This is a genomic window from Palleronia sp. LCG004, assembly GCF_032931615.1.
Classification (GTDB): Bacteria; Pseudomonadota; Alphaproteobacteria; order Rhodobacterales; family Rhodobacteraceae; genus Palleronia.
The window spans coordinates 680,039-791,687 of sequence record NZ_CP136759.1; the positions used below are offsets into that span (position 1 = coordinate 680,039).

Consider the following 111,649-nt stretch of genomic DNA (forward strand, 5'->3'; position numbering starts at 1 on the left):
GTCGAGATCGACGGCCGCGCCGCCGCCGAAATCCGTGATGCCGGTGGCTGTGAAGGGCAGGGCACCCCGGCCCGCATGGGCGGCCAGATCCGTCAGGATCCGCACCTCTTCGCCCTCGGGCAGCTGCTGGAACAGAGTGACGTGCACGGGGATGAAGTTGCGCGCGGCCGGAAAGTGCCGTTGCCGGAGCGGTTCGAGCCGCGCGAAGCTCGTCGCGTCGAAGCCGAAGGTCAGGATCATCGCCATGTGACGGTCCGTCCTTTCGCGCGGGCGGTGCGGGCGGGCGCGGGGCCCGCCCTCGGGCGATCAGGCGGCGGCCGTCTCGCTCACGAGGCCATCGCCCCGCAGCAATTCCTTCACGCGCACGTCGGGCGTGGAAAAGGCGGCCTTCAGAACGTCGACGGCCAGCCAGGGACGCGCATCGCCGCACATGAAGACGTCGAACGCGCCATAGCCGATCTCGGGCCAGGTGTGCACGCTGATATGGCTTTCGGCCAGCACGGCCACGCCGCTCACGCCCTGGGGCGAGAACTTGTGCGTGTGGATGTGCAGCAGCGTCGCGCCGCAGGTGTCGACGCAATCGCGGAACGCCTGCTGGATGCGTGCCTCGTCGTCGAGCCCGTGGCCGTTCACCACCTCGATGATGAGGTGACGTCCGGCGAAGACGCGGCCTTCGTCGTCACGAATGAAATGGTCGTCGCGATCTTCTGCAAAGATGTCGCGTGCGGTGGAATCTTCCGCTTGGGCGCCTGTCTCCAGACCGATCCCCAGTTGGAAGAGGTTGGTTCCGTCCATGGAACTCCCCTTTCAGCCAGTAGATTGAATCCGTGGGTCCTTAGCGCCCCCCCAGGTCGTATCGTATAACGTCGCCTGAAGTTGGGATCGTCCCCGCTCGTACTGGGGACCTAGTGGTTCGGGATTGGCGACGCAAGGGATTTTCTGGCCCGGCGGCATGTCGATGCCGGCCGGGTGGTCGCAGCTGACGATATCTTCGGCAAGACACCGAGTTTTGCAAGGTATTTTCGCGGGATCCGGCGAAATCGAAGCTTCCGCCGTACTGTGAAATTTATCTAAAGTTGTGCCGACCGTACGGATGCTTGCCTGCGACGTGACCGGGGCCCCGATCGGATCGGGGCCACCGGTTGGTCCAATTACGCGAATCCCGCGAACCGCGTCAGAGGATCAGCGACATGACGTAGATCGTGGCGATCCCGACGATCCCCGTCAGCGCCGTGGCGACGGTATAGAGCCTGTAGCCCTGCGAAACGGACATTCCCGAGAATTGCGTCACGACCCAGAAATAGCTGTCGTTCGCATGCGAGACCATGACCGAGCCCGCGCCGATCGCCAGCGTCGTGAGCGCGAGATCCGTTCCGCTCTCCAACCCGAGCGACCCCGTCAGCGGAGCGATGATCGCGGCGGTTGTCACGATCGCCACGGTCGACGACCCCTGCGCCGTCTTGATCGCCGCGGCGAGCAGGAAGGGCAGGAACATCCCCAGATTGGTCAGGACCAGATTCTCGCCCAGGAAATCCGTGATCGGCGTCTGGCGCAGCACGCCACCCAGCGCGCCGCCCGCTCCGGTGATCAGGATGATCGGCCCCGCCACGGCCAGCGCCCGCTGGACCGCGTCATGCGTGATCCGCTCGCCCCGGCTCTGCGCCGTCACGAAGAACGCGATGAAGACCCCGATGATGAGCGCGGTATTGGGGTTCCCGAGGAAGGCCAGGATCGCCTGCAGGCCGCCGGTTCCGAACGGTGCCGCCTCGAGCGCGGCGATCGACGCTATGGCGATCAGGCCGATCGGCAAGAGGATCGGCAGAAAGGCCGCGAAGGGCGAGGGCCGGCCGGCGGGCGCGGGGCCCGTTCCGGTTGCCTCGGCCTCCGCGTCGTCCGCCTCTCCGGGCGCGTCGATCGACACCTTGTCGGGGTCGATATAGACGCGGTTGCCCTGGAACTTCGCATAAAGATAGGTCGCGACGAGAACCGGGATCGACACCACCAGCCCCAGGATGATCACGAGGCCGATATCCGCCCCCAGCTCCTGCGCGCCCGCGATGGGGCCGGGCGTCGGCGGGATGAACACATGCGTCACCAGAAGGCCGGTCGACAGCGCGAGCGCGAAGGTCGTCATCGACGCATTGGCCTTCGACGCGAGCGAACGTGCCAGCGGCGACAGGATCACATAGCCCGAATCGCAAAAGACGGGGATCGACACGACCGCGCCCGTCAGGCTCATCGCCATGGCCGAGCGGGCCTTGCCGGTCAGGCGGATCACCGTCTCGGCCATGACCTGCGCGCCTCCCGACCGTTCGAGGACGACACCGATCACGGTCCCGGCCGCGATGATGATGCCGATCCCGCCCAGCGTGCCGCCGAACCCCTCGACGATCGCCGCGATCGTGTCCGTGGGTCCGATCCCCGCCAGCAATCCCAGCCCGTAGGCCGTGACCAGCAGCACGAGGAATGGATGAATCTTGAATTTCGCCGTCCCGATCACGATGAACGCGATCGCCGCGACGAGCAGCACGATGAGTAACCAGCCTGACACGTGATGTCCTCCCTCTTCTGGCCTTGATCCGGAGGGGGCACCGATGCCCGAACGACACCGGATCGCGACCCGCCCGAATGCGGGCCGAGGGACGCGGCAGGAGTGCCGCGGCCGAACCGACCCAAGCCGCAAGGTAGCGCTTGGCACCGTGCCGGAAACCGATGGGATCTGAAGGAAAAGTGGCAGCCCGTAGGGGAATCGAACCCCTCTTTCCAGGTTGAAAACCTGGCGTCCTAACCGATAGACGAACGGGCCACTGGCGGCAGGTCCTAAGCAAAGCGCGCGGGGCGTGCAAGAGCGTTTTTGAAGAAAAGTGCCACTTTTTCGACTTGCCCGATCACGGGCCGGATCGGACGCGGAATCCGGCCTCAGGCTTCGGCCGCATCCTCGAGGCGCAGCTGCGGCAGGCTGCGGCCGTTCCAGTGATTGAGCTCGAGCCGTCCCGCGAAATGGAAGCGCTTGCCGCCATGCCCCTCGAGCGCGGGGCCGAGCGCGGTGTCGAACGCGCCGAAGGCGATCGCCTGCAGCTGCGGCCCGCCGCCATCCGTGATGGCGAGCTTCAGATGCGATGTGCCGACGCGCTTGGCGCTCGCCACGCGGCAATCGGCAAAGGCGAAGCGGGGGGAGGGGGCGCCCATCCCGAACGGTCCCGCCGTCTCGATCTGCTCGACGAGTTCGACGGTCGCGGCCGAGGGCATCAGCAGATCGGTGAAGCGCAGGTCGCGCGTCTCGCCCCGGTCGGCTCCCTGGCGCGCCAGCAGCTCGCCCAGCCGCTCCATCGCGGGTTCGAGCATCGCGGTCTCGAGGCTCAGCCCCGCGGCCATCCGGTGCCCGCCGCCCTTGGTCAGCAGCCCTTCCGCGGCGAGGCGCTGGATCGCGGCCCCCAGATCGACGCCCGCGATCGACCGGCCCGATCCCTTGCCGGTGTCGCCGTCGAGCCCGATGACCACCGCGGGCCGTCCCGTGGCCTCCTTCAGGCGGGCCGCGACGATGCCGACGATGCCGGGATGCCAGCCCTCGCCCGCGGCCCAGGCGAGCGGCCCCTCGGCCCCCCGCTCGATCGCCTGCGCGATCGCGGCCTCGCGCGTCGCGGCCTCGACCTCGCGCCGTTCGGTGTTGAGCGCGTCGAGCCGTTCGGCCAGCGCCTGCGCCTCGTGCGGATCGTCGGTCGAGAGGAGCCGCGCGCCCAGATCCGCCTGTCCGATCCGTCCGCCCGCATTGATCCGCGGGCCCAGCACGAAGCCCAGGTGATAGGCCGTCGGCGCCCGGTCGAGCCTGCCGATATCGCAAAGCGCCACCAGCCCCGGCCGCGCCCGCCGCGCCATCACGACGAGGCCCTGCCGCACCAGCGCGCGGTTCACGCCGATGAGCGGTGCCACGTCCGCCACCGTGGCCAGCGCCACGAGGTCGAGCATCCCCATCAGGTCCGGCCCCGCCAGACCCTCCTCGCGCATCAGCCGGTTCACCTCGACGAGCAGCAGGAACACGACCGCCGCGGCGCAGAGATGGCCGAGATCGCCGGGCTCGTCCTGCCGGTTCGGGTTCACCACCGCCAGCGCGTCTGGCAGCGTCTCGGCCCCCAGATGGTGATCGAGCACGACGACATCCGCGCCCTTCGCGGCCGCGATCGGCCCGTGGCTGAGCGTGCCGCAATCGACGCAGATGATGAGGTCGTGCCGCGTGGCGAGATCGGCCATCGCCGCGTCGTTGGGGCCGTAGCCCTCGTCGATGCGGTCGGGGATATAGAGCGTCGCCTCGATCCCCATCTGCCGCAGCCACACGACCAGCAGCGCCGAGGAACACGCCCCGTCCACGTCGTAATCGCCGAAGACCGCGATCCGCTGGCGCGCCTTCACGGCCGCGAGGACGCGCGCGCCCGCGGCCTCCATGTCGCGCAGGCGGCGCGGATCGGGCAGCAGGTCCCGCAGCGCGGGAGCGAGGTATCCCTGCGCCTCCTCCGGCGGGACGCCCGCGCGCCCGAGGACCCGCGCGATGGGCCGGGCAAGGCCCGTCTGCTGCGCGATCGCCTCGGCCAGGCGGTCGTCCTCGGCGGTCGGGCCGATCCAGGATCGCCCGGTGAGGGAGGTCTCGACGCCAAGAAATGCGGGCTCGCCCTGATCGCGCGGCATGGCTTCCATCGACATTTGGGAACGCCCCGGTTCCTAGCATCCCCGGGCACGGCGCGAAAGGGCCGGTGCCGCGCCTTCAGCCGCGCGCGCCCTCGGGCCCCGCCGCCGCCGGGCCCGGATCGCGGAAGATCCAGCCGAGGAACACCCGCTCGGGCAGGCGGCCGAGGATCCACGCGGTCAGCGCCGTCATCGCGATCGCGAAGGCGAGCCGGCCGACCAGCACGCCCATCGCATCCGCCCCGAGCGCCATGACCACCAGCGTGTCCTCGATGATGCTGTGGGCGAATCCCATGAAGATGCAGGTCAGGAACACCTCGCGCGGCGGGATCGTGCCGGACCGTGCCTCGCGGATCAGGAACGCCCCGCCATAGGAGATCCCGAGGAAGAGCCCGATCGCGGCCAGCGGTCCCGCCTCGCGGCTCATCCCCGCGAGCCGCAGGATCGGCGCCATCCCCCGGACCAGCAGGTCGAGGATGCCGCTCTGCTTGAGCAGGTCGAGCCCGATGCAGAGCAGCCAGAGCACCCCGAACATCACGACGAGCGTTTCGAGAAGCCCGGCGAGGATCGCGCCCCAGCCCTCCGCGCCGCCGCCCATCGGCACCCATGCGGGGTCGAGCGGCCGCGACAGCCATCCGGTCGCCGACAGGATCACGTGCAGCAGCCACGCATAGAGCAATCCGCCGAGCGCCCGCGCCAGCGCGGTGACGAAAAAGGCCGGACCCGCCTTCGCGACGATGCGCTGCTCGATCGGCAGGCCATGCGCGATCAGCAGCAGCGAGGAGAAGATCGTCATGTCGGCCGCGGTAAGCGCATCCACGGGGACGAGGGCGAAGATGATCGGCAGCGCGCCCCAGATCCCCACCAGCAGCCCTGTGAGCCAGGCAAGCCCCAGCTCCGGCGGCAGCCCGACCAGCGCCATGACCGGACCGAAGGCGGGCGCCACGATCTCGAGCGCGCCCAGATCCTTCAGCAGCTCGGTCGCCAGGACGACCGGAACCATGATCCTCGCGAGGATCCAGTACATCTCGACCGTCTCGCGCGTGTTGCGCAGGACGAAGCGGATCGGGGCCATTCTCGTCTCCTCGCCTCGGGTGCGGCCATCCATAGGCAGATCGCGATCCGAAATCCGAGGGTCCGCGTGATTTTTTCCCGGGGCCTCGCCGCCTCTCAGCCCCTTGCCTCGATCCGCGCGGCCAGTTCGCCGAGGTCGCGCGCCACGTGATCCCAGTCGTCCTCGGGGGAAAGGTCGCTCGTCTGTGCGGGCCCGTGTTCCGTCGGTCGCGCGACGAAGGCCGTGCCGAGCCCCAGCGCCCGCGCGGCGGCCAGGTCGGAATTATGCGCCGCGACCATCACCACCTCATGCGGGTCGAGCCCCAGCGCACGGACCGAGGCGAGATAGACCTCGGGCTTCGGCTTGTAGTCGCGGGCGAGTTCCGCACCCGCGATCGCGTCCCAGTGCAGCCCCGCGAACCGCGCGAGCCGCACCGACAGCGCGACCGACCCGTTCGAGCAGGGCGCGAGGTATCCAAGCGGCCGCAGCCGCCGCATCCCCTCATGGACGTCGGGCCATGGCGGCAATGCCTCCCATGCCCGCCCGAGGTCGGCGCGCGCATCCGCGTCGAAGGTCTCTCCGATCCCGAATTCCGCAAGCGTCTCGTCGAGGTTCTCCCGGTGCAGCAGGTCGAGCGGCACGTAGTTGCGCGCCCCCGACCGAATCCGCTCCATCGACGGCGCGTAGAGGCTCCTCCAGTGATCCGCGACATCGGTTGGATCGGCGTCGATCCCGCGCCTATCGAACTCGGCTCCGAGTCGATCCGCCACGCCGCTGCGCCAATCGACCAGCGTTCCGAACACGTCGAAGAGAAAGCCCTTCCTCATCGCGTCGTCTCCCCCCTTCGTCGCGGGCATCGCCCGCATCCCCCGACGACAGGATCACAGCGGACCCGCCGCGTACAGCCCGCCATTCTCCCGGGCCTTCCGCGTCGCCCCGGCCCCTCCGGGCGGTGGCCGGTCCCGCGCCATCCGTTTCGTGAACTCCGCGCGCTCCGCACTGTCGTCAGCCGCAACGGTTTCGCCGCGAAACCTCCCCCCTCTGGCGGTGGCGCGGGCCATTGCCTCGGACGCGCAGGTGGTGTTCCTTGCGCGCAGCCAAGGAGGAGACCTCAGAATGACCATTCAGATCACGCGCCGCGCCGCGCTGGGATGCGCGCTCGCCCTCGCGGCCGGGCCCGCTTTCGCGCAGGACGGCTGGCCCTCCGGGCCGCTCCACATCTATGTCGGCTTTCCGGCCGGCTCGTCGCCCGACACGCTCGCCCGCATCGTGACGGAGCCGCTGGCCGAACGGCTTGGCCAGCCCGTCGTGATCGAGAACCGCCCCGGCGCGGGCGGCGTCATCGGCGTGCAGCAGATGCTCGCCAATGCGGATGGCGACGACCTGACCTTCGGCACCACGATCAACGGGCCGCTCACGACCGCGCCGCGGATGATGGGCGATACCGGCTACGACGTGGAGGCCGACATCGCCCCCGTCACGCTGATCGCCACGTCGCCGCTGGTCCTCGCGGTCTCGACCTCCTCGGGGATCGAGGATCTCGAAGGCTTCGTCGAGGCCGCGGGCGCCGAACCCGACGCCATCGCCTACGGGTCGGTCGGGCAGGGGTCCGGCGCGCATCTGACGGCCGAGCTCTTTGCCGAGGATGCGGGCGTCGAGATGCTGCACATCCCCTTCACGAGCTATGCCGAGGTCACGACCTCGATCATGGGCGGCGAGATCGACGCGGGCTTCATGGCCCCTTCGGCGGCTTTGCCGCATGTCGAGGGCGGGGGCATGCGGATGCTGGGCATCACATCGTCCGAGCCCTTCGCGCAGGCCCCCGACGTGCCGGTCATCGCGGGAAAGGCGGGCCTTCCCGACGATTTCCGCGCCGAACTCTGGAACGGCTTCATCGCGCCCGCGGGCACCGACCCGGCCGTGATCGAGCGGCTGACGACCGAGATCGACGAGATCCTGCAGGACGAAGGCGTGCAGGACCAGCTGCTGGCCATCGGCTGGCAGGCGGCCCCCGGCACGGCGGACGAGATGGCGCAACGCATCTCGGCCGATACCGAGATGTGGGGCACCGTCATCGACCGCATCGAGGCGGAGTAGGTCCGGCATGCGGCGCGACTGGCCCGATATCCTGGGCGGGCTCGCCCTCGCCGCGATCGGCGCGGCGGCGGCGGGCTGGGCCCTGGTCCATTACGATGCGGGATCGCTCAGGCAGATGGGGCCGGGGGCCTTTCCGCTCGTGCTAGGCGCGATGCTCGCGGTCATCGGGCTGGTCGTGGCGCTGCCCGCGCTCGGGCGGGCGGGCGATGCCCCCGCGGTCGAGCCTTGGGCGGCGGTGGCAGTGCTGGCCTCCATCCTCGTCTTCGGGCTGGGGCTGCGGCCGCTCGGGCTGGTCGTGGCGTCCTTCGCGGGCGTCGTCGTCGCGACATTGCCCGCGCCGCGGCGGGGATGGGTCTGGCGGATCTGCCTCGCGGTCGTGGTGACGGCCCTGACGGTGCTGATCTTCCGTGCGGGGCTGCAGATGTCGCTGCCGCTCTGGCCGCGAGGGGTCTGAACGCGCGATGGGAACCTGGGAAGGACTCCTCACGGGGCTGAGCTTCGCGTTGCAGCCGGGGGTGCTGGTCTATTGCGTGCTGGGCGTCGTGCTCGGGACGTTCGTGGGCGTGCTGCCGGGGATCGGTGCGATGGCGGCGATCTCGCTTCTGCTGCCGATCACCTATTACATCTCGGCCGAGGCCGCGCTCATCATGCTGGCGGGCGTCTATTACGGCGCGCAATACGGCGGCGCGGTCGCGTCGATCCTGATGCGGCTGCCCGGAACGCCGCAATCTGCGGTCACAGCGCTCGACGGTTATCCGATGGCCCGTTCGGGACGGGCGGGGCCCGCCCTTTTCGCCGCGATGGCGTCGTCCTTCGCGGGGTCGGTCATCGGGATCGTGGTTCTCGTGCTGATGGCGGGATGGCTGTCGCGCGTGGCGGTGGCCTTCGGGGCGGCCGATTACGCGGCGATGATGGTGCTGGGCCTCGTCGCGGCCTCGACGATCGGCAGCGCACGGCCCGCAAAGGGTTTCGCAATGATCGTTCTGGGCATGCTGCTGGGCTGCATCGGGACGGACGTGAATTCGGGCGTCATGCGCTACACGTTCGGGCAGACGGAGCTGCTCGACGGGGTGAACCTCGTCGCGCTCGCCATGGGGCTTTTCGGGGTGGCCGAGGTGATCGGCAATGTCCGCGACCCCGAGCGGCAATCCGTGGCCGAACGGATCGGCCTGCGGCAGATGACGCCCACGCGCGACGATCTACGGCGCATGGCCTTTCCGACCCTGCGCGGGGGGGCGCTGGGCAGCTTCTTCGGGACGCTGCCGGGGACGGGATCGACGCTGTCGTCATTCCTGAGCTACGCGATGGAGCGGCGCGTCGCGCGGCGGCCCGAACGCTTCGGCGAGGGCGCGATCGAGGGCGTGTCGGGGCCCGAGGCCGCGAACAATTCGGCGGCGATCACGGCCTTCGTGCCGACGCTGACGCTGGGAATTCCGGGCGATCCGATCATGGCGCTGATGCTGGGCGCGCTCGTCATCCACGGGGTGCAGCCGGGTCCGATGATGCTCGACGCGCGGCCGGAGATGTTCTGGGGCCTCGTGGCGAGCTTCGGGATCGGCAACCTGCTGCTTCTGATCCTGAACCTGCCGCTGATCGGGATCTGGGTCGCGCTGCTGCGGATCCCGTTCCGCTGGCTCTATCCGGCGATCCTGATCTTCATCTGTCTGGGCGTCTATTCGGTCAGGGGGCTGACCTACGACATCGTCGCGGTCGCGGCGATCGGCCTCGGGGGGTATCTGCTGGCGCTTGCGCGGTTCTCGCCCGCGCTGCTGCTTCTGGGTTTCGTGCTGGGGCCGCTGATCGAGACGAACCTGCGGCGCGCGCTGCTGATCAGCCGGGGCGATCCGATGGTGTTCCTCGAGCGTCCGATCTCGGCCGCGTTCGTCGCGGCGATCGCGGGGCTGCTGGTGCTGTCGGCGGTGCAGGCGGTGCGGCGGCGGCGCGCGACCACGATCCCGCCGCGCTGAGGCGGGCGGCCCGGTTCAGCCGGCGCTGGTGATCGCGACGCCCGCGTCGCGGCAGCGCGCGGCGAAGCGGTCGGGCGGGGCCGCGTCGGTGAAGATGCGGTGCAGATCGGCGAGCGAGGCCACGCGCACGGGGGCCTTGCGCCCGAATTTCGAGCTGTCGACCGCGAGGAAGACCTGTCGCGCATGTTGCAGGATGGCGCGGGTCACGCCGACCTCCTGCATGTCGTAATCGAGCAGGTCGCCCTCGTCGTCGATGGCCGAGCATCCGATCACGGCGATGTCGAACTTGAACCGCCGGATCGAGGTCGTCGCGACATCGCCCATCAGGCCGCCATCGGACCGCCTGAGCACGCCGCCGGTGACGACGACGTTGCAATCGGGATTGTCGGCGAGGATCTGGCCCACATTCATGTTGTTCGTCACGACGAGCAGGTTGCGATGCGACAGCATGTGGCGCGCGACGGCCTCGGTCGTGGTGCCGATATTGAGGAATACCGAGCATTCGTCGGGGATCGCGCCCGCGCAGGCCTGCGCGATGGCGGCCTTGGCCTCGGCGTTGAGTTCTCGCCGGTCCTGGTAGCCGATATTGGAGGTCCCCGACGGCAGGACGGCACCGCCATGCACGCGTTCGAGGCGTCCGGCCTCGGCCAGATCGGCGAGGTCGCGGCGGATCGTCTGGAGCGTCACACCGAAATGCGCCGACAGCCCCTCGACCGTGACCTTGCCCTCGCGGCGGGCGATGTCGATGATCTCGGGGTGCCTGATGGTCTGCGACATCGAGTCCTCCGCGAAGATCGGGTGCCGCGATCTTCGTTTGTGCAAAGCCGGTTTTCGTGCATTTTCGCGAATGCAGGATTTTTTGGCAATAGCGATGCGTTTTGCAGGCAGGATCGGATAAGGGCAGAGGATACAGAGACTTACGCTGGGTCAAGATTGGGCAAAACGAAAGAGAGCGAACATGGCTCTTTTCAAGTCCGCGGGAATCACCTAGCGTTTCGCCATATCGAGACGGTGTCGTCGGGTTGGGAGGCCCGGCGGATGCCCCGAACGGCCCCGCGCGCCTTGCAAGATGGCGGGCGGGGGCGGGCAGGCGGCACGGCGGGCTCGATCAGGGAGGCATATCGTGACGCTGACGTTGGAAAACGTATCGAAGGTCGTCGGAGGGCGGACGCATGTCCACCCGACGGACCTGACGCTCGAGAAAGGCACGATGAACGTGCTGCTCGGCCCGACGCTCGCCGGGAAGACGTCGCTCATGCGGCTGATGGCGGGGCTCGACCAGCCGAGCGGGGGCCGCGTGCTCTGGAACGGCGAGGACGTGACCGGGCAGCGCGTGCAGGACCGCAAGGTCGCGATGGTCTACCAGCAATTCATCAACTACCCCTCGATGAGCGTCTACGACAACATCGCCTCGCCGCTGCGGCTGATGGGGATCGGTCGGGAGGAGATCGACCGGCGGGTGCGCGAGACGGCCGACCTCATGCAGCTGGGCCCGCAGATCGACCGCAAGCCGCTGGAGCTGTCGGGCGGGCAGCAGCAGCGCTGCGCGCTGGCGCGCGCGCTCGTCAAGGATGCGGGGCTCGTCCTGCTCGACGAGCCGCTGGCCAATCTCGACTACAAGCTGCGCGAGGAGCTGAGGGCCGAGATCCCGCGGATCTTCGAGAAATCGGGCGCGATCTTCGTCTATGCCACGACCGAGCCCGAGGAGGCGCTGTTGCTGGGCGGCCATTGCGCGACGCTCTGGGAGGGGCGTGTGACGCAGTTCGGGCCGACGCCGGTCGTGTACCGCAAGCCGGCGGATGCGACGACGGCGCGGGTGTTCTCGGACCCGCCGATGAACTTCGTCGAGGTCGAGAAGACCGGCGGGACGCTGCGCTTCGGCGCGGGGGCCGAGATGTCCGCGGACCGGCTGGGCGGCGATGTCGCGGAGGGGAGCTACATGGCGGGGTTCCGGCCGAACCATCTGTCGCTCGACCCCGAGGAGGGGGCGATCCGCTTCGACACGGTGCTGCGCGTGACCGAGATCACCGGGTCCGAGACCTTCGTCCATGTCGAGCACGAGGGCGCGCGCTGGGTCGGGCTGGTCCACGGCATCAGGCACCTGACGCCGGGCGAGTCGCTGGCCGTCTATCTCAGGCCGCGGCACGTCTATCTCTTCGGGGCGGACGGCACGCTCGCCCGGCCCGCGACCTATGCGGAGGCCGCGTGATGGCCAAGATTACCCTCGACACGCTCGCCCACAGCTATCACCCGGACCCGAAATCGCCGTCGGATTTCGCGCTGCAGGAGCTCAACCACGACTGGACCGACGGCGAGGCCTATGCGCTGCTGGGGCCGTCGGGCTGCGGCAAGTCAACGCTCCTCAACATCATCTCGGGGCTGCTGATCCCGAGCCACGGCCGCGTGCTCTTCGACGGGAAGGACGTGACGCATCTGCCGACGGCGGATCGCAACATCGCGCAGGTGTTCCAGTTTCCGGTCGTCTACGACACGATGAGCGTGCGCGAGAACCTGGCCTTTCCGCTGAGGAACCGGAAGCTTCCGCAATCGGAAATCGCGGATCGCGTGGGCCGCGTGGCGCGGATGATCGACATGGAGGACGTGCTCGACCGGCGGGCGGCGGGTCTGACGGCGGATGCCAAGCAGAAGATCAGCCTGGGCCGGGGGATGGTGCGCGACGACGTGAACGCGCTGCTCTTCGACGAGCCGCTGACCGTGATCGACCCGCACATGAAATGGGAGCTTCGCACCCAGCTCAAGACGCTGCACCGCGAGTTCGGGCACACGATGATCTACGTCACCCACGACCAGACCGAGGCGCTGACCTTCGCCGACAAGGTGGTGGTGATGCATGACGGGCGCGTGGTGCAGATCGGCACGCCCGACGAGCTGTTCGAGCGGCCGGCCCATACCTTCGTCGGCTATTTCATCGGCTCGCCCGGCATGAACCTGTTCGATGCGCGGATCGACGGGACCAAGGCGGTGATCGCGGGCACGCAGTTCGACCTCGGGACGAGCTATGCCACGCGGGGCGGCGCGACCAAGATCGGCGTGCGCCCGGAATATATCCGCCTGGGCGAGCACGGGCTGCCCGCGCGCGTGCGCCGGGTCGAGGATGTCGGGCGGCACAAGATCGTGCGCCTCGACATGTCGGGGCAGGAGGTCGCGGCCATCGTGAACGAGGGGGCGCGCGTTCCGGACGGGGGAACCCACGTCCAGTTCGTCGAGGGCGGCGTCAATGTCTACGAGGACGAATGGCGCGTCCCGTCGAAAGGAGAGGCGGCATGAAGACCGACAATCAGAAGGCGTGGTTCCTCGTCCTGCCGGTGCTGGTGCTGGTGGCGTTCTCGGCGGTGGTGCCGCTGATGACGGTGGTCAATTATTCGGTGCAGGACACGTTCGGCAACAACCAGTTCTTCTGGGCCGGCCTCGCCTGGTTCGACGAGATGCTCCATTCGGAGCGGATGTGGAACGCGCTGGGCCGACAGATCGTCTTTTCGGGCATCATCCTCGCCATCGAGGTGCCGCTGGGGATCTTCGTCGCGCTCAACATGCCGAAGAAGGGGGTCTGGGCGTCCTTCTGCCTCGTGCTCATGTCGCTGCCGCTGCTCATCCCGTGGAACGTGGTGGGCACGATCTGGCAGATCTTCGGGCGGGTCGATATCGGGCTTCTGGGCCATACGCTCGACGCGCTCGGGATCGACTACAACTACACGCAGGGCTTCTACGCGGCCTGGGCCACGGTCATCGCGATGGATGTCTGGCACTGGACGTCGCTGGTGGCGCTGCTGGCCTATGCGGGGCTGCGCTCGATCCCCGATGCCTATTACCAGGCCGCGCGGATCGATCAGGCGAGCCGCTGGTCGGTCTTTCGCTATATCGAGCTGCCGAAGATGCGGGGCGTGCTGACCATCGCGATCCTCCTGCGCTTCATGGACAGCTTCAAGATCTACACCGAACCCTTCGTGCTGACCGGCGGGGGACCGGGCAACGCCACGACCTTCCTGTCGATCGACCTCGTGAAGATGGCGCTGGGGCAGTTCGACCTCGGGCCCGCGGCGGCGTTCAGCCTGATGTATTTCCTCGTCATCATGGTGATTTCCTACGTCTTCTACATCGTGATGACCAATCTCGACAAAGAGGAGAGCGGCCGATGACCGATACGAGCACGGCCGCCCCCGGTGCGGCGCATCTGCCCGGCGACGTGACCGAGGCGAATGCCAACACCAAACTCAGGCGCGGCGCGCGGATCAACGGATCGGCCGTGGTGATGACGCTCTACCTGCTGTTCCTGCTGATCCCGATCTACTGGCTCGTGAACATGAGCCTGAAGACCAATGCCGAGATCCTGGGGAACTTCTCGCTCTGGCCGCAGGATCTGACGTTCCAGAATTACGAGACGATCCTGACCGATGCGTCGTGGTACATGGGCTACGTCAACTCGCTGATCTACGTGCTGATGAACACGGTGATCTCGATCGCCGTGGCGCTGCCCGCGGCCTATGCGTTCAGCCGCTACAATTTCATGGGCGACAAGCACCTGTTCTTCTGGCTGCTGACGAACCGCATGGCCCCGCCGGCCGTCTTCGCGCTGCCCTTCTTCCAGCTCTATTCCTCGGTCGGGCTCTTTGACACGCATATCGCCGTGGCACTGGCGCATTGCCTCTTCAACGTGCCGCTGGCGGTCTGGATTCTCGAAGGTTTCATGCGGGGCGTCCCGAAGGAGATCGACGAGACCGCCTATATCGACGGCTATTCCTTCGGGCGGTTCTTCCTGAGGATCTTCATGCCGCTGATCTCGAGCGGGATCGGCGTGGCCGCGTTCTTCTGCTTCATGTTCTCGTGGGTCGAGCTGTTGCTGTCGCGCACGCTGACGAGCGTCGACGCCAAGCCCATCGCGGCCACGATGACGCGAACGCAGGGGGCGGGCGGGCTCGACTGGGGCGTACTGGCGGCGGCGGGCGTGCTGACGATCATTCCCGGCGCGCTCGTGATCTATTTCGTGCGCAACTACATCGCCAAGGGCTTTGCCCTGGGGAGGGTGTGATGGTCGTGACCGCGATCCGGCACCCCCGAAGGGCCATGCGGGCCGGTTCAACGGAAGGAGCGGCGTGATGGCGTGGATGGCTTGGACATGGCCCACGGCGGCCTTCTTCGTGATCATCGCGGCGATCCTGGGCGTGATGAGCTATCTCGCGATCCGCCATCCCGAGACGCCGCGCCGCGGTGTCCTCGGGATCGAGACGACGCGGGGGGACAGGCTCTTCATCGCGCTTCTGGCCGCGGCCTTCGTCAATCTCGCGTGGCTGGCGCTCGTGCCGGTCTCGCAATGGGGGGCGCTTCTCGCGTCCCTCGTCCTCGCCGCGGTGATCTTTCGCACGGTCTGAGGGCACATACGTCGCGTTCCGAATAACTGGGAGGTAAACATGAACGCCCTATTGAAATCGACAACCGCGCTGACGGTGGCGGCCGCGCTTTCCGCGCCGGCCTTCGCCGGCATGGAGGAGGCGCAACAATTCCTCGACGCCGAGATCGGCGACATGTCCACGCTGTCCCGCGAGGAGCAGGAAGCGGAGATGCAGTGGTTCATCGACGCGGCCGAGGCGTTCCAGGGCATGGACATCAACGTCGTGTCCGAAACGATCACGACCCACGAATACGAGGCGCAGGTCCTGGCACCCGCCTTCAGCGCGATCACCGGCATCAACCTGACCCACGACCTCATCGGCGAGGGCGACGTGGTGGAACGTCTGCAGGTGCAGATGCAGTCGGGCCAGAACGTCTATGACGCCTTCGTCAACGACAGCGACCTGATCGGCACGCATTGGCGCTATGGCCAGGCGGTCAACCTGACGGACTGGATGGACGGGGAAGGGGCCGACGTGACGTCGCCCACGCTCGACCTCGAGGATTTCATCGGGCTGGAATTCACCACCGGGCCGGACGGCAATCTCTACCAGCTGCCCGACCAGCAATTCGCGAACCTCTACTGGTTCCGCTACGATTGGTTCAACGACGAGCAGACCAAGTCCGACTTCCAGGAGAAATACGGCTACGAGCTGGGCGTTCCGGTGAACTGGGCCGCCTACGAGGACATCGCCGAATTCTTCACCGGCCGCGACATGAGCTATATCGAGGGTGAGCCGACCTCGGTCTGGGGCAACATGGATTACGGCAAGAAGGACCCCTCTCTCGGCTGGCGGTACACCGATGCGTGGATGTCGATGGCCGGCATGGGCGACGCGGGCGAGCCGAACGGCCTGCCGGTCGACGAATGGGGCATCCGCGTGAACGAGGAGTCGCAGCCCGTGGGCGCCTGCATGGAACGCGGTGGGGCCACGAACTCGCCCGCGGCGGTCTATGCGGTCGAGAAGGCGATCGAGTGGCTGCAGAACTACTCGCCCCCCCAGGCCGCGGGCATGACCTTCTCCGAGGCCGGGCCGGTTCCGGGGCAGGGGGACATCGCGCAGCAGATGTTCATGTACACGACCTTCGTGGCACCGCTGGTCGACAGCCCCGCCGTCATGAACGAGGACGGCACGCCGAAATGGCGCCTGGCTCCCTCGCCGCACGGCGTCTACTGGGAAGAGGGGATGAAGGTCGGCTACCAGGACGTGGGATCCTGGACGATCCTCGATTCGACGCCCACCGACCGCGCCAAGGCCGCATGGCTCTATGCGCAGTTCGTCACCTCCAAGACGGTGGACGTGAAGAAGTCCGATGTGGGCCTGACCTTCATCCGCGAGAGCACGATCAAATCGGAGCATTTCACGGAACGTGCGCCGAGGCTCGGCGGGCTGGTCGAGTTCTATCGCTCGCCCGACCGCGTGCGCTGGTCGCCCACGGGGACGAACGTTCCCGACTATCCCAAGCTCGCGCAGCTCTGGTGGCAGAATATCGGTGATGCCATGTCGGGGGCCAAGACGACGCAGGAGGCGCTCGACACGCTCTGCGCCGATATGGAGAACGTCATGGAGCGGCTCGAACGGGCCGGCGTGCAGGGCGATCTCGGGCCCAAGCTGAACGAGCCCGAAAGTGCGGAATACTGGCTCGAACAGCCGGGCGCACCGAAGCCCGCGCTCGAGAGCGAGGACGAGGAGCCGCAGACGATCTCCTACGACGAGCTCGTCCAGTCCTGGCAGTAAGCCGGAGCGCATGACGGGCCGGAGCGCGCGATGCCGTGCTCCGGCCCGATACGGGCCGCCACCCCCGACGGGGTGCGCGGCCCTTTTCGCATTTGGCGGACCGCCTGCCGAGGGGGCGGGGCCGATTCCGGGCGCTGGAAAGACATGCATCGGGGATCTAGGTTCAGCGATCATGGAAAACCCCGATGCGATCCTTTCGCTGCTTCCCGAACGGCTCAGACGGGCGCGCCAGTCGCGGGGCCTGTCGCTCGACGCTGTGGCGCGGCTCTCGGGCGTGTCGCGCAGCATGGTCAGCCAGATCGAGCGGGGCGCGTCGTCGCCCACCGTCTCGACGCTGTGGAATTTGACGCGGGCGTTGGGAGTCGATTTCGCGGGATTGCTGGAGGAAAGCCGGGCGAGCGCGATCGAGGTGCTGCGCGCCGAAGACGTCCCGACGATCGCGAACAGGGGCACGGGATGCACGATCCGCATCCTGTCGCCGCCCGAGGATGCGGGGCGGCACGAAGTCTATGAGCTGCGGTTCGAGGAAGGCGGCGCGCTGTCCTCGACCGCGCATGCCCGTGGGACGCAGGAGAACGTGACGGTGATCGAGGGCGCGCTGACCGTGACGAGCGGCGCGGCGGCCCATCCCCTGCGCGCGGGCGAAACGGCACGCTATGCGGCGGACGTGCCGCACCGGCTCGAAGCCTGCGGGGCCGCGCGGGCCTTTCTCGTCGTGAAGGGCGGCTAGCGGATCGGGGCGGTTCCGGCATGCCTTCCACTATCGCGGAAATTCGTCCATCATGCCGGAACACGGCGCAATCACTGGAGAGGCCTCATGTCGGACCGTTTCATCGCAGACCTGCAGAAGACGCTTTCGGAGATCGATGCCGACGGCCTGATGAAGCAGGAGCGTCTCATCACGTCGGCCCAGTCCGCCGAGATCGCGGTGGGCGAGCGCGACGTCATAAATCTTTGCGCGAACAATTATCTGGGGCTCGCCGATCATCCCGACCTGATCCGCGTCGCGCGCGAGGCGATGGACGAGAAGGGCTTCGGCATGGCGTCTGTCCGGTTCATCTGCGGCACGCAGGACCTGCATCGCGACCTCGAGCGAAAGCTGGCGGAGTTCCTGAAAACGGACGATGCGATCCTGTTCGCGGCCTGTTTCGACGCGAACGGTGGCCTGTTCGAGCCGCTTCTGGGGCCCGAGGACGCGATCGTCTCGGACAGCCTGAACCACGCCTCGATCATCGACGGGATCAGGCTCTGCAAGGCCAAGCGCTATCGCTATGCCAACAGCGACATGGCGGATCTCGAAGCGAAGCTGAAGGAAGCGCGCGAGGCCGGCGCGCGCCATGTGATGATCGCGACTGACGGCGTCTTTTCCATGGACGGATATCTTGCCGATCTGCCGGGGATCAAGCGGCTGGCCGAGCAATACGATGCCATCGTGATGGTCGACGATTGCCATGCGACGGGCTTCATGGGCGATCGCGGCGCGGGCACGCCGGATCATTTCGGCCTTGAGGTCGACATCCTGACCGGGACGCTCGGCAAGGCGCTGGGCGGCGCGATGGGGGGCTATGTCGCGGGGCCGCAGGCTGTCATCGACCTGCTGCGCCAGCGCGCGCGGCCCTATCTCTTTTCCAACGCGTTGCCGCCCTCGATCGTGGCGGCCGGGATCGAGGCGATCCGCCTTGTCGAGGAGGGAAGCGGGTTGCGCGCCCGGCTTTTCGAGAATGCCGAATACTGGCGCGAGGGGCTGACGGGCCTGGGGTTCGAGCTGCTCGAAGGCGATCACCCGATCATTCCGGTGATGCTGGGCGATGCGAAGCTCGCGCAGAAGATGGCCGCGCGGCTCTTCGAGGAGGGGGTCTACGTGTCGGGGTTCTTCTATCCCGTGGTGCCGCGCGGAGAGGCGCGGCTGCGCACGCAGATGAGCGCGGCCTTCACCCGCGAGCAGCTGGACCGCGCGCTCGGGGCCTTCGGCAAGGTCGGCCGCGAGCTGGGCGTGATCGCGTGAGCGGGGGAACGATGAGGGCGCTGGAGAAGTCGCGGCCCGAAGAAGGCCTGTGGATGATCGAGGCACCGGTGCCCGAGATCGGCCCCGACGACGTGCTGATCCGCGTGAACGCGACCGGCATCTGCGGCACCGACATCCATATCTGGAACTGGGACGAGTGGGCGGCGGCGACTGTGCCCGCCCCGATGATCACCGGCCACGAATTCGCGGGCGAGATCGTCGAGATCGGCCGCAACGTCACCGGGCTCGAGATCGGTCAGCGATGTTCGGGCGAGGGGCATGTCGTGGGCGTCGAGAGCCGCCAGAGCCGGTCGGGCAAGTTCCACCTCGACCCAGGATCGCGCGGGATCGGCGTGAACGTGCAGGGGGCCTTTGCGGAATACCTGCGGCTGCCGGCCTTCAACGTCGTGCCGCTGCCCGACGACATTCCCGACGAGATCGGCGCGATCCTCGATCCGCTCGGCAATGCGGTCCACACCGCGTTGAGCTTCGATCTGCTGGGCGAGGACGTCCTGATCACCGGGGCCGGGCCGATCGGGATCATGGCCGCCGCCGTCGCGCGGCATGCTGGCGCGCGTCATGTCGTCATCACCGACGTCAATCCCGACCGTCTGACCCTCGCGCGGGAGGTCTGCCGGGATGTCCGGACGGTCGAGGTCGGCCGCGAGGATCTGCGCGATGTCGTGGCCGAGCTCGGGATGCGGCAGGGGTTCGACGTCGGGATGGAGATGTCGGGCAGCCAGCAGGCGCTCGACCAGATGGTCGAGAGCCTGATCATGGGCGGAAAGATCGCGCTCTTGGGCATTCCGCCGGGCAAGTCCCCGGTGGACTGGTCGCGTATCGTCTTCAAGGCCATCACGATCAAGGGCGTCTATGGCCGCGAGATGTTCGAGACCTGGTACAAGATGATCGCGATGCTGCAGAACGGTCTGGACGTGAGCCGCGTGATCACCCACCGGATGCCGGCCCACGAGTTCCGCGAAGGGTTTGCGGCGATGAAATCGGGCAAGTCCGGGAAGGTCGTCCTCGACTGGCGCTGAGGTGGCGGCCCTTCAGGGGGGATCTCCCAGGCACCCTGGGCGCCGAAGTTGTACGTGGGTCCACCGAACCAGACGGCGCTACGGTGTCCGATCGCCGGTTCGGACCGACCCGGGGCGGTGCGGCAGAGCTTCCGAGTGAAACCGCAGGGCTTCTCGCCGCTAAGACGGATCGTCGAACAGGCGGTTCCTGTCCGCCCAAGTCTGCAGGAACTTCTGCAAGCGCGGGCTTTGGGGCTTGCCGAGGACTGTCCTCGGCGCGCCTTCCTCGACGATGCGGCCTTCATCGATGAAGACCACACGGTCCGATACCTGTGCGGCGAAGCCCATCTCGTGAGTGACGACGACCATGGTCATCCCTTCCGCGGCGAGCGAGCGCATCACGTCCAGAACCTCGCCCACCAGTTCGGGGTCGAGCGCGGATGTCGGCTCGTCGAAGAGGATCACCTCCGGCCCGCCGGCCAATGCCCGGGCGATGCCAACGCGTTGTTGCTGGCCGCCCGACAGCTGCATCGGCCATGCATCCATGTGAGCGGCAAGTCCGACTTTCCGCAGCGCAAGCTCCGCGATTTCCCGTGCCTTGGCGCGGGGTATCTGCTGCACGACCATCAGCGGCTGCATGATGTTCTCGATCACCTTCAGGTGCGGCCAGAGATTGAACTGCTGGAACACCATCGCCACACGGCGGCGGGTGGCCTTGAGCGCTCTCTCGCTGGCCGGAATGCGGCGACCCCGGCGCTTGACGTAGTCGAGGTAATTGCCCTCGAGCGCCACTTCGCCCTCCTGGAAATCCTCGAGATGGTTGAGGCATCGCAGCAAGGTCGATTTCCCCGAACCGGATGGGCCGATGATGCAGAGCACCTCGCCCTTCTTCACCGACAGGGAGACGTTCTTCAGTACCTCCGTTTCGCCGTAGGATTTGTGCAGACGGCGGGCGCACAGCAAAGGCGTGGTGTCGATTTGGGTCATGAGCGCACCTCGAGATGACGGGTAATACGGGCTTCGATCAGACGTCCCATGCGGGCGGCAAATTCGACGAGGATCCAGTAGGTGATGGAGAGGGCGAGATAGGGTTCGACGAAGGTGAATGTCTCGATGTTCATCTTGCTGACCTGCGAGGTCATCTCGGGCACCGTGATCACCGACAGCAGGGCCGTATCCTTCAGCAGGAAGATGGCATTGTTGGTCATCGGCGGCATGACCGGCACCAGCACCTGAGGTGTCACGATGTGGCGCAGGGTCTTCCAGCGGGTATAGCCCAGAGCGCGCGCGGCCTCGATCTGGCCACGCGGGATCGCCTGCAATCCTCCGCGCACGATCTCGGTCGCATAGGCACCGCCGTAAAGCGTGAGGCCCAGAAGGCCCGCCTGCCAGGCATCGAGAGTCAGCCCGAGATGCGGCCCGCCGTAATAGAGAATGAAGAGCTGGATCAGCAGCGGTGTGCCGCGGAAGAAGCCGACATAGGCCGCGATCGCCATGCGCACCGGCCCGCGTGTCAGGGCGGCGACGAGGCCCAGCACAGACCCCACAATCAGCGACAGGACCAGCGAGGCAGCCCATGCGAGCACCGTGAGGACGAAGCCCCAGGCAAGGGCGGGCGCATAGGGAATGAGGTGATAGAAATCGAGCGTCACAGTCGAAACTCCTGCACCGAAACGGTCAGCCCACGCATGGAACGGTTTGCAGCCCAGGACAGGGCGATGTTCAGGATGAGGTAGAGAAACGCCGCCATCATGTACCATTCGAGCGGCTGATAGGTTCGCGCGACGATCGACTGGGCGACGCGGGTCAATTCGCTCACGCCCACGACCGACACCAGCGAGGACGCCTTCAGGATCGCGATCATCTCATTGACGATGGACGGAAGTGCCGACCTGAAAGCCTGCGGCAGCAGTATGTTGCGCCAGGTCTGAAGCTGTCCGTATCCCATGGCATGGGCGGCCTCGGCCTGACCTTTCGGCACCGCCAGGAAGCCGCCGCGGATGTTTTCCGCTTGATAGGCGGCGGTACAGGCACCGAGCCCCAATGCGCCGGCCACGAAGGACGGCAGTTCAAGTCCGACGAAAGGCAGCAAGTAGTAGATCAGGAGCAGTTGGACCAGGAGCGGCACGCCGCGGAAGAAGGAGATGTAGAAGCGTCCGAGAAGAACGAGGGGAGCCTTGCCGGACAGCACGCAGGCACAGACGGGCAGGGCTATGGCGAACCCGATCGCGATCCCTAAGGCCGAGATCGTCAGCGTCGTACCGGTGCTGAGGACCAGCAATACGACGGAGTCGAAGAAGGTGGTTTGGATCACGACTTGGCGGGCTCCGCATGTTGGAGGGGACCCGTGGATGCAGGTACATCCACGGGTCGGCTGGGAGATTCAGCAGCTCAGAAGTTGGGTTCCGGAACCTCGTCCGACGGCAGCGGCATGACCGTGCCGAACCACTTTTCCTGAAGCTCGGCGATGGTGCCGTCCTCGTTGTACTTGCGGATGCCTTCGTTCAGCGCGTCACGCAGACTTTCGCTTTCCGGCTCCTTGCGAAGCGGCCAGGCCTGGTAGGAGGGCTTGCCGATCGACGGCAGGACCAGCTCGAAGGTCGGGTTCTGCGCGGTCAGGTAGGCCAGGTTCGGCATCGCGCCGGAAACCGCGACGATCCTGCCGGCGGCCAGATCGGCGTAGGCCTCGGGGGAGGCTCCGTATTCCTTGAAATCGGCCACGCCACCATCCAGCGTTTCGATATATTCCTTGAATTGCTGGCCATGCGATGCACCGCGCACGCCGCCGACCGGTTGGCCGACAATGTCCTCGGGCTTCGTGATCTCGTCATTCGAGGCCAGCTTGACCAGCGTCACGGTCGCGTCGCCGATCGGCAGGGTATAGTAGTAACGCTCCATCCTGGCCTTGGTGATCGTGGTGCCGGCCAGGACCATGTCGTATTTCCTGGCCTCCAGTCCCGGCAGTACCGAAGCCCAGGGCAGGTCGATCCATTTCACCGTCACACCCATGTCGGCGGCGATCAGGTTGATCAGGTCCACGTCGAAACCGACCGGCGTATCACCGTCCAGGAATTCGAAAGGCGCATAGTTCAGCTCGGTCCCGACGACCAGCTCGCCACGTTCCTTGACCTGGTCCAGCACATCCTGCGCCTGTGCGCCGGACGTCATCGCGGCTGCGGCCACGGCCGTTAAACCGACGGATCTGATGAATTTGAAGACACTGCGCATTCGGAATTCCTTTCGGGGGGAGAGAATTGGATGGTTTGAAGTTATCTGACGTTTCTTTCGGCACCCGTGGGGGAGCATCTGCTTGTTTTGCGAGCGCTTTGATTTGCGCTTTTTGGGTTTTCACGCTGCTTCGACTGGCCGGGTTCCGGAAGCGGATCGCGACAAGGCCGGCGGGTGGGAGATGGGAAAGTCCTGCGCTGCCTATTTTCGTGGCTTCCGTCGAACTTGCTCGATCGGGCCGGCATCGACGGAGTGATCGATGCCGGCTCCAATTCAGGCACAGGCAAATTGGAGATCTGACTGCCAAGACCTGTACCCATTGGGGATCGGCGATCCCGGATGGCAGCCGATGCGCGGATTGACGCCCGTGCACCGGCAAACGCCTTCAGGCATTCTCGTCCTGCTTCGCCGTTTCCTGTTTCGCAGTCTTGAAGCGGCTGACGGGACGGGCGAGGCCGAGGTTCTCGCGCAGGGTCTTGCCGGTATACTCGGTCCGGAAGACGCCGCGTTTCTGCAGTTCCGGCACGACCAGCGACGTGAAGTCCTTGAGATACGAGCCCTGCACCGGCGACATGATGATGAAGCCGTCGCCTGCACCTTCGTCGATCCAATGCTGCATCTTGTCGGCGACCTCTACCGGATCGCCCAGGAACAGCGTGTGAGAGCTTTGCGCGGCCCAGTGCTGGATCATCTGGCGCAGGGTCAGACGATCCTCGAGGATCAGCTTGCGCGCCACGGAATAGATCGCCTTGGAGGCATTGGATGCCTGCTGTACGCGGTCCTCCGGGACCGGCTCGTCCAGGTCGAGGCCCGAGAAGTCCACGCCCGTCATGAACATCTGCAGCAGGCTGAGGCCAGCGTCGGGATGCAGCGAGTCCGACAATGCATCGAGCTTGGCCTGTGCCTCCGCATGGGTTTTCCCGACATAGACCGGGATGCCGGGGAGGATCTTCAGGTCGTCGGGGTCGCGGCCATACTTTGCCATGCGACCTTTGACGTCCGCATAGAACGCCTTGGCGTCTTCCAGCGACGAGCCCACGGAGAAGATCACCTCGGCGGTTCGTGCGGCCAGTTCCCTGCCTGCGTCGGAGCCGCCCGCCTGCACGATCACCGGGTGCCCCTGCGGCGGCCGTGCCATGTTCAGGGGGCCGCGCACCTTGAAGTGGGCCCCTTCGTGGTCCAGCTGATGCAGTCGATCCGGCGCGAAATAGTACCCGCTCTCCTTGTCGGCCACGAAGGCGTCATCGTCGTAGCTATCCCAGAGGCCCTTGACCACGTCGAGGAATTCGTCGGCCTTCTCGTAGCGGATTGAATGGGGCTCCAACCCGTCCTGACCGTAATTGTACGACGTCGCCAGATGGTCGGACGTCACCACGTTCCATGCCGCCCGCCCGCCGGAGAGGTGGTCGAGCGACGCGAACATGCGCGCGAGGTTGTAAGGCTCGGTAAAGCTGGTGGAGGCCGTGGCGGCCAAGCCCAGATGCGAGGTCTGAGTTGCCAGCGCCGAAAGCAGCGTCAGGGGTTCCAGCCGGTTCATCGAATTGGTCCAGCGGGCGCTTGCCTCGAACGGACCAGGGGCCACGGCAGGGCTGTCCGCGATGAAGAGAAAATCCATGCAGCCCGCTTCGGCTGTTTGCGCGACATCGGTCCAATGCGCGAGCGAGGTCGCCGCATCCGCGGGGCGTTGTTGCAGAACTCTGTCTGCGGGCGATTCACAGCGTGAATCCAGTTGGTTAGACGGGCTGCATGAGCAAGCCTTCCCCCGCCCGCTACCGCACGACGAACTGGTCCAGCTACAACGCTGCCTTGCGCAAGCGCGGCTCAATGCTGATCTGGATAGACCGGGAGATGGCTTGGCTGGCGCCGCATAAAGGTCGGCTCGGACGTCCACCCGTCTTCTCAGATGCCGCTATCCAGTTTTGTCTGTCGGTCAAAGTTCTCTTCAAGCTGCCCTTGCGACAGACCGCCGGTATGGTGGCCAGCCTGCTCCGGTTGGCGGGGCTGAACTGGTCCGTCCCCGACTTCAGCACCCTGTGCCGCAGGCAAAAGACCTTGGCGGTCCAGATCCCGTATCGCTGCTCCGATGGCCCGCTCAACTTGCTCGTGGATAGCACGGGCATCAAGTTCCTCGGCGACGGTGAGTGGCAGGCGCGCAAGCATGGCGCCCAAGGCCGTCGTCAGTGGCGCAAGGTGCATCTCGCCATGGATACGGCCACTTCCGACATCCGGGCCGTCGAGTTCACTCCAAGCCGCGATGGCGACAGCCCGATCCTACCCGAGCTACTCGGCCAGATCCCCGAGGACGAGCAGATCGGCACGGTGACCGCCGACGGTGCCTACGACACACGTCGCTGCCATGCTGCTATCGCCGACCGGCAAGCCACACCGATCATCCCGATCCGGAGAAACGGGCGCGCCTGGAAGGAAGACGGCCCGGCAGCGAAGGCGCGGAACGAGACGCTGCGCGCCACGAAGCATTACGGCAGAGCATTCTGGAAGTACTGGACCGGATACCACGCACGCAGCCGCGTGGAGGCGAAAATGCGATGCCTCAAAGCATTCGGCGAACGCATAGCCGCAAGAGACCCTGACCGCCAAACCGCCGAGATCCACATTCGCGTCGCACTCATGAACCGCTTCAATGCCCTCGGCACTGCCGAGATCGTTCGCGTCGCATAACCTCAGCGGGGGAAGGGGAAGTCATGCCTCAAGCGTGAGTTCTGCAACAATGCCATTGTCTTCCCAAAAAGATTTACTGCCTGTTCGGTCATAAACTTGAGTCACAATGCCCTTCTGCTCAATCGCGACACGGTGAAACTCAACTGGACCGACCAACCGCGTCAGCAGCTGAGGATCCGCAGTCGCGTCGAGCAGCAATAGGCTCGCCTCATCGGGTATTTCTAACGGCCGCGCTTGGCTTACGATGATGTCATCGGTATCTGGGTCGTATGTCACGCGCTCCAAGTTATCGCGAGTTCCAAGGCGCAGTTCCTGTTTCAGTACGTCGAGCAAAGCAGAAAGCGCACGGTATGGGCCATTCGGTTTCAACTGCAATTCCGTTGATCTTCGTGGGTCAAACTTTACCCTCGGCTCAAAGGAAGAGAGATCTACTTTGTTTAGCTGTGGTATGCCAATACCAGCTTTGCGAAGATTATGTAATGCCGGGCCGCCGTCAACGATGGCGTGATAAACCAACTTGCCTAGATCCGGCGCATCGTTGTTCACAAGACTCTGACGTACGATATTGGATTTAATGCTAACGGTTTCAACTGAACCCATTAAGAACGCCTCGTCGACTATGACAATGTTGGGCGGCGGCTGGAGGCGATTTCTTCTAAGGAATAGATATGCGTGCGGGAACAAAAATACCTTATTGACGACTCTCGTTACAGGATCATCAAGTCCAAACTGAAGAATGTACGGGCAATCCCTAAAAAACTCGCACCTTTCAAGGCTTTCGCCAGAATCGCCACCCCCTTCGCAGGCATTCTTAAAAACCGATAGACCAGCGCGCTCCAACGAGCGAACATACTCATGCCGCTGGCAAAGAACCCGAAGGTTGCCCTTCGTCCCGCCCGTTCGGGGAAGAACGTGCACTACCTCCGCGTTCACCTGAAGGTCCGCAAGCTGCCTCTCATAATCAGCAACCATTTCGTGGTTTGGAGCATAGATTTCGACGACCACCCCAACCTGATCTGAAAGATACCTACAGAGCTGTTCAACCGTTTGATATGTTTTTCCAGCGCCCATCGTAACACGGAGTGCAACACGGGGAGCATTAGCTTGGTCGTCAAAATACTCCTCAAGAACCTCTTCCAGCTTGGCGGTTCCAGTTTCTTTGTCTACCGTGGAAATTTTGTGGTACGGTTCAGAGGCTGGGTAAAGCATAGTATTACTGGTGCGGCCGGTAAATGAATAGGTACCTGCGTCTAAATCAGCCTTACGACGTATAGCCTCCAGAAAAGCGTCCCGCTCGGTCCACTTGCCATCCGTTGTATCTGCATCGGCAGTAAATATCTCCCATGTGCGCTTTGCGATTTCGTCGGCAGTGGGTGGTCTAGTGACATGTCTATCTTGAACGAGCTGTGTAGTCGCTATGTTCGAACACATCAGAAGAAACCGCTCCCGACCGTCGACGACCTTCCTGCTCAACGGATCTCGGACGATACCTTGTCGGTCCGAAGGAGACGCAACGCCCGTCACTTTCGAGACTCGTTTGCGTACACGTAAGCCAAGGTTTAGATTGTCAGGCACGCAAACTTCAGAACGTTTCTCAAAGTAATCATAGAACCCAGAGCGCTGAGGTAATGGGTCATCTTCCAGGTATTCGAAAACGGGATCGGCCGTAAAGTGAGGTTGGACGGCGTTAAAGATCGCATGATCCACCGGATAGCCATCAAGCCATACTTTCAGTTCGGCGTCGCTAACGGCGCGGTTGAGCCAAAACCACAGATGCACGCGGATGCTGCCCGGCTTAACGCACATTGAAGCCGAAAACTGATAGTAGAAACTAACGCCGTGGAAACTAGCGGGGAGGTTGGAAACCACGCGAGAAAGAATCGCATCCGTGTTCTCCGATACGCTACTAAGCTCGGCAGGCAGATCGATGCTGTCAATGTCGAGCATGCACCAATGTCGCTTCGTTGGTTGGAAATATGCCGTTTGTGATGCGGTTTGCCTCATGGTCCTTGTAACTTGTTTCTCGTCCAGGCCCGCACACTGGGCCCCTCTGATCACCATACAATCGCTTTGTGTCTCAAGAGATGAAAGTGCTTCCCCGAGGCTTCGTAGACATCGAACGGGGATAGTTTCCGAACAAAAGTATTTCGGCATGGTGATCTGTCGAGAAACTAGTCTTCCGTCTTCACCGCGTCTGAAATACTTTGTAAGCGCAATACCGTTTGCAGACCGTAATAGCGTCAAATAATCTTCGCTCATGTTTATCGCGCGCCTTCGAATTTGTCTTCCTATGATTTGTTGCCCTGTCGTGAAACGATTCGCAAGGGTCCATTTCAAAAACAATTCGTCTTGATTCACGCGTCTCTTCGTGCCTACGGCGGCGACTCACTCCATCCCGGGCGAAATCTAATTACAGAATATTCTTAGTGGTACAACAATTGGGCGGCAAATCTCCTTGAATTAATCTTGGAAAATAATGATGTCATTATACGGAGACCCACTGCTTTCCGGATCTGGCTGGGGCGTTATCAAAGATGTTCGCCTAGAATGGTTGGATATGGGTGATTGAAACCTGTTAAGCAGGCTTCCGCTAAGATGTGTGTTTTCGCGGGGCTTTGAAGCCCAGCCGCAGAGTTGTTCTTAAAGGGACAGGGTCCTATATATACTTATAGGATCTTGTCCCCTTAGTGGGATTTTAAGATCCCGCAGCCGACAAATCGTTAAGTTTGCTTCCGGGCCGCCGATACATATACCGTCTCCCCCCTCTGGTTTCTGGGTTTGTCACATTGGATCTGCATCTTCAAAGAGGCTAGACCCGCTCTTGGACCTAATCTTGGCTCTGTTTTGTGCTGAGCTAGTTGACGGGCGAAAATACTAATCACCGGGCGTGATCATATACGGTAACGGGTAGGGGGTGGGGTGGCACCTGCCCCGGGGTATGGAGCGGCTACATTCAGTCAGGTAGCGCCGTAGACAGTGCTTTAAATCGTTCAGAAAGTAGGGATGGTAGCCATCGCTGATCGTTGACCCTCGGACACTCGCTCAAAGCCTCTACGCGTCAGTCCCAGATCAAACCTTCAAGATGCATACCGTAACCTGGAGACTGAAAGATCGAACCGACTTACCTTCGTGGAGATCTCGCCACCAAGCGACCCTCACCGGCCGTATAACAAACCGTAGTACAAGATACGCCTGTTGACCCATCCTAGAAGATCACGATACGCCTTGTTTTGCTGGAGCGTATGACGCCGGTAGTGCCTGTAGGAGGAACACAACAGCGAAAACCCTCCGCCCCCGGGCACCACCTAAATCTCTAAGTCATTGATACGCAACAGCTTCAGGAGCAAGCTACACAAAGCGTATAACATGCTGGAGGTCCAGCCGACGCGAAGCGGCGTAGTTCGTTGCCTTAGTTCAGCATGTATTTAAATATACTGGTCATACTATAGAAGTTTTGGGAGCATTCGAGCTTTGACATCACCCGTAAATCTGAACGTACTCCATTTAAGTGACCTTCACTACAAATCCGATCGCGCGCATGATCAGGGTGTTGTGATCAGCGCCCTTCTTGAAGATATTGGACGGCAATCATCGCTGATCGGACCACCTGATCTGATAGTATTCTCTGGTGATTTAGTGCACTCGGCAGATGATAATCGGGCGTACGAAAATCTCTTTGATGCTTTTATAGAGCCCTTGCTACAGAAAACAAATTGTGACTTCACACGCTTGTTTCTCTGCCCTGGAAATCACGATCTCAGCAGAAAACAACTTATTAAAAACAAGGAACTTCAAGGTTATATCGAAAGCTCTTGCGAAACCCGCGAGCAGCTAAACGAACACTACCTGAATGGTTCCGCCCAGAAGCTGGCCAAGGAGAAATTTAACGATTTTTTCGATTTTGCTGAGTTCTTCGATCCAGAGGGAGAATTGTACAGAGACGAAATAGTTTCCGTGTACGAAATTGAAGACCTGAGCTTAACAATAATCAATCTAAACACAGCTTGGCTTGGTCGTGGCGGAATTGAAAATGTGAGCGATCTTCAGAAGCTTGCAGTACCTGAAGCAGCGCTTACTAAGGCATTGGCTGTAGTAAACGACGAATTCTTCACAATCGTTAATTTCCATCACCCATTAAACTGGCATATGGAGCATTCTTCGCAAGATTTTCAAGATTTAGTGCGAAGTAAGGTAAATTTATTTCTTTGCGGTCACGTCCACGACCCCAGACCAATGGTTGCGGTAGGCCAATCAGGAGGAACTATTCATAATCAGTCCGGCGCGCTGTACACATGGAGGAAAGATAGATATCTCGGCTATTCGAATTTTCGTATTTCGCCGAGGGCTAAACTTACTGAGCTAACGTGGCGCTCCTACTTTGACCGACGACGAACATTCGACATCGCGACAAATATTGATGATGGAACAGGCCGATATTATTCATCTGACGACGCTCGGATTCATTTTTCACGAATAATTGACGGAGCTCGATCAGCATCTATATCAACGTGGATATCGGAAGAAGTTCTTCCTCCTTATCTCGATTCAGCTATCGAAAGTATTTTGGACAAGCCAACGTCGGAGCTGTTTGTAACTCCACCTTTATCTCGTCTGTTGCCGGCTAAGAGCATAGATGATGAAATTGAGGGGGCTATTATTGAGGAGGACGTGAGGCTCGAGGATATTATTGCTGACGAACAAAATTATATTATTGAATCGTATCCGGAACACGGGAAGACATCACTTTTAATTGAAATTTGTCGCCAAATCGCCACAAACGCGCAATTTGCGAATAACAGCCGCAAGGCTATTCCCATCCACTTACCCTTTAGCATTTTCGTCCCCGGAACTAAACGCGTTGAAAAGGCGATTCGTGACCGTCTTCCAGGCACGCCTCCGGGATGTGACCTTGACGTTCTACTAAAGGAGGGCTGCTTTGCAATCTGCGTCGATGACGTGGTGTACGGTGACGCTAAGCGTATTAAAGAATTAAGAGATTTCGTTGGAAATTATAAAGCCAATCGCTTTATAATTACAGTTACAACATTCCGACATCACGAACGTTTAATTTCGAACGAGAACCTTGGCGCCCACTTTGAACACGTTCGGCTTCATCAGCTACGACGTCCTGACTTACGGAAGCTTATTCGGAAAATCGACGAGACGAATGGTTCAGAGGAAGAGCTTCTCAATAGAGTTATAAAAGAACTTCGCGCCATCAACGTTCCGGCCACGCCATTAAATAGCTCGTTGCTTACCGATATCCTCTCTAGGGACAGCACATTTTCACCGTTGAATCGCCCATCGCTGATAGAGAGGTTCATCGAAACATTACTTAAAAAGAGGTCCATCGGAGAGGTCGAGAGAAAGAGATTCGACTTCCGAAACCAGGTTCATTATTTGGGCCACATCGCTGAGTATATGTGTCGGAGAAACTCGTATAAGCTAAGATCAGACGATTTATACAAGGTGACCCTGTCTTATCTTGAAAGCCTTGGCTTTAATTTCACTGCACGTGATATAATAGAGAATGCGATTAGCTCAAAGATCTTCACTGAAAATAAGTCCGACAATACGGTCTACTTTCGATTCAGGGCATTTCTTGAATTTTTTATAGCCTCGAAGATGCGAGACGACCCAGACTTCAGAGAATGGATTTTCGACGAAGATAGATATTTAAGTTATCTCAATGAGATCGAATACTATTCTGGGCTTGAGAGAAATAACCTTAAACTTCTCCAGATCGTATCAAAACGGCACCTACAACATCATATAAGCATTTTTGGCGTAGAGTTTGACAATGTTGTCCAAAATAGTCAATTTAAATCGTTTCCTACATCTCTTGAAGGAAGTAAGAAATTCGCGGAGGAGTTAGCTGAGCAGTTAAAGGAAGCACCTCTTACGGCGGAGGAGCGGGACGAAGTACTGGATGCTGAAATTCCTCGGGATGCAGAAGGTCGGCAGGAGGTATTCCGTCCCTCACCTAAAGATGCATCATCTAAGTATATGCTCTCGCTGTTCATGTATACTAATCTCGTGAAGAATACCGAGCTTATTGAGGATACCGAAAAGCGATACCATTTATCGTGTGTGCTTAGAAGTTGGTCATCTACTATTCTTGCGTCCTTCCTCTCAATTCCGAGTTTGGTAAAGAACAGAAAGATGACCATCAATGGTTTGACTTACATAGTTTCTTTCCCACTTGAGCTTTCCGATGAAGAAGTCGCTCGCAGGATAGCGTTAAACTTACCCAAGGAGATTGCTAGACTAATTCATCTTCTCGTCGGCACTGAGAAACTTGAGAATCAGTTGGGGCAAACTACTTCTATAGAGGCTGGAGAACCAAATGTTACCTCTTTTTTGCGTAGTGCTCTATATATTGATCTACAATTGAGGGGTTGGTGGAGGGAACCCGGAAAATTTATAAGTTCTGTGCACGGAGATAACTTCTTTCAGGAGGTGATGTTGAGCAAGGCCGCTGATGTCTATAAGTTGGGTTCATTTAACAAGCAGGTAGGCAATGAGCTTGAAGATGAAATTGTTGAGACGTTCGCGCGTCTTTACGCACCGTCGCAAGCCGACATTCAGAAAATCCGCAATCGAAAGAAAGCCAGCATGAGGCTAAATAAGAACATTCGGTCCATTAGGGCTAAGCTACCTGGGCAGGGTGATGATTAGATGCCTTAGGCTCTTGCTCACTGTTTATATTGCACCATACAAGTATGTTTCGCTAGGCTATATCTTCCTAAAGCATACTTTTTATTTTTTCTTTCGAGGCTGACGAAAAAATATAATTTAGTGGCAGTACTGGCCCGGTGAGATCGACGCCTACGCTTCGGTCAGTGGCTGAGATGATATCTAACTTCTCGTGACCGATGCAACTCACTGTTGACCAGTCTTGCTATAATTAAAATTTGGCGCGATTATGATTCTTCAGATGTCTACATTGAAGTAAGCGAATGCAAAATAGAACTCCTCGCAACACCTCTCTTGACCATTGGCTTTTATGACCATTTTACAAGTTATTCTTCTACTTCCTTTGGTCTGCACCCGATACAGATTACAGCCTGACGACTTAGCCCGGTCGCCTTCGAGATCGCGCTAGCTCCATTGCCCTGGGATAGCATTGCCTTTACGATATCCAGCGTCTCGCGTTCGTATGATGGCTTCCTTGCCCCTGTACTTTCGGTCATCGCCCCGCACAGCCTCTATACCGGCCCTCTGAGCTGCTTTCGTCGCTGCCGCTTGCTTGGGGCCGTTTGTAGCCATGAAAGCAATAAGGGCGTCCCGTATGGCTTCTTGCATAGGGTCCTGCGGTGTGCCGTCGAAGCTCATGTTGTTGATCACCGTGCGGATAGTCACGGCCTTGCGGATGAACTCCCGTATTGTGTCGGTCACTTCCTAGCCCGGGTCCTGCGATCTACGAAGTTGCTTGCCGTGATCATGCAACCGCAACAAGCCACTTTCGAAGAATGGGGATCGGATATCCTGTTCCGTATCCATGGCCAACGCCATCGGTCTGCCAACCACCGATCTGATCGACGATATCGGCCGGACATTCGACTGCCCTTAGCCGGTCCCGCATAGAGTGGCGAAAGCTGTGCATCGTTGCACCGTCAGGGACATACGTTTTCAGCCATTTATTCAACGCCGCACTAGCTGCATTGGCGTTCGTGGTATTGGTCTTGTTGTACCGTGGAAAGGCAAACCTTGACCCACCTTGCTTAGCTTTGATCCTCTGCGCCGCCCAAAATGCCGAACCGACAAGGGGGATTTCGCGGGCGCTTCCCGGTGTCTTCAAGCGTCGCCAAGGATGCGGTTGAATACGGACGAAGTAGCGTCCCTCCGCGCCTTCCACGATATCATCGGATGCAAGTCCCGCCGCTTCCGCCAAGCGCATCCCGGTATCCGCAACAAGCGATACCAACCACCGCATTTCATCGTCCGCGAGATAACAGTTTTCTTGCACTATCCTGATTGCATCAAGGGGGACCGGTTGACGATCCTTCACCCCTGCGGTTCGGTCAAAATAGACCTTTCCGAACGGGTTCGTAATATCCAAGCCCTTTTCTGAGGCTGCAAAGTTGATCACGGATCGCACGGTCCCGAAGATACGGACGATGCTACTGCCCGCCATGCCCCGGTCTATCAGCGCATCCCGAAAGGTGTTGGCGTCTGTCTTCTTGTATTCAGAAATTGGTCGGTCCCCACAGACATCGATCACGTAGCCGCAAGACCGCTCTGCCGCACGATGGAAGGTGGTTCCTTTGCCCTTCCCCTTCAAACGCAGGTACACGCCTACGCACTCTGAGAGCGTCATATAGCCATTGGTGACGCCGGGACTGCTAATCGGCTCAGGACCAATAGGAACGGCCCCAGAGCGGAGCATATGCTTGCCGGGAAGCTCCGTATCCCTGCATCGAAGGTGATACCAATACTCGTCGAGCTGTGCAGAGGCTCGTATCGCCCGTGACGCGGCTATCGATGCTGACCTTGTTCGTAGCGAGTATGAGATTCGAGATGAAGTGTAGTGCCGTCTCAGGGCCGTCGGAACGCGCCTTACGAAGTAGTAGACGCCGTCTTTGGTGAAGGTATGGGAGGCAGAAATGTTCTCCAGCATGTTATACGCCTTGTGTAGCTTGCTCCTGAAGCTGTTGCGTATCAATGACTTAGAGATTTAGGTGGTGCCCGGGGGCGGAATCGAACCACCGACACGAGGATTTTCAATCCACTGCTCTACCCCTGAGCTACCCGGGCACGGGTGAGGGCGGAACCCTCTGGGTGGCGACCTCTTAGACGGGGGCGGACGGCAAGTCCAGAGGGTCGGCCGGAAAAATGCGGAGATTCGAAGCTTGGGTCGATCGGCCGGTCGGAGCGTGGGGAACGAACGGGTTTCCCGGTGCGGATGACGCGCGACTTGACGGTGTCAATGTTCGGTTTCGTCCCGCTTGCGGTCGTCGTCGGACCATTCGTCATCGGCCTCGACGGGGACCGCGTAGCGGCCGGTCAGCCACTTGCCGAGGTCGATATCGGCACAGCGGCTGGAGCAGAACGGGCGATAGGCGGGAACGGTCTCGGACTTGCAGATCGGACAGGTCATGGAGGGAAGCTCCGCGTGAGCTCGTGCAGGGGAAGGCGGTCGCGCTTGCGCTGGAGCTCGAAACAGCCGAGCGGCGTCCAGCCGGCGAGGACCGTATCGACCGGATCGGCGCGGAACGCCGCGCGCAGGATCTGCTCCAGCGTCTTGCGGTCCTTCTTGGGGCAGGGGGCGAAATCGATCGTGATCTGCCCGCCGAGTCCCCGGCATCTGAGCTGCCCGGGAAGCGCACGGGCCGCCGCGATGTTGGTCTTGAGGCCCGCGGCGAGCGACGTGTCGCCGCCGGTATTGACGTCGACGGCGACAAGGGCACGCGTGGGCTCGATGCTCATCCAGCCATGCGCGTCGAGTTCGGCATGGGAAGAGGCCAGCACGTCGATATGGTCGTGGATGCCGTGATCGGCGAAGTTCCCCGGCTCCGAGAAGATCGCGTCGGGCGTGGGCCAGTCGCGCCAGGCGAGCATGTGCGGGTCCGGCCCGTCGAGGAGCAGCTCCGGCTCGCTTCCCTCGTCGGCCGCGACCTGCTTGGCGAGATCCATCGTCGCGGCGATGTCCTCGGCGATTTCGCCGTCATCGGCATGTTCGGAGGCGCTGCGCAGGATGAGGCCGAGATCCTCGGGTGCGCCGGCCACGTCATGCGCGATGGCGAGCAACGCCTCGCGACGATCGTCATCGCGGATGCCGCGCGCGACGTTGTAACCGGGCGCGCCGGGCGTGACGATCACGTGGCGCGACTTGAAGAGCGGACGTGCGGTCACCGGCACGGCCTTGCCGGCTTCGGCATAGCCCGTGACCTGCACCACGATCATCTCGCCGGGCGCAAGGCCTCGCGCCTGCCGCAGATAGGCACGGCCATCGGGCATCCGCAGCGTCACGCCACCTTGTCCCTTCATCTGCCGATCGACCTGCGCGCGATAGATCGCGCCAGGTACCGGACGGCCGCCTGGATCCTCGATCAGCAGGTCGTCGAGCTTTCCGTCGACCAGCATCGCGGCTGCCAGACGCTCTCCGAAGGCATCGAGATGGACGGTGCGCCCCTTCATGCCGCGCTCCGCGTCGATAGGCCCGCCGCTTGAAGAAGCTGCGCGGTCTCGTGGAGGGGGAGGCCCATGATGGCCGAGAACGACCCCTCGATCCAAGGCACGAAGGCGGCTGCCGGCCCCTGGATCGCGTATCCACCCGCCTTGCCGCGCCAGTCGCCCGTCGCGATGTAGCCGTCGATTTCCTCGCGCGAGAGACGCTTCATCCGGACCCGGCTTTCGACGTCGCGGATCCAGGTCCGCTCGGTCGTGCGCACGGCGATGGAAGAGTGGACGCGATGCCTGCGGCCGGACAGAAGGCCGAGGAACTCGCGCGCCTCGGCTTCGTCGGCGGGTTTGCCGAGGATGCGACGGCCGGCCGCGACGCTCGTATCCGCCGTCAGGAGGACCTCGCCGTCGGTGATCTCGATCGCATTGGATTTCTCGCGCGCCATCCGCGTGACGTAGGGGCGCGGGGTTTCGTCCCCGGCCGGCGTCTCGTCGATGTCGGGCACACGGACTTCATCGGGAACGAACCCGATCTGGGCGAGAAGCTCGAGCCGCCTGGGCGAGCCGGATCCGAGGATCAGGCGCATCTCACTTGAAGCGATAGTTGATCCGTCCCTTGGTCAGATCGTACGGGGTCATCTCGACCTGTACCTTGTCGCCGGCCAGAACGCGGATGCGGTTCTTGCGCATCTTGCCTGCCGTATGCGCGATGATCTCATGGCCGTTCTCCAGCTCGACCCTGAATGTCGCATTCGGCAGGAGTTCCTTCACGACACCGGGAAATTCGAGCAGTTCTTCCTTGGCCATGGTCATTCCTGTCTTGCCGCCCTCCGTTCGGGCGCTCCACTAGATGAAGCGTATCGCGCCGGTTTTCAAGACGTTATCTCGGGGTGCGCCCATTTCGTTAATTCCGGGGTCGTTCACCCGCCTTCGTTGAGCCGGTCGAGCCGCGCACGGACGCTCAGCCCATGCGCCTCGAGGCTTTCGGATCGGGCGAGCGTCTCGGCCGCGCCGCCGATCGCGCCGAGGGCCGCGGGCGTCATCCGTGCCATCGTCGTGCGCTTGAGAAAATCGAGCACCGACAATCCGCTCGAGAACCGCGCCGAGCGCGCGGTCGGCAGGACGTGGTTCGGTCCCCCCACGTAGTCGCCGATCGCCTCGGGTGTCCATTTCCCGAGGAACATGGCCCCCGCATGGCGGATCCGGGCGGCGAGGGGCTCCGGATCGTCGACGCAGAGTTCCAGGTGCTCAGCCGCGATTCGATTGGCAAGCGCCGCGGCCTCGTCGAGATCGCCGACAACGACGATGGCCCCGAAATCGCGCCAGCTCGCGCCGGCGATGTCGCGTCTTTCCAGCGTTTCGAGCCGCGCCTCGACGGCCGCGGCCACAGAATTGGCCAGATTCGCATCGTCGGTCACGAGGATCGATTGCGCGCTCTCGTCATGTTCGGCCTGGCTCAGAAGGTCGAGCGCGATCCAGTCGGGATCGTTGTCGGCATCGGCGATCACCAGAATCTCCGACGGTCCCGCGATCATGTCGATGCCGACCCGGCCGAAGACCCGCCGTTTGGCTGCGGCGACATAGGCGTTGCCCGGGCCGGTGATCTTGTCGACGGGTGCGACGCTCTCGGTGCCGTAGGCAAAGGCCGCGATCGCCTGCGCGCCGCCCACGCGCAGCACCTGATCGACGCCTGCGATACGCGCCGCGAGAAGGACGAGCGGATTGACGCGCCCGTCGGGCGTCGGCACCGCGACGACCAGCCGTTCGACCCCCGCCACCTTGGCCGGGATCGCGTTCATCAAGACCGACGACGGGTAGGAGGCGAGGCCCCCGGGCACGTAGAGCCCGGCCGCATCGACCGGCCCCCAGCGCCAGCCAAGCGTCGCGCCGGTGTCGTCCTCCCATTGTGCATCGCCGGGCATCTGCCGTTCGTGATAGGCCCGGATCCGCCCGGCTGCGAGCTCCAGCGCCGCGCGTTCCGCTTCGGGCACGCGCGCCACATGCGCGTCGATCTCATCCTCGGTGAAGAACAGCGTTCCGGGCGTGAGGTCGAGCCGGTCGAACCGCGCGGTCAGTTCGATCAGCGCCGCATCGCCGCGGGCGCGCACATCGGCGATGATCGCGGCGACCGCGTCGTCGACATCGACGCTCTCCTCGCGCTTCGCGCCAAGAAGCGCTGCGAAGCGGCTCTCGAAATCCGGGTCCCCGGTATTCAATCTCGCGGGCATGGACATTCCCTTCTGGCGGCAGGGTCACTGGCCGCGCATGGGCCGGCCCCTCTTTGCTATCTCAAATACGCATGGCGCGAGGGTCGTCAGGCGCGCTCAGGTCTCGTGATGCGGCACCTTGCCCGACGGCGCGTCGTAGGGCCGCGTGACGTCGCGCAGGCTGACCTCAAGCGCTTCGACATCGACCGCGATCGCACCGTCGCCCGCCAGCCAGAACACGATGCGCCCCGTCCCGTCCTCTCCGGGCTCGAGCGAGATCGACAGGAGCGACAGGACCAGGTCCTTCTCGCCGCGCTCGATCCCGTAGCTCTTGACGGCGAGCACGTCCTCGACGGCGAGGACGGATTGCACACGCTCGGCCCGGCCGATCGCCGCATCCTCCCAGCGGAAGCGGTTGAGAAGAAAGGCGAAGCGCCGTTGCGATCGCTGCCAGGTCATCTCGGTCGCCGGAAAGACTGCATCCTGCACCAGCGACGAGATCACCTGCAGATCCTCTGCATCCATGGCCCTGAGCCGGAGCGGCGCGGGGCCCGCATCCTCGAACCGTGCGTCCTCGGTCATCGGCCGGCCACGCGGGAGACCCGCGCCCCCACCGCCCCGAGCTTCTCCTCGACCCGTTCGTAGCCGCGATCGAGGTGGTAGACGCGGTTGACGATCGTCTCGCCCTCGGCCGCGAGGCCCGCGAGGATCAGCGACACGGAGGCGCGCAGATCGGTCGCCATGACCGGTGCGCCCTTGAGCCGTTCGACGCCCGTCACGGTCGCATGGCCCCCCTGCACGTCGATCCGCGCGCCCATCCGCATCAGTTCGGGCGCATGCATGAAGCGGTTCTCGAAGATGTTCTCCTCGAGCCGCGAAACGCCGTCGGCGGTGCACAGAAGCGCCATCATCTGTGCCTGCAGATCGGTCGGAAAGCCCGGGAAGGGCTCGGTCGCGACGTCGACGGCCCGCACGCGGCCATTGTGGCGCGAGACCTTGAGGCCGCGGGCCGTCTCCTCGATCGTGATCCCGGCGGCGTCGAGCTTTTCGCAGAAGGCCGCGACCAGATCCATCCGACCGCCGATGCATTCCACCCAGCCGCCGCAGATCGCGGGGGCGAGCATGTAGGTCCCGAGCTCGATCCGATCGGACACGACACGATGCGTCGCGGGAGAGAGCGCCTCAACTCCCTCGACCGTGATCGTCGATGTGCCTTCGCCCTCGATCCGTGCGCCCATGGCGCGCAGGCATTCGGCGAGATCGACGATCTCGGGCTCGCGCGCGGCGTTGCGGATCTCGGTCGTGCCGCGTGCCAGCGTGGCGGCCATCAGCACGTTCTCGGTCGCGCCGACCGAGACCAACGGAAAGTCCACGATGCCGCCCCTGAGCCCGCCCGAGGGGGCCGTCGCGTGGACATAGCCGTCGCGCAGGTCGAGCTCGGCGCCGAGCTTTTCGAGCGCGCTCAGATGCAGGTCCACGGGGCGCGCACCGATCGCGCATCCGCCCGGAAGCGACACCTCGGCGCGCCCCTCGCGCGCGAGGAGGGGGCCCAGAACGAGAATCGAGGCGCGCATCTTGCGCACGATGTCGTAATCCGCGCGCGTTCCCGTCAGAGCATGCGAGGACAGCGACAGGACCTGCCCGCCCTGCATCTGCGTCACCTCGGTTCCGAGCGATTGCAGGAGTTGCGTCATCGTCTGGATGTCCGACAGCCGCGGCGCATTGGTGAGCGTCAGGGGGCCGTCGCTCAGCAGCGTCGCGGGCATCAGCGTGAGGCAGGCGTTCTTGGCCCCCGCGATGGGAATCTCTCCGGCGAGCTCATGGCCGCCTTCGACCAGAATGGAATCCATCTTACCGTCCTACCGCTTGGATGTGTCGTCCTTGCCCGCGCCGCGTGCGCGGGCCTGGGCCTTGCGCTTTGCCATATTGGCCTTGAGCGCGGCCTTCAAGCGGTCGTCGCGGCTCTTCGCGGGAGAGGGTGGGGGAGTCGTTCCGGATGCCTTGCCCATGTCCCGATCTCTACCCGACGTGCGCGCTCCGGTCCAGATCGCACGACGCATCGGCAAAAAGCCTGCCCGACCTCTTGCGCCGGTCCATCTTCGCGTCTATTGACCCGCCACGATCGAGCCGCTGCCGTAGCTCAGGGGTAGAGCACTCCCTTGGTAAGGGAGAGGTCGAGAGTTCAAATCTCTCCGGCAGCACCACTCGGTCGAGGTCCCTCACGGACGTTCGGACCGGGTTCGGTTCGTGACACGTGCCGCTTTGTATCCATCAGCCATTTTCAGTGAGTCCGGTTTCCGCGCGGGCACATGTCGTCAGACGCGACACGCTGGTCGTATGGGTCGACATGCGATCGGAATCGGGAAGGCAGAGAGTTCCGCCGGCGGGCGGGCTTGCGAACCCGCCCGACCGCAAGCGGGAATCAGGCCGTGCGGCAGAGCCTCACCGCATCGTAGATCGCCGCATGGATGTTGCGGGAGGACTGTGCGTCGCCGATGCGGTGCAGCTCGTAACCCGGGCCGCGGGTGGGCTGGCGAAGGCCGTCGCGCAATGCATGGATGTCCGTCACGCCGTCGTTGGACGCCTCTTCCCGCAGATCGGCGAAGAGATCGTCCATCGGGACCGTGCCCATCTCGACCACGACCTGATCGACCAGTCGCCGCTCCACCCCGTGGGTGAGTTCGTTGACGAGCGTCGCCTCGAGGCGGTTTCCCTCCCTGCGCACAGCGGTCAGACGCAGGTTGCCGTCGGGCTTCAGACCCAGTTTCGCGAATTCCTTCTGCCAGCGGAACGTTTCCGGATAGACGAGATCCTGCCCGATATTCGTGTCGATCGTGGCAAGCTGCACCTCGGCACCTTCGGATTTCGCCATATGCGCCGCGAGCAGGGCGGGGTGTCGGCCCGTATTGTCCCAGACGAGGATCTCGGCGGCCGGCGGAACCTGGCGGCCGACGATGTCCCAGGCGCTGAGCACCAGATCGTCGCCAGGTCCGAATTCCGTCTGCGGCAGCCCTCCCGTGGCGAGCAGGGCCAGATCGGGGTCCATCTCGCGGATGTCGGACGGCTCGACGAAGCGGTTGCACTCGACCTCGATGCCGAGCGCCCGGAGTTCGGCTATCCGCCAGTCGACGATGGCGATGAGGTCGCGTCGCCAGTCGTTCGCCGCGAGGATGACCTGCCCGCCGGGGCGCGCGGCGGCGTCGAAGATCCGCACCTCGTGACCGCGCAATCCGAGGATGCGGGCCGCCTCGAGCCCCGCGGGTCCGGCACCCACGACGACGGCCTTACGCCGTTCCGGGGCCTTGGCGATATCGTGACCGATCGTCGTCTCGCGCCCCGTCGCCGCATTGTGCAGGCATTTCGGACGGTTCGGGCCCTGGCAATGACCGGCCCCGACGCAGGGGCGCACGCGCTCGGGTTCGCCGCGCATGAGCTTGGCCACCATGTGCGGGTCGGCGATCTGCGGGCGGGTGAGGCCTGCAAGGTCGACATGCCCTTCGGCCACGGCGAAGCGTGCCGATGCCAGATCCGATAGCCGTGCGGCATGGAAGACCGGCAGCCCGACCTGCCGCTTGAACCGGCCGACCGCGCCGACCCAGGGCGCGGAGGGGGTATCCATCCCCGGAAAGACCTCTTCGGAAAGCGACCGCGACGTGTCCATCGAACCGAAGAGCGCGTTGAAGAAGTCGACGGACCCTTCGCGTTCGAGGATCTGCGCGGCGGCCACGCACTCCTCTGCGCTGAGCTCTCCGTCGACGCCCTCGTCGATGACATAGCGCATGCCGACCACGAACCCGTCGCTCACGTTGCGGCGGATCTCCTCGTGGACCATGAGCGCGAACCGGATCCGGTTCTCGAGCGACCCGCCGAAGCGGTCGGTTCTCTTGTTGGTCTTGGGCGAGAGGAACTGTCCGATCAGATGTCCCGCGGCCAGCGTCTCGATTCCGTCGAGGCCGCCTTCCTCGCAGCGTCGCGCGGCCTGCCCGTAGGCACGGACGACGCGGGCGATGTCGTGTTCGTCCATTTCGCGCGGGATGCCGCGATGAAGCGTCTCGCGGATGGGCGAGGGCCCGATCGGCGGCAGCCAGTCCTGCGCATAGGGATCGCCGCGGCGGCCCAGATGCGTGATCTGGCACATGAGCGCCGCCCCCTCGGCATGCATGCGGTCGGCGAAGCGGCGGAAATGTGGAATGATCTCGTCCGTGCCGACATCGAGCTGACGGAAGATGTTGGGGCTGTCGATGTCGACATTCGACGAGCCGCCGAACATCGACAGGCCGATCCCGCCACGGGCCTTCTCGACGTGGTAGGCCTGGTAGGCCTCTTGGGGAAAGCCGTCCTTTTCCAGCCCGCAGGCATGGGCCGTGCTGATGATGCGGTTCCTCAGCGTCAGCCCCTTGATCGTCAGCGGCTGGAGCAGCGGATCCTTGGTGACGGTTGCCTGATCTTGCGGCATTCTGGGTCTCCCGTCGGGTGGGTCTCACCCGGTTCGGATGTTTCTGGAAAGGGCCTGGAGGGTCGGGTCAGAGGACCTTGGACAGGAACGAGCGCGTGCGCGGATCCTGCGGATCGCCGAAGAGGTTTGCGGGCGGGCCGCTCTCGACGATGCGGCCGGCATCCGTGAAGTAGACGCGATCCGAAATCTCGCGCGCGAAACCCATCTCGTGGGTGACGAGGACGCAGGTCATGCCCTCGGCGGCGAGCTGGCGGATCGTGACGAGCACTTCCTTCACCGTCTCCGGATCGAGCGCCGCGGTCACCTCGTCGAAGAGCATGATGTCGGGGCGCATGCAGAGGCTGCGGGCGATGGCGACGCGCTGCTGCTGGCCGCCCGAGAGTTCTGCGGGGTAGTTATCCTCCTTGCCCTCGAGCTGCACCTTCTGCAGCAGGGCGCGGGCGCGCTCCTCGACCTCCTTGCGGTTCTCCTTGAGGACGAGGACCGGGGCCATCATCACGTTCTGCAGGACCGTGCGATGCGGGAAGAGGTTGTATTGCTGGAAGACGATCCCGACCTTCCGGCGCAATGCGAGCTTGTCGAGCGTCTTGTCGTGTACTTCGAGACCCTCGACGCGCACCGAACCGGAGGTGACGGGGGTCAGGCCGTTGATCGTGCGGATGAGGGTGGATTTCCCCGATCCGGACGGGCCGATGATGCAGATCACCTCGCCCTTCATGACCTCGATGTCGATGCCCTTGAGCACCTCCACCGCGCCGAAGGACTTGTGGACGTCGCGGATCGCGATGATCGGTTCTTCCGCGCGGGGTGCGGTAGTGTCAGTCATGGCAGTCCCTCCTTTCAGGTGACCGCGGCGAAACGGCGTTCGAGCCGGCGCGTGAAGATCGAGATCGGGTAGATGAAGGCGAAGAAGATCCCCATCAGGAACAGGTAGAACGGCACCAGGAATTCCGGCCGCGCGCCCGCGGCCTCCATCGCCGCCTGCGTGTTCCCGAGCGCCTCGTTCACGCCCAGAACGGCGGCGATCGGCGTCATCAGCGTGAGAAGTGCGTACCAGTTCATCCAAGGCGGCAGCATCCGTCGGATGCACTGCGGCAAAATGATGTGGCGCAGGGTCTGTCCGCGGGTGAAGGCCAGGCTCTCGGCGCTTTCCCACTGGCCCGACGGGATCGACATGACCGCGCCCCGCAGGATCTCGGAGATGTTCGCCATGACGGGCAGCGCGAAGCCGATCGTCGCCTTGATCCAGGCCGGAACAAGCACCGTGTCGCCGCCCGGCAGCGTGACCTGGAACGGGACGAGGAACATGATCGCGAAGAGGATCACGATCCACGGTGAGTTGCGGAAGAGATGCGTGACGAGCCGGGCCGGTACGCGCAAGATCGCGCTGGGGCTGATCTGCATGAAGCCCAGGATGACGCCCGTGATCGTGGCGAGCGCCATGGCGAGCACGCTCATCAGCAGGTTCAGCACGAAGCCCTCGAAGATGAACGGCATCCATATGACGAGGGTCGCGAAGGCGCTTTCGCGCAATTCGCCGGTTTGCTGTGCGATTGCCGGGGCCGACCAGAGAAGGGCGGGGGGCACGATGGCCGCGATGGGGCCGAGCCGGTTCATTGGCCGTATCCCGGCAGGGCCAGGCGACGCTCGAGCATCGCCATGGCGCGCGCGATGATCGCGACCAGCACGATATAATAGAGAAAGAGGAGGATCATCATTTCCGGCACGTTCACGTTGTCCGACCAGATGCCGTTCAGGGTGTAGGTGATCTCGGGAACGGCGATCACGTAGGCCAGCGACGAGGTCTTGGCGAGGCTGATGATGTTGTTGGTAAGCGCGGGCAGGCAGATGCGGAAAGCCAGCGGCAGCGTGACATAGATGAATGTCTTGAGCCCCGAGAACCCGAGGGATTCCGCCGCCTCGACCGTCGTCTCGGGAACGGCCTCGATGCCCGAACGAAAAATTTCGACGTTGTAGCTGCCGCCGAAGATCCCGAGGGCGATGACGGACCACCCGAAGGAGCCGATGACCGGCTCGTACCAGCCGCCCATGTCCACCTGCGGCGTGATCGCGCCGAGAGCGAAGTAGAAGAACAGCAGTTGCACGATCGGAGGCGTGTTGCGGAAGCTCTCGATGTAGATCGCGACGAGCCAGCGCAGCGGACGGTTCTTCGAGGATTGCGCCGCGGCCCCGAGCACGCCGATCACCAGCGAAACCGCGATGATGCAGGCGATCAATTTCAGCGAGATCCACATGCCCTCGACGAAACGGTTCCAGTCGTATTGGTCGTAGAACGGCGAGAAGTTCAGGCCGGTCGTCTCGTAGAGCCGTTCGAAGAACGGCGCGATGAGGTCAAGCACGGTAGACACGATCCTCTCTCAGGAATGGGGACGCGGCACGCGCGCCGGGCGCACGGGCCGCGTCGCGACGGGCGATCAGTTCGAGAGATACGAATCGTCGTATTCGAGGCTCTCGTGCATCTCGGCGATCCAGGGCGAAGCCTTCACGCCCCATTTCTCCTCGAGCTCGATCAGCGTGCCGTCGGCATGCCACTTGTAGGCCATTCCCGTCATGAACGCGCCCCAGATTCCGTCGACTTCCTCGAGCGGGACGGCCACGCCCCACGGGTTCGAGAAGACGGTGTCGACGGGCATCTCGAACCCCTCCCAGTCGCCCGACGCGATGTCGGCCGCGATGGACGTGTCGTCGTAGACCCACGCCACGCAACGTCCGGCACGAAGGGCCTCCTTGCCCTCGGTGTTGCCGCCGAAGGCCACGACGTTCGCGCCGAACTCCTCCTCCGCGATGCGGTTGTAAAAGACGCCCTGCTTGCCGCAGACGGGCTTGCCCTCGATGTCCTCCCACGAGGAGATGACGCCTTCACGTGCCATCAGGGTCGGTCCAGATGTCCAGTAGGCGGGCTCGATGATGCCGACGACCTCGCGGCGGTCCGGGCGGTCCGACATGCCGCCGATCAGCAGGTCGATCCGGCCCTGGCGCAGGAACTCCATCCTGTTGGACGAGGTGATCACCACGGGTTCGAGCTCGACACCCATCCGGTCGGCGACGCTCTGCGCGAGGTCGACCTCGATTCCCTGAAGCGATCCGTCGGGCGCGCGGAACGCCCATGGGCGGAACGCGCCCTGAACGCCCACGCGCAGCACGCCGCGGTCGAGCACGGCCTCGAAGCTGTCGTTCTGAACCGCGTCCTGCGCCATCGCGGTGCCGCTTCCGATCAGGGCGAGTGCGATACTACCGGCCAATGTTTTCAGGGATGTCATGGATGTCTCCTTGTTGTGTCGGTCTTGTTGTCTGCCGGGTTGTTCCGGCTTCTTGCCGCGTGGCGTCGGCCACGCGGAACTGGTGCTCCTGCGCCGCGAGAAAGGTCTCGACCTGCAGGTGAATCCTGTCTTCGTCCCAGCCTAAGGACGGCGCGACACGCAAAGCGGCCTCGCGCGCCTCGGCGGGTGTGACCATGCCGCGCCAGGACGCCCCCTCGCGCGCGACGAGAATGCCGTGGAGGTCGAAGGCATGCTCATGCCTGGCGGCCCCGTGAGAGGCGGCGGGCCGCGCGTCCCTGCTTGCGCCATCCGGCGCAGCGATCCGCGCCCGGACCGCATTGAGGAGAAGCCTGCCGGCGCTGCGATGGGTCATGATCGGCCCGCCGGTCAGTGCAAGGACATTGGCAAAGCCGCGATCGGCAAGATCGTGGACCTTGCGGTCGCGCGCGCCCATGGGCTGCGCGGGATCGTGGGTCAGCGGGCGGACGCCTGCCCAGACCTGCTCGACGTCGCGCTGAGAGAGCTTCAGTCCGGGCAGGATCCTGTTGGCCTCGCCAATCAGGAAATCGACATCGTCCCGATCGACGCGGACATCGCGGGCATCGCCTTCGTAAGGTGTTTCCGTCGGTCCGAAATAGAAGCGGTCGTGCCCGAGCGGCAGACCGTAGAAGGGGCGTCCCAGACGGTTCAGCGTGGCGATTCCCCGATCGGCGAACCCCTCCGGCAGGCGAATGATGACATGCGCCCCCTTCGTGCCCCGGACGAGCGGCGGACCGGACGTACCGATGTCGTCGGCCCAGCTTCCCGCCATGTCGAGAACGACACGCGAACGGATTTCGTGCCGTCCGGAGGGCCCGTGAAGCGCGACGCGCCAAAGCCCGTCGGTTGCCCTGTCGAGCAGCTCGGCGCGGGTGCCGACGACGATCTCGGCCCCATGGCGTTCGGCCGCGAGGGCGTTGTCGATGCAGATCCGCTCCGGCGCTTCGAAGAGGTATTCACGGAAGGTTGCCATGCCCGTGAGGCTGTCGCGATCCCGGAGATGCCGCCCGATCGGATGCTGTGCCGCCTCGGCCCCGTTCATCATCCGGCGCTCCAAAGGTGGGCCCTTGCGGCAGGAAAGGCCGAGAAGGCGCAGGCCTATATCGATCTGCCACCTGGGAAAGGGGCCGTCGCGCCAGATCGGGAAGGCGAGCTCGATCGGCCGGGTCGCGACGCCGGGATCCCCGGCGAGTTCCGCACGGGCCTCCATCGCGTCGCGGGCCATGGCGAAGGCGCGACCGAAGCGGCGGGGGTGGCGCAGGGCGTCCGCGACGGGATGCGGCGTCTCGAAGTAACGCAGACCGCAATGAAGCATCCGCGAGGACCGCCCGCTGGCCCCCGATCCCAGATCGCGGGCCTCCACCAGAAGCGCGCTGTAACCTGCTCCGGCGATCTCGCGCAGGGCCGCGGTCCCGTTCGCGCCGCCGCCGATCACTGTGACGTCGTAGCTCGCTCGGAATGTTCTGGCGCTTGACTGGGGTTCCATTCCGGCCACTACACGTGAGCGTCGAACGGAAGCAAAATGCAAAATGCGCCTTTCAGTATGCGTCCGGCGCATATCACCTGAAAAGGTCGCCGAGCGCCTCGTCACGTAGGGTCTCGATCTCTCCGATGAGTTCCTGCGCCAAAGCACTCAGCGCGCGCATCTCGGGTTGCAGGAGCGCGAAGCGGCAGGGAATGCGTGGCCGGAAGGGGCGAAAGGTCAGACCCGATCCGCGCTGGGCCCATGCGGTGAACGGGTCCACGACGGCCAGCCCCTGGTGTTCTCGCACGAGGCTGCAGATCGAGGCCGACATGGTGCTTTCGACGAGCTGCTGGGGAACGATGCCCGCGCCCTGCATGATGTCGTCGAAGATCGGGCGGGCCGAGACGAAATGCGTCCAGCCGATGAATTCCTCGCCCACGAGATGGGTGGGGTGCACCTCAGAGACGTCGCTCAGCCGATGATCGTCGGGTATGGCCACGACGTAATCCGCATCGGCGAAGATCTTCGTCTCGAAGCCGGTCAGCCGAAAGGGAGTCTCGGCCAGGCCGAAATCCACCTGCTGCGTCGCCACCCATTTCTCGACGCTCACGGACATGCGGACGTTGAGCAGGACGCGCGCGTGGGGCCGGTTGCGCCTGAACCTCGCGATGGCGCGCGGCATGAAATCGAGCCCGAGCGCCGGAAGCGCGGCGACGCCCACGCCCGAATCCTGCCCCAGCTGCATGCGCCTGCCGAAATCCTCGAGCGAGCCCAGCGAGACGAAGAGGCGCTCGACCTCGTCGAGGAGGAGATGGGCGGCATGGGTCGGCACGACCTTGCCCTTGCGCCGCTCGAAGAGTTTGACGCCCTGGCTGTCCTCGAGCTTGTCGATCATCCGGCTGACGGCGGGCTGGCTGCGTCCGAGGATCGCGGCGGCACCCGACATCGTGCCGGTCCGCATCACGGTCTGGAACGCATCATAGATCGCCGGGCTGACCTTCACGCGGATCCCCCATCGTTCAGCACCCGTTCGAGCCCGAGATCCGGATACAGTGTTGCCGCGGCCCGGATGTCGCCTGCGATCTCGTCGGCGATCCACCGGGCGACGGAATCGACCGCCCAGTCTGGCGCGCCGGTGCGCCCCGTCAGCAAGCGGCAGTCGCGACCGGGACGGACGAGCGTCCCCGTCGCGGGGACGAGGCGCCCTTCGGCGAGCCAGTATGCCGCGACGTTGAGCCAGCCGGACGCGATCCCCTGGCCGACCAGCGCCGCCTGCACGACCACGGAATAATCCGAGAAGGCGAGGTCCTCGTCGAAGTCGCGATGCTCTGCCGCGAGAAGTTTCTGAAGGTCCGCAGCGGCCATGTTCTCAAGCCGGATGAGGGTGGGGCCGCGCGGCAGCGAACGCTCGAAGTAGTCGGGCGCGCAGAGGGGGACATAAGCCTCGTGCATGACGAACCTGCCGCGACTGCTGCCGGGATCGACGAATCGCATGGCAAGGTCCACGTCGTCGATCGGCCCGGACAGTGGTCCGGCGATGAGCTGGAAGCGCAGATCGATCTGTGGAAATGCCGCGTGGAAACGCGAGATCCGCGGCATGAGCCAATGCGTCGTGAATGCGGTCGAGACCGAAAGCGTGATCGTGACCTTTCCGGTCTTTCGCTCTTCAATGCGGCGAAGGGCGTTCTCGATCCCTGAAAATGCGTCGCTTACGGCCGCGCGAAGGATCTTTCCGTCTTCGCTGAGCATGGCACCGGGCCGTTTGCGCAGGAAGAGGTTCGTGCCGAGGAAACCTTCGAGAGAGGCAAGCGTGCGGCTGACGGCCGGTTGGGTTACGTTCAGTTCTTCGGCCGCGCGGGTGAAGTTCTCGTGCCGCGCCGCCGCCTCGAAAACGAAGAGCGCGCCCGCCGATGGCAATTTTCTGCGAAGCCCAACCATTACCTGAGATTATACATGGCCCCACAATTCGGGCAATTGCCGATCGCAGGTTGCATGCGCAGTCTCGGCGGAGGACGCAATTCGCCCCATGCACGGGCAGCCACAGGAGACCTCATGGATTTCTCTCGCTTCAAGCTTCTGACCTTCGACGTCGTCGGGACCTGCATCGATTTCGAGAGGGGCCTTCTGGAGGCCTTCCGGCGGATCGGCGGCGCGCGCGCAGCGGAACTGACCGACGATCAGATCTTCGCACCGTATCTCGAGGCGCGGGATCTCAATTACGGTCGGATGAGCAGTTCCTTCCTGGGTGTCTATCGTCACGTGGCGGGCAAGCTCGGGTTTCCCGACACCGAAGAGGCCGCCCGCGATTTCCAGCTTTCCGTGTTCGAGTGGCCGGCCTTTCCGGATTCCGCAGAAGCCCTTGCGCGGCTTCGGACGCGGTTCCGCCTCGTCGCCATGACGAACGGAGACCGGACCGCGTTCAGCGGGCATCACCATACGCTCGGCCGGCCGTTCCATGATGCGGTGACGTTCGACGATACCGGCTGCGCCAAGCCCGATCCCCGGTTCTTTGCCTACAATCTCGGGCGTCAGTCGGCGCTGGGCTATGCCAAGCACGAGATCCTCCATGTGGCACAGAGCCAGCATCACGATATCGGCGTCGCGCGGGAGCAGGGCTATGCGACCTGCTGGATCGAGCGTCGGCACGACCAGCCGGGCTACGGCGGGACGCCCGACCCCAAGACCTTCACCGAGCCCGATCTGAGGGTTCCCTCGCTCGCGGCGCTCGCGGATGCGGTTTTCGAAGGGGCATGATGCGGCTTCCGCCTCTTCCGGCGTCGCTCTGGCGCGATCAGGTGCCGGAGGTGGAGGCGGTACCGCTCAAGGGTGATTGCCGGTGCGACGTCGCGATCGTCGGGGGCGGATATGCGGGGCTTCACGCCGCGCTCGCACTGGCCGAAGCCGGCGAGGACGTCGTTCTCGCCGAGGCGGGGTGGGTCGGAACGGGTGGCAGCGGCCGGAACGGCGGTGTCGTTTCGGCCAAGTTCCGGCGCGGTTTCGACGATCTGGCGCGGCTTCACGGGATCGACATGTCGCGGCGGATGCATGACATCGCCCATGAAAGCGTCGACCATCTGATCGAGACGCTCGGTCGGCTCGGGATCGAAGACGCGGATTTCACTGCGAACGGTCAGCTGAAATGCGCGCATTCGCAGGCTGCCTTCGACCATCTTCGCGCGCAATCCCGCTGGCAGGCCGACACGTTCGGCACGGCACCGGCCCGCCTTCTCGATGCGGCGGAGGTCGAGGGTGAGACCGGATCTCCGGGCTTCGTCGGCGGGCTGCTGCAGGAGGAGGGTGGAACGATCCGGCCGCTCGCCTATCTCGCGGGGCTCTGGCGAGGGGCCCGGCGGAAGGGGATCGCGCTGCATGCGGGCACGCCCATCACCGAACTGATCGAGGAGGCGGGCCGCGTCAGGCTTCGCCATCCGGGCGGAGAGATCGTTGCCGACCGCGTCCTTCTCGCGACGAATGCCTATTCCTGGCTGACCCCCGCGGGTGCGACCCTCGCGCGGAGCCTCGTGCCGTTCCGCAGCGCGATGGTCGCCACCGCGCCGTTGTCGGAGGCTGCTTCCGCCAAGTTCCTGAGTGCCTCCCGCAGCTATACCGAGACGCGGCGCATGATGCGGTGGTTTCGCAAGATCGACGGGCGGATCGTGTTCGGCGGTCGCGGTGCCCTCGGAGCGGTCGAGTCGCCCGCGGCCTATCGCAGGCTCGAGAAGGCGCTGGTCGGGATCTTTCCGGATCTCGACGGTGTGGCAATCGATTATCGCTGGTCGGGGCAGGTCGCGCTCACTTTTGACGGGCTGCCGCATGCGGGGAGATTGTCGGATCGGGTCTTTTATGCCGGGGGCTTCAACGGCGCGGGCGTCGCGATGTCCGGGTATGTCGGCGACCGGATCGGCCGGATGATGCACGGCGAGCGCGTCGATCTCGGGCTCATCGCGCGCGAAAGTGTGCCGCGCGTTCCGTTCTATCCGCTGCGCGCGATCGGCGTGCGCGCAGCGACGTTCGGGTCGGAGATTATGGACGCGATCGGGCGCTGAGGCGGCCGCGATCGCGCGCCGCCCCGTTCAGCCTCCGAGGCTGTTCAGCAGCGCCACCGACGGATCGCCGGTCGGGGGCAGGCCGCGCGCGCCCTGATAGGCCGCGATCGCCGTGCGGCTGTTGGGTCCCAGCACGCCGTCGGTGCCTTGCGTGTCGTAGCCCGCGCGCGTCAGTCGGCGCTGGAGGTCCTCACGCATGTCCTTGGTGAAGCCGTAGCGGTCCGGCGGAAAGGAGGCGCGGATGGGAGGGCCGCCCGCGATGCGATCCGACAGGTGCCCGACGCCGATCGCGTAGTTCGTCGAGTTGTTGTAGCGCTTGATTGCATCGAAGTTGCGCGTGACGCGGAATGTCGGGCCGCCGGGTTGGGGCGTTATGGCGCTGCCCGACGCGGGGGCCGAGACGCCGACCTCGCCGCCCCAGCTCATGCCCCTCTGCCAGCCGGAGCGCGACAGATAGGCCGCCGTCGAGGCCAGCGCGTCGGAGGGATCGTCGGCCCAGATGTCGCGGCGTCCGTCGCCCGTGAAATCGACTGCGAATGCCTGATACGATGTGGGGATGAACTGCGTATGCCCCATCGCGCCGGCCCAGCTTCCGACCATGTTCTCGGGCGTCGTGTCGCCGCGTTCGATGATCCTGAGCGCGGCGAGGAGCTGGCTTTCGAAGAACTGCCCCCGCCGCCCGTCATAGGCGAGCGTCGATGTCGAGGAGACGATCGGGATGTTGCCCCGGCGCGAGCCGTAATTCGATTCGAGCCCCCAGATCGCGGCGACGACATTCGCGGGCACGCCGTAGCGTGCCTCGATCGCGTCAAGCGTCGGGCGGTACTGGCCGTACATCCGTCGGCCCGTCGCGACCTTTTCTTCCGACGCCGCGATCGCGAGGTAGTCTTCGAGCGACCGCGTGAATTCGGTCTGGTTGCGGTCGCGCTCGACCACGCCGGGGAGGTATCCCGCGCCGCGGAAACTGCGGGCGACCACCTCGGGCGAAAGGCCCTGCGATGCCGCACGACCTCGGAAGCCGTCGACCCAGGCGGACCAGCCGGCATTCGGAACCGGCCTGAGGTCGTCGGGCAGCGGGTCGCGCGACACGGGCGAAAGCCGCCCCGCGCCGCCGCCGCATGCGGCGAGTCCCGAGGCCGCGACGCCCCCCATGAAAATCCTGCGCGAAATCCGCATCCACTCGTTCCTCGTTTGCCTGTTTTGCAGCAGCCTAGCCGCTTTGGCGCGCAGGTCCAGAGATGCTTGAGTCTGCGGCGTTCTATGGCTTGTCATCTCGGCTGCGGCCAGCATACTCGGCCAACCAACACGGGAGAATTCTCAATGAACCTCACGAGACATGCTTTGCTCGCGACGACCGCGCTGGGCCTCCTCGCAGGGGCCGCCCAGGCCCAGACGCTGCGCTGGGCCGCCGCGGGCGACGCGCTCACGCTCGATCCCCACGCGCAGAACGAGGGGCCGACGCACACGATGAACCACCAGATCTACGAGCCGCTGTTGCTGCGCAACACCGCAGGCGATCTGGAGGGAGCGCTCGCGACCGACTGGCAGGTCAGCGAAGAGGATCCGAATGTCTGGATCTTTACCCTGCGCGACGGCGTGACCTTCCACGGCGGACAGGAATTCGACGCCGAGGACGTGATCTTTTCGATCGAACGCGCCCAGTCGCCCAACAGCGGCATGAAGGAACTTCTGGGCTCCATCGTGGAGGTCCGCGCGGGCGAGGGGAACACGGTGGAGTTTGTCACCGACGGGCCGAACCCGATCCTTCCGGCGAACCTCACCAACCTCTTTATCATGGATCAGGGCTGGGCCGAGGAGAACGACGCGACCGAGGTTCAGGACTACGCCGCCGGCGAGCAGACCTATGCCGCCGCCAATACCAACGGCACCGGGCCCTTCCAGCTGTCGAGCCGCGAGGCCGACGTGCGAACCGTGCTCGAGGTCTTTCCCGATTACTGGGGCATGGACGAGTTCCCGATGGCGATCGAGCGGGTCGAGTTCACGCCCATCCAGAACGCGGCCACGCGCGTCGCGGCGCTCCTCTCCGGCGAGGTCGATTTCGTCCAGGACGTGCCGGTCCAGGATCTCGAGCGCGTGCAGGGGTCCGACGGGCTCGAGGTGATCACCGCGCCGCAGAACCGGACGATCTTCTTCGGGATGAATGTCGGGGCCGACGACATCGAGAACGACGATGTCGATGGCGAGAACCCCTTCTCGAAGGTCGAGGTCCGGCAGGCCATGAACATGGCCCTCAACCGCGACGCCATCCAGCGTGTGGTCATGCGCGGCCAGAGCGATCCGACCGGCATCATCATTCCGCCCTTCGTCCAGGGCTGGACCGAAGAGCTCAACGCCCCGCCCGAGGGCGACATGGACGCGGCGCGGCAATTGCTCGAGGAGGGGGGCTATCCCGACGGGTTCTCGGTACAGCTCGATTGTCCGAACGACCGCTATATCAACGACGAGGCGATCTGTCAGGCCGTCGTCGGGATGATGTCGCAGATCGGCATCAACGTGAACCTCAACGCCATGCCCAAGGCGCAGTTCTTTCCGCTGATCGAGAACGGCACGACCGATTTCTACCTTCTGGGCTGGGGCGTTCCGACCTTCGATTCGGAATACGTCTTCAACTTCCTCGTCCACACCAAGGACGACAGCATCGGAACCTGGAACGCGACGGGATACAGCAACCCCGAGCTCGACAGCCAGATCGAGAGCCTGTCCTCGATGACCGATCTCGACGCCCGCGACCAGGAAATCGCCGACATCTGGGCGACGGTGCAGGAGGAGACGATCTATCTGCCACTGCACAACCAGGTGTTGAATTGGGGTATCGCGGACGGCTTCGAGACCGAGGTGCAGCCCGAGGATCAGCCGAAGGTGAAGTACTTCGAGACGACGGGGTCCTGAGACTTCTCGCGGGGCGGATGAGGATTCGCCCCGCCCATGGATGTTTCGCACGCGAAACATCCGCAGCCGCCCGGCCCTTGCCGTCGCGTCGCGAGACGCACCCGCGACATGCAGCAAGGGCCGGCGCGTGCCACAGACCCCTTTGCCGCGCCTGCGCGGCGGATGATGCGCCACGACCCGTTTCCCGAGCCGGAGCCAGATCACCATGCTAGCCTTCATCCTGCGAAGGGTGTTCCAGTCCATCGTCGTTCTACTGATCGTGGGGTTCGTCGCCTTCTCGATGTTCACCTTCGTGGGCGATCCGATCGACAACATGCTGGGGCAGGAGCGGACGCAGGCCGATATCGCGCGGTTGCGCGCGCAGCTCGGCCTCGACCAGCCATTCTTCGTCCAGTACTGGAATTTTCTCGGCAACGCGCTCCAGGGGAATTTCGGCCTGTCCTACAGGCAGGGCCGCCCCGTGGCCGACATCCTCGCCGAACGCGCACCCGCGACGATCGAGCTTGCCGCGGTCTCGGCCTTCTTCGCGATGGTTCTCGGGATCGGGCTGGGTGTCTTCACGGCGATCAGGCGCGACGGGTTCGCGTCGAATGCGATCATGACGCTTTCGCTCATCGGAGTATCTCTGCCGACCTTCCTGATCGGCATCCTGCTCATCTACGTCTTCGCGGTCGAACTCGGCTGGCTGCCATCCTTCGGTCGTGGAGAGGTGGTGGATCTCGGCTGGTGGACGACGGGCTTTCTGACGGCCAGCGGGCTGAAAGCGCTGATCCTGCCGGCGATCACGCTGGGTCTGTATCAGATGACCCTCATCATGAGGCTCGTCCGCTCCGAGATGCTCGAAGTGCTGCGGCAGGATTACATCCGTTTCGCCCGCGCGCGGGGTCTGAAGGAGCGGGCGGTCAATTTCCGCCATGCACTCAAGAATACGCTGGTGCCGGTCATCACCGTGACGGGCCTGCAGCTCGGGGCGATCATCGCCTTCGCCATCATCACCGAGACGGTATTCCAGTGGCCGGGCGTCGGCCTTCTCTTCATCAACGCGATCCAGTTCGTCGATATCCCGGTGATGGCCGCCTACCTGATGCTGATCTCGGTCATGTTCGTGAGCATCAACCTGATCGTCGACCTGCTCTATTTCGCGATCGACCCGCGGCTGAGGGTCGGCAAGGGCGGAGGACATTGACATGAGCGACGCGACCGAAGGGGCCTCGCGCCACACCGACGCCACCGCCGAGAAACCGACACCGCAGAGCCGCTTCGGCCGGGCCTGGGATTCGGATTTCGCATGGAAGTTCCGCCATTCGCCCGTCGCGATCGGTGCGACGATCGTCATGCTCGTAATCGTCCTGGCGGCAATCCTCGCGCCGTTCATCGCGCCGCACGATCCGTTCAATCCCGGGTCGCTGAACCTGATGAACGGCTTCACGCCTCCGGGCGCGGCCAACGAATTCACCGGCGACCTCTTTCTTCTTGGGACCGACGATCAGGGGCGGGACGTGTTCTCGACGATCCTCTACGGGCTGCGCGTGTCGCTGTTCGTGGGGGTGTCGGCGGTGCTGCTCGCCATGGTGCTGGGCGTCACGTTCGGGCTTATCGCGGGATATTCGGGTGGGCGGATCGATACGCTCATCATGCGGATCGCCGATATCCAGCTTACCTTCCCCTCGATCCTCGTCGCCATGCTGATTTTCGGTGTCGCCAAGGGGGTGACGCCCGTCGGATACCGCGACCAGATGGCGATCTATGTCCTAATCCTTGCGATCGGGCTCAGCGACTGGGTGCAGTTCGCCCGCGTGGTGCGCGGTGCTGCAATGGTGCAGGCGGGCCGCGAATACGTGGCGGCCGCGCGTCTTATCGGGCGCAAGGGGCCGTCGATCATGCTGCGACATATCCTTCCCAATGTGTTGTCGCCGGTCCTCGTCATCGCAACAATCTCGCTTGCACTGGCGATCATCGCCGAGGCGACGCTGAGCTTTCTGGGGGTGGGCGCGCCGCCGACGCAGCCCTCTCTCGGCACGCTCATCCGGATCGGGCAGGGGTTCCTCTTCTCCGGCGAATGGTGGATCCTGTTCTTCCCGGCCGTCACGCTGCTCGCGCTTGCGCTGTCGGTGAACCTCCTCGGTGACTGGCTCCGCGATGCACTGAACCCGAGGTTGAAATGACCGGTACTCCCGTCCTCTCCGTACGCAATCTCTCGGTCGAGATCCCTGCGCGGAACGCCGTGCTGAAGCCTGTCGATTCCATGAGCTACGACATCGCTCCGGGCGAGGTGCTGGGCGTCGTCGGCGAATCCGGTGCCGGAAAGTCCATGACCGGCAACGCGGTGATTGGGCTTCTCGACCGGCCGGCGCATATCTCGGGCGGCGAGGTCCTTCTCAATGGCAAACGGATCGACAATCTGTCGCTGAAGAACCTCCGGCGCATCCGCGGTGCCGAGATCGGAATGGTGTTCCAGGACCCCCTGACCTCGCTCAACCCGCTCATTCCGATCGGCGATCAGTTGATGGAGACGATGCTGGCGCATCTCGATATTTCGCAAGCCGAGGCCCGCAAGCGGGCAGTCGCGGCACTCGACGAGGTGGGGATTCCGGGGGCGGCGGACCGGATCGACAGTTATCCGCACGAATTCTCGGGCGGCATGCGGCAGCGCGTCGTGATCGCCCTCGCGCTTTGTGCCGAGCCATCGCTCGTCATCGCGGACGAGCCCACCACCGCGCTCGACGTGAGCGTGCAGGCGCAGATCATCGCCCTGCTGAGGCGTCTTTGCCGGGACCGGGGGACTGCCGTGATGCTTATCACCCACGACATGGGTGTGATCGCCGAGACGGCCGACCGGGTCGCGGTCATGTATGCCGGACGCTTGGTCGAACTCGGCCCCGTTCGCGAGGTTCTGGGCAATCCGCGCCACCCCTATACCGAAGGCCTGATGGGATCGACGCCTGCGGCGAGCGCGGGGCGTGCGCGCCTTCACCAGATCCCGGGCGCGATGCCGCGCCTCGGTCATCTTCCCAAGGGATGCGCCTTTCATCCCCGCTGCCCGAAGGCGCAGAACGATTGCATGCGCGATCCGGGGCCGACGCTTGCGACATGTGACGGACGGGCGGCCTGCTGGCATCCGGTCAATATCGAGGCGGAGGTCCAGCGATGAGCGCGATCGTCACCGTCAGTCATCTGGGCCGCCGCTTCGACGTGTCGAAGCCATGGCTCAACCGCGTGATCGAACGTCTGCCGCGGCGCAGGCTCATCGCGGTGAGCGACGTGAGTTTCGAGATCGAGACCGGAACGACCTACGCCCTTGTCGGGGAAAGCGGATCGGGCAAGTCCACCATCGGCAAGATGCTGGTCGGACTTCTGGAACCGAGCGAGGGCGCGGTCGAGATCGAGGGCGTGAACCTCGCGACCGAGCGTGATCGCAGCAAGATCGACGGTGTCCGCGGCGATATCCAGATGATCTTTCAGGACCCCTATGCGAGCCTCAATCCCCGCTGGAAGGTGCGCGACATCATTGTCGAGCCGCTCGCCGCGCGCGGACGCAAGACAAAGGGCATCGCCGAAAAGTTGCTCGAGCAGGTCGGGCTTTCGGCGGCCGATGCGGGCAAGTTTCCGCACGAGTTCTCGGGCGGCCAGCGGCAGCGGATCTGCATCGCGCGCGCGCTCGCCTCCGAGCCGCGCTTCATCGTCTGCGACGAGCCGACATCCGCGCTCGACGTGAGCGTGCAGGCGCAGGTGCTGAACCTGATGTCGGACCTCAAGGACGATTACGGGCTGACCTATCTCTTCATCAGCCACGACCTGACTGTGGTGACCCACATGGCCGACCGCGTGGGCGTGCTCTATCTCGGACGTCTGGTCGAGGAGGCTTCTCCCGAGATGCTGAACGCGCGGCCGGCGCATCCCTACACCCAGATGCTGCTCGACGCGGCCCCGAGGCTCGACGCGTTCGGCCGCGAGGTCGAGCCGCCGACGGGCGAGATACCCGATCCGATCAACCCGCCTTCGGGATGCGTGTTTCACCCGCGTTGTCCCCTGGCCGCCGATCGCTGTCGGAGGGAACGACCCGAGCTGCGAAAGGTTGGTGCGGCGCGCGTCGCCTGCCATCGCGCCGAAGAAGCGATTGCGAGCTTCGAGGACCGCGCAGGCGCGTGACCGAGAAACATCGATCGAACGGCTGAGCAAGCATTCATGGCGACACCCCCTTCCGACCGGGCGCATCACGTCCGGGACGTGATCGATCAGCTCGACGATCTCACGGATCGCGACCGCATCTTCGTGTCGGACGTGGTCGACGCGTTCGGGACGACGGCCTTCCTGCCTGTGATGATGGTGCCGGCATTGCTCGTCGTCTCCCCGCTGAGCGGCATTCCCCTCTTCTCGAGCGTTTGCGGGATCACGATCGCAATCATCGCTTCGCAGCTTTTCCTTCACCGGCCACGGCTTTGGCTGCCGGGATTCATGCGACGGCGAAACGTATCTGGGTCCCGCATGCACGAGGCCATCGGCAAGATCCGCAAGCTCGCGAACTGGATCGACCGCCATTCGCGCGACCGGCTCAGGTTTCTGACCAAGCAACCGGGACGGCAGATCGCCTACGGGGCCTGCATGATGAGCGGCTTCGCCATGCCATTCCTGGAGATCGTGCCGTTCTCGTCATCCCTCATGGGGTTCGCTGTTCTCTGCATCGTGGCGGGGTTGCTGGCGGTGGACGGATTGTTCGTGCTCATCGGGCTGAGCATCATCGGGCTTGCCGCGACGATTCCGTTTTTCGTCTGGACAGGTCTCATGGCGGGGTCGGGGGCTTGAGATTGCTCTGGTCCGGGCGATCGCCTAGGCTCGGAAATGGTGCATGAGGGAGAACCGTCCGTGGCACATGTTCTGACGATCGCGCAGCAGAAGGGCGGGTCGGGCAAGACGACGCTCGCCGTCAACCTTGCGGTCGCGCTGACCCGGGCAGGTCACCGCGTCGCAGTCCTCGATACGGATCCGCAGGGATCGCTCGGCCGATGGTTCATGGCACGGCGCGAGGCGGGTATTGAGGATATGGATTTCGGCACGGCGAGCGCATGGGGCGTCGGCTACGAGATCTCCAAGCTCGCCAAGACCAGCGACTTCGTCATCGTCGACACGCCACCCAAGGTCGACAGCGACCTGAGGCCGGCTCTTCGCGAAAGCGATCTGGTGCTGGTGCCCGTGGCGACGTCGCAGGTCGATCTCTGGGCGGTGGATTCCGTGCTGGATCTGGCAGACCGGGTCGGGCGACCGACGATGATCGTGCTGAACCGGTTCAAGTCCGGCACGCGCGTCTCAGAAGAAATCGACACGGCCCTAGCCGAGATGGGAGCCTCGAGGGCGAAGTCCGTGCTCGGCAACCGGGTGGTCTATGTCGAAACGCTGGGGCAGGGGCGCGGCGTTCAGGAGCGCGGCAAGGGGGCCTGGTCGGACGAGGTCGAGGCCCTGTGCAACGAGATCCTCGGCACGCTGACATGAAAAAGGCGCGGGATGACCACGCCTTCCTCTATCTTGCTTCGGGCCGGTTCAGGCCAGCGAGAGGTTCGTCGCCGACTCACGTCCGTCGCGGCCGGTCTCGAGGTCATAGGTGACCTTCTGATCGTCGCTGAGGCCGGTGAGGCCAGCGCGCTCAACAGCGGAGATGTGGACGAAAACGTCCTTGCCGCCCGTCTCGGGAGCGATGAAGCCGAAGCCTTTGGTGGTGTTGAACCATTTCACGGTGCCGTTGGGCATGTGAGTTCTCCTGTCGTGTATCTGTTCGCGAAATTGCAACAGCGTGGCAAAGTTTGCCCTTGATCGAGTGCGCTGAAGCCCGGAACGGAAGACAGATCGGTCGATAGAGGTCGTCTTAGCAAGTGTGTTTCTGACAGATCGACCGCGGGATTGCAAGCCTCGTGCCGAAAGGTGCACGGCTTGGACTACTGAGAGAGTACTTTGCGCAAGGCAAATCCAGCATCTTGAATGTGCACGACCCCAGCTCTTTTGAGCCTGCTTCGGAGTGGGCGCAAGGCGGATCAGGCAAACCGGGAACAATTTTGTAAGGCGAGAGGTTGGTAAGCAAATCCAAACAGGAGATATCATCATGCTTGGACGTATTTTCCGTAGCCTGCTTGGTGGTCGTCGCAGGACGATGCGGCGTCGTCGCAGTCCTGAATCCCAGCTTGCGCGTGGCGCGGCACGGACAGTCAGCAAGAAGCTCTGACAATAGATCGATTGTCGCCCGGATGGGCAGCAGATTAGGCCCGCCGCGTGACCGCGTGGCGGGCCTTTCTTTGTGCGTCATGGCGAGTTGTCATCGGGTATCCGCGTCGCGCGTTCGGCTATGCTCCAACCGCCAGTCGCAACAGCGCAAGGGTATGAGTCTGCGCTCCCCTGATAGACAATCCGGACCATGGGGAAGCTTTTGGAATTCCGGCACCGCAAGGAGATCTCAGGTTCCGTTTGGGACCGGCGATCATCCAATAAGAGCCTTACGCCATATGGCCGAAGTTGGGCCGCCTGACCGCATCCTGTAATTATCAGGTGCCGTGCGAAAGCCCGTCGCCGGGAAAACCGGCATCTTGGGAAAAGCCGGCACGCACCGCGCGCCGGCTCCGGTCCGCGTTACCGGGAGAACTTCTTGAACTTGACCCGCGTGGGCTCGAGCGAATCAACGCCCAGACGCCGTTTCTTGTCTTCCTCGTAATCCTCGAAGTTGCCCTCGAACCATTCGACATGCGCATCCCCCTCGAAGGCGAGGATGTGGGTGCAAAGCCGGTCGAGGAAAAAGCGGTCGTGGCTGATGATGACCGCGCAACCTGCGAAATCCTCGAGCGCGTCCTCGAGCGCACGGAGGGTTTCGACGTCGAGGTCGTTCGTCGGTTCGTCGAGGAGCAGGACGTTGCCGCCGGACTTCAGCAGCTTCGCCATATGGACGCGATTGCGCTCGCCGCCCGAAAGCGATCCGACCTTCTTCTGCTGATCGCCGCCCTTGAAGTTGAAGGCTCCGCAATAGGCGCGCGAATTCATCTGCGCGTCACCGAGGTCGATCACTTCGCCGCCGCCCGAGATTTCCTCCCAGACCGTCTTGCTGGGATCGAGCGCGTCTCGGGACTGATCGACATAGGCGAGATCGACCGTGTCGCCGAATTCGACGCTCCCTTCGTCCGGCTGTTCCTGGCCCGTCAGCATTCGGAACAGCGTCGTCTTGCCCGCGCCGTTCGGCCCGATCACCCCGACGATCCCACCGGGCGGAAGGCTGAACGACAGGTTCTCGACGAGGAGTTTCTCACCCATGCCCTTCTTGAGATTCTCGACTTCGATGACCTTCTGGCCGAGCCGCTCTCCGTTCGGAATGATGATCTGGGCATTCGCGAGCTTTTCGCGCTCGGACTGATTGGCGAGCTCTTCGTAGGCGGTGATACGCGCCTTCGACTTCGCCTGGCGGGCCTTCTGACCCTGTCGCATCCAGTCGAGTTCGCGCTGCAGGGTCTTCTGCTTCGACTTGTCCTCGCGCGCTTCCTGCTCGAGCCGCTTGGCTTTCTGCTCGAGCCAAGCGGAGTAGTTTCCTTCGTAGGGAATGCCACGCCCGCGATCGAGCTCCAGGATCCAGCCGGTGATGTCGTCGAGGAAATAGCGGTCATGGGTCACGATGAGGATCGTGCCCTTGTATTCCATCAGGTGATTCTGCAGCCAGGCGATCGTCTCGGCGTCGAGATGGTTGGTCGGTTCGTCGAGGAGAAGCATGTCGGGCTGTTCCAGCAGCAACCGGCATAGTGCCACGCGCCGTGCTTCACCGCCCGACAGGGTGGACGGATCCGCGTCGTCGGGCGGGCAGCGGAGGGCCTCCATCGAGATGTCGATCTGGCTGTCGAGATCCCAGAGATTCTGGGCGTCGATCTCGTCCTGAAGCTTCGACATCTCCTCGGCGGTTTCCTCCGAGTAGTTCATCGCGAGCTCGTTGTAACGTTCGAGCGTCGCGCGCTTTTCACGCACGCCGAGCATGACGTTCTCGCGCACGGTGAGAGAGGGGTCGAGATGCGGTTCCTGCGGGAGGTAGCCGACCTTCGCGCCTTCGGCGGACCAGGCTTCGCCGGTAAAGTCCTTGTCGAGACCCGCCATGATCTTGAGAAGTGTGGATTTACCCGCGCCGTTCACACCAACGACGCCGATCTTGACGCCTGGCAGGAAGTTCAGGCGGATGTTCTCGAACAGCTTCTTGCCGCCCGGGATCGTCTTGGAGACGCCGTCCATGTGATAGACGAATTGATAGGCTGCCATTGGATGCTCCGCACGAAGGATGTCAGGTTTCGCGCGCTTTTAAGGGATCGTGGCGTGGTCTGGAAGGGGGCGAGGCCCCCGTCCGTCATCCGGCATCGCGGTTCCTGCGACCGCGCCGCCAGCCGAGTGCGAAAAGGCCGGTGGCAAGGAGCGCAGCTCCAGTAGGCAGAGGGACGGGGGCGATCACGTTGAAGGCGGTGGTGCGGTAGGTAGCATCGACACCGTCATACGAGAAGTAGCTGGTATTCCCGTATGTGAAGCTGTTGACGGAATCGTCCAGATAGGACAGCCCGAAATTGTCCACCATGAATCCCGCACTTCCGGCATGGCTCGACTGGAATCTGAAGCCCGTCTCGTCCGCATGGAAGTTGTCGAAACTGTAGGAAACGGAACGGCAGAAGAATGGAGACCCTTCGCAAAACCGTTGCGTCACGCGCTTTGCATTCGACGGGACGGGATCGAGGTCGAAGTAGAAGCTGCCGGTGAGGATATCGGTAAAATCCTCGAGTCCCTCGACGCCGTCCAACGTCGTGAAGACCGCGTCTCCATTGCATCGATGCTCTACGTAGGCACCGACGGTGCCCGCATCGTACTCCTGACCGTGACAATTCAGGCCGGGCACCGACAGATCGGGTGCAAAGTCTTCGCGCGACGAGGTCCCGTTCACCCTTAGTCCTACGAGCTCCATTGTCATATCGTAGCGATAGACTGCGGCATCGGCAGTCGCGGCTGTAGCGGCAAGCATCGCCCCGCAAACCAGATTTCTGACCATTAAAGTATCCTGTCCACTAGATGCCGCACTGGATCGCGATGCGCACAGGGTCCTTTCCAAAAATCGTTTGAGAAAAGCTACGAATTTTTCGGGATCTTCACCCCGGGGTTGAAGCATGCTGAGTGGCGCTCACCCGGGGCGAAGAAATTGCAATCTCCGCGTTAGCTCCTGCACATGGATTGCCGGGAAACTAAGCGCGAACCGAATCCGTCGTCAGGACACGGATCTGGCCTGACGGCGACGCCATCCCAGGATGACGAGTGCGGTCGAAAGCAGGCCTGCTCCAGCCGGAAGCGGAATCGGCGAAATGATGTCCAGACTGGTCGTCGCATACTGGATCGTCACCCCTTGCGTGACCCCGCCAAGCGGCGAGTAGAACGTATTGCCGAGGGTGAACTGATAGGTGGCATCATCAGCATAAAAGAGTCCGTCCTGATCGATGATGAAGCCGCCATCGCTTCCCTCGAACTTGATGTAGCTGAACCCGGTCTGGTCGGCCGATGATACGAAGCCATTCCCGCAAAGCGTACTCGATCCGATGCAGCCCGGACCGACGAAGACATTCGCCACGATATCGATGAAGAGGCTCGCCGAGATCGTCTCGGGGAAGTTCTCGCGATAGAAATCGTCCGCTGGATCCTCGGGAAAGCCCGCAGGTCCTTCGCAGACATGCTCCAGCGACTGGGCGTCTCCCTCGAGGGTGCAATCGATACCCTCAGGTACGATTTCGGGCATTCCCGATCCGGTCCCCTGCAGAAACGGCAGGCCGAGAAAGGTGCGTTCCATGGTGACGTCGTAGCGGTAAACCGCCGCATCCGCGGTCGCCGCAAAACCGCCAAGCGCAACCGCGCAGATCAAACTCTTTAACATCGCAATATGTCCCCCAGACACCGTTTTGAGGCAAAGAAGGGCGTATTTACCTTTCGCTCAACGGTTTTCGGGTGCGGAAACAAATCGTTTCCATAAAATTCTTGGCAAAGTTGAATCGGCGGAGATTCGCCTATCGCTTGAAGGGCGAAAACCAACTTGAGCGAGCATTGTTGAAAACTGTGCCCAATCTTTGAGCCGGCCTTCGGGGTGGGGATGGGCTTTGACCTGTGGTCAGAGAATCTCGTCTTCGTCGAACATCGGATCCGCTTCGATCTCTGCTGCGAGCCGTGCCATGCGGGTTTCGGGATCGGTCTCGACCGGCGCGAGGTGATAGATCGCGTCCCCCTCGTTGACGATCGGCATGGTCGCGCGACCGAGGATGACGGCTGTGGTATCCGCGGCAATCTCGATCTCGTTTTCGCCGAAAGGATCCGAGACAGCCGCGAGGAGGGTGCCCGCCTCGACGCCTTCACCGACTTCGCGGAAGGACCGCATCAGTCCGCCGGCGGGTGCGCGCAGCCAGTGCGAACTTGCACAGTTCATCGGTGTGATGCGCCGCCGCCCGAGCCCCTTTGCGCCGATCATGCCCATCTCGTGCATCACCCGAAGGATGCCGGATGCGCCGACACGCGCCGAGAATTCGTCGAACCTGAGCGCCTCTCCCGCCTCGTAGAGAAGGATGTCGCAGCCCGTATCGCGCGCGGCGGCGCGGAGCGAGCCCTCGCGCAGCTTGGCGCGCACGACGATGGGAGCGCCGAAGGCGCGCGCGCGATCGAGGGTCTGCTGCGACGAGGCGGAGACGCGGATCTGCGGCATGTTCGTGCGATGTATCGCCGCGGAATGAAGGTCGATGCCGAAATCGCTGCGGGCCACGATCTCGGTCATGAAGAGGTTGGCGAGACGTGCGGCAAGCGACCCGCCCTCCGATCCCGGAAAGGACCGGTTCAGATCGCGCCGGTCGGGCATGTACCGCGAGTTGTTGAGAAACCCGAAGGTGTTCACGATCGGCACGACCAGCAATGTGCCGCGCAGGCTGTCGAGTTGCGGCTGGCGGAGCAGCCTTCTTGCGATTTCGACCCCGATCACCTCGTCGCCATGGACCGCGGCCGAGACGAACAATGTCGGCCCTTCCCGCCGGCCATGCACGACATGGACCGACATCGTGACGGGCGTGTGATCGCTCAGTCGCGAGACGGGCAGGTCGATCGTCCGCGCCTCACCGGGGGCAATGGATTGGCCGCCGATGGTGAAGGCGTTGCGGGGCATCGTGTCCTTCGTCCTGGGTGCCATGCGCCTCTGCCACATTCGTCGCAAGCGATCGGGGTCGCCCGTCTTCGGCGCGACCCCGTCATCGTCTTTTTCTAAATACGCATGTCCAGTCGCTTGCAACAGGCGATCGTTATTGGCCGAGGGCGATCCCTTCGCGCCTGGGATCTGCACCACCGAACAGCCCGTCATCGGTGATCTCGATGGCGTGCAGGCCGCTCGTCAGTTCGCGGATATCCGTCTCGTAGCCCATCTCCCCGAGCGCAGTCTCAAGGCCGACCGCCTTCGTGCCGGCCTCGATATCGAACGTGCCGAAACGGTTGACGAGATGCGGTGCGCCGAGGGCCTGCTGCACATCCATGCCCCAATCCACGTGGTTGATGATCGCCTGCGCGACGTAGCCGATGATGCGCGATCCGCCGGGCGATCCGACGACGAGGGAAGGAGTGCCGTCGCGCATCACGATCGTCGGGGCCATGGAGGACCTCGGTCGCTTGCCCGGCTCGACGCGATTGGCGATCGGGTTGCCGTCCTCATGCGTGGCAAAGCTGAAATCGGTCAGTTCGTTGTTGAGGAGGAAGCCACCCGGTGCCATCAGCCGCGATCCGAAGCCGTTCTCGATCGTCGTCGTCATGCTGAGGGCATTGCCGTCCCCGTCGACGATGGAAATATGCGAGGTCGACGGAAGCTCGATCGCCATGTCGTCGCCCCAGAGCATCGCATGATCCCATTCCGGCGCACCGGGGGTCACCTCGTCGAGCGCCTCGGATCCCCCGAGCTGCATCGAGCGGCTTTGGAGGTAGTCGGTGTCGATCAGTCCCTCGAGCGGCATCGGCACGAAGTCGATATCGGCCATGTAGCGACCACGGTCGGCGAAGGCGAGGCGCGACGCGTCCCCGATCAGGCGCCAGGCATCCGGGTCGTCGGGCCCCATCTCGCCCAGATCGTAGTTCGAGAGGATGCCGAGGATCTGGCCCACGGTCAGCGCGCCCGAGCTCGGCGGTCCCATGCCGCAGACCTCGGCCCCGCGATAGGGGACGCAGACGGCATCGCGCTCGACCACGTCGTAGATTGCGAGATCGGTCATCGACAACACGCCGGGATTGCCATCGGCACCTTGGACCGTATCGACTATGCCCTGCGCGATTTCGCCATTATAGAAGATGTCCGCCCCGTCGCTCGCGATCGCCTCGAGCGTGTCGGCATAGGGTGCGTTGGTCAGCGTATCGCCTTCGGCGATCGCGGTGCCGCCGGGGAAGAAGTACTCGGCCGTACGATCGAAGGTCTGCAGCCGCTCGCCTTCCTCGGCAACGAGTGCGGCGAGGCGCGGGGAAACCGTGAAGCCGTCACGGGCAAGCGCGATGGCATCCTCGAACAGGCTGCTCCATTCCGCATTGCCCCACATTTCGTGGGCGCGCTCCATCAGCCGCGGGGTGCCCGGCGTGCCAACAGAGCGGCCGCCCACGACCGCGTCATAGAACTCCATCGGTTCGCCATCGACCTGAAAGAGTTGCGGCGTCGCGTCGAGCGGCGCGGTCTCGCGACCGTCGAGCGTGGTGAGCGTCCCGCTTTCGGCGTCGTAGTAGACAAGGAACGCCCCGCCGCCGAGCCCGGAACTCTGAGGCTCCACGAGACCAAGGACAGTCTGGACCGCGACCATGGCGTCCGCCGCGCTGCCGCCTGCCTCGAGCACGCGAAAGCCGGCCTCGACCGCATGCGGATTCGCTGCGGCAACCATCCAGTCGCTGGCCTCGACCGGGGTTCCCGCGCGCTTCGCTTCGAGCGCACGTTGTGCAGCCTCCGAAAGTCCTGCTCCCAGGGATTGCGAGGTGGCCGGCGCTTCGGGATCGACCGCATCCGTGGCCTGCTGTGCCTCGGCCGCAGCCGTTAACGCGATTGCCGCAAGGGCGAGGGACGTGTAACGGACCATGGGGATCCTCCTCTGGTGTCAGCTTCTCTGCCAGAAGATGCGAAAGACGGACCGGTGACAAGCTCAGCGCGAAGAAGGGGAGTGTGTACCGAGACCCGAATCAGGCGCTGCCGATTCGATCTTGCAGAGTTAGGGCTATGCCTGAGATTTAGAGGAATTTGCCGGAACAACTCAAAGATGAAGCTTCTGCTTCGACATCTCACTAAACACACGTATGGTTAACGGATTAAAGTAATCCCATTTCATGGACTTGCATTAAGCATTGAAAGTGATAGGCACACATTCTAGATACATTCACGAAAATGTTAGTAGGATGTTAACAGATTGCGCTATGAGGGGATCGCTGCTCGGGTGGAGCGCAATATTTTAAGGACGGGGACCTTAATTCCATGAAACATGCATTTCTTGCCGCCGTTGCCGCTCTCGGTCTGGGTGCGACTTCGGCTTCGGCCATTACATATTCGTTCGAAGACCTTCTGCCTGGTGGTGGCGGAAGCCTCATCGCCAGCGAATTCTCGCTGGATGTCACGGCGATCGATGCGGGCGTGATCTTCAGCATCATGAACGACGTTGCCGTGTCTGAATACAGCCCCCGCGGGCGCAGCGTTGGGTTCGAGGACAGCCTCGGCCTTCTGACGAATCCGATGATCAGCGGAACGAATGTCAGCTTCGCAACCGCGAACGGCAACTTGCCCCAGTCGAACCGGAACTACGATGAATTCGTGTTCGCGGCCACGCAGGGCAATGACAGCGCCACCATCGGTGACGGTGAAACGCTGGACCTGACCTTCGAGCTGAACGGAACGACCACGTTCGATGACGTGATCGCGGCGCTCAACAGCGGTTCGCTCCTGGTCGGTCTGCACGTGATCTCGATCAATGGCGTGGATCCGAGCTCCGACACGATCACCACGATCGGCGAAGTGCCGCTTCCCGCTGGTCTTCCGCTGCTCCTCGCCGGTGTCGGCGCGTTCGGTCTCATGCGGCGCAAGCGCAAGGCCGCCTGAAGATCGACTGATCCTCGAGCATTCGCGCCCGCGGGAGACCGCGGGCGCGATTTTTTTGTCGGGTCGGGGTGCGATCTCGGGCACCACGAAACGCGAAGCCCGGACGGCAGGCGGCGATTGTCTCAGTCGTCGTGCGAGTAGGGCAGTTGGACGAAGCGGTACCCGGTTTCGGCGCGTTCGATAAATCCGGCACCTGGGAAAGTGATATGGCTGCCCAGGATCGGCGTCTCGTCGCTTGCAACCCGGTCGAGTATCGCCTTCCGCGTCGCGCGGGCCTGCTCCACATCCGTGTCGAAGCCGGTCCCGACATCGGGATTGGCAAGCTGCACCGGTGCGATGTGGACGATGTCGGTCAGCAGCAGAAGCGTCGAACCTCCGGACTGGATCTCGAGCCCCGAATGGCCGGGCGTATGTCCCGGAAGGTGCAGGTTGCGCAGGCCGGTCGCGATGTCGGCACCTGTCGCGAACGTCTCGGTCTGGTCTTCATAGGCTTTGAGCATCGCGCGCGTCGCGTCGCTTGCATTGGCTTCGTCCGAGAAATGGGCGTGGTCGGCCTCGTGGACCTTGAGGACGGCCTTTCCGAAGCGCGCACCATCTTCGCCCATGAGACCCGCGATATGGTCGGGGTGCATGTGCGTAACGTAAATCGTGTCGATGTCGTCGGGCGCGTAACCCGCCGCCGCCATGTTGGCTGCGACCCGGCCCGTCCGCTCGCCCATGTTTCCGGCGACCCCCGCATCGACGAGGATCTTTCGTCCTCCCGTCTCGATCACGAACGCGTTGAGACCCGAGCGCCACGTCTCGGCGTCGAGATGCCGTTCGCGCATCAGTCTGGCGTATTCGTCCTTCTCGATACCTACGAGATTGTCGACGCCGAGGGGCAGGGGGCCGTCGCTGAGTGCCGTAACGGTTATGTCGCCGATTTCGAGGCGCTGCGCGTCGGGTAGGCGTGTCATGTCGAACCTTCCTCTCTTAATGTGGCGGGCGCTCCGGGAGTGTCGACCCGGTGCCCTGCTCGGTCCCGTAACGAGCTAGGGCCGCGATGCGGATTTCAAACGCGAGGATGTTCACATGGTCGATCTCGGCGAGATGATGGCACGCCATGCACGCCAAGGCCGCGTGGAATGGATCGGCCTCAGACCCGAGCGGCGCGCGCCGCTCGTCCCGGTCCAGGAGGCCGAGATCGACGAGGCGGGCCTGTCGGGTGATCACGGACGGCCAGGGAAGCGGGCGGTCACGCTGATTCAGGCAGAGCATCTGCCCGTCATCGCCGGTCTTCTGGGTCGCCCGGATGTGCGTCCGGCCGATCTTCGCCGGAACATCGTGGTGTCGGGCATCAACCTAGCCGCTCTGCGCAAGGCTCAGGTCCGGATCGGCGACGCGGTCGTCTTCGTCGAGGGGCCCTGTCCGCCATGTTCGAGGATGGAGGAGACCTTCGGGCCTGGCGGGTACTCGGCGGTTCGCGGTCACGGTGGATATTATGCGAGCGTGATCGCCCCCGGCCGGATCATTCACGGAGCCCCGGTTCTTCGCGGATAGGACGCCGCGGGCGACGATTGGGCGCAAGGCACCCGTCTTGCCTCGGCGGGCTCCGGTGGCCTAATCGTGGTCATGGATTGGACCGCCCCCATCGACATCTACTGCGAACGGTTGAGCGCGAGCTACTGGGCCGAGCCCGTCAACGCGTTTACCAACCTGGCCTTCATCGTGGTCGCGCTCTGGCTCTGGCCGAAGAGCAGGGGGATCGAGGCCGTGCTCTGTGCGATCCTTTTCGCGATCGGGATCGGGTCGTGGCTCTTTCATACCCATGCAACCGCTTGGGCGGCACTGGCCGACACGGTACCGATCGGGATCTTCATCCTGACCTACGTGTTTGCGGCGAACCGCCGCTATTTCGGGTGGTCCGTGGCGATCTCCATGCTCGGGGTAGTGGTCTTCGCGCTCTGGCTGGCGGTCGGAGGGGCGATCTTCGCGCGGCTGCCGGGCTTCGATATCTCGGCGAGTTACTGGCCCGTCCCTGCAGGGATCCTCCTTTACGCCGCGCTGCTGCGCCGCAGGTTGCCGCAAGTGGCGCGCGGACTGGCAATCGGGGCTGCGATCCTGACGCTCTCCCTCGTCTTCCGGTCGCTGGACCATCCGCTATGTTCCGCGCTGCCCACCGGCACCCATTTCGCATGGCATCTCTTCAACGCTGTGATGCTGGGCTGGATGATCACGGTGCTCAGGCGCGACCGGGTTGAAAGGGTCCGGCAACGGGGATAGGAGCGGGCGATACCCGGACAAGTCGCTGAGGTGCCCCGCACATGTCGATCGACAAAGACACCGCCGCCCGCGTGGCGAGCCTCGCGCGGATCCGCGTGGAGCCCGAGAGCCTCGACGCGCTCGCCGCCGAGTTCAACACCATCCTGGGCTTCATCGAACAGCTCGGCGAAGTCGACGTCGACGGCGTGGAGCCCATGGTGAGCGTGACGCCTCAACGGCTGAAGCGTCGCGAGGATGTGGTCACGGACGGCGATCAGCAGGCGAAGGTTCTGGCCAACGCGCCCGACGCCCGCGAGGGCTTTTTTGCCGTGCCGAAGGTTGTGGAATAATCGCATGTCGGATCTCAATACGCTGACCATCTCCGAAGCCCGCCGCCGCCTCCGCAAGGGGGAGGTGACGAGCCGCCAGATCACCGAGGCCTGCCTTTCGGCGATGGAGGCTGGAACGGCGCTCAACGCCTATGCCCATCCGACAGCCGATCTGGCCATGCAGATGGCCGAAGCTGCAGACGAGCGGTTGAAGCAGGACGACGCGCCGGGGCTTTGCGGTATTCCGCTCGGAATCAAGGATCTCTTCTGCACCAAGGGTGTGGCCAGCCAAGCTGGAAGCCGCATCCTCGAAGGGTTCCGCCCTGAATACGAATCCACCGTGACGCGCCAGCTCTGGGAGAGCGGAGCGGTCATGCTTGGCAAGCTCAACATGGACGAATTCGCCATGGGTTCGTCGAACGAGACGAGCGTCTATGGCCCCGCGGTCAATCCGTGGAAGATCGACGAGCGCGAGTTGACGCCCGGCGGATCCTCGGGCGGGTCCTCCGCGGCCGTCGCCGCCGATCTCTGCCTTGCGGCGACTGGGACCGATACGGGCGGCTCCATCCGCGAGCCCGCGGCCTTCACCGGCACCGTCGGAATCAAGCCCACCTATGGACGCTGCTCTCGCTGGGGGATCGTGGCTTTCGCCTCGAGCCTCGATCAGGCGGGCCCGATGACCAAGGATGTGCGCGACGCCGCGATCCTGCTGCGCGCGATGTCGGGGCACGATCCGCTCGACAGCACGAGCGCCGATCTGCCCGTCCCCGATTTCGAGGCGGCGCTCAGCGGTGACATCCGTGGCAAGACGATCGGCATTCCGCGCGAATACCATGCCGATGGAATGCCTGAAGAAATCGAGGCGCTTTGGGCCAATGGCCGCGCGATGCTCGAGGATGCCGGCGCGAAGGTCGTCGACGTGTCGTTGCCGCATACGAAATACGCGCTTGCCTGCTATTACGTGATCGCGCCCGCAGAGGCGTCATCGAACCTCGCGCGCTACGACGGGGTTCGTTTCGGCCGCAGGGCCGCGCTCGAGCAGGGCGACGGAATCCTCGAGCTCTACGAAAAGACGCGCGCCGAAGGCTTCGGCGACGAGGTCAAGCGCCGCGTCATGATCGGCACCTACGTCCTGAGCGCGGGCTTTTACGACGCCTATTACAACCGCGCACGGAAGGTCCGTACGCTCATCAAGCGCGACTTCGAAGAGGTCTTCGCCCAAGGGGTGGACGCAATCCTGACGCCCACGACTCCGTCGGCCGCCTTCGGCATCGGCGAGACGGTCGAGGCCGATCCCGTGCAGATGTATCTCAACGACGTCTTCACCGTGACCGTGAACCTCGCGGGGCTTCCCGGCATCAGCGTGCCTGCGGGGCAGGATAGGCAGGGACTGCCCCTGGGCCTTCAGCTTATCGGGCGGCCGTGGGAGGAAGGCGATCTCCTCAACATGGCCTATACGCTGGAGCAATCGGCCGGATTTGTGGCCAAGCCCGCGCGGTGGTGGTAGGATCGGGGTCGATCTTTCGGTCGAAGGGACGACACCGATGTTGAGATATGCCTGCCTCGCTCTCGGCTTTTTGACGGCTTGCGGGCCGGGCCCGCGGTATTCCGACGAGCCCATTGGCGGGCCCGTCGATTACGGCTCGGGCGTAGGTTTCGGCAGCTATCAGGATTACGAGCGTGCACGTTCCGCGCAGGAAAGCGGCTTCCCCATGAGCGGCCCCGGCTCCTCCGAGCCCGTCATCTCTTCCACGGAACTGAGCGCGGCAGGTCTCCCCACGGGCGATGCACGCGATGCCGCCCCCCGTTTCGACGGTACGAGCGCCGCGGCCTCCTCGGCTGCCGTGGATGCGAACAATCCGGGTATCTCGGACGAACAGAGCTTTGCCGCCGTTTCGGCGCGGGAAAGCATCGAATCAGACGCCGAACGTCTCGCGCGGCAGGCACAGGCCTATCGTGTGATCCAACCGACCGCCGTACCGACGCGCCGCGGCAGTGACGGGCCCAACATCGTCGCCTATGCGCTGCAGACGTCGAACGCCGTCGGTCAGCCGATCTATCGCCGCGGCGGCATCGGGGCGCAATCGCGCTCGGCCCGGGCCTGTGCCGGCTATGCCTCTCCCGACCTCGCGCAGGAAGCCTTTCTGGAGCGTGGCGGACCGGAACGCGATCGTCTGAACCTCGACCCGGACGGTGACGGTTTCGCCTGTGGCTGGGATCCGACCCCGTTCCGCGCGGCGCGGGGCTGATCCTTCGCGATCATCCCTCGCCGAACCAGGGCCCGCGCCGGGGCGGCGTGCGGCCCGATCTTGTTGTGATCCACTTCACCGCGATGACCGATACGGGCTCTGCGCTCGACCGGCTCTGCGATCCGGTTGCTGAGGTCTCGGCCCACTATCTTATCGATCCGGATGGGATCGTCCACGCAATGGTGCCCGAGGACGTACGCGCCTGGCATGCGGGAGCGGGGGCATGGGGGGGTGTCGTGGATGTGAATTCGCGTTCCGTAGGGATCGAGCTTTGCAATGACGGCCGGTCGCCATTCGCGGCCGCGCAGATGGATGCGCTCGAGGAGATGCTAAGGGGGATCATGTCGCGCTGGTCCATCCCGCGGGAGCGGATCATTGGCCATTCCGATTGCGCCCCGGGCCGCAAGGCGGATCCCGGTCGGCGCTTCGACTGGGCGCGGTTGGCGATGCGGGGCCTTGCGGCTCCGACGCCGAGCTCGCTCCAGACGGGCAGGTTCGTCGACGACATGAGGCGCGCGGGATATACGGCGACCGATGATCCCGCGATTCTGCTCGCGGCGCTGAGGCTCAGGCACCGGCCCTGGGCATGCGGTCCGCGCGACGCAAGGGACGAGGCCATCGCCCATGGTCTTGCCCGTGACTTCCCCGTTGACCGGAAGGGGGCGTCGGGCTAGGCGATGCGGCGCGCGGATGGACGGATGGTCGCGTGCGGGACATTGGCTCGTGCGAGGAAAGTCCGGACTCCAGGAAGAGACGGTGCCGGGTAACGCCCGGGCGGGGCAACCCGACGGAAAGCGCCACAGAAAACAGACCGCCGTCCATCGCGGGCGGCAAGGGTGAAACGGTGGGGTAAGAGCCCACCGGGGGCGGGGCAACCCGACCCGCATGGCAAGCCCCACCGGGAGCAATGCCGAATAGGGACCGCGCGGAATGGCGACATTCCAGGGGCTTCTTCTCCCCGGCGGTCCGGGTAGGCAGCTAGAGCCCGCCGGCAACGGCGGGCCCAGATGAATGACCATCCCGTCCGGGAGAGATCCCGGCGGACAGGATCCGGCTTACAGTCCATCCGCGCATATCTGCCTCGTGATGGTTGACTATTCCGCGAAGCTGCGTAAAAGACGCGTTCGATCCAGCAGATTTTTTGAGACGCCCGTTCCGAGCGTCGAGGAGAGAGACCATGGCGAAGCCAACCACCATCAAGATCCGTCTCAACTCGACGGCGGATACCGGCCATTTCTACGTGACGAAGAAGAACGCTCGCACGATGACCGAGAAGATGTCGATCCGCAAGTTCGACCCGGTCGCGCGCAAGCATGTCGAATACAAGGAAGGCAAGATCAAGTAAGGCCAGCGCCTTTCATCGATCTATGCCGAACGCCGCCCCCGGGGCGGCGTTTTGCGTTTCAGGAGGTCGTGCCCGCCTCGGTTTCCAGGCTCATGTGGTCCTTGCGCGACTGCACCTCGATGAAGATGCGTTCGACGTCCGGAAAGCGTTCCTGGATGTTCGTCTCGATCTCGGTGACCAATGCCTCGATCCTTTGCGACGGCACATCGTCCACAACGTCTAGGCTCATGGTCAGCAGGATCTCGTGCGGGCCGAGATGCAGTGTGCGGATGTCGTTGACGGCGTCGATCTCGGGCAGGGAGGCGACCTTGGTCTCGACCCGCTCCACGAGGTCGGGATCGGTCGCCTCGCCGACGAGGAGGCCCTTGACCTCGATCGCGAGCAGGAACGCCACGATCCCGAGGATGACGCCGATGACGATGGATGCGCCCGCGTCCCAGAGCGGATTGCCGGTGAGCCATGCAAGCAGCACACCTGCCGCCGCCACGAGAAGCCCCGCACAGGCCGCGCTGTCCTCGGCAAGCACCACGAAGATCGAGGGATCCTTCATGTCGGTCAGATCGCGCCAGAGCCCGCGCCCCTTGCGCGTCTGGCGGAATTCGCGGATCGCGACCGACAGCGAATATCCCTCGAAGCACAGCGAAACCGACAGCACGACGAGCGGGATCCACGGCACGCTGCCATGTTCGGACTCACCATGCAGAATCGCGCGAATCCCTTCGTAGATCGACAGACCCGATCCCAGCGCGAAGATGAGGACGGCAACGACAAAGGCCCAGAAATAAATCTCGCGCCCATAGCCGAAGGGGTGCTTCTCGTCGGCGGGCCTCTTGGCACGCGCCATTCCGAGAAGCAGCAGACCCTGATTCGCCGTATCGACGATCGAGTGGATCCCCTCGGCCAGCATGGCCGATGAGCCCGAGATCGCGGCGGCGATGAATTTCGTGACTGCAATTCCGAGATTGGCGGCGAGCGCGGCGTAGACCGTCGACTTGCTACCCGATTGCTGTTCGTCCTTCGACGTGGAATCTGCCATCTGCGTCCCCCTTGTCGTGGTTCATAGGCGCAGATGGATAATCCGAAGTCCAGAGCGCCGGATCAGGTCCACCATTCGTCGATCGCGGCGATGTCGTCGTCGGACCATCCGAAGTGATGGGCGAACTCATGGACGACCACATGCGTCACGAGATCCCCCAGCGTCACGTCGCCGCGTTCGATCCATTCGTCGAGGATCGCGCGGCGGAAGATCCAGACGGTATCGGGTCGGGTCGGCTGGTCGAAGACCGATTTCTCCGTCATCGGGATGCCGTCGTAGAGACCCGTGAGCGTGTAGGGATCGTCGATCTGCATGTCGTCGAGCATGTCGTCGGGGGCGAGATCGACGACATGCAGCAGCACGTCCCGTGCGGCACTCGCGAAATCGGGAGGCAGGGCTTCGACCGCCCGCAGTGCCATTGCCTCGATCTCGTCAAGATCGGGCGCGGTCGCTTCGCTCCAGCGGCTCACAGCTTGCGCAACGTGCAATCGCGCATCAGGCGGTCGGTCGTCTCGCGGTCGCAGAGGCGCGTCGCGTCCGTCATCACGGCATTCGAGGCGGCCGCCACGGCGAAGCGCAGGCATTCTCCGGGATCGCGATCCTCGGCAAGCCCGAGCGTGTAGGCCCCGACGAAACTGTCGCCGGCCCCGACCTTGGAGCGGACCTCGACCGGGGCACCGACAGAATGCCACGATCCCTCGGAGGTCGAGAGGACCGAGCCGTCCGCGCCGCGCGCCACGATGATCGAGCGCGCGACCCCGCGCGAGATGAGATCGCGGCAGAAGGCGTCGGTATCCTCGACGCTCGGCAGTGACCGCCCTGCGAGGTCCTCGGCCTCGGCATCGTCCATCCGCAGGAGATGAAGCGAGGCATGCGGTTTTTCGACTAGGTGGCGGAGGGCCGGGCCGGACGTGTCGACGATTAGCCGCGCCCCCCGGTCGCCGACATGATCGGCGAGGATCGAGGGGAAATCCTTGGCGACACCGGGCGGCTGCGAGCCGGACAGCACCACCAACGTATCGTCGCCGGTCGCCTGATCGATGGAGTTCAGGCCGCGACGGACATCGTCCTCGTGCCATTGCGGGCCTGGCATGACGAACCGGTACTGCGCCTGCGTTCCTTCGTCGATAACCGAGATCGACTGTCGCGTCTCGCCCGGGCCCTGAAAGGCGACGGTGGCAACGCCTTCATGCGCGAGCCGCTGCAGCAGTTGCGCGCCGGTCGATCCGCCGATCGCGATGAGCGCGACGGCCTGACCTCCGAGCAGCCGGATCGCGCGTGCGACGTTGATGCCGCCGCCGCCCGGATCTATCTGCGGCTCCGCGCAGCGGAGTTTCAGCTCGGGCACGACGTTGGCCGTGGCGGTCGAGAAGTCGACCGTCGGATTGAGCGTGATCGTCAGGATGTGTGCGCGCATTTAACACTCGTCGAAAGAAGGGTCGCGCGTTTAGAATGGTCGTGCCGCTGCCGGATGCAAGTCCGCAGCGTCGCCACATTCTAGACAATCGGATACCCCTGTGAGATAGCGCGTCGGAAGGAGAAACGTTGATGACCACCACCCGTTTCGCACCGTCTCCGACGGGATATCTGCATATCGGCAACCTGCGCACGGCGCTTTTCAATTGGCTCATAGCCAAGAAAGCGGGCGGCACCTTCATCCTGCGACTGGACGATACCGATCCCGTGCGATCGACCGAAGCCTATGCCGATGCGATCATGGAAGATCTCGAATGGCTCGGTCTCACCTGGGACCGGGTGGAGCGGCAATCCAAGCGGCTCGACCGCTACGCCGAGGCGGCTGAGAAGATGCGCGCGGAGGGGCGGCTCTACGAAGCGTTCGAAACGCCCTCCGAGCTGGATCTCAAGCGCAAGAAGCAGCTGAACATGGGCCGGCCGCCCGTCTACGATCGCGCGGCGCTGAGTCTATCCGAGGCGGATCGCGACCGGCTGAGGGCCGAGCGTGGTGCCGGGCACTGGCGCTTCAAGCTCGACCAGGAGCGGATCGAGTGGAACGACGGGATTCTGGGCGACATCTCGATCGACGCGGCGAGTGTCAGTGATCCGGTGCTGATCCGGGGCGACGGTCAGGTGCTCTACACGCTCGCCTCGGTGGTGGACGACACCGAGATGGGCGTGACGGATGTCGTGCGGGGAAGCGATCACGTCACGAATACAGCGACGCAGATCCAAATCATGAAAGCGCTGGGGCATGACCACCCGTCCTTCGCGCATCACTCGTTGCTGACGGGCCCACAGGGCGAGGCGCTGTCGAAACGGCTCGGGACGCTCTCGCTCAGGGATTTCCGCGAAGCCGGGATCGAACGTCTCGCGATCCTGTCGCTCATGGCGCGGCTCGGCTCTTCCGATCCGGTCGAACTGCGCGGCTCACTTGCCGAGATCGCCGATGGCTTCGAGGTTTCGCGGTTCGGATCGGCCCCCACGAAATTCGATTCCGAGGATCTCAAGCCGTTGACCGCGCGTGTCCTTGCGTCGAAGCCGTTCGAGCATGTTGCCACGGATATTCGCGTGCTCGGAGTTCCTGACGAGATCGCGCGAGATTTCTGGGATGTCGTCCGCGAAAATATCGAGACGCGCGGCGACATGGTTCGATGGTGGGCGATCTTCCATGACGGTGTCGAACCTATTGTCGAACAAGAGGATCGCATGTTCTGGCAACAGGCTCTGGAGATGTTGCCCGCACATCCCTATGGCCCCGAAACTTGGTCGAACTGGACCAAGGCCGTCGGTCAGGCAACGGGTCGAAAGGGCAAGTCACTGTTCATGCCGCTGCGGCTTGCCGTGACGGGGCAGGCACGGGGACCGGACATGTCGCTCGTCATGCCGCTTTTGCAGCGTCCACTTACGGCATAAGAAGAAACGCACCGTAAAGGGCACCTGCGGCAAGAATCGCGGCGATCAGCATCGCGGCACCGTCCTTCAGCGTCATCGCGATGCCGAACACAGCGATTCCCGCCATCGGCATCGCCGCTGCGAACGGTACGACTTCGAGGGGGGGCGCGGTACAGGCCAAGGCCGCGCAGAGAAGTGCCGCGAACCTGATCGCCCAGGGTCCCGTCAGTAGCTCCAGACGCCCGCCGAAATGTCGATCGATCCATTTTCCGACTCCGCGCGTCTTTTCGACCGCCGACGAAAGCTTGTCGCGATTGACCGATCGACGCGACAGGACAGACGGTAGCCAGAGCGCCCGTTTTCCGATCGCGATCTGCAGGCAGAAGATCAGCACGATCACCGCCATCAAGCTGGGGACGCCCGGAATCCCCCCGAGCGGCGACATTCCGATGAGGCCCGGAAGGAAGACCAGGACACCGCTGCCACGGTGACCGATGCTGTCCTTGACCTCGGCCACGCATATCGTGTCGTCTTTTTCTCGCGTCAGCTTGTCGAGATCGTCGAGAATATCCGTGATCCGGGTCATGCGCTCCCCCTGAGAATGCGCGGGGGAACGCAGCCTCGGATCATCCGTTCCCTGATCGTCCGGGATCCGCGAGCCGATCCAGGATCGAACGGCGGCTGACCTGTCCGATGAGCGCTCCATCCTCTACCACGCCGATCGTCCGTCGATCATCGCGCAACGCATCCATCACCTGATGGATCGCGGTCTCGGGGTGGATTCCCTCAGCTGGCATGTCCGGGTCGGCAGTCTCCATCACGTCCCGCGCACAGAGAACTCCAAGCGGGTTCATGTGGGCCACGAAGTTCGCCACGTATTCATTTGCCGGCGCTTGATAAATTTCCCTCGGGCTACCGTGTTGCGAGATCCTCCCGCCTTCCATGATCGCGATCCTGTCGCCGAGCTTGAACGCCTCGTCGAGATCGTGGCTCACGAAGACGATCGTGCGGCTCAGACGCTTCTGCAGGTCGATCAGTTCGTCCTGCAGCCGCGTGCGGATCAACGGGTCGAGCGCCGAGAACGGTTCGTCCATCAGGAGGATCGGCGCATCGGTCGCGAAGGCGCGGGCGAGGCCCACGCGTTGTTGCATGCCCCCGGATAGATCGCCGACCTTCCTGTCGGCCCAATCGGAGAGACCGACGAGTTCGAGCTGCCCGAGCACCTTGTCGCGCCGCTTCGCCTTTGACAGACCGCCGAGTTCGAGCCCGAGGCCGACATTCTCGGCGACGCTGCGCCAGGGAAGCAGGCCGAATTGCTGAAAGACCATGGACACGTCGTCAAGACGCATCCGGCGTAGGTCGCGCGCCTTCGCGGATGTGACGCTGACCATTTCGTCGCCGCGGCGCAGGCGGACTTCGCCCCTGACGACGTCGGCGAGACCGTTGACCGACCGGAGCAGCGTCGACTTGCCCGATCCCGACAATCCCATGAGCACGAGGATCTCGCCTTCGGGCACGTTCAGGCTGCAATCGTGCACGCCGAGGACCTGGCCTGTCTCGCGCTCGATCGTGGCGCGATCGTGACCTTCGTCCATCATGGGAAGCGCAACCTCGGGATTGTCTCCGAAGACGATGGAGACGTTGTCGAAGATGACGGCAGGCTCTTTCATTCGCGGGGCTCGTATCTCAGCGTTCCGACGATCCGGGGCGGCGCGCCGTCTGATGGATGATTCTGGCCGTCCGTGACGTTGACTTCGGACAGGAAGGGCGTCGCGCCTTCGATACAGGCGAGGTTCACACCGTATTCGTCGGGGTTCGAACGTCGAAGATGGTGGGTATAGATGCCGCAATGCCGGCAGAAGTAATGGCGCGCCGTCCCGGTGTTAAAGGTATAGAGCTTCAGATGCTCGGCCCCGTCGATGATATCGAAGTCCTCGATCGGCGCGCTTACCGCGACGGCACCCCGCATCGCGCAGAACGGGCAATCGCAGCGGCGCGCCGAGGCAAGCCCATCGGGCAGTTCGGCGGCAAAGCGGATGCGGCCGCAATGGCAGGCACCTTCGACCCTCATCGCTGCCGAACCCTGAGCGCGCGGTCGAGGATGATCGCCACGACCACGATGACGAAGCCGCTCTCGAAGCCGAGCGAGGTATTGACCTGATTGAGAGCCCGCACGACCGGCACGCCGAGCCCGTCCGCGCCCACGAGCGCCGCGATCACCACCATCGACAGTGACAGCATGATGGTCTGGTTCAGGCCGGCCATGATCTGGGGCAGGGCGCTCGGCAGTTCGATCTTCCAGAGCAACTGCCGCGGCGTTGCGCCGAATGCCTGTGCCGCTTCGATCAGCGGTTTGGGCGTCGACGAGATCCCGAGATGCGTGAGCCGGATCGAGGCCGGCAGCACGAAGATCACCGTCGCCATGAGGCCGGGCACCATGCCGATTCCGAAGAAGACGATTGCCGGGATGAGATAGACGAAGGTCGGCAGCGTCTGCATCAGGTCGAGGACCGGCCGCACCCATGCATAGAGCTTCGGACGATGCGCCACCGCAATTCCGATCGGCACACCCAGCCCCATGCAGACGACGCAGGCCGACAGGACCAGGGTCAGGCTCTCGCTCGTTTCCTCCCAATATCCCTGGTTCAGGACGAAGAGAAACCCGAGGATCACCAGAAGGCAAACCTGCCAGCGGTGCTGAAGATACCACGTGAGGCCCGCGAAGACGGCGATCACCAGAAGCGGGTGATACTCGGCCGGATAGGCCGGGACGTAATCCTCGGCACCGGTCAGCCATCCGATGCCCGGTGGGCTGAGAAACAGCGCCAGCAGGATGTCAATCAGACCCTCGAGGAAAATGGCGATGCCGTCGAAGACTGCTGCCCCGTTGATCTGCAGCCAGTCGAACGCGATGCCGGCGATCCGGCCGACGGGGATCTTGGTGTCGGTCAACCATTCCATCGCCGCAACATGCGGCACGGTCACAGGGATTGAAAGCGGAAAGCTGCCGGGAGAGTGGCCGTGGGCCGCACCGGGCCCTATCTTTGAAGCCGTTCCAAGGCCCGAGGAAAAGGACGCCATGACAACCCGCAGACACTTCCTGACGATCGGTGGCGCATTGGCGCTCACGGGGATTCTGACGATCCCCGTGTCCACCGCTGCCCAGACCTCAGATACTTTCCCGACCGAGAGCGGCGAGATCGTCGTGCATCCGATTTCCCATGCGAGCTTCTGGATGGAGACGCCCGCCGGCGTCATCCTCGTCGATCCAGTCGGTGCCGAGGCGGATTACGAGGATATGCCCGATCCCGATCTCGTTCTCATCACGCATGAACATGGCGATCATTACGATCCGGAACTGCTGTCCGAGATCACCGCCGGCAAGACGCAGATGATCACGAACATCGCAGTCTACGACATGCTTCCCAGCGCTCTTCAGATGATGACGCAGCAGGTCGCCAACGGTGATTCCACCGACGCGCTCGGGGTGGAGATCACGGCGGTTCCGGCCTACAACATCACCGAAGGACGGCTCGACTTCCATCCCGAGGGGCGAGACAACGGCTACGTCCTCGCGATCGACGGTATGCGGGTCTATGTCTCGGGCGATACCGAAGGGACGTCGGAGATGCGCGCGCTCAAGGATATCGACCTGGCCTTCGTCAGCATGAACCTGCCCTTCACGATGGCGGTTGAGCAGGCAGCCGACGCAGTTGCCGAATTCGCTCCGGCCCATGTCTATCCGTACCACTACCGTGGTCGGGACGGCGGCACGCAGGATCCCGAGGCTTTTGCCGAACTCCTGCAACAGGCCGGGGCCGGGACCGAAGTTCATATCGGCAACTGGTATCCCGAGGGTCTTTGACCTTTCGACGGGGCGGATATGTCCACCCGTTCACTTTTGCCGATTGAAATGAAAGTCGGGGGGCCAACCGGCCCCCCGTATCGTCTGTAGCTGATGACGATCCTCAGGAATGGATCGCACCGTCTCCGCAAGCGAGGGCTGCCTCACGCACTGCTTCCGAATAGGTCGGATGGGCGTGGCAAGTCAGCGCCAAATCTTCCGCCGCGGCACCGAATTCCATCGCGACGCAAACCTCGTGGATCAGGTCGCCGGCCATCGGTCCGATGATATGCGCGCCGAGAATGCGATCCGTCTCCCTGTGCGCGAGGATCTTGACGAAACCGTCGGCGGCGAAATTCGCCTTGGCCCGGCCATTCCCCATGAAGCTGAACTTGCCGACCTTGTAAGGCACCTCGTCCTGCTTCAACTGCTCTTCGGTGCGTCCGACGCTGGCCACTTCGGGATGGGTATAGATTACGCTCGGGATGACACCGTAATTCACGTGGCCATGTTTTCCGGCCAGCACCTCGGCCACGGCCATGCCCTCGTCTTCGGCCTTGTGGGCGAGCATGGGTCCCGCGATGCAATCGCCAATCGCATAGATCCCGTCTTTCGTGGTCTTCCAGTGATCGTCGGTCTTGATCTGACCGCGCTCCGTCGTCTCGACGCCGAGATCCTCGAGGCCGAGCCCCTTGGTCACCGGCTTGCGCCCGGTCGCGACGAGAACGATGTCGGCATCAATGGTCTCTTCGCTCTCGTCTTTCTTGAGCTTGTAGCTGACCTTGGCCTTGCCGTCGCTTATTTCGGCACCTTGAACGGCGGCCCCGAGGACGAATTTCATGCCCTGCTTCGACAGCAATTTCTGGAAGTTCTTCTGCACCTCACCGTCCATTCCGGGTGTCACCGTGTCAAGATATTCGAGCACGGTCACCTCCGCTCCGAGCCGGGCATAGACGCTGCCCATCTCGAGCCCGATGACGCCCGCACCGATCACGACCATCTTCTTCGGGATCTCCTTCAGCGACAATGCGCCGGTGGAACTCACGATGGTTTCCTCGTCGATCTCGATGCCGGGAAGGGTGGCCGAATCCGACCCGCTGGCGATCACGATGTTCTTTGCGTCATGCACCTCGTCGCCGACCTTCACCTTGCCCGCCTCGGGGATCGAGGCCCAGCCCTTCAGCCAGTCGACCTTGTTCTTCTTGAAGAGGAATTCGATCCCCTTCGTATTCTGGCCGATCGTGTCGTCCTTGTAGGCCTGCATCGCGGACCAATCGACCTTCGGAGCGTCGACATTCAGGCCCATCTTCGAGAAGTTGTGCTCCGCCTCGTGGAGCATCTCGGTCGCATGAAGCAGCGCCTTGGATGGAATGCAGCCGATATTGAGGCACGTCCCGCCAAGCGTTTCGCGTCCCTCGACGCATGCGGTCTTGAGGCCAAGCTGTGCACAGCGGATGGCGCAGACATAGCCGCCGGGGCCGGAGCCGATGATGATGACGTCGTAACTAGCCATTGGTCTTTCCTGAAGTCAGAGGAGGGCGAGAAGAAGCATGAGCACGGTCGCGATCCAACCCGCCCCGAAGATGAACGAGCGCCACGGCACCCAGCCGTAGGCATAGGCCGGCACGTAGAGGATCCTCGCCGCAAGATAGATCCACGCCAGCGTCGCGGTCAGGGCGCTGCCGGTGCCGGTCAGCGTCACCGCGACCGCGGCGATCGCGAAGAGCAGCAACGCTTCGTTGTGGTTGTCGTAGGCCCGCATGATCCTGCCAGTCCGACGCGACAGGATCTGATCCTTCGGTCGCTGCAGGTCCTGCGGATCGCGGGGCCCCATCGTCGTACGTGGTCCGAGTTCGAGATTGGCGGGAACCGCGAAGAGGACCAACTGCACGGCTTGCAGCAAGGCAGACAGGATCAGAACGAGGAGTTCGGTCGTCATGCGCGGTTCCTTCGGAGGCTATGCTCAGACGGTGCGGAGGTAATGCGCCTCGGTTCCGGTCAAGCTCTTGCACAGGCCCCTTTCGGAGGAAAGCCATTCCTCCACCCGCGAGCGGTCCGACGCGTCGAAAAGACCCCAGACAGTCGAGGTGCCTTTCTCGCGCCAGAGCTGAAGCTGTCTCAGCCCCGCCTGATCGCGGCGCTCGGAGGCATCGGCGTATGAGGCGACGAAGGCGTCGGCATCGTCAGTATCGAAACGGATCAGGACCTGCATCATTCTATCCTTCGCAGATGAGGGGCGCGGCGAGTACAGTATCACTGTAACGCGCCCCCTGCGCTATGGTTTGCGTCGCGATCTCGTCTTTCGATGCGCCGACCCATCGGCAGGTCGGATTACCACGCACGGAATCACGGGCAAGCGCGATCCGCGTGTCCAGATCGCGGGGCGCGCTGGGGTCGAACAGGAAGAGATGCCACCGCGCACCGTTCCCTGCGCTTTCCGTCGACTCGATATGTCGCACCGTGACGTTCGGTTCGACCGGAACGGCGCAGGCCGACAGGAGCGCGAGCGCGGGAAGCGCAGCCTTGCGGATCAACCCCGAGCCGGGCACCGCGCCGGAACAGAGCCGATCGCACATGGGTTGAACAGAATACATCCTAGAGGAGGCCTTTCGATGTTGAGACATGCCCTGATTGCCGGTGGCATCGCCATGATTGCCGCTTCCGGTCCGGCACTCGCCCAATCCGACGACAATCCGAATTCCACCGAGACCAGCGACCGCAATCCGGGTGCAGACAGGGGCGAGCCCGATGCCCGCCGCGGTCCCCCTGAGAGTTCACGCGGTGGCGATGATCGGCGGCCCCGACCGCATGGCCCGCCCGGGCCGATGATGATGGGTGAGGCGATGACGGGTTTCGTCCTCGATCTCGGCGACGACAGGTCGTTGCGCGTTTTCTGCGGCGACGAGGCGATCGGACCATGCATGGAAGCGGTGAGGCCGCTCATCGATCAGATCCCGGCCTTGACGAACGATTGATCGAGACGGTGCGGGGCCGGTGATCCGGCCCCGCATATCATCCGTCAAAGATCCATCAACAGACGGCGGGGATCCTCGAGCGCTTCCTTCACGCGGACGAGGAACGTGACCGCGCCTTTGCCATCGACGATCCGGTGGTCGTAGCTGAGCGCGAGATACATCATCGGACGGATCTCGATCTTGCCGCCGACGACCATCGGGCGTTCCTGGATCTTGTGCATGCCGAGAATGCCCGATTGCGGCGCATTCAGGATCGGCGAGGACATCAGCGATCCGTAGACGCCGCCATTCGAGATGGTGAACGTTCCGCCCTGCATGTCGTTCATCGACAGCTTGCCGTCACGGGCCCGCTGACCGAGCTCGTTGATCGTCTTCTCGATCTGGGCAAAGGACATGGCGTCGGCATCGCGCACGATCGGCACGACGAGGCCCGACGGCGTGCCTACGGCGATCCCCATATGCACGAAGTGCTTGTAGACGATGTCGGTCCCGTCGATCTCGGCATTGACCTCGGGGACTTCCTGCAGCGCGTGGCAGCAGGCCTTGGTGAAGAAGGACATGAAGCCGAGCTTCACGCCGTGCTTCTTCAAGAAGAGGTCCTTGTACTCGTTCCGCAGATCCATCACTGCGCTCATGTCCACCTCGTTATAGGTGGTGAGCATCGCGGCATTGTTCTGCGCCTCTTTCAGGCGGCGCGCGATGGTCTGGCGCAGACGGGTCATCTTGACCCGTTCCTCGCGGTCGGCATCGTCTGCGGGGCTTGCCGGACGGGTGGGGGCGGGCTTGTCGTCGGCCTTCTTCGAGGAACCTGCGTTCTGCACGTCCTCTTTCATCACGCGGCCGTCGCGGCCGGTGCCCTTCACGTCCTCGCGGCTCACGCCCTTCTCGGCCATCGCCTTCTTGGCCGAAGGTGCGTCCTCGATATCCGCGCCGCCCTTCGATGAGCTCTCGGACTTGGCTTCCGCGGCGGGCTCGTCCTGCTTCGGCGCAGACGATCCGCCGCCGCCCTTCGTCAGGGTCGCGAGCTTGCCACCCGCCTCGACCGTCTCGCCCTCGGATTTGAGGATCTTGCCGAGCGTGCCGGCGGCGGGGGCGGGCACCTCGACGCTGACCTTGTCGGTCTCGAGCTCGCAGAGCATCTCGTCGGCCTCGACCTGGTCGCCTTCGGCCTTGAACCATGTCGCGATCGTCGCTTCGCTCACGGATTCCCCGAGGGTCGGGACCATCACGTCGATCTCTTCGCCAGCACCCCCGCTCTCGTCCGAAGGCTTTCCTTCTTCCTCGGGCGTGTCGGAACCGGAATAGCCCGCGCGGGTCTCCTCTTCGTCCTTCGGCTTCTTCTCGGCGGATTTTGATCCACCATCTCCCGATTTCGACGAACCGGCGCCGCTGCCCGCCTCGGTGATATGCGCGAGCAGCGCGTCGACGCCGACGGTGTCGCCTTCCTGGGCCACGATCTCGCCCAGCTCACCCGCGGCGGGGGAGGGAACCTCCACGGTGACCTTGTCGGTCTCGAGCTCACAGAGCATCTCGTCCATCTCGACGCTGTCGCCCGGTTTCTTGAACCAGGTGGCGATGGTCGCCTCGGTGACGGATTCGCCCAGTGTGGGCACACGAACTTCGGTCATCGTCTTATCCTTCCAGTCCCAGAGCGCCATTCACCAGCGCCGCTTGTTGGGCTTTGTGTTGCGAGGCAAGCCCCGTCGCGGGCGACGCCGCAGCCTGACGGCCGGTATATGTCGGGCGCTTGTGCTTGGCGTCGATACGGCTGAGAACCCACTCGATATTGGGTTCGATATAGCTCCACGGCCCCTGGTTCTTCGGCTCTTCCTGGCACCAGATCATCTCGGCCTTCGGGAACCGCTGAAGCTCGCGGACGAGGCTGTGGGCCGGGAACGGATAGAACTGCTCGACGCGCAGGAGATACACGTCGTCGAGCCCTTCCTCGTCCCGCTTCTCGAGCAGGTCGTAGTAGACCTTGCCCGAACACATGACGACGCGCCGGATCTTGTCGTCGTCCTGCAGCTTCAGCGACGAGTTGCCGTATTGCGCGTCGTCCCAGAGAATGCGGTGGAAACTCGACCCGTCGGTGAAGTCCGACGCCTTGCTGACGGCGAGCTTGTGGCGCAGCAGCGATTTCGGCGTCATCAGGATCAGCGGCTTGCGGTAGGAACGGTGAAGCTGCCGGCGCAGGATGTGGAAATAATTCGCAGGCGTCGTGCAGTTCGCGACGATCCAGTTGTCCTGCCCGCATTGCTGCAGGAACCGCTCGAGCCGGGCAGAGGAATGCTCCGGACCCTGACCCTCGTAGCCATGCGGCAGAAGACAGACGAGCCCCGACATCCTGAGCCATTTCGACTCGCCCGACGAGATGAACTGGTCGAACATGATCTGCGCGCCGTTCGCGAAGTCGCCGAACTGCGCCTCCCACAACGTCAGCGCGTTGGGTTCGGCCAGCGAATAGCCGTACTCGAACCCGAGAACCGCATATTCCGAGAGCATCGAATCGATGACCTCGTACTGGCTCTGGCCCTCGCGGATGTTGTTGAGCGGGTAGTACCGCTCTTCGGTCTGCTGATCGATCAGCGCCGAATGCCGCTGCGAGAATGTCCCGCGACCCGAATCCTGACCGGAGAGACGCACCGGGTACCCTTCGAGCAGCAGCGACCCGAAGGCCAGCGCCTCGGCCGTGGCCCAGTCGAAGCCTTCGCCCGTTTCAAACATCTCTCGCTTGGCTTCGAGCAGCCGGTCGATCGTGCGGTGCGTGTTGAACCCGTCGGGGGCGGTGCTGAGCGCAGCCCCGATATCCCGCAACGTCTCGCCGGGAATGGCGGTCTTGCCCCGCTGGTACTTCTCGCCCTGCTTGTTCAGCCCCGACCACTTCCCGTCGAGCCAGTCCGCCTTGTTCGGCTTGTAATCCTTCCCGGCCTCGAACTCCTCGTTGAGATGGGCCTGGAAGCTCGACTTCGCGTCCTCGATCTCGCCTTCGGGGATCAGGCCCTCGCTCACGAGGCGTTCGGTGTATTTGGTCAGCGTCGTCTTCTGCTGCTTGACCGTCTTGTACATCTGCGGGTTCGTGAACATGGGCTCGTCACCCTCGTTGTGGCCGAACCTGCGATAGCAGAAGATATCGATCACCACGTCCTTGCGGAACTTCTGACGGAATTCAGTCGCGACCTTGGCGGCATGGACCACGGCTTCGGGGTCGTCTCCGTTGACGTGGAAGATGGGGGCCTCGACCATCAGCGCGATATCCGTGGGATAGGGCGAGGTCCGTGAGAAGGCCGGAGAGGTCGTGAACCCGATCTGGTTGTTGACGACGATATGGATCGTGCCACCCGTCCGGTGGCCACGAATACCGGACAGCTGGAAACATTCCGCGACGACGCCCTGACCCGCGAAAGCCGCATCGCCATGCAGTAGCACGGACAGGACTTTTTCGCGCTCCTCGTCCTTCAGCTGGTCCTGCTTGGCACGCGCCTTTCCGAGAACCACCGGGTTCACCGCCTCGAGATGGCTCGGGTTGGCGGTTAGGGATAGATGCACGCTGTTGCCGTCGAATTCACGGTCATCGGACGTGCCGAGGTGATACTTCACGTCGCCCGATCCATCGACATCCTCGGGCTTGAAGCTGCCGCCCTGGAACTCGTTGAAGATCGCGCGATAGGGCTTCTGCATGACATTGGCGAGAACGCTCAGCCGTCCGCGGTGCGGCATGCCGATCACGATGTCCTTCACGCCGAGCGCGCCGCCCCGCTTGATGATCTGCTCCATCGCGGGGATCAGCGCCTCCCCGCCATCGAGGCCGAAGCGCTTGGTGCCCATGTACTTGACGTGGAGGAACTTCTCGAAGCCCTCGGCTTCCACCAGCTTGTTCAGGATCGCGCGACGGCCCTGTTCGGTGAACTTGACCTCCTTGCCGTAGCCCTCGATCCGTTCCTTCAGCCAGGCGGCCTGTTCGGGATCGGAGATGTGCATGTACTGCAGCGCGAACGTGCCGCAATACGTGCGCTTGAGGATCTTCAGGATCTTGCCGAGCGTCGCGACCTCGAGGCCGAGGACATTGTCGATGAAGATCGGCCGGTCCATGTCGGCATCGGTGAAACCGTAGGCCTCCGGCGACAATTCGGGATGTTCCGGAACGTCACGGATGCCGAGCGGGTCGAGGTCGGCTGCCAGATGCCCGCGGATCCGGTAGGCACGGATCAGCATCAGCGCGCGGATCGAGTCGAGCACTGCCTTCCTGACCTGCTCCTCGCCGATCTTGGTGCCGGTCGCTTCCGCCTTGTCGGTGATCTTCTTGGCGAGCGCCTTGCCGTCGGCCTTCGGATCGGCCGGCCATTGCCCGTCGAGCGCGGCAGTGAGGTCATCCGAAGGCTGCGGCGGCCAGTCGCTGCGGGCCCAGGAAGGCGCATTCGCCTCGGCCGCCGCGTCGCCGGCATCTCCGAGCGTCTCGAAATAGCGTTGCCAGCTTTCGTCCACCGCCGACGGGTCGTCGGCGTAACGCGCATAGAGCTGTTCGAGATAGGCGGCGTTGTGCCCCTCGGCGAAGCTCTGCCGCTGGAAGTCTTCGTTCGGGGATTGCTCGGTCATTGGATCTCTCCGGGGTCAGTCGGATGGCTGTCGATATGGTACGGGGGTGGTCCGTATCTGTTTGTCGAAGGCTCGCTCGGTCGTGTCAGCCACCAGAGCACAAGTAAGGGGGAAACGAGGAAAACAAAGAAGGCCAGCCCCAGGATCAGGAAACTTCCGCCTGCCAGGATGTTCGTGAACTGTCCCGCCAGGAGCGGCTCGAAACCGGCGACGACACCGATGAACACGAAGATCCCGACGAAGACGATCAGCGGATAGACGAGATAAAGCCCCGAACGCCCGCTATCGTGCATCCGTCGCCACCCTGCGCTGAGCAGCGGAACGAAGGTCGCAAGCGAGAAAAACGCAGCGATCGGGCCGTTCGACTCGTAGCTCATCCTCCCGGGATCGTACTCCACCTGCTGAAATCCGAAGAGCATTCCGTCTAGAAACCCGGCCACAAGGCTCCCGATGAGTACGAAGGCCGCGAACCACCAGTATTCCGACCGCGACGCCCGTCCGGAAAAGACGAAGTATTTGCGCAGGCAGGTTCTGATGGCGGAGAGGATGCTCATCGTCTCGCCTCCGTGCCCGCGCGCAGACAAGCGATCCGGGCTGCACCGACCCTTCTGGAGAGCGTCCGGCGAGAGGAGGGGATGATGCTTGTCATGTTCATCGGCGCGCCAGAATGCCCTTCTGGACACCTTCGTACCACGGGCCAAGCCCATCCGATCCCTGGCGGAATATCGTCCGTGATCTGCGGATGCCCGCGATCACGCCGCGGGCCTGCGGAAAGTCGAACCGACGGCTGAGCCCGTCCTTCAGAAACTCGGCGAGGATGCGACGCGACATCAGGAGCGAGAACTTGCCGCGATCCTCACCGAGACTCTCGCTGCTGCGGCGTATGAAGTAGGCCATGTTCGATACCTGGAGCTCGGCGATCTGACGTCGCTTCATCCGGCCCGATGCCGCGTTCATGTGATAGATACGTCCGAGGTTCGATCCCAGCAGGATACCGTGCCGCCGATAGCGATGCGTGGCGTCCGCGTCTTCGAGCGGGCAATAGGCCAGGAGATGGGCGTCGAACATTTCCTTCTGGGCGACCTCACGGCGGACCGTGAGGGACCATCCGGAAATATGCTTCCGGTCATACGTCTCAGCGATGGGCTGGCCCGAACCACGCTCAACACCGATGCCGGCATCGTAGAATACGAAGAAGCCTTCTCCCCGCATGAGAAGGACATGTTTCCAGATCCAGTCGACAATCGCGTTTCTCGAACCGGCCTTCCCGTGCTGTCCTGTCTCCCCGTGGCCGGTGACCTTCCTCGCACCGTCACGGACCTTGCGTGGATCCTCGCCCGATGGTGCGGCACCGACAGCGGCAACCATTCCGTTTCCATCCGCACGATAGATCTCGGCAATGCGCTCCGCGCAATCGGGATGCATGAAGCTGTCGTCGTCGATGAGGAAGAGCAGTTCCGCCGAAGCGCGCGCGATGCATTGGTTCCGCTGGAAGGCCGACGATTTCTTCTCGGCCTTGAGATAGGCGATGTCTGTCCCGGAAGGGGTGCCGCATACCTGAAGAATGGCGTCTCGGTTGGCTTCCCAATCATCGCTGGCGTCGCAGATGACGATCTCTGCCGGTGGATGCGTCTGGTCCAGGGCCAGGCGGACACAATGCTTCAGCGCCTCCAACCGATTGATCGTCGCGATGCAGAGGGCCCAGCTGGGGAGATCGGTCGCGGGTTCAGTCATTGCCTTGGTCTTCCGGACGTGTTCCGACCGCGTTCACCGGACCAAAGTCTTCGCGATGATGTCGGTCCATTGGCACCCCGGTCATGGCCGACTTCTCGGCCGAATGTCTTTCAAAGCGGTTACGCTCGCTGTTTCGAGCACATGTCCGTCAGGTGGGGCCGGGCGATCTTGTCCAAAAGCGCCCGGCCCGAATGCTTGCGAAAGGTCGTTACCCTTTCTCGATGGCGGCCTTCACCGCCTGGCCCAGCGTGGCAGGGCTGTCGGCAACGGTGATGCCGGCCGATTTCATGGCTTCGATCTTGCTTTCCGCATCGCCCTTGCCACCGGCGACGATGGCACCGGCATGGCCCATGCGGCGGCCCGGAGGGGCGGTGCGGCCGGCGATGAAGCCCGCGGTGGGCTTCCAGCGGCCGGCCTTGCGCTCGTCGGCGAGGAATTGCGCGGCTTCTTCCTCGGCCTGACCGCCGATCTCGCCGATCATGATGATGCTCTCGGTCTCGTCGTCGGCAAGGAACCATTCGAGCACGTCGATATGCTCGGTGCCCTTGATCGGGTCGCCCCCGATGCCGACACAGGTCGACTGGCCGAGGCCCACATCGGTCGTCTGCTTCACGGCCTCGTAGGTGAGGGTGCCCGACCGCGACACGACGCCGACGCTGCCGCGCTTGTGGATATGGCCCGGCATGATGCCGATCTTGCAGGCGTCGGGCGTGATGACACCGGGGCAGTTCGGTCCGATCAGGATCGTGTCGGACCCTTCGAGAGCCCGTTTCACCCGCATCATGTCGAGCACGGGGATCCCTTCGGTGATGCAGCAGACGAGGGGGATGCCCGCTTCGATCGCCTCGAGAATGGAATCGGCGGCGAAGGGGGGCGGGACATAGATGACGCTCGCATTCGCGCCGGTCTTCTCGACGGCCTCGAAGCAGCTGTCGAAAACCGGCAGGTCGAGATGCGTCTGGCCGCCCTTTCCGGGGGTCACGCCGCCGACCATCTTCGTGCCATAGGCGATCGCCTGCTCGGTGTGGAACGTGCCTTGCGAGCCGGTGAGGCCCTGACAGATCACCTTGGTGTTTTCGTCAACGAGAATGGCCATGTCGGCTCCTTCATTGGTCAGTCTTTGGTGCCGGCGCGCGGTGGCCGGCGATCATCAGAAAAGGGTTTCGTCGTCTTCCACGGCCATGTCGAGCAGCCGCACGAGGACCAGGCCGGCCCCCATGATCGCAAGCGATCGACCGAGGCTGCCGGTCATGTTCGACGGCAGGAAACGCGCGATCCCGTCGCGGGTCCTGCGCGCCGCGCGCTTCAGTCCGCGATCGCGGTGGACGACATCTGGCTTTGAGGGAAGCGACAGCGCACCGGGCTCCCATTGCCTCAGCAGGAGCCCCGCACCCAGCAGGGCCGTCCCGAGCAGGATGGGGGAAAGTTCCGAAGGTGGGTTCTTCATCCGTCAAATCCTTCCGACGTGCACGTCCGTCTTGCCCGGGAGGCGATCAGCCCTTGACCGCGGCGACGATCTTCTCGGCACCATCCTTGAGGTCGTCGGCGGCGATCACGTCGAGACCCGAATTGCGGATGATCTCCTTGCCCTTCTCGACATTCGTGCCTTCGAGGCGGACGACGAGCGGCACGTTGAGGCCGACTTCCTTCACCGCGGCGATCACGCCTTCGGCGATGACGTCGCAGCGCATGATCCCGCCGAAGATGTTGACGAGGATGCCCTTCACGTTCTTGTCGGAGGTGATGATTTTGAACGCCTCGGTCACCTTCTCCTTGGTCGCGCCGCCGCCCACGTCGAGGAAGTTGGCAGGCTCGGCACCGTTCAGCTTGATGATGTCCATCGTCGCCATGGCGAGGCCCGCACCGTTGACCATGCAGCCGATCTCGCCGTCGAGAGCGATGTAGTTCAGGTCGTATTTCGAGGCCTGCAGCTCCTTGCTGTCTTCTTCGCTCTCGTCACGCAGGGAGGCGATATCGGAATGGCGATAGAGCGCGTTGCCGTCGAACCCCACCTTCGCGTCCAGGCATTTGAGATCGCCGTGATCGGTCACGATCAGCGGGTTGATCTCGAGCATCTCCATGTCCTTCTCGATGAACATGGCATAGAGCTGACCCATCAGCTTGACGCATTGCTTGACCTGCGGCCCTTCAAGGCCGAGCGCAAAGGCGATGCGGCGGCCGTGGAAGGGCTGATAGCCGGTGGCCGGATCGACGCTGAAGCTCAGGATCTTCTCGGGCGTGCTGGCCGCGACTTCCTCGATATCCATGCCGCCTTCGGTCGAGCAGACGAAGCCGACACGGCTCGTCTGGCGATCGACGAGAAGGGCGAGATAGAGTTCGGTCTCGATCCCCGATCCGTCCTCGATATAGACGCGCCCGACCTGCTTGCCCTGCGGGCCGGTCTGATGCGTGACGAGAGTGCGGCCGAGCATCTTCTTCGCTTCCTCGGCGGCTTCTTCCACTGATTTGGCAAGACGCACACCGCCCTTGTCGCCGGCATCTGCTTCCTTGAAGCTTCCCTTGCCGCGGCCGCCCGCGTGGATCTGAGCCTTCACAACCCAGAGCGGACCGTCAAGCTCGCCTGCGGCGGTCTTGGCATCTTCGGCACGCGTGACGACACGGCCGTCACTCACCGGTGCGCCGTAATCGCGGAGCAGCGCTTTTGCCTGGTATTCGTGAATATTCATCGGCCACGGTCCTCGGATTGGTCTGGTTACAGTCTGGATGACGTATCGCGGGAGGGATATAAAGCGCTTTAGCGCTCACCTGCCGAGGATCCGGCAAAAATCCGCGCTCTGTGATCACACGAAATCAAGTCGTGATCACATGCCGTCCGCACGAGTTCGGCCGGCAGGGAAATCGTGAGTCTTGAACCCGGTGGCAGGTGGTTTAGCGTTTGCGGATCGACTGCACGAGCATTCGCGCCAGGGATCGCGTGCTCTGTACATGTGGGGGAGGGGGGAGAGGCGTGCGCAACGCAGGATCGCCTCCGAGCGTCCAATCGGCGGCGCGAAGCCGCTCCAGATGGTTCGCACGAACGCGTCCCAGCGCTTCCTCGGGGGTAAGAGGCGTTTCTGGATCGCCTTGCGGCCGGCGATGCAGGTCGGCCACGTGCAGTACGCGCGGATACCCCATTTCGCCGAACCAGATGTCGAGGAAGTTCTTGTACATGAGGTTGTATTCCTGGGTCAGGACCAGGAATTTCGGTTTCAGTTCCCAAAGGAGTTTGCGGAATGCCGGTTGATCCAGCCTGTCGCCATTCTCCCGCACGCGCCTGTTCCACTCTCCCAGAAACGTCTGCGTCGCTTCCGTCCTGCGGATGGCAAGCACGCCGGTATTCACATTGGGAATGGCCCGTGGAATCCGATCCTTCGGGTCGTAGAATTTTCTTCGGCGCGAGATCCCGGCAACCCCCGCCATTTCGTACTGGTCGAGAATGTCGAACAATTCGGGGATCGGGGTAAGAACCAGGATGTCGGCATCGAGCATGATCGTCCGCTCGAAACGCGACCTCCGCATCGCTTCCATCTTGGGTCGAAAGAACCCGTCGGACAGCGCGTGCTCCTGAGAGAAGACCGGATCGCCCGTAGGCGTATCCGTGAAAAGGTCGATTTCTGCGTCGGGGATCGCGATCCGCAAGGTCCGCGCGGCCCGACGTGCGAGTGTCACATAGACCTCGCCGGTCGCCGCAAAAACGAAGCCGCGTTCCGGACCCGTCGTCATGCGATGCTTTCCGATGAAAGGCGGAGTGACCGCGTCTGAATCATCGTACCCCGGTCGGTCGGGCCTGCTCGCGACAGACCACGCGCCGGGGCAGGGAGAGCGCTCGCCGCCTGGCGGCGAGCGCTGATCCGGAGTGCCAGATCCATCATCAGGTCAGGCTGTCGTCGATTCCCTTGCAGGCTTCGACGAGCCCTTTGACGGCGTCGACGGACTTGTCGAACATCGCCTGCTCATCCTTGGCGAGCTGGATGTCGATCACGCGTTCGATGCCGTTCGCACCGATGATCGCGGGCACGCCGACATACATCCCCTTGAGCCCAAAGGCTCCGTCGCACCATGCGGCACATGGCAGGACGCGCCGCTGGTCCTTCAGATACGATTCGGCCATCTCGATCGCGCTGGTGGCGGGCGCATAGAAGGCCGATCCGGTCTGCAGAAGGCTCACGATTTCCGCGCCGCCGTCACGGGTGCGCTGCACGATCTCGTCGAGCTTGTCCTGCGTGGTCCAGCCCATCTTCACGAGATCCGGAAGCGGGATACCGGCGACGGTCGAGTAGCGCGTGAGCGGCACCATGGTGTCGCCGTGGCCGCCGAGGACGAAGGCGCTGACGTCGCGCATCGACACATCGAACTCGAGACTGAGGAAGTGACGGAACCGCGCGCTGTCGAGCACGCCGGCCATGCCGACGACCTTCTGGTGCGGCAGCCCCGAGAATTCCCGAAGCGCCCAGACCATCGCGTCGAGCGGATTGGTGATGCAGATGACGAAGGCGTCGGGCGCGTGCTTCGCGATGCCTTCGCCCACGGATTTCATGACCTTGAGGTTGATGCCCAGAAGGTCGTCGCGGCTCATCCCGGGCTTGCGCGGCACGCCGGCAGTCACGATGCAGACATCGGCCCCGGCGATATCCTCGTAGGAGGTCGTGCCTTTGAGCGCGACGTCGAACTTCTCGGACGGGCCCGATTCAGCGATGTCGAGCGCCTTGCCCTGCGGCACCCCATCGGAAATGTCGAACAGGACGACGTCGCCCAACTCCTTGATCGCCGCGAGATGCGCGAGCGTTCCACCGATCTGCCCTGCGCCGATCAGCGCGATTTTCGACCTGGCCATGGAAATCCCCAATGATTGCAAAAGTCGCGCCGAGGGTTATTGCACCTTCAGGATCGGCGCAAGGCGAGAGCCGACCTAGAGTTCGGCGGGCTCGTAGGGTGGCGCGCTTTCCACCTCGTTGCGCGTCGCCTGAACGACGAAGAGGCGATCGCCGGACCCGTTGGTCTCCGGAACCGCATGGACATGGTCGAAATCGACCGCCACGTCTCGTTCGCCCAGTCCGAGGAAGCCGCCGATGCCCACGATCGCGGCCTGAACCGATCCGTCTTCGCCGATGACGATGTCGGTGATCTCGCCCAACTCCGACCAATCATCTGCCGGGCCGAACTCCACCGTCTCGGGTATTTCGGCTTCGGTCATGTAGATCTCCGCGCCGATGAGGTCGGAGGCGCGATGTGCATCCGCGTCGGCCTCGAAGCTGCCGAAGGCGCTGCCTTCACCGAAAGGGGGCACGTCCGCAACCTGCGCCCATACTCCGGATCCGCTTGCGGTGAGAACCAATGCGGTTGCGATTGCGACTGGTTTCATGGCTACGATCCTCCACAAGAGTTGATGCCTGGTTTCTGCACGACGCGAAGGATGCGCACTTGTTCCACCGAAGGCCTTCGATCCCCGCTCCGACGCGACTGTGCGCGACACCGTGGAACTGACCGCATCCTTTTTTGCCGTGGCGATCCCCGCGACGATCTTCGCGGGAATATCGAAGGGCGGATTCGGATCGGGTGCCGCCTTCGTGGCGACCGTGCTTCTGGTCCTCGTGGTCAGCCCGGCCGAGGCGCTTGCCGTCATGTTGCCGCTTCTCATGCTGATGGATGCGACCGCGCTCAGACCCTATTGGCGCAAGTGGGACGGGATGGCCGCGCGATGGCTCGTGCTCGGGGCGGTGCCGGGGGTCGTGATCGGTGCCATGATCTTCACCGTCGCGCCCGCGGATGTCATCGCGCTCTTGATCGGGGTCGTCGCGCTGTCTTTCGTGGCCTTCCAGCTCGTCCGTTCGCGTGGATGGCTGTCGCTGTCGGGGCTGCCCGGCGGTGGCGGTGCGGGGGCCTTCTGGGGGGCGGTGGCGGGGTTTACCAGCTTCATCAGCCATGCCGGCGGGCCGCCCGCAGCGGTCTACCTCCTCTCCCGCGGTGTGGGGAAGGAACGCTACCAGGCGACGACGGTCATCGTGTTCTGGGCGATCAATCTCATGAAATTCGCGCTCTATGCCGTCCTCGGCACATTCTCGAGCGCAACGGCGCTGGCCGATCTCGTTCTCGCGCCTTTCGCGATCCTCGGCGTGACGCTCGGTGTCTGGCTGCACCGACGCGTGCCGGAACGGCTGTTCTTTGGCCTGACCTATGCTTTCCTCGTCGCGGCAAGCCTCCGGCTCGTCTGGTCTGCGCTGGCCTAGCGCTGGATCGGGTCGGGCGGATCAAACGGCGAGGGTGAAATGCGGCCATTGAATTGCGGCTGTCCGAAGGCAAGGCCGGCGCGCGAGCCCTCGATGGTCAGCTTGGCCGAATAGCACAGCGCGATGACGCCTATGCCGAGGGTCAGGATCATCATGTCACGGTTCATTGCGGCTCCTGAATTGCGGTCGTTGGCGCTGGATCCAGTCTGGTGCAGGGCCGGGCAACCGGAGGCTAAGCGACCGGTCGCAGCCTCGTGCGGCGTTAACGGTTGCGGGGCGCACGACCTTCGTGGTCTGTCTCGCCCGAATCCAGTCTCTGCCGAGGAACCCTGATGTCCAAGCCCCGCCAATCATGGCGTTCCGTCCTCTACATTCCCGGATCGAACGCCCGTGCGCTGGAAAAGGCGCGCGAGCTGCCGGTCGACGCGATCATCTTCGACCTCGAGGATGCGGTCGCGCCCGCGGAAAAGGAGAATGCGCGAAAATCCCTTTTTGCCGCGCTCAATCAGGGAGGCTACGGAGAGCGGGCCCGGATCGTGCGGATCAACGGGCTCGATACCCGGTGGGGCCATGACGATCTCGACGAGATCGCGGATGGCAGCCCCGATCACATCCTGCTGCCGAAGGTCGATGGCCCGGGCGACGTCGCGGCGCTGGCGCGCGAACTCGATGCGCGTCCGGCGACGGCCGGTACGCGCATCTGGGCGATGATCGAGACGACGCGCGGCGTATTTTCGGCGGCCGAGATCGCGACATCTGACCGGGTCGCGGGGCTCGTCATCGGGACGAACGACTTGGCCGCCGAAATCGGCTGCGATCCCGGTGATGACCGGATGCCGCTGCTGATGGCATTGCAATCCTGTTTGGCCGCCGCGCGGATGGCGGGCATTCCCTGCATTGACGGCGTCTTCAACGCCTTCCGCGACGATGACGGCCTGCGCGCGGAATGCGAGCAGGGTCGCAGGCTCGGCATGGACGGAAAGTCGCTGATCCATCCGGCGCAGATCGCGATCTGCAACGATGTCTTCTCTCCCTCGGCGGAAGAGGTCGACCTCGCACGGAGGCGCATCGCGGCGCACGAGGAGGCCCTCGCGGCGGGGCAGGGGATCGCGGTGCTCGACGGTCAGATCGTCGAGAGCTTGCACGTCAACCGCGCCCGCGTCACACTCGCGCGGCACGAAGCGGCGCAGAGGACGGCCTGATGGCACTTTTGATCGCGGGACTTGCGCTCTGGATCGCGGCGCATCTCTTCAAGGGGGTGGCACCCGGACCTCGCGCCGAGATGACGGCGCGGATGGGCAGCGCGTCGAAGGGGATCTTTGCGATTCTCCTCGTGCTGTCCGTCGTGCTGATGGTCATGGGCTATCGTGCCGCTGCCTTCGTTCCTGTGTGGTCGCCACCGCAATGGGGCGTGCATGTCGTCGATCTCGGCATGATCTTCGCCATCGGATTGTTCGCGCTCGGGCACTCGAAATCGCCGCTGAGGGGCAGGATCCGCCATCCGCAGCTCTGGGGCTTCGCGCTCTGGGCCGCGCTGCATCTTCTGGTCAACGGCGATCTCGCCTCGCTCGTGCTCTGGGGCACGCTGCTTGTCTGGGCGCTCATGGAGATGCCCATCATCAATGCCCGCGACGGTGCGTGGGAGCCCTATCGCGGCGGAACGACCGCCGGAACCATCCGGCTTGTCGTGATCGCGATCGTTGTCTACCTCGTTGTCGCGGGCATTCATGCCTGGCTGGGCGTCTGGCCATTCCCGAGGTGACGACATGATATACAGACTTCTGACCGGCGACGACACGTCGGCCTTCTGCCACAAGGTGAGCGAGGCGCTCGCCAAGGGATGGACGCTCTACGGCGACCCGTCCTACGCCTTCGATGCCGAGCATGGCGTCATGCGGTGCGCGCAGGCCGTGACGAAAGAGATCGACGCGCCCTATTCGCCCGACATGAAACTCGGCGCGCAATAGGACGAAACCAACGTGGCGTTTTGTGATCACGTCTGTCGCATGGATGGTCCTAAAACCGATGGAATTCGGTGGTTGCGGCGAAATTGCCCGGCCCGGACCCGTGACACGACCGCGGAAACCGCTAGAAGGTACGTGACTGGCGGAGGAATCCGCGACCGCGCCATCCATATGAAGGAGAGCCCATGGCCGACGTGAACCGGGGCAAGCGCCCGTTGAGCCCGCATCTTCAGATCTACCGCCCTCAACTCAACTCCGTCACCTCGATCCTGACGCGGATCACCGGCAACGGATTGATCGTGGGCGGTATTCTGGTGACCTGGTGGCTCCTCGCCGCGGCAAGCGGTCCGGACGCCTTCGCGACCGCCGATGGGGTTCTGACCTCCTGGTTCGGCGATCTCGTGATGTTCCTCTCGCTCTGGGCGCTCTGGTACCACACCCTTGCGGGGGTTCGGCATCTCTACTGGGATACGGGGCGCGGCCTCGACCTGAAGACCGCCGAGATTCTCGGCTGGGGTGTCGTCGGCGGCTCCGTCGTGCTGACCATCCTGACCGCGATCATCGTCTGAGGAGAACGACATGGCCTACATGACAGATCGCAAGCGCGCCGAAGGTCTCGGATCCGCCAAGAGCGGCACCGACCATTTCTGGGCGATGACCAAAAGCAGCGTGGGGCTCCTGATTCTCGTTCCGCTCTTCATCTTCACCTTCGGTCCCGTGCTGGGGTCCAGCTACGACGAAGTCGTCGCATGGTATTCCCGGCCGTTCCCCGCCATCGTGGCGGCACTGACCCTCGCGGTCGGCTGGATCCATTTCAAGATGGGGGCCCAGGTGATGATCGAGGACTATTGCCAGGGCATCGTCCGGCACGCGCTGATCATCGCCGTCACCTGCATCTCATATGCCGCGCTCGCTGCCGGGCTCTTCGCGCTCGTGCGGCTGGCGCTCTAAATTCCGGAGGGCCGAGAGAATGGCTGCCTACGATTACACCACTCACAATTACGACGCCATCGTGGTGGGGGCCGGTGGATCCGGCCTCCGTGCGACGCTGGGCCTTGCCGAGCAGGGACTGAGAACCGCCTGCGTCACCAAGGTCTTCCCGACCCGCTCGCACACTGTCGCGGCGCAGGGCGGCATCGCCGCCTCGCTCGGCAACATGGGCGACGACCATTGGCAATGGCACATGTACGACACCGTCAAGGGGTCGGACTGGCTGGGTGACACGGATGCGATGGAGTATCTCGCCCGCGAGGCCCCGAAGGCGGTCTACGAGCTCGAGCATTACGGTGTGCCGTTCTCCCGCACCGAGAACGGCAAGATCTATCAGCGGCCCTTCGGTGGCCATACCACCCAGTTCGGCGAAGGCCCCCCGGTTCAGCGCACCTGCGCCGCGGCCGACCGCACGGGCCACGCGATCCTGCATACGCTTTACGGCCAGTCGCTGAAGAACAACGCGGAATTCTACATCGAGTATTTCGCGATCGACCTCATCATGTCCGAGGACGGGCAATGCCAGGGCGTCGTCGCCTGGTGTCTCGAGGACGGCTCTCTTCACGTTTTCAATGCTAAGATGACCGTGCTGGCCACAGGCGGCTATGGCCGCGCCTATTTCTCGGCCACCTCCGCGCATACCTGCACCGGCGATGGCGGCGGCATGGTCGCGCGTCAGGGTCTGCCCCTGCAGGACATGGAGTTCGTGCAGTTCCACCCGACCGGCATCTACGGAGCCGGCTGCCTCATCACCGAGGGCGCGCGCGGCGAGGGTGGATACCTCACCAATTCCGAAGGCGAACGCTTCATGGAACGCTACGCGCCGACCTACAAGGATCTCGCCTCCCGCGATGTGGTTTCGCGCTGCATGACGATGGAGATCCGCGAGGGTCGCGGCGTCGGCAAGGACGGTGACCACATCCACCTTAACCTCAGCCACCTGCCGAAGGAAGCGTTGCACGAACGCCTTCCGGGGATCAGCGAATCGGCCAAGATCTTCGCCGGTGTCGACGTCACGAAGGAGCCGATCCCGGTCCTTCCGACGGTTCATTACAACATGGGCGGCATTCCGACGAATTACTGGGGCGAAGTGCTTCACCCGACCGCCGAGGATCCCGACCGCATCGTGCCGGGCCTGATGGCCGTCGGCGAGGCGGGCTGTGCCAGCGTGCATGGCGCGAACCGTCTCGGTTCCAACAGCCTCATCGACCTCGTGGTCTTCGGCCGCGCCGCCGCGATCAAGGCGGGCGAGGTGGTCGACGCGCAGAGCCCCAATCCGACGCTCAACCAATCGTCGGTCGACCGGGCCTTCGACCGGTTCGACACCGTGCGTCACGCGAAGGGCAACGTCGCCACCGCCGAACTGCGTCTGGAGATGCAGCGCGCGATGCAGCAGGACGCGGCCGTCTTCCGTGCCGACGACACGCTGAAGCATGGTGTCGAGAACATGATGCAGATCGCCGGCAAGCTCGACGACATCAAGGTCACCGACCGGACCATGGTCTGGAACACGGACCTGATGGAAACGCTCGAGCTGACGAACCTCATGCCGAATGCGCTCGCGACGATCGTATCGGCCGAGGCCCGCAAGGAAAGCCGCGGCGCTCATGCCCAGGAGGATCACCCGGATCGCGATGACGAGAACTGGCGCAAGCACACGCTCGCCTACGTCAATGGCGGGGTGGATCTCGAATACCGCCCGGTGCATCTCAACCCGCTGCTCGGCCATAACGAAGGCGGGATCGATCTCGACAAGATCAAACCCAAGACCCGGGTCTATTGAGGCAAAAGGTCGAAATGATGCCTCTTCGCTGCGTCCCTTGGCAGGTCGCGCTGATCGCAGGCCTCTCGGCCTGCGGTCCGCAATCTCCCGATGCAGCCGCGCGTGTCTGCGAAGAGCGTGCGCGCGGTGCGGAAGGTCCGACCGGAAGCGTCGGGATCGGCATCGGATCACGTGGCACCGTGGGTGACATCGATATCGGCGTCACGAGCGATTATCTCTCGGGGCGCAATCCGGACGAGGTCTACCAAAGGTGCATGAACCGTCGTCTTGGACCATCGCCATTCGGGCCCTACCAGCGATGAAATGGCCCGCGCTTTTCCTCGTCGCGATTACAGTCTCGGCCTGCACGCCGGCAAGCCGTGACGACGTCACCCGCTCGGCGGCGCGGTCGGTCGTGAGCCGGGTGGTTCTCGACTGGTTTCCGGGCGTCCCGTTGCAGCCGGCGATCGATTGCGTGATCGACAATGCGAGTACGCCCGAACTTCGCGGTCTTGCCTCGGACGCGGTCCTCGGCCCGACCGCGGCCACGACCGAAAGCGTGATCCGCATCGCATCGCGGCCTCAGACCGTCGATTGCCTTGCCCGGGACGGCGTCGCGCCGTTCCTGGGCTGAACGCACCTGCGCGGCGATTTATCTCGCCGCGGCGACCTTTCGGTCGGTATCGAAAAGGTCTAAGTCTTTGACGAACAGCAGACGGAGCGTCCGATGGTCCAGTTGACCCTGCCCAAGAATTCCAAGATCCGCACCGGCAAGACCTGGCCGAAGCCGGAAGGGGCCACCAATCTCAAGAAGTTCGAGATCTATCGCTGGTGCGAAGAGGATGGTGAGAACCCGCGCGTCGACACGTATTTCGTCGATCTCGATAGCTGCGGACCGATGATGCTCGACGCCCTCATCAAGATCAAGAACGAGATCGATCCCACTCTGACGTTCCGCCGGTCCTGCCGGGAAGGGATCTGCGGATCTTGCTCTATGAATATCGGCGGGATCAACACGCTTGCCTGTATCTACGGCATCGATGAGGTCGATGGCGACGTGAAGATCTATCCGTTGCCGCACATGCCGGTCGTCAAGGATCTGGTCCCCGATCTTACCCATTTCTATGCGCAGCACGCGGCCGTCATGCCGTGGCTCGAGACCAAGACGCAACGTCCGCAAAAGGAATGGCGCCAGTCGATCGAGGACCGGAAGAAACTCGACGGCCTCTACGAATGTGTCATGTGCGCATCCTGCTCCGCGGCCTGCCCGAGCTATTGGTGGAATGGCGACAAGTTTCTCGGCCCTGCCGCGCTTCTCCATGCGTATCGCTGGATTATCGACAGCCGGGACGAAGCCACTGGCGAGCGGCTCGACGATCTGGAGGATCCGTTCAAGCTCTATCGGTGCCATACGATCATGAATTGTGCGCGCACCTGTCCCAAGGGACTGAATCCTTCCGCCGCAATCGCGGAAATCAAGAAGCTGATGCTGGAGCGGGCGGTCTAGGGACAACCCTTTATCCGAAAATTCGAAGGCCGGACCGCTTGTTAGCGATCCGGCCTTTTTCATTTCCGGCATGAAATCGAATTCAGCGAATGCGGAGCGCTAACAAGTGCTGCATTCCTGCATTCCGGGACCGAACCGCCGTTAAACCGTCACGCAAACTTCGGGACATTCCGGTTCTTGAAACCGCTTTTCGCGGAATATTTCGTGAACCGGGAGTCTACCGTGTTTTTCCCGGGATACGCTGTCGTCTAGATTTTGAAATCTTCGAGCGACTTGCCCTGATCCAGCGCTTCCTTGATCCAACCGGGCTGACGACCGCGGCCTGTCCACGTCATGCGCGGATCTTCGGGGTTCCGGTATTTCGCCGGCGATTTGCCTGCGCTTTTCTTCTGCATCGCCATCACGTCGTCGAGAGAGAAACCATGGTCGCGCGCGGCTTTTTCCGCTGCGGCGCGCGCTTCGGCGCGGCGGCGATCGTCGATCGTGTTGAGCGCCTTCTCGGTCTCTTTCTTCAACTGTTCCAGTTCCTCTCGGGACATGTTGTCGAGGTCGAAATCCATTGTCTTTTCCTTTCCGCGTTATATGGGCCGAAAAATATCATACCGTACGAAAAGGCAAGACTTTTGCGCAAACTCCTCCGAGCTCGAAAAGAGCCGGCGTTAATTCGCTGTTAATTTCTGGGGACCATCAATCCCGGACGCGTCTCGAAAACTGACGCAGAAGAACGATCCGCCTTCGACATGACGAATGTCGGATCGCGGGCGGATCCTGGAAAGACGGGTGGTGCGGTGTGGATCGTGATGATCGGGCCATTCCATCATCCGTGGCACATGATTTGGGGGGCCGCAGACCAGTCACTTTTTTCGAAACTTACCGCGCGCAGCCCGCGTGGCTACTCGCGCATCCAATAGGGAGAGCCTCACCAATGGCACATCTTGACGCATCCTACGATTCCTTCGCAACCTTCCTGACCCCCGACGACGCCCCCTGGTCGCTCGAAGGGGCCTGGACCGTCGATCTGAACGCGCTCAACTCGTCGGGAGTGTCGGGCAGCGTCGTTCTCGGAATGTCGACCGAGGCGGACGGATCGCCCGTTCTCAATGTCTCGATCGCGGCCGAGGGCCTCACGCCCAACGAGAACCATCCGCAGCATATCCATGGCCGTTTCGACGGTGACGGCGCTCCGATCAATTCGGTCAGCCCGACGATCGCCGACGATGCCGATCGCGACGGAATTGTAGAGGTTCTCGAAGGGGTCGGCCGGTACGGCGACGTTATCCTGACCCTGATCAATTCCAGCGGCAATGCGCCTTACGCCGACGAAAACGGCAAGATCGCGTTCTTTAACAACTACGATCTCAGCGACATGGCGAACCTCGTGAGCCCCGTGACGGGCACGCAATACACGATGGAAGACCTCATGCCGCTCTTCCTGCGCGAGGTCGTGCTGCACGGCATCGACATCCCCGAGGGCATCGGCGAGGGGACCGACGGCGAGGTCAACGGTGGAGAGAACGGGTTCGTCCCGATCGTTCCTGCCGCAGCCGGCGAGATCGAGACCGCGACGGTCGAGGAAGCGCTGAACGTGCTCGCGACGCAGCGCGCGCTGTCCTCCGACATGATCCAGCTGGGTGACGGCGATGTGGATACGTTCGGCGGTGCCGGTGACGACACGATCTTCGGCGGTGCCGGCGACAACGAGATCTACGGCGGCGGCGACAGCGACCAGCTCTTCGGGTTCGGCGGCGACGACACCGTCGGGGGCGGCCTCGGCGACGATCTCGTGGGCGGCGGTGCCGGTGACGACATCGTCTACGGCGGGTCCGGCAACGACACTGTGTTCGGTGGCGCCGGCAATGACGACGTGTCGGGCGGTGCCGGTGACGACATGGTCTATGGCGGTGCCGGGAACGACATCCTCTACGGTGCGATCGGGGACGATCTCGTCATCGGCGGGTCCGGCAACGACACGCTTTATGGCGGTGCCGGCAGCGATGTGCTGAACGGCGGAACCGGCGACGACGTTCTCTATTCCGGTCCCGACGACGATCAGACCAATGCGGCCGATGACGGCGCATCGGGCGCGCTCACGCTCGACCAGTACGACAACGGCTATGCCGGTGGCGCGGGCGACGACACGATCTATGGCGGCGCGGGCGATGACATCATCACCGGCGACGACGACAGCCGCGTTTCGGCCGAAGGCGGTGCCGAGTTCGATCCCGATGCGGACGGCGCAGACGTCATCTATGGCGGCGACGGCAACGACGAGATCCATACCGGCACCTGGCTCGACAGTGACGACGGCTTCGACAACAGCCAGACCGGGATGGCCGACGACTTCGCGTCCGGCGGGAACGGTGACGACATCCTTCGCGGTGCCGGCGGGAACGATACGCTGATGGGCGATGCCGGGAACGACAATATCGGCGGCGGCGGCGGCGACGACATGATCTACGGCGGCACCGGGGACGATTTCGTCTTCGGCCAGGCCGGCGCGGATACGTTCGTTCATGCCGGCGATGCGTCCGACGGTCTCGATACCGTAGACGACTATGCCATCGCCGAAGGCGACGTGCTGATGATCGAAGCGGCCGCGAGCGAGGATGACTTTACCTTCGCGATGGACGGCGACACCCTGTCGGTGAGCGTCGAGGGCACGCAGATCTTCACGCTGAACGGCTATGATGGTGAAGGCGTGTCGATCATGACGGCCGATAGCGAGTTCACCTATCTCTGATCTACCCTGAGATCCGGAACCAAGGATGGGGGCGCAGCGATGCGCCCCCATTTTCGTTTACCCCGTCCCCGGCTGCTGGCATGTATCGCAGCATGTTTGGCACCGTCGAACTTCCCGTCTGGCTCTTCACGCTCATCATGCTCTTCGCGTTGGTGACGTTCTCGAGCCATTTCTTCATTCCGCCCGTTAGGTGGTTCTTCCGCCGGCGGATGGAGAAGGCCGTCGAAGAGCTCAACAAGCGGCTCCAGCGACCGATCCAGCCGTTCAAGCTCGCGCGGCGACACGACACGATCCAGCGGCTGATCTACGATCCGCAGGTGATCGCGGCCGTCGCCCGCCATGCGCAGGAAACGGGCGTGCGCGAGGACGTCGCCTTCTCCGAGGCGAAACGCTATGCGCGCGAGATCGTCCCGTCATTTTCAGCCTCCGCCTATTTCGGTTTTGCCATTCGCGCGGCGCGCATGATCAGCAGGTTGCTCTTCCACGTCCGGCTCGTGCGCGAGGACGAGGAGGCGCTCGCAGCCGTCGATCCGGACGCGACCGTGGTCTATGTGATGAACCACCGCTCCAACATGGATTACGTGCTCGTCACCTATCTCGCGGCCGATCGTTCGGCGCTGAGTTACGCGGTCGGCGAATGGGCGCGGATCTGGCCGCTGTCGTGGCTGTTTCGCGCGATGGGGGCCTATTTCATCCGTCGGACGTCCCGCAACAAGCTCTACCGCCGCGTGCTTGCCCGCTACGTCCAGCTTGCCGTCGAGAACGGCGTGACGCAGGCGATCTTTCCCGAAGGGGGCCTCAGCCTCACCGGTCGGGTGGGCGAGGCCAAGCTCGGTCTGATGAGCTATATCGTTCAGGCGGGCCGTGAAAGCCGCCGCAATGTCGTCTTCGTGCCTGTCGCACTCAATTACGACCGGGTGATCGAGGACCGTATCCTCATCGAGGCGGGCCAAAGCGGAGAGCGTCAGTTTCGCGGCTCCTTCCTGACCGGAACGGCCTTCGCGCTGCGCTGGCTCGGCCACCGCGTGACGGGGCGCGCGCGGCGCTTCGGCTATGCAGCCGTGGCCTTCGGAACGCCGCTGAAGCTCGATGACGTCATGGAGGCCAGCGACGGGTCCGTGACGGGGATCGCGGCCCATCTGATGTCGAGCATTCGCCGCCATGTGCCCGTGCTGCCGGTGCCGATGGTCGCAGCCGCGATCCAGGACGGCGCGACCTCGCGCGCCGAGATCCGCAGCTGGGTTTCCGCGCGTCTGCCCGCCTGGCTCGAGGCGGACGTGCCGGTGCATCTGCGCCGTGGATCGGTGCAGGATTCGGTAGATGCGGGGGTCGACATGCTGATCTTGCGCCATCTCGCCACCCAGTCCGGGGACGGGACCCTGTCGCCGACGGCCAAGGGCGAACCGGTCATCGGCTTCTACGCCGCGTCCCTTCCGTTGATCGAACTGCCCATGAGGACGACCGCGCCCGTCTGCGGTGATTGTCCCACTGAGGCATGAACGTTGATCCGGACCCGGATTCCTCCTAGGACTTGATCATACCGTCGCTGCGTTGCGGCGACTGCGCGGGCGGGGGTGCGTGGATGGACGTGACGCCGAATTCGGATACGACGACGCGCAAGGACCTCTACGCGATGGGAGAGATCCCGCCGCTGGGTCACGTGCCCGCTCGCATGCATGCGTGGGCGATCCGACGCGAGCGGCATGGCCCCCCCCAGCAGAGTTTCCAGCTCGAGGTCGTGCCGACCCCGAAGCCCGACAGCCACGAGGTCCTCGTCCTCGTGATGGCCGCCGGCATCAATTACAACGGCGTCTGGGCCGGGCTCGGCGTTCCGGTGAGCCCCTTCGACATCCATGGTGCCGATTATCACATCGCGGGCTCCGACGCGTCGGGCATCGTCTGGGCGGTGGGCGAGAAGGTCACGCGGTGGAAAGTCGGCGACGAGGTCGTGATCCATTGCAATCAGGACGATGGCGAGGACGAGGAATGCAATGGCGGTGACCCGATGTTCTCGCCCAGCCAGCGCATCTGGGGCTACGAGACGCCGGGCGGCAGTTTCGCTCAGTTCACCTGCGTCCAGGCCCAGCAATTGATGCCGCGCCCGCGCCATCTGAGCTGGGAGGAATCGGCGTGCTATACCCTGACGCTTGCCACAGCGTACCGGATGCTCTTCGGGCATCATCCCCATGACCTGAAGCCCGGGCAGAACGTGCTCGTCTGGGGCGGGTCGGGTGGCCTCGGCTCCTGTGCCATCCAGCTCATCAACACCGCGGGCGGCAACGCGATCGCCGTCATCAGCGACGAGGCGAAGCGCGATTTCGTGCTGGGGCTTGGCGCGCGCGGCGTGATAAACCGACGCGATTTCGCCTGTTGGGGGCAGTTGCCAGCTGTCAACTCCGACGAATACAAGGCCTGGCTGATCGAGGTTCGACGCTTCGGCAAGGCGGTCTGGGACATCACCGGGCGCGGTGTGAATGTCGATATCGTCTTCGAGCATCCCGGCGAGGCGACGTTCCCCGTCTCGACCTTCGTGTGCAAGAAGGGCGGAATGGTGGTGATCTGCGCAGGGACGACCGGCTACAACCTGACGATGGACGCTCGGTACGTCTGGATGAACCAGAAGCGTATCCAGGGCAGTCACTTCGCGCATCTCAAGCAGGCGGCGGCGGCAAACAAGCTGATGGTCGAGCGGCGTCTCGATCCCTGCATGTCCGAAGTCTTCGACTGGAATGAAATTCCGTTGGCCCACAGCAAGATGCGCGACAATCGTCACAAGCCCGGCAACATGGCGGTCCTGGTGCAATCGCCCCGCCGCGGGCTGCGCACGCTTGAGGACGCGATCGAGGCGGGCCGTCTAAGCGACTGATCTCGCTGCCGATCCTCTACCTCCCCAGATATGGTGAGTTGTGAGAACCGCCATCAACCGAAATGATACACCTACAGGTAGTAACTAAGATTGCTAAACCTCTGGTGGGAGAGTTATCATGGATAATGAATGGGTTCTGGACGTTCTGGCGGATCTCAAGGCTTTTGCGGAGGCGAACGACCTGTGTGCGACTGTAGCGAAGCTCGACGAGCTGTGCGAGACGGCGCGGCTGGAGATCTCGGCGGCGGAACAGGTGCCGCTCCAACGCCCTACTCATCGTGATGCAACGGACACTGGAAAATATCACTGACGCGTTAGGTCGCGCCACGAATGTCACGCAGATGGAAGACCATGTCACGTCGCTGCGTGATCGGCTGGGCCTTCGGCATCTGCTCTATCATTGGGTAAGTTTCGAGGGCGACGTCTTTGGAGCAGGGACGTACGATGCCCCTTGGCGACAGCATTACATCGCCGAGAATTTCGCAAAACACGACCCCGTTCTTCATGCCGCCCACAGCCGTTTCCACCCGATCGACTGGTCCGCGCTCGACTGGTCCTCGAAGGGGGCGGGGCGGCTGTTGCAGCATTCGCAGGATGCGGGGATCGGAACGCATGGTGTCACGATTCCCATTCGGGGTCCGAACGGTCAGTTCGCTCATCTGACCGCGACTTTCGACGGCGACGATCATTCATGGGCGGATTTCAAGAACGATCACGGGCGCGACCTCATCCTCCTCGCGCATCTCGTCAATCAGCGCGCTCTCGAGATACAGCTCGACGACCATGCAGAGCAGCAGGTCCTGCTGTCGCCGCGCGAGATCGATTCGCTCGGATGCCTCGCTCGCGGTTACAGCCGTGCGCAGGCCGCCGAAAGCCTGTCGATCTCGGAACATACTCTGCGCGTCTATATCGAAAGCGCGCGGGCCAAGCTCAGGGCGACGAACACGACGCATGCGGTCGCCCATGCGGTCAAGCTCGGCCTCGTGAGCATCTGATCCGACCGGGCGTTGCGCGCCTGCGAACCGCTCCGTACGCACCCCCGAAGACAGATTAACCAGCTCCCCCGGATTGTCGGCTCATGTCCTTTGATCCCGAGAGGAGCGACCGATGATCCGTTACCTTTATGCAGACGAGCTGTCCCGCTTTCCCCGTCTTGCCGACACCATGTTCCGCGACCGCGCGGCGCAGTTCCACGAACGCCTGAAATGGAAAGACGTCACTGTCGATGCCGATGGATGGGAACGCGACGAATACGACGATCTGAACCCGCTTTACGTCATCTGGGAGGAACCCGATGGCCGTCACGGCGGCTCCATGCGGCTGCTGCCGACGACCGGGCGCACGATGGTCAACGACCATTTCCTGAACCTCACCGGCGGCACACGGATCGAAAGCCCGCTGATCTGGGAATGCACGCGGTTCTGCCTTGCGCAGGGGGCCAAGCCCCGCGTTTCGGCCGCGCTGATGCTGGCGGGCGGCGAAGTGCTGCGCGGCTTCGGCATCCAGCACTACGTCGGCGTGTTCGATGCGGTGATGATCCGCGTCTATCAGATGCTCGGCGGTTGCCCCGAGATCCTCGGCATGTCGGGCGAAGGTTCGAACGCGATCGGCGTGGGCCTTTGGGAGTTTTCCGATACCGCCCATGCAAAGCTGCTGCGTCGCGCGCAGATAACCGCCACCCAATCGGAGGACTGGTTCGCCGTCGCGTTCCCGCAGGGCGCGAAGTCCGCATCGCTTGCCTGCGCGAGCTAGGCATCCGGAACACGAGAGGATAGGAACGGCGCATGGCCGTTCCCGCACCGATCCTCTCCGACGACCAATCCGATGCGAAGGCGCGCGTGGCGGACCTGCTGCGTGGCACCGGCGTCGATATCGACGAGGGCC

General features: G+C 63.5%; 113 protein-coding genes, 3 tRNA genes and 1 other RNA gene (2 of these 117 cut by a window edge). 53 read left to right on the forward strand and 64 right to left on the reverse strand.

What is annotated here, in order from left to right; all coding sequences use genetic code 11:
- The 7 genes from RVY76_RS03180 to RVY76_RS03210 form a co-directional block, all read right to left on the reverse strand.
- Positions 1 to 246: the beginning of a 2'-5' RNA ligase family protein gene (locus RVY76_RS03180; protein ID WP_317375792.1), read on the reverse strand. The gene continues 258 nt to the left of window position 1, outside the view; the window shows 246 of its 504 coding nt (coding positions 1–246); it begins with the start codon at positions 244 to 246; the stop codon falls past the left edge of the window.
- Between the two features lie 60 nt (positions 247 to 306).
- Positions 307 to 795 carry an adenosylmethionine decarboxylase gene (gene speD / locus RVY76_RS03185; protein WP_317375793.1) on the reverse strand — a complete coding sequence of 163 codons (489 nt, stop codon included), beginning with the start codon at positions 793 to 795 and terminating at the stop codon, positions 307 to 309.
- A gap of 379 nt (positions 796 to 1,174) precedes the next feature.
- Entirely contained in the window at positions 1,175 to 2,551 is a 1,377-nt protein-coding gene (locus RVY76_RS03190) for a GntP family permease (protein ID WP_317375795.1), read from the reverse strand.
- A gap of 180 nt (positions 2,552 to 2,731) precedes the next feature.
- Positions 2,732 to 2,806: transfer RNA gene (locus RVY76_RS03195), tRNA-Glu, on the reverse strand.
- Between the two features lie 113 nt (positions 2,807 to 2,919).
- Complete coding sequence (gene recJ / locus RVY76_RS03200; RefSeq protein ID WP_317375797.1) at positions 2,920 to 4,680, reverse strand: single-stranded-DNA-specific exonuclease RecJ; 1,761 nt, start codon at positions 4,678 to 4,680, stop codon at positions 2,920 to 2,922.
- Between the two features lie 76 nt (positions 4,681 to 4,756).
- Positions 4,757 to 5,752, reverse strand: a complete 996-nt coding sequence (locus RVY76_RS03205; RefSeq protein ID WP_317375798.1) for a nucleoside recognition domain-containing protein — start codon at positions 5,750 to 5,752, stop codon at positions 4,757 to 4,759.
- 95 nt (positions 5,753 to 5,847) lie between these two features.
- Positions 5,848 to 6,588: a haloacid dehalogenase type II gene (locus RVY76_RS03210; protein WP_317375799.1), complete on the reverse strand. Its 741-nt coding sequence runs from the start codon at positions 6,586 to 6,588 to the stop codon at positions 5,848 to 5,850.
- 259 nt (positions 6,589 to 6,847) lie between these two features.
- On the opposite strand from RVY76_RS03210, the gene RVY76_RS03215 reads away from it, so the two are divergent.
- The 3 genes from RVY76_RS03215 to RVY76_RS03225 are packed head-to-tail and all read left to right on the forward strand — an operon-like array spanning position 6,848 to position 9,795.
- On the forward strand, positions 6,848 to 7,828 hold the full coding sequence (locus RVY76_RS03215) for a tripartite tricarboxylate transporter substrate binding protein (RefSeq protein WP_317375800.1): 981 nt from the start codon (positions 6,848 to 6,850) through the stop codon (positions 7,826 to 7,828).
- Positions 7,829 to 7,835: 7 nt separating this feature from the next.
- Positions 7,836 to 8,282 carry a tripartite tricarboxylate transporter TctB family protein gene (locus RVY76_RS03220; RefSeq protein WP_317375801.1) on the forward strand — a complete coding sequence of 149 codons (447 nt, stop codon included), beginning with the start codon at positions 7,836 to 7,838 and terminating at the stop codon, positions 8,280 to 8,282.
- 7 nt (positions 8,283 to 8,289) lie between these two features.
- Positions 8,290 to 9,795: a tripartite tricarboxylate transporter permease gene (locus RVY76_RS03225; RefSeq protein ID WP_317375802.1), complete on the forward strand. Its 1,506-nt coding sequence runs from the start codon at positions 8,290 to 8,292 to the stop codon at positions 9,793 to 9,795.
- Positions 9,796 to 9,810: 15 nt separating this feature from the next.
- Here the strand turns inward: RVY76_RS03225 and RVY76_RS03230 are convergent, their stop codons facing one another.
- Entirely contained in the window at positions 9,811 to 10,572 is a 762-nt protein-coding gene (locus RVY76_RS03230) for a DeoR/GlpR family DNA-binding transcription regulator (protein WP_317375803.1), read from the reverse strand.
- Positions 10,573 to 10,918: 346 nt separating this feature from the next.
- On the opposite strand from RVY76_RS03230, the gene RVY76_RS03235 reads away from it, so the two are divergent.
- From RVY76_RS03235 to tdh, 9 genes are all read left to right on the forward strand, one after another.
- Positions 10,919 to 12,004 carry an ABC transporter ATP-binding protein gene (locus RVY76_RS03235; protein WP_317375805.1) on the forward strand — a complete coding sequence of 362 codons (1,086 nt, stop codon included), beginning with the start codon at positions 10,919 to 10,921 and terminating at the stop codon, positions 12,002 to 12,004.
- A complete protein-coding gene (locus tag RVY76_RS03240) occupies positions 12,004 to 13,083 on the forward strand; it encodes an ABC transporter ATP-binding protein (protein ID WP_317375807.1) in 1,080 nt (359 codons plus the stop codon). Before RVY76_RS03235 ends, RVY76_RS03240 begins: the two co-directional genes overlap by 1 nt.
- Positions 13,080 to 13,952, forward strand: a complete 873-nt coding sequence (locus RVY76_RS03245) for a sugar ABC transporter permease (RefSeq protein WP_317375808.1) — start codon at positions 13,080 to 13,082, stop codon at positions 13,950 to 13,952. The genes RVY76_RS03240 and RVY76_RS03245 overlap by 4 nt, the downstream gene beginning before the upstream one ends.
- Positions 13,949 to 14,842 (forward strand): carbohydrate ABC transporter permease, encoded by an 894-nt coding sequence (locus tag RVY76_RS03250; protein WP_317375809.1) that lies wholly within the window; start codon positions 13,949 to 13,951, stop codon positions 14,840 to 14,842. The genes RVY76_RS03245 and RVY76_RS03250 overlap by 4 nt, the downstream gene beginning before the upstream one ends.
- Positions 14,843 to 14,909: 67 nt before the next feature.
- Entirely contained in the window at positions 14,910 to 15,182 is a 273-nt protein-coding gene (locus RVY76_RS03255) for a DUF2160 domain-containing protein (RefSeq protein ID WP_317375810.1), read from the forward strand.
- A 39-nt stretch (positions 15,183 to 15,221) separates the two neighbouring features.
- Positions 15,222 to 16,940, forward strand: a complete 1,719-nt coding sequence (locus RVY76_RS03260; protein WP_317375811.1) for an ABC transporter substrate-binding protein — start codon at positions 15,222 to 15,224, stop codon at positions 16,938 to 16,940.
- A 169-nt stretch (positions 16,941 to 17,109) separates the two neighbouring features.
- A complete protein-coding gene (locus RVY76_RS03265) occupies positions 17,110 to 17,670 on the forward strand; it encodes an XRE family transcriptional regulator (RefSeq protein WP_317376702.1) in 561 nt (186 codons plus the stop codon).
- Between the two features lie 87 nt (positions 17,671 to 17,757).
- Complete coding sequence (locus RVY76_RS03270; RefSeq protein ID WP_317375813.1) at positions 17,758 to 18,945, forward strand: glycine C-acetyltransferase; 1,188 nt, start codon at positions 17,758 to 17,760, stop codon at positions 18,943 to 18,945.
- Between the two features lie 11 nt (positions 18,946 to 18,956).
- Positions 18,957 to 19,985, forward strand: coding sequence for an L-threonine 3-dehydrogenase (gene tdh, locus RVY76_RS03275; RefSeq protein WP_317375815.1), 1,029 nt, complete (start codon positions 18,957 to 18,959; stop codon positions 19,983 to 19,985).
- 159 nt (positions 19,986 to 20,144) lie between these two features.
- Here tdh and RVY76_RS03280 read toward each other — a convergent pair whose 3' ends face one another.
- The 5 genes from RVY76_RS03280 to RVY76_RS03300 form a co-directional block, all read right to left on the reverse strand.
- Complete coding sequence (locus tag RVY76_RS03280; protein WP_317375816.1) at positions 20,145 to 20,951, reverse strand: amino acid ABC transporter ATP-binding protein; 807 nt, start codon at positions 20,949 to 20,951, stop codon at positions 20,145 to 20,147.
- The gene (locus RVY76_RS03285) at positions 20,948 to 21,616 is read right to left on the reverse strand and encodes an amino acid ABC transporter permease (RefSeq protein ID WP_317375818.1); all 669 of its coding nucleotides are present in this window, start codon (positions 21,614 to 21,616) and stop codon (positions 20,948 to 20,950) included. Before RVY76_RS03285 ends, RVY76_RS03280 begins: the two co-directional genes overlap by 4 nt.
- Positions 21,613 to 22,278 (reverse strand): amino acid ABC transporter permease, encoded by a 666-nt coding sequence (locus RVY76_RS03290; protein ID WP_317375820.1) that lies wholly within the window; start codon positions 22,276 to 22,278, stop codon positions 21,613 to 21,615. Before RVY76_RS03290 ends, RVY76_RS03285 begins: the two co-directional genes overlap by 4 nt.
- A 77-nt stretch (positions 22,279 to 22,355) precedes the next feature.
- Positions 22,356 to 23,192, reverse strand: coding sequence for a transporter substrate-binding domain-containing protein (locus tag RVY76_RS03295; protein WP_317375822.1), 837 nt, complete (start codon positions 23,190 to 23,192; stop codon positions 22,356 to 22,358).
- Positions 23,193 to 23,577: 385 nt separating this feature from the next.
- On the reverse strand, positions 23,578 to 24,921 hold the full coding sequence (locus RVY76_RS03300) for an LLM class flavin-dependent oxidoreductase (RefSeq protein WP_410796017.1): 1,344 nt from the start codon (positions 24,919 to 24,921) through the stop codon (positions 23,578 to 23,580).
- Positions 24,922 to 24,938: 17 nt separating this feature from the next.
- Here RVY76_RS03300 and RVY76_RS03305 point away from each other — a divergent pair, with 17 nt between their 5' ends.
- On the forward strand, positions 24,939 to 25,871 hold the full coding sequence (locus tag RVY76_RS03305; RefSeq protein ID WP_317373939.1) for an IS5 family transposase: 933 nt from the start codon (positions 24,939 to 24,941) through the stop codon (positions 25,869 to 25,871).
- Between the two features lie 21 nt (positions 25,872 to 25,892).
- Here the strand turns inward: RVY76_RS03305 and RVY76_RS03310 are convergent, their stop codons facing one another.
- Complete coding sequence (locus tag RVY76_RS03310) at positions 25,893 to 27,818, reverse strand: hypothetical protein (RefSeq protein WP_317375824.1); 1,926 nt, start codon at positions 27,816 to 27,818, stop codon at positions 25,893 to 25,895.
- 1,524 nt (positions 27,819 to 29,342) lie between these two features.
- Here RVY76_RS03310 and RVY76_RS03315 point away from each other — a divergent pair.
- Positions 29,343 to 32,549, forward strand: a complete 3,207-nt coding sequence (locus RVY76_RS03315; protein WP_317375825.1) for a metallophosphoesterase — start codon at positions 29,343 to 29,345, stop codon at positions 32,547 to 32,549.
- Between the two features lie 344 nt (positions 32,550 to 32,893).
- On the opposite strand, the gene RVY76_RS18655 is transcribed toward RVY76_RS03315, so the two are convergent.
- The 11 genes from RVY76_RS18655 to RVY76_RS03365 form a co-directional block, all read right to left on the reverse strand.
- Positions 32,894 to 33,064 carry a helix-turn-helix domain-containing protein gene (locus RVY76_RS18655; protein ID WP_410796006.1) on the reverse strand — a complete coding sequence of 57 codons (171 nt, stop codon included), beginning with the start codon at positions 33,062 to 33,064 and terminating at the stop codon, positions 32,894 to 32,896.
- A gap of 248 nt (positions 33,065 to 33,312) precedes the next feature.
- The gene (locus tag RVY76_RS03320) at positions 33,313 to 34,491 is read right to left on the reverse strand and encodes a DUF6538 domain-containing protein (RefSeq protein ID WP_317375827.1); all 1,179 of its coding nucleotides are present in this window, start codon (positions 34,489 to 34,491) and stop codon (positions 33,313 to 33,315) included.
- 62 nt (positions 34,492 to 34,553) lie between these two features.
- Positions 34,554 to 34,628, reverse strand: a tRNA-Phe gene (locus RVY76_RS03325).
- A 169-nt stretch (positions 34,629 to 34,797) separates the two neighbouring features.
- Positions 34,798 to 34,971: a DNA gyrase inhibitor YacG gene (locus RVY76_RS03330; RefSeq protein ID WP_317375828.1), complete on the reverse strand. Its 174-nt coding sequence runs from the start codon at positions 34,969 to 34,971 to the stop codon at positions 34,798 to 34,800.
- On the reverse strand, positions 34,968 to 36,011 hold the full coding sequence (locus RVY76_RS03335; RefSeq protein WP_317375829.1) for a ribonuclease E/G: 1,044 nt from the start codon (positions 36,009 to 36,011) through the stop codon (positions 34,968 to 34,970). Before RVY76_RS03335 ends, RVY76_RS03330 begins: the two co-directional genes overlap by 4 nt.
- Positions 36,008 to 36,583 carry a Maf family protein gene (locus RVY76_RS03340; RefSeq protein ID WP_317375831.1) on the reverse strand — a complete coding sequence of 192 codons (576 nt, stop codon included), beginning with the start codon at positions 36,581 to 36,583 and terminating at the stop codon, positions 36,008 to 36,010. Before RVY76_RS03340 ends, RVY76_RS03335 begins: the two co-directional genes overlap by 4 nt.
- Before the next feature lies 1 nt (position 36,584).
- Positions 36,585 to 36,803, reverse strand: a complete 219-nt coding sequence (gene infA, locus RVY76_RS03345) for a translation initiation factor IF-1 (RefSeq protein WP_007205486.1) — start codon at positions 36,801 to 36,803, stop codon at positions 36,585 to 36,587.
- A gap of 113 nt (positions 36,804 to 36,916) precedes the next feature.
- Positions 36,917 to 38,224, reverse strand: coding sequence for a histidinol dehydrogenase (gene hisD / locus RVY76_RS03350; protein ID WP_317375841.1), 1,308 nt, complete (start codon positions 38,222 to 38,224; stop codon positions 36,917 to 36,919).
- Between the two features lie 96 nt (positions 38,225 to 38,320).
- A complete protein-coding gene (locus RVY76_RS03355; RefSeq protein ID WP_317375843.1) occupies positions 38,321 to 38,785 on the reverse strand; it encodes a DUF2948 family protein in 465 nt (154 codons plus the stop codon).
- On the reverse strand, positions 38,782 to 40,053 hold the full coding sequence (gene murA, locus RVY76_RS03360; protein ID WP_317375844.1) for a UDP-N-acetylglucosamine 1-carboxyvinyltransferase: 1,272 nt from the start codon (positions 40,051 to 40,053) through the stop codon (positions 38,782 to 38,784). Before murA ends, RVY76_RS03355 begins: the two co-directional genes overlap by 4 nt.
- 9 nt (positions 40,054 to 40,062) lie before the next feature.
- Positions 40,063 to 40,212 carry a hypothetical protein gene (locus RVY76_RS03365; protein ID WP_317375846.1) on the reverse strand — a complete coding sequence of 50 codons (150 nt, stop codon included), beginning with the start codon at positions 40,210 to 40,212 and terminating at the stop codon, positions 40,063 to 40,065.
- Positions 40,213 to 40,332: 120 nt separating this feature from the next.
- Between RVY76_RS03365 and RVY76_RS03370 the strand changes: the two genes are divergently transcribed.
- Positions 40,333 to 40,407, forward strand: a tRNA-Thr gene (locus tag RVY76_RS03370).
- Positions 40,408 to 40,625: 218 nt separating this feature from the next.
- Here the strand turns inward: RVY76_RS03370 and RVY76_RS03375 are convergent.
- From RVY76_RS03375 to RVY76_RS03410, 8 genes are all read right to left on the reverse strand, one after another.
- Complete coding sequence (locus RVY76_RS03375; protein ID WP_317375848.1) at positions 40,626 to 42,659, reverse strand: NAD(P)-binding protein; 2,034 nt, start codon at positions 42,657 to 42,659, stop codon at positions 40,626 to 40,628.
- 67 nt (positions 42,660 to 42,726) lie between these two features.
- Positions 42,727 to 43,485 (reverse strand): amino acid ABC transporter ATP-binding protein, encoded by a 759-nt coding sequence (locus tag RVY76_RS03380; protein ID WP_317375850.1) that lies wholly within the window; start codon positions 43,483 to 43,485, stop codon positions 42,727 to 42,729.
- 14 nt (positions 43,486 to 43,499) lie between these two features.
- Entirely contained in the window at positions 43,500 to 44,276 is a 777-nt protein-coding gene (locus RVY76_RS03385) for an amino acid ABC transporter permease (RefSeq protein WP_317375852.1), read from the reverse strand.
- Positions 44,273 to 45,019, reverse strand: coding sequence for an amino acid ABC transporter permease (locus RVY76_RS03390; RefSeq protein WP_317375853.1), 747 nt, complete (start codon positions 45,017 to 45,019; stop codon positions 44,273 to 44,275). The genes RVY76_RS03385 and RVY76_RS03390 overlap by 4 nt, the downstream gene beginning before the upstream one ends.
- A gap of 75 nt (positions 45,020 to 45,094) precedes the next feature.
- Complete coding sequence (locus RVY76_RS03395; protein ID WP_317375854.1) at positions 45,095 to 45,940, reverse strand: transporter substrate-binding domain-containing protein; 846 nt, start codon at positions 45,938 to 45,940, stop codon at positions 45,095 to 45,097.
- Entirely contained in the window at positions 45,912 to 47,465 is a 1,554-nt protein-coding gene (locus tag RVY76_RS03400; protein ID WP_317375855.1) for an FAD-dependent oxidoreductase, read from the reverse strand. Before RVY76_RS03400 ends, RVY76_RS03395 begins: the two co-directional genes overlap by 29 nt.
- A 73-nt stretch (positions 47,466 to 47,538) precedes the next feature.
- Positions 47,539 to 48,447, reverse strand: coding sequence for a LysR family transcriptional regulator (locus RVY76_RS03405; RefSeq protein ID WP_317375856.1), 909 nt, complete (start codon positions 48,445 to 48,447; stop codon positions 47,539 to 47,541).
- On the reverse strand, positions 48,444 to 49,361 hold the full coding sequence (locus tag RVY76_RS03410; protein ID WP_317375857.1) for a LysR family transcriptional regulator: 918 nt from the start codon (positions 49,359 to 49,361) through the stop codon (positions 48,444 to 48,446). The genes RVY76_RS03405 and RVY76_RS03410 overlap by 4 nt, the downstream gene beginning before the upstream one ends.
- A 135-nt stretch (positions 49,362 to 49,496) precedes the next feature.
- Here RVY76_RS03410 and RVY76_RS03415 point away from each other — a divergent pair, with 135 nt between their 5' ends.
- Positions 49,497 to 50,198 (forward strand): HAD-IA family hydrolase, encoded by a 702-nt coding sequence (locus RVY76_RS03415; protein ID WP_317375858.1) that lies wholly within the window; start codon positions 49,497 to 49,499, stop codon positions 50,196 to 50,198.
- Positions 50,198 to 51,490, forward strand: coding sequence for an FAD-binding oxidoreductase (locus tag RVY76_RS03420; protein ID WP_317375859.1), 1,293 nt, complete (start codon positions 50,198 to 50,200; stop codon positions 51,488 to 51,490). The genes RVY76_RS03415 and RVY76_RS03420 overlap by 1 nt, the downstream gene beginning before the upstream one ends.
- Positions 51,491 to 51,517: 27 nt before the next feature.
- Here the strand turns inward: RVY76_RS03420 and RVY76_RS03425 are convergent, their stop codons facing one another.
- Positions 51,518 to 52,666, reverse strand: coding sequence for a lytic murein transglycosylase (locus RVY76_RS03425; protein WP_317375861.1), 1,149 nt, complete (start codon positions 52,664 to 52,666; stop codon positions 51,518 to 51,520).
- Positions 52,667 to 52,810: 144 nt separating this feature from the next.
- On the opposite strand from RVY76_RS03425, the gene RVY76_RS03430 reads away from it, so the two are divergent.
- The 7 genes from RVY76_RS03430 to parA all read left to right on the forward strand — a co-directional run bounded on the left by RVY76_RS03430 (position 52,811) and on the right by parA (position 59,887).
- Positions 52,811 to 54,400: an ABC transporter substrate-binding protein gene (locus RVY76_RS03430; RefSeq protein ID WP_317375862.1), complete on the forward strand. Its 1,590-nt coding sequence runs from the start codon at positions 52,811 to 52,813 to the stop codon at positions 54,398 to 54,400.
- A gap of 205 nt (positions 54,401 to 54,605) precedes the next feature.
- Positions 54,606 to 55,586 (forward strand): ABC transporter permease, encoded by a 981-nt coding sequence (locus RVY76_RS03435; RefSeq protein ID WP_317375864.1) that lies wholly within the window; start codon positions 54,606 to 54,608, stop codon positions 55,584 to 55,586.
- Position 55,587: 1 nt separating this feature from the next.
- Positions 55,588 to 56,565: an ABC transporter permease gene (locus RVY76_RS03440; protein ID WP_317375866.1), complete on the forward strand. Its 978-nt coding sequence runs from the start codon at positions 55,588 to 55,590 to the stop codon at positions 56,563 to 56,565.
- Complete coding sequence (locus tag RVY76_RS03445) at positions 56,562 to 57,551, forward strand: ABC transporter ATP-binding protein (protein ID WP_317375867.1); 990 nt, start codon at positions 56,562 to 56,564, stop codon at positions 57,549 to 57,551. Before RVY76_RS03440 ends, RVY76_RS03445 begins: the two co-directional genes overlap by 4 nt.
- Complete coding sequence (locus RVY76_RS03450) at positions 57,548 to 58,549, forward strand: oligopeptide/dipeptide ABC transporter ATP-binding protein (protein ID WP_317375869.1); 1,002 nt, start codon at positions 57,548 to 57,550, stop codon at positions 58,547 to 58,549. The genes RVY76_RS03445 and RVY76_RS03450 overlap by 4 nt, the downstream gene beginning before the upstream one ends.
- 36 nt (positions 58,550 to 58,585) lie before the next feature.
- Positions 58,586 to 59,203, forward strand: coding sequence for an exopolysaccharide biosynthesis protein (locus RVY76_RS03455; protein WP_317375870.1), 618 nt, complete (start codon positions 58,586 to 58,588; stop codon positions 59,201 to 59,203).
- Positions 59,204 to 59,239: 36 nt separating this feature from the next.
- The gene (gene parA / locus RVY76_RS03460; RefSeq protein ID WP_410796007.1) at positions 59,240 to 59,887 is read left to right on the forward strand and encodes a ParA family partition ATPase; all 648 of its coding nucleotides are present in this window, start codon (positions 59,240 to 59,242) and stop codon (positions 59,885 to 59,887) included.
- 48 nt (positions 59,888 to 59,935) lie between these two features.
- Here parA and RVY76_RS03465 read toward each other — a convergent pair whose 3' ends face one another.
- The 6 genes from RVY76_RS03465 to ggt all read right to left on the reverse strand — a co-directional run bounded on the left by RVY76_RS03465 (position 59,936) and on the right by ggt (position 67,506).
- A complete protein-coding gene (locus RVY76_RS03465) occupies positions 59,936 to 60,142 on the reverse strand; it encodes a cold-shock protein (protein ID WP_317375873.1) in 207 nt (68 codons plus the stop codon).
- An 870-nt stretch (positions 60,143 to 61,012) separates the two neighbouring features.
- Complete coding sequence (gene ettA / locus RVY76_RS03470; RefSeq protein ID WP_317375874.1) at positions 61,013 to 62,668, reverse strand: energy-dependent translational throttle protein EttA; 1,656 nt, start codon at positions 62,666 to 62,668, stop codon at positions 61,013 to 61,015.
- Positions 62,669 to 62,753: 85 nt separating this feature from the next.
- Complete coding sequence (locus RVY76_RS03475) at positions 62,754 to 63,440, reverse strand: hypothetical protein (protein WP_317375876.1); 687 nt, start codon at positions 63,438 to 63,440, stop codon at positions 62,754 to 62,756.
- A 213-nt stretch (positions 63,441 to 63,653) separates the two neighbouring features.
- Positions 63,654 to 64,310, reverse strand: a complete 657-nt coding sequence (locus tag RVY76_RS03480) for a hypothetical protein (RefSeq protein WP_317375877.1) — start codon at positions 64,308 to 64,310, stop codon at positions 63,654 to 63,656.
- 231 nt (positions 64,311 to 64,541) lie between these two features.
- Positions 64,542 to 65,576, reverse strand: a complete 1,035-nt coding sequence (locus RVY76_RS03485; RefSeq protein WP_317375878.1) for a succinylglutamate desuccinylase/aspartoacylase family protein — start codon at positions 65,574 to 65,576, stop codon at positions 64,542 to 64,544.
- A 133-nt stretch (positions 65,577 to 65,709) separates the two neighbouring features.
- Positions 65,710 to 67,506 carry a gamma-glutamyltransferase gene (gene ggt, locus RVY76_RS03490; RefSeq protein ID WP_317375879.1) on the reverse strand — a complete coding sequence of 599 codons (1,797 nt, stop codon included), beginning with the start codon at positions 67,504 to 67,506 and terminating at the stop codon, positions 65,710 to 65,712.
- Between the two features lie 389 nt (positions 67,507 to 67,895).
- Between ggt and RVY76_RS03495 the strand changes: the two genes are divergently transcribed.
- On the forward strand, positions 67,896 to 68,513 hold the full coding sequence (locus RVY76_RS03495) for a VPLPA-CTERM sorting domain-containing protein (protein ID WP_317375880.1): 618 nt from the start codon (positions 67,896 to 67,898) through the stop codon (positions 68,511 to 68,513).
- A gap of 122 nt (positions 68,514 to 68,635) precedes the next feature.
- On the opposite strand, the gene RVY76_RS03500 is transcribed toward RVY76_RS03495, so the two are convergent.
- Positions 68,636 to 69,469 (reverse strand): MBL fold metallo-hydrolase, encoded by an 834-nt coding sequence (locus tag RVY76_RS03500; RefSeq protein WP_317375881.1) that lies wholly within the window; start codon positions 69,467 to 69,469, stop codon positions 68,636 to 68,638.
- A gap of 115 nt (positions 69,470 to 69,584) precedes the next feature.
- Between RVY76_RS03500 and RVY76_RS03505 the strand changes: the two genes are divergently transcribed.
- The 8 genes from RVY76_RS03505 (at position 69,585) to rpmG (ending at position 74,677) form a co-directional block, all read left to right on the forward strand.
- The gene (locus tag RVY76_RS03505; protein ID WP_317375883.1) at positions 69,585 to 70,052 is read left to right on the forward strand and encodes an MOSC domain-containing protein; all 468 of its coding nucleotides are present in this window, start codon (positions 69,585 to 69,587) and stop codon (positions 70,050 to 70,052) included.
- A 72-nt stretch (positions 70,053 to 70,124) separates the two neighbouring features.
- Positions 70,125 to 70,775, forward strand: a complete 651-nt coding sequence (locus tag RVY76_RS03510) for a ceramidase domain-containing protein (protein WP_317375884.1) — start codon at positions 70,125 to 70,127, stop codon at positions 70,773 to 70,775.
- A gap of 41 nt (positions 70,776 to 70,816) precedes the next feature.
- Complete coding sequence (gatC, locus tag RVY76_RS03515) at positions 70,817 to 71,104, forward strand: Asp-tRNA(Asn)/Glu-tRNA(Gln) amidotransferase subunit GatC (protein ID WP_317375886.1); 288 nt, start codon at positions 70,817 to 70,819, stop codon at positions 71,102 to 71,104.
- A gap of 4 nt (positions 71,105 to 71,108) precedes the next feature.
- Positions 71,109 to 72,590, forward strand: coding sequence for an Asp-tRNA(Asn)/Glu-tRNA(Gln) amidotransferase subunit GatA (gene gatA, locus RVY76_RS03520; protein WP_317375888.1), 1,482 nt, complete (start codon positions 71,109 to 71,111; stop codon positions 72,588 to 72,590).
- Between the two features lie 37 nt (positions 72,591 to 72,627).
- Complete coding sequence (locus RVY76_RS03525) at positions 72,628 to 73,332, forward strand: hypothetical protein (protein WP_317375889.1); 705 nt, start codon at positions 72,628 to 72,630, stop codon at positions 73,330 to 73,332.
- Between the two features lie 47 nt (positions 73,333 to 73,379).
- Positions 73,380 to 74,006 (forward strand): N-acetylmuramoyl-L-alanine amidase, encoded by a 627-nt coding sequence (locus RVY76_RS03530; RefSeq protein ID WP_317375890.1) that lies wholly within the window; start codon positions 73,380 to 73,382, stop codon positions 74,004 to 74,006.
- Between the two features lie 12 nt (positions 74,007 to 74,018).
- An RNA gene (gene rnpB / locus RVY76_RS03535) (RNase P RNA component class A) lies at positions 74,019 to 74,406 on the forward strand.
- Positions 74,407 to 74,509: 103 nt separating this feature from the next.
- Complete coding sequence (gene rpmG / locus RVY76_RS03540; RefSeq protein ID WP_085855197.1) at positions 74,510 to 74,677, forward strand: 50S ribosomal protein L33; 168 nt, start codon at positions 74,510 to 74,512, stop codon at positions 74,675 to 74,677.
- A gap of 58 nt (positions 74,678 to 74,735) precedes the next feature.
- On the opposite strand, the gene RVY76_RS03545 is transcribed toward rpmG, so the two are convergent.
- From RVY76_RS03545 to RVY76_RS03555, 3 genes are all read right to left on the reverse strand, one after another.
- Positions 74,736 to 75,713 (reverse strand): cation diffusion facilitator family transporter, encoded by a 978-nt coding sequence (locus tag RVY76_RS03545; RefSeq protein ID WP_317375893.1) that lies wholly within the window; start codon positions 75,711 to 75,713, stop codon positions 74,736 to 74,738.
- A 62-nt stretch (positions 75,714 to 75,775) separates the two neighbouring features.
- Complete coding sequence (locus RVY76_RS03550; protein ID WP_317376703.1) at positions 75,776 to 76,132, reverse strand: metallopeptidase family protein; 357 nt, start codon at positions 76,130 to 76,132, stop codon at positions 75,776 to 75,778.
- A gap of 47 nt (positions 76,133 to 76,179) precedes the next feature.
- Positions 76,180 to 77,130 carry a 1-phosphofructokinase family hexose kinase gene (locus RVY76_RS03555; protein ID WP_317375895.1) on the reverse strand — a complete coding sequence of 317 codons (951 nt, stop codon included), beginning with the start codon at positions 77,128 to 77,130 and terminating at the stop codon, positions 76,180 to 76,182.
- Positions 77,131 to 77,261: 131 nt separating this feature from the next.
- Between RVY76_RS03555 and gltX the strand changes: the two genes are divergently transcribed.
- Positions 77,262 to 78,584, forward strand: a complete 1,323-nt coding sequence (gene gltX / locus RVY76_RS03560) for a glutamate--tRNA ligase (RefSeq protein ID WP_317375896.1) — start codon at positions 77,262 to 77,264, stop codon at positions 78,582 to 78,584.
- Here gltX and RVY76_RS03565 read toward each other — a convergent pair.
- The 4 genes from RVY76_RS03565 to choW are packed head-to-tail and all read right to left on the reverse strand — an operon-like array spanning position 78,574 to position 81,524.
- A complete protein-coding gene (locus RVY76_RS03565; RefSeq protein ID WP_317375897.1) occupies positions 78,574 to 79,149 on the reverse strand; it encodes an exopolysaccharide biosynthesis protein in 576 nt (191 codons plus the stop codon). The genes gltX and RVY76_RS03565 overlap by 11 nt on opposite strands.
- A 40-nt stretch (positions 79,150 to 79,189) precedes the next feature.
- On the reverse strand, positions 79,190 to 80,233 hold the full coding sequence (gene choV / locus RVY76_RS03570) for a choline ABC transporter ATP-binding protein (RefSeq protein ID WP_317375898.1): 1,044 nt from the start codon (positions 80,231 to 80,233) through the stop codon (positions 79,190 to 79,192).
- The gene (locus RVY76_RS03575; RefSeq protein ID WP_317375899.1) at positions 80,230 to 80,634 is read right to left on the reverse strand and encodes a GFA family protein; all 405 of its coding nucleotides are present in this window, start codon (positions 80,632 to 80,634) and stop codon (positions 80,230 to 80,232) included. Before RVY76_RS03575 ends, choV begins: the two co-directional genes overlap by 4 nt.
- Complete coding sequence (gene choW, locus RVY76_RS03580) at positions 80,631 to 81,524, reverse strand: choline ABC transporter permease subunit (protein ID WP_317375900.1); 894 nt, start codon at positions 81,522 to 81,524, stop codon at positions 80,631 to 80,633. Before choW ends, RVY76_RS03575 begins: the two co-directional genes overlap by 4 nt.
- A 118-nt stretch (positions 81,525 to 81,642) precedes the next feature.
- Here choW and RVY76_RS03585 point away from each other — a divergent pair, with 118 nt between their 5' ends.
- The gene (locus tag RVY76_RS03585) at positions 81,643 to 82,428 is read left to right on the forward strand and encodes an MBL fold metallo-hydrolase (RefSeq protein WP_317375901.1); all 786 of its coding nucleotides are present in this window, start codon (positions 81,643 to 81,645) and stop codon (positions 82,426 to 82,428) included.
- A 103-nt stretch (positions 82,429 to 82,531) separates the two neighbouring features.
- Here the strand turns inward: RVY76_RS03585 and lpdA are convergent, their stop codons facing one another.
- Genes lpdA through RVY76_RS03605 form a run of 4 tightly spaced genes read right to left on the reverse strand, consistent with a single transcriptional unit; the run spans position 82,532 to position 85,001 of the window.
- Positions 82,532 to 83,920 (reverse strand): dihydrolipoyl dehydrogenase, encoded by a 1,389-nt coding sequence (lpdA, locus tag RVY76_RS03590; RefSeq protein ID WP_317375902.1) that lies wholly within the window; start codon positions 83,918 to 83,920, stop codon positions 82,532 to 82,534.
- A 15-nt stretch (positions 83,921 to 83,935) separates the two neighbouring features.
- A complete protein-coding gene (locus RVY76_RS03595) occupies positions 83,936 to 84,346 on the reverse strand; it encodes an MAPEG family protein (protein ID WP_317375904.1) in 411 nt (136 codons plus the stop codon).
- A gap of 24 nt (positions 84,347 to 84,370) precedes the next feature.
- Positions 84,371 to 84,622: a DUF3303 family protein gene (locus tag RVY76_RS03600; RefSeq protein WP_317375905.1), complete on the reverse strand. Its 252-nt coding sequence runs from the start codon at positions 84,620 to 84,622 to the stop codon at positions 84,371 to 84,373.
- A 1-nt stretch (position 84,623) separates the two neighbouring features.
- Positions 84,624 to 85,001, reverse strand: coding sequence for a hypothetical protein (locus RVY76_RS03605; RefSeq protein ID WP_317375907.1), 378 nt, complete (start codon positions 84,999 to 85,001; stop codon positions 84,624 to 84,626).
- An 18-nt stretch (positions 85,002 to 85,019) separates the two neighbouring features.
- On the opposite strand from RVY76_RS03605, the gene RVY76_RS03610 reads away from it, so the two are divergent.
- Complete coding sequence (locus tag RVY76_RS03610; RefSeq protein ID WP_317375908.1) at positions 85,020 to 85,382, forward strand: hypothetical protein; 363 nt, start codon at positions 85,020 to 85,022, stop codon at positions 85,380 to 85,382.
- A 44-nt stretch (positions 85,383 to 85,426) separates the two neighbouring features.
- Here the strand turns inward: RVY76_RS03610 and odhB are convergent, their stop codons facing one another.
- From odhB to RVY76_RS03660, 10 genes are all read right to left on the reverse strand, one after another.
- Entirely contained in the window at positions 85,427 to 87,010 is a 1,584-nt protein-coding gene (gene odhB, locus RVY76_RS03615) for a 2-oxoglutarate dehydrogenase complex dihydrolipoyllysine-residue succinyltransferase (RefSeq protein WP_317375910.1), read from the reverse strand.
- A gap of 4 nt (positions 87,011 to 87,014) precedes the next feature.
- The gene (locus RVY76_RS03620; RefSeq protein WP_317375911.1) at positions 87,015 to 89,975 is read right to left on the reverse strand and encodes a 2-oxoglutarate dehydrogenase E1 component; all 2,961 of its coding nucleotides are present in this window, start codon (positions 89,973 to 89,975) and stop codon (positions 87,015 to 87,017) included.
- Positions 89,972 to 90,529, reverse strand: coding sequence for a DUF805 domain-containing protein (locus tag RVY76_RS03625; RefSeq protein WP_317375912.1), 558 nt, complete (start codon positions 90,527 to 90,529; stop codon positions 89,972 to 89,974). The genes RVY76_RS03620 and RVY76_RS03625 overlap by 4 nt, the downstream gene beginning before the upstream one ends.
- Before the next feature lie 97 nt (positions 90,530 to 90,626).
- Positions 90,627 to 91,709: a glycosyltransferase family A protein gene (locus RVY76_RS03630; RefSeq protein WP_317375914.1), complete on the reverse strand. Its 1,083-nt coding sequence runs from the start codon at positions 91,707 to 91,709 to the stop codon at positions 90,627 to 90,629.
- A 208-nt stretch (positions 91,710 to 91,917) separates the two neighbouring features.
- Positions 91,918 to 92,805 (reverse strand): succinate--CoA ligase subunit alpha, encoded by an 888-nt coding sequence (gene sucD, locus RVY76_RS03635; protein ID WP_317375916.1) that lies wholly within the window; start codon positions 92,803 to 92,805, stop codon positions 91,918 to 91,920.
- A gap of 54 nt (positions 92,806 to 92,859) precedes the next feature.
- Positions 92,860 to 93,156: a hypothetical protein gene (locus RVY76_RS03640; RefSeq protein ID WP_317375918.1), complete on the reverse strand. Its 297-nt coding sequence runs from the start codon at positions 93,154 to 93,156 to the stop codon at positions 92,860 to 92,862.
- A 46-nt stretch (positions 93,157 to 93,202) separates the two neighbouring features.
- Entirely contained in the window at positions 93,203 to 94,396 is a 1,194-nt protein-coding gene (sucC, locus tag RVY76_RS03645; protein WP_317375919.1) for an ADP-forming succinate--CoA ligase subunit beta, read from the reverse strand.
- A gap of 202 nt (positions 94,397 to 94,598) precedes the next feature.
- Positions 94,599 to 95,432: a putative nucleotide-diphospho-sugar transferase gene (locus RVY76_RS03650; protein ID WP_317375921.1), complete on the reverse strand. Its 834-nt coding sequence runs from the start codon at positions 95,430 to 95,432 to the stop codon at positions 94,599 to 94,601.
- A gap of 148 nt (positions 95,433 to 95,580) precedes the next feature.
- Positions 95,581 to 96,543: a malate dehydrogenase gene (gene mdh / locus RVY76_RS03655; protein ID WP_317375922.1), complete on the reverse strand. Its 963-nt coding sequence runs from the start codon at positions 96,541 to 96,543 to the stop codon at positions 95,581 to 95,583.
- 75 nt (positions 96,544 to 96,618) lie between these two features.
- Complete coding sequence (locus RVY76_RS03660) at positions 96,619 to 97,071, reverse strand: PRC-barrel domain-containing protein (protein WP_317375924.1); 453 nt, start codon at positions 97,069 to 97,071, stop codon at positions 96,619 to 96,621.
- A 112-nt stretch (positions 97,072 to 97,183) separates the two neighbouring features.
- Between RVY76_RS03660 and RVY76_RS03665 the strand changes: the two genes are divergently transcribed.
- Complete coding sequence (locus RVY76_RS03665) at positions 97,184 to 97,936, forward strand: sulfite exporter TauE/SafE family protein (RefSeq protein WP_317375926.1); 753 nt, start codon at positions 97,184 to 97,186, stop codon at positions 97,934 to 97,936.
- Here the strand turns inward: RVY76_RS03665 and RVY76_RS03670 are convergent.
- Complete coding sequence (locus tag RVY76_RS03670; RefSeq protein WP_317375927.1) at positions 97,933 to 98,091, reverse strand: hypothetical protein; 159 nt, start codon at positions 98,089 to 98,091, stop codon at positions 97,933 to 97,935. The two genes, RVY76_RS03665 and RVY76_RS03670, sit on opposite strands and share 4 nt — an antisense overlap.
- A 177-nt stretch (positions 98,092 to 98,268) precedes the next feature.
- Here RVY76_RS03670 and RVY76_RS03675 point away from each other — a divergent pair, with 177 nt between their 5' ends.
- From RVY76_RS03675 to RVY76_RS03715, 9 genes are all read left to right on the forward strand, one after another.
- Complete coding sequence (locus RVY76_RS03675) at positions 98,269 to 99,138, forward strand: CoA ester lyase (protein ID WP_317375929.1); 870 nt, start codon at positions 98,269 to 98,271, stop codon at positions 99,136 to 99,138.
- Complete coding sequence (locus RVY76_RS03680; protein ID WP_317375931.1) at positions 99,138 to 99,698, forward strand: NnrU family protein; 561 nt, start codon at positions 99,138 to 99,140, stop codon at positions 99,696 to 99,698. The genes RVY76_RS03675 and RVY76_RS03680 overlap by 1 nt, the downstream gene beginning before the upstream one ends.
- Positions 99,699 to 99,702: 4 nt before the next feature.
- On the forward strand, positions 99,703 to 99,903 hold the full coding sequence (locus RVY76_RS03685; protein ID WP_317375932.1) for a DUF1737 domain-containing protein: 201 nt from the start codon (positions 99,703 to 99,705) through the stop codon (positions 99,901 to 99,903).
- A 182-nt stretch (positions 99,904 to 100,085) separates the two neighbouring features.
- Positions 100,086 to 100,469 (forward strand): succinate dehydrogenase, cytochrome b556 subunit, encoded by a 384-nt coding sequence (sdhC, locus tag RVY76_RS03690; RefSeq protein WP_317375934.1) that lies wholly within the window; start codon positions 100,086 to 100,088, stop codon positions 100,467 to 100,469.
- Positions 100,470 to 100,479: 10 nt separating this feature from the next.
- Positions 100,480 to 100,851 (forward strand): succinate dehydrogenase, hydrophobic membrane anchor protein, encoded by a 372-nt coding sequence (gene sdhD, locus RVY76_RS03695; protein ID WP_317375936.1) that lies wholly within the window; start codon positions 100,480 to 100,482, stop codon positions 100,849 to 100,851.
- A gap of 19 nt (positions 100,852 to 100,870) precedes the next feature.
- Entirely contained in the window at positions 100,871 to 102,673 is a 1,803-nt protein-coding gene (sdhA, locus tag RVY76_RS03700) for a succinate dehydrogenase flavoprotein subunit (protein ID WP_317375937.1), read from the forward strand.
- Between the two features lie 14 nt (positions 102,674 to 102,687).
- On the forward strand, positions 102,688 to 102,975 hold the full coding sequence (locus RVY76_RS03705) for a hypothetical protein (RefSeq protein WP_317375939.1): 288 nt from the start codon (positions 102,688 to 102,690) through the stop codon (positions 102,973 to 102,975).
- Entirely contained in the window at positions 102,972 to 103,286 is a 315-nt protein-coding gene (locus RVY76_RS03710) for a hypothetical protein (RefSeq protein ID WP_317375940.1), read from the forward strand. The genes RVY76_RS03705 and RVY76_RS03710 overlap by 4 nt, the downstream gene beginning before the upstream one ends.
- Before the next feature lie 93 nt (positions 103,287 to 103,379).
- Positions 103,380 to 104,159 (forward strand): succinate dehydrogenase iron-sulfur subunit, encoded by a 780-nt coding sequence (locus RVY76_RS03715; RefSeq protein ID WP_317375941.1) that lies wholly within the window; start codon positions 103,380 to 103,382, stop codon positions 104,157 to 104,159.
- 248 nt (positions 104,160 to 104,407) lie between these two features.
- Here the strand turns inward: RVY76_RS03715 and RVY76_RS03720 are convergent, their stop codons facing one another.
- On the reverse strand, positions 104,408 to 104,719 hold the full coding sequence (locus RVY76_RS03720; RefSeq protein WP_317375942.1) for an H-NS histone family protein: 312 nt from the start codon (positions 104,717 to 104,719) through the stop codon (positions 104,408 to 104,410).
- A 365-nt stretch (positions 104,720 to 105,084) separates the two neighbouring features.
- On the opposite strand from RVY76_RS03720, the gene RVY76_RS03725 reads away from it, so the two are divergent.
- The 7 genes from RVY76_RS03725 to RVY76_RS03755 form a co-directional block, all read left to right on the forward strand.
- Positions 105,085 to 106,899, forward strand: a complete 1,815-nt coding sequence (locus RVY76_RS03725) for a calcium-binding protein (RefSeq protein WP_317375943.1) — start codon at positions 105,085 to 105,087, stop codon at positions 106,897 to 106,899.
- 92 nt (positions 106,900 to 106,991) lie between these two features.
- Complete coding sequence (locus RVY76_RS03730; protein WP_317375945.1) at positions 106,992 to 108,398, forward strand: 1-acyl-sn-glycerol-3-phosphate acyltransferase; 1,407 nt, start codon at positions 106,992 to 106,994, stop codon at positions 108,396 to 108,398.
- Positions 108,399 to 108,481: 83 nt separating this feature from the next.
- Positions 108,482 to 109,765 (forward strand): crotonyl-CoA carboxylase/reductase, encoded by a 1,284-nt coding sequence (gene ccrA, locus RVY76_RS03735; protein WP_317375946.1) that lies wholly within the window; start codon positions 108,482 to 108,484, stop codon positions 109,763 to 109,765.
- A gap of 118 nt (positions 109,766 to 109,883) precedes the next feature.
- Entirely contained in the window at positions 109,884 to 110,075 is a 192-nt protein-coding gene (locus tag RVY76_RS03740; protein WP_317375947.1) for a hypothetical protein, read from the forward strand.
- 31 nt (positions 110,076 to 110,106) lie between these two features.
- The gene (locus tag RVY76_RS03745) at positions 110,107 to 110,760 is read left to right on the forward strand and encodes a LuxR family transcriptional regulator (protein ID WP_317375949.1); all 654 of its coding nucleotides are present in this window, start codon (positions 110,107 to 110,109) and stop codon (positions 110,758 to 110,760) included.
- A 112-nt stretch (positions 110,761 to 110,872) separates the two neighbouring features.
- Positions 110,873 to 111,517: an acyl-homoserine-lactone synthase gene (locus RVY76_RS03750; RefSeq protein ID WP_317375950.1), complete on the forward strand. Its 645-nt coding sequence runs from the start codon at positions 110,873 to 110,875 to the stop codon at positions 111,515 to 111,517.
- A 32-nt stretch (positions 111,518 to 111,549) separates the two neighbouring features.
- Positions 111,550 to 111,649, forward strand: the beginning of a protein-coding gene (locus RVY76_RS03755; RefSeq protein WP_317375951.1) for an ATP-dependent RecD-like DNA helicase. 1,436 nt of this gene lie beyond the right edge of the window; 100 of the gene's 1,536 nt are visible here — the first part of the coding sequence; the start codon lies at positions 111,550 to 111,552; the stop codon falls past the right edge of the window.

Excerpts from the sequence above, each read along its gene's own strand:
- RVY76_RS03230 (WP_317375803.1), bottom strand. The coding sequence starts at position 10,572 with ATGTCGCAGACCATCAGGCACCCCGAGATCATCGACATCGCCCGCCGC.
- RVY76_RS03280 (WP_317375816.1), bottom strand. The coding sequence starts at position 20,951 with ATGACCCAAATCGACACCACGCCTTTGCTGTGCGCCCGCCGTCTGCAC.
- RVY76_RS03335 (WP_317375829.1), bottom strand. The coding sequence starts at position 36,011 with ATGAAGGGGCGCACCGTCCATCTCGATGCCTTCGGAGAGCGTCTGGCA.
- RVY76_RS03630 (WP_317375914.1), bottom strand. The coding sequence starts at position 91,709 with ATGACTGAACCCGCGACCGATCTCCCCAGCTGGGCCCTCTGCATCGCG.
- sdhC (WP_317375934.1), top strand. The coding sequence starts at position 100,086 with ATGGCCGACGTGAACCGGGGCAAGCGCCCGTTGAGCCCGCATCTTCAG.
- odhB (WP_317375910.1), bottom strand. The coding sequence starts at position 87,010 with ATGACCGAAGTTCGTGTGCCCACACTGGGCGAATCCGTCACCGAGGCG.
- sucC (WP_317375919.1), bottom strand. The coding sequence starts at position 94,396 with ATGAATATTCACGAATACCAGGCAAAAGCGCTGCTCCGCGATTACGGC.
- RVY76_RS03380 (WP_317375850.1), bottom strand. The coding sequence starts at position 43,485 with ATGACTGACACTACCGCACCCCGCGCGGAAGAACCGATCATCGCGATC.
- RVY76_RS03385 (WP_317375852.1), bottom strand. The coding sequence starts at position 44,276 with ATGAACCGGCTCGGCCCCATCGCGGCCATCGTGCCCCCCGCCCTTCTC.
- RVY76_RS03220 (WP_317375801.1), top strand. The coding sequence starts at position 7,836 with ATGCGGCGCGACTGGCCCGATATCCTGGGCGGGCTCGCCCTCGCCGCG.
- RVY76_RS03575 (WP_317375899.1), bottom strand. The coding sequence starts at position 80,634 with ATGAGGGTCGAAGGTGCCTGCCATTGCGGCCGCATCCGCTTTGCCGCC.
- RVY76_RS03440 (WP_317375866.1), top strand. The coding sequence starts at position 55,588 with ATGAGCGACGCGACCGAAGGGGCCTCGCGCCACACCGACGCCACCGCC.
- RVY76_RS03595 (WP_317375904.1), bottom strand. The coding sequence starts at position 84,346 with ATGACGACCGAACTCCTCGTTCTGATCCTGTCTGCCTTGCTGCAAGCC.
- lpdA (WP_317375902.1), bottom strand. The coding sequence starts at position 83,920 with ATGGCTAGTTACGACGTCATCATCATCGGCTCCGGCCCCGGCGGCTAT.
- RVY76_RS03250 (WP_317375809.1), top strand. The coding sequence starts at position 13,949 with ATGACCGATACGAGCACGGCCGCCCCCGGTGCGGCGCATCTGCCCGGC.
- RVY76_RS03375 (WP_317375848.1), bottom strand. The coding sequence starts at position 42,659 with ATGCCGCAAGATCAGGCAACCGTCACCAAGGATCCGCTGCTCCAGCCG.
- gatA (WP_317375888.1), top strand. The coding sequence starts at position 71,109 with ATGTCGGATCTCAATACGCTGACCATCTCCGAAGCCCGCCGCCGCCTC.
- RVY76_RS03660 (WP_317375924.1), bottom strand. The coding sequence starts at position 97,071 with ATGAAACCAGTCGCAATCGCAACCGCATTGGTTCTCACCGCAAGCGGA.
- RVY76_RS03330 (WP_317375828.1), bottom strand. The coding sequence starts at position 34,971 with ATGACCTGTCCGATCTGCAAGTCCGAGACCGTTCCCGCCTATCGCCCG.
- RVY76_RS03610 (WP_317375908.1), top strand. The coding sequence starts at position 85,020 with ATGTTGAGACATGCCCTGATTGCCGGTGGCATCGCCATGATTGCCGCT.
- RVY76_RS03730 (WP_317375945.1), top strand. The coding sequence starts at position 106,992 with ATGTTTGGCACCGTCGAACTTCCCGTCTGGCTCTTCACGCTCATCATG.
- RVY76_RS03705 (WP_317375939.1), top strand. The coding sequence starts at position 102,688 with ATGATGCCTCTTCGCTGCGTCCCTTGGCAGGTCGCGCTGATCGCAGGC.
- RVY76_RS03495 (WP_317375880.1), top strand. The coding sequence starts at position 67,896 with ATGAAACATGCATTTCTTGCCGCCGTTGCCGCTCTCGGTCTGGGTGCG.
- RVY76_RS18655 (WP_410796006.1), bottom strand. The coding sequence starts at position 33,064 with ATGACCGAAAGTACAGGGGCAAGGAAGCCATCATACGAACGCGAGACG.
- RVY76_RS03720 (WP_317375942.1), bottom strand. The coding sequence starts at position 104,719 with ATGGATTTCGACCTCGACAACATGTCCCGAGAGGAACTGGAACAGTTG.
- RVY76_RS03245 (WP_317375808.1), top strand. The coding sequence starts at position 13,080 with ATGAAGACCGACAATCAGAAGGCGTGGTTCCTCGTCCTGCCGGTGCTG.
- RVY76_RS03715 (WP_317375941.1), top strand. The coding sequence starts at position 103,380 with ATGGTCCAGTTGACCCTGCCCAAGAATTCCAAGATCCGCACCGGCAAG.
- murA (WP_317375844.1), bottom strand. The coding sequence starts at position 40,053 with ATGGATTCCATTCTGGTCGAAGGCGGCCATGAGCTCGCCGGAGAGATT.
- RVY76_RS03725 (WP_317375943.1), top strand. The coding sequence starts at position 105,085 with ATGGCACATCTTGACGCATCCTACGATTCCTTCGCAACCTTCCTGACC.
- RVY76_RS03430 (WP_317375862.1), top strand. The coding sequence starts at position 52,811 with ATGAACCTCACGAGACATGCTTTGCTCGCGACGACCGCGCTGGGCCTC.
- RVY76_RS03650 (WP_317375921.1), bottom strand. The coding sequence starts at position 95,432 with ATGACGACGGGTCCGGAACGCGGCTTCGTTTTTGCGGCGACCGGCGAG.
- RVY76_RS03240 (WP_317375807.1), top strand. The coding sequence starts at position 12,004 with ATGGCCAAGATTACCCTCGACACGCTCGCCCACAGCTATCACCCGGAC.
- RVY76_RS03680 (WP_317375931.1), top strand. The coding sequence starts at position 99,138 with ATGGCACTTTTGATCGCGGGACTTGCGCTCTGGATCGCGGCGCATCTC.
- RVY76_RS03505 (WP_317375883.1), top strand. The coding sequence starts at position 69,585 with ATGGTCGATCTCGGCGAGATGATGGCACGCCATGCACGCCAAGGCCGC.
- infA (WP_007205486.1), bottom strand. The coding sequence starts at position 36,803 with ATGGCCAAGGAAGAACTGCTCGAATTTCCCGGTGTCGTGAAGGAACTC.
- RVY76_RS03445 (WP_317375867.1), top strand. The coding sequence starts at position 56,562 with ATGACCGGTACTCCCGTCCTCTCCGTACGCAATCTCTCGGTCGAGATC.
- RVY76_RS03305 (WP_317373939.1), top strand. The coding sequence starts at position 24,939 with ATGAGCAAGCCTTCCCCCGCCCGCTACCGCACGACGAACTGGTCCAGC.
- RVY76_RS03585 (WP_317375901.1), top strand. The coding sequence starts at position 81,643 with ATGACAACCCGCAGACACTTCCTGACGATCGGTGGCGCATTGGCGCTC.
- RVY76_RS03620 (WP_317375911.1), bottom strand. The coding sequence starts at position 89,975 with ATGACCGAGCAATCCCCGAACGAAGACTTCCAGCGGCAGAGCTTCGCC.
- RVY76_RS03450 (WP_317375869.1), top strand. The coding sequence starts at position 57,548 with ATGAGCGCGATCGTCACCGTCAGTCATCTGGGCCGCCGCTTCGACGTG.
- RVY76_RS03510 (WP_317375884.1), top strand. The coding sequence starts at position 70,125 with ATGGATTGGACCGCCCCCATCGACATCTACTGCGAACGGTTGAGCGCG.
- RVY76_RS03205 (WP_317375798.1), bottom strand. The coding sequence starts at position 5,752 with ATGGCCCCGATCCGCTTCGTCCTGCGCAACACGCGCGAGACGGTCGAG.
- RVY76_RS03270 (WP_317375813.1), top strand. The coding sequence starts at position 17,758 with ATGTCGGACCGTTTCATCGCAGACCTGCAGAAGACGCTTTCGGAGATC.
- RVY76_RS03365 (WP_317375846.1), bottom strand. The coding sequence starts at position 40,212 with ATGGGCAAGGCATCCGGAACGACTCCCCCACCCTCTCCCGCGAAGAGC.
- hisD (WP_317375841.1), bottom strand. The coding sequence starts at position 38,224 with ATGCCCGCGAGATTGAATACCGGGGACCCGGATTTCGAGAGCCGCTTC.
- RVY76_RS03320 (WP_317375827.1), bottom strand. The coding sequence starts at position 34,491 with ATGCTGGAGAACATTTCTGCCTCCCATACCTTCACCAAAGACGGCGTC.
- RVY76_RS03215 (WP_317375800.1), top strand. The coding sequence starts at position 6,848 with ATGACCATTCAGATCACGCGCCGCGCCGCGCTGGGATGCGCGCTCGCC.
- speD (WP_317375793.1), bottom strand. The coding sequence starts at position 795 with ATGGACGGAACCAACCTCTTCCAACTGGGGATCGGTCTGGAGACAGGC.
- RVY76_RS03425 (WP_317375861.1), bottom strand. The coding sequence starts at position 52,666 with ATGCGGATTTCGCGCAGGATTTTCATGGGGGGCGTCGCGGCCTCGGGA.
- gltX (WP_317375896.1), top strand. The coding sequence starts at position 77,262 with ATGACCACCACCCGTTTCGCACCGTCTCCGACGGGATATCTGCATATC.
- RVY76_RS03455 (WP_317375870.1), top strand. The coding sequence starts at position 58,586 with ATGGCGACACCCCCTTCCGACCGGGCGCATCACGTCCGGGACGTGATC.
- RVY76_RS03710 (WP_317375940.1), top strand. The coding sequence starts at position 102,972 with ATGAAATGGCCCGCGCTTTTCCTCGTCGCGATTACAGTCTCGGCCTGC.
- RVY76_RS03400 (WP_317375855.1), bottom strand. The coding sequence starts at position 47,465 with ATGGAACCCCAGTCAAGCGCCAGAACATTCCGAGCGAGCTACGACGTC.
- choW (WP_317375900.1), bottom strand. The coding sequence starts at position 81,524 with ATGGAATGGTTGACCGACACCAAGATCCCCGTCGGCCGGATCGCCGGC.
- RVY76_RS03210 (WP_317375799.1), bottom strand. The coding sequence starts at position 6,588 with ATGCCCGCGACGAAGGGGGGAGACGACGCGATGAGGAAGGGCTTTCTC.
- RVY76_RS03565 (WP_317375897.1), bottom strand. The coding sequence starts at position 79,149 with ATGACCCGGATCACGGATATTCTCGACGATCTCGACAAGCTGACGCGA.
- RVY76_RS03545 (WP_317375893.1), bottom strand. The coding sequence starts at position 75,713 with ATGGCAGATTCCACGTCGAAGGACGAACAGCAATCGGGTAGCAAGTCG.
- RVY76_RS03625 (WP_317375912.1), bottom strand. The coding sequence starts at position 90,529 with ATGAGCATCCTCTCCGCCATCAGAACCTGCCTGCGCAAATACTTCGTC.
- ggt (WP_317375879.1), bottom strand. The coding sequence starts at position 67,506 with ATGGTCCGTTACACGTCCCTCGCCCTTGCGGCAATCGCGTTAACGGCT.
- RVY76_RS03395 (WP_317375854.1), bottom strand. The coding sequence starts at position 45,940 with ATGACATCCCTGAAAACATTGGCCGGTAGTATCGCACTCGCCCTGATC.
- RVY76_RS03750 (WP_317375950.1), top strand. The coding sequence starts at position 110,873 with ATGATCCGTTACCTTTATGCAGACGAGCTGTCCCGCTTTCCCCGTCTT.
- RVY76_RS03340 (WP_317375831.1), bottom strand. The coding sequence starts at position 36,583 with ATGCGCCTGATCCTCGGATCCGGCTCGCCCAGGCGGCTCGAGCTTCTC.
- RVY76_RS03255 (WP_317375810.1), top strand. The coding sequence starts at position 14,910 with ATGGCGTGGATGGCTTGGACATGGCCCACGGCGGCCTTCTTCGTGATC.
- tdh (WP_317375815.1), top strand. The coding sequence starts at position 18,957 with ATGAGGGCGCTGGAGAAGTCGCGGCCCGAAGAAGGCCTGTGGATGATC.
- ettA (WP_317375874.1), bottom strand. The coding sequence starts at position 62,668 with ATGGCAGCCTATCAATTCGTCTATCACATGGACGGCGTCTCCAAGACG.
- RVY76_RS03670 (WP_317375927.1), bottom strand. The coding sequence starts at position 98,091 with ATGATGATCCTGACCCTCGGCATAGGCGTCATCGCGCTGTGCTATTCG.
- RVY76_RS03600 (WP_317375905.1), bottom strand. The coding sequence starts at position 84,622 with ATGATGCAGGTCCTGATCCGTTTCGATACTGACGATGCCGACGCCTTC.
- RVY76_RS03500 (WP_317375881.1), bottom strand. The coding sequence starts at position 69,469 with ATGACACGCCTACCCGACGCGCAGCGCCTCGAAATCGGCGACATAACC.
- sdhA (WP_317375937.1), top strand. The coding sequence starts at position 100,871 with ATGGCTGCCTACGATTACACCACTCACAATTACGACGCCATCGTGGTG.
- rpmG (WP_085855197.1), top strand. The coding sequence starts at position 74,510 with ATGGCGAAGCCAACCACCATCAAGATCCGTCTCAACTCGACGGCGGAT.
- RVY76_RS03310 (WP_317375824.1), bottom strand. The coding sequence starts at position 27,818 with ATGCTCGACATTGACAGCATCGATCTGCCTGCCGAGCTTAGTAGCGTA.
- RVY76_RS03555 (WP_317375895.1), bottom strand. The coding sequence starts at position 77,130 with ATGCGCGCACACATCCTGACGATCACGCTCAATCCGACGGTCGACTTC.
- sucD (WP_317375916.1), bottom strand. The coding sequence starts at position 92,805 with ATGGCCATTCTCGTTGACGAAAACACCAAGGTGATCTGTCAGGGCCTC.
- RVY76_RS03225 (WP_317375802.1), top strand. The coding sequence starts at position 8,290 with ATGGGAACCTGGGAAGGACTCCTCACGGGGCTGAGCTTCGCGTTGCAG.
- choV (WP_317375898.1), bottom strand. The coding sequence starts at position 80,233 with ATGAAAGAGCCTGCCGTCATCTTCGACAACGTCTCCATCGTCTTCGGA.
- RVY76_RS03485 (WP_317375878.1), bottom strand. The coding sequence starts at position 65,576 with ATGCCCCGCAACGCCTTCACCATCGGCGGCCAATCCATTGCCCCCGGT.
- RVY76_RS03435 (WP_317375864.1), top strand. The coding sequence starts at position 54,606 with ATGCTAGCCTTCATCCTGCGAAGGGTGTTCCAGTCCATCGTCGTTCTA.
- RVY76_RS03475 (WP_317375876.1), bottom strand. The coding sequence starts at position 63,440 with ATGGTCAGAAATCTGGTTTGCGGGGCGATGCTTGCCGCTACAGCCGCG.
- RVY76_RS03525 (WP_317375889.1), top strand. The coding sequence starts at position 72,628 with ATGTTGAGATATGCCTGCCTCGCTCTCGGCTTTTTGACGGCTTGCGGG.
- RVY76_RS03685 (WP_317375932.1), top strand. The coding sequence starts at position 99,703 with ATGATATACAGACTTCTGACCGGCGACGACACGTCGGCCTTCTGCCAC.
- RVY76_RS03260 (WP_317375811.1), top strand. The coding sequence starts at position 15,222 with ATGAACGCCCTATTGAAATCGACAACCGCGCTGACGGTGGCGGCCGCG.
- RVY76_RS03550 (WP_317376703.1), bottom strand. The coding sequence starts at position 76,132 with ATGGCACTGCGGGCGGTCGAAGCCCTGCCTCCCGATTTCGCGAGTGCC.
- sdhD (WP_317375936.1), top strand. The coding sequence starts at position 100,480 with ATGGCCTACATGACAGATCGCAAGCGCGCCGAAGGTCTCGGATCCGCC.
- RVY76_RS03355 (WP_317375843.1), bottom strand. The coding sequence starts at position 38,785 with ATGACCGAGGACGCACGGTTCGAGGATGCGGGCCCCGCGCCGCTCCGG.
- RVY76_RS03640 (WP_317375918.1), bottom strand. The coding sequence starts at position 93,156 with ATGAAGAACCCACCTTCGGAACTTTCCCCCATCCTGCTCGGGACGGCC.
- RVY76_RS03740 (WP_317375947.1), top strand. The coding sequence starts at position 109,884 with ATGGATAATGAATGGGTTCTGGACGTTCTGGCGGATCTCAAGGCTTTT.
- RVY76_RS03675 (WP_317375929.1), top strand. The coding sequence starts at position 98,269 with ATGTCCAAGCCCCGCCAATCATGGCGTTCCGTCCTCTACATTCCCGGA.
- RVY76_RS03295 (WP_317375822.1), bottom strand. The coding sequence starts at position 23,192 with ATGCGCAGTGTCTTCAAATTCATCAGATCCGTCGGTTTAACGGCCGTG.
- RVY76_RS03415 (WP_317375858.1), top strand. The coding sequence starts at position 49,497 with ATGGATTTCTCTCGCTTCAAGCTTCTGACCTTCGACGTCGTCGGGACC.
- RVY76_RS03605 (WP_317375907.1), bottom strand. The coding sequence starts at position 85,001 with ATGTATTCTGTTCAACCCATGTGCGATCGGCTCTGTTCCGGCGCGGTG.
- recJ (WP_317375797.1), bottom strand. The coding sequence starts at position 4,680 with ATGCCGCGCGATCAGGGCGAGCCCGCATTTCTTGGCGTCGAGACCTCC.
- ccrA (WP_317375946.1), top strand. The coding sequence starts at position 108,482 with ATGGACGTGACGCCGAATTCGGATACGACGACGCGCAAGGACCTCTAC.
- RVY76_RS03480 (WP_317375877.1), bottom strand. The coding sequence starts at position 64,310 with ATGTTAAAGAGTTTGATCTGCGCGGTTGCGCTTGGCGGTTTTGCGGCG.
- parA (WP_410796007.1), top strand. The coding sequence starts at position 59,240 with ATGGTGCATGAGGGAGAACCGTCCGTGGCACATGTTCTGACGATCGCG.
- RVY76_RS03745 (WP_317375949.1), top strand. The coding sequence starts at position 110,107 with ATGGAAGACCATGTCACGTCGCTGCGTGATCGGCTGGGCCTTCGGCAT.
- RVY76_RS03420 (WP_317375859.1), top strand. The coding sequence starts at position 50,198 with ATGCGGCTTCCGCCTCTTCCGGCGTCGCTCTGGCGCGATCAGGTGCCG.
- gatC (WP_317375886.1), top strand. The coding sequence starts at position 70,817 with ATGTCGATCGACAAAGACACCGCCGCCCGCGTGGCGAGCCTCGCGCGG.
- mdh (WP_317375922.1), bottom strand. The coding sequence starts at position 96,543 with ATGGCCAGGTCGAAAATCGCGCTGATCGGCGCAGGGCAGATCGGTGGA.
- RVY76_RS03465 (WP_317375873.1), bottom strand. The coding sequence starts at position 60,142 with ATGCCCAACGGCACCGTGAAATGGTTCAACACCACCAAAGGCTTCGGC.